Origin of the sequence: Pseudomonas pichavaramensis, assembly GCF_050473265.1 — a bacterium.
Lineage (GTDB): Bacteria > Pseudomonadota > Gammaproteobacteria > Pseudomonadales > Pseudomonadaceae > Aquipseudomonas.
In genome coordinates this window covers 1-112,207 of sequence record NZ_JBJKFJ010000006.1, presented here as the reverse complement: position 1 = coordinate 112,207, position 112,207 = coordinate 1, and the positions used below count along the sequence as shown (strand labels likewise).

At 61.7% G+C, this 112,207-nt stretch carries 107 protein-coding genes, 4 tRNA genes, 2 pseudogenes and 2 riboswitches (1 of these 115 cut by a window edge); of the genes and pseudogenes, 55 read left to right on the top strand and 58 right to left on the bottom strand.

The window, feature by feature from the left end:
- The 3 genes from ACJRW5_RS11745 to ACJRW5_RS11735 form a co-directional block, all read left to right on the top strand.
- A protein-coding gene (locus ACJRW5_RS11745) for a putative urea ABC transporter substrate-binding protein (protein ID WP_484570686.1) crosses the window boundary here: on the top strand, window positions 1-89 show its final stretch. Its footprint begins 973 nt before the window's first position; the window shows 89 of its 1,062 coding nt (coding positions 974-1,062); its start codon lies off the left edge, out of view; its stop codon occupies window positions 87-89.
- Between the two features lie 173 nt (window positions 90-262).
- Window positions 263-363: riboswitch (guanidine-I (ykkC/yxkD leader) on the top strand.
- Between the two features lie 187 nt (window positions 364-550).
- Window positions 551-1,366: an ABC transporter permease gene (locus tag ACJRW5_RS11740; RefSeq protein ID WP_484570685.1), complete on the top strand. Its 816-nt coding sequence runs from the start codon at window positions 551-553 to the stop codon at window positions 1,364-1,366.
- Between the two features lie 41 nt (window positions 1,367-1,407).
- The gene (locus ACJRW5_RS11735; RefSeq protein ID WP_484570879.1) at window positions 1,408-2,220 is read left to right on the top strand and encodes an ABC transporter ATP-binding protein; all 813 of its coding nucleotides are present in this window, start codon (window positions 1,408-1,410) and stop codon (window positions 2,218-2,220) included.
- Between the two features lie 324 nt (window positions 2,221-2,544).
- Here ACJRW5_RS11735 and ACJRW5_RS11730 read toward each other — a convergent pair whose 3' ends face one another.
- Window positions 2,545-3,477, bottom strand: coding sequence for a hypothetical protein (locus ACJRW5_RS11730; protein WP_484570684.1), 933 nt, complete (start codon window positions 3,475-3,477; stop codon window positions 2,545-2,547).
- Window positions 3,474-4,499 (bottom strand): isopenicillin N synthase family dioxygenase, encoded by a 1,026-nt coding sequence (locus tag ACJRW5_RS11725; protein WP_484570683.1) that lies wholly within the window; start codon window positions 4,497-4,499, stop codon window positions 3,474-3,476. The genes ACJRW5_RS11730 and ACJRW5_RS11725 overlap by 4 nt, the downstream gene beginning before the upstream one ends.
- A 329-nt stretch (window positions 4,500-4,828) precedes the next feature.
- Window positions 4,829-4,928: riboswitch (guanidine-I (ykkC/yxkD leader) on the top strand.
- A gap of 67 nt (window positions 4,929-4,995) precedes the next feature.
- Here ACJRW5_RS11725 and ACJRW5_RS11720 point away from each other — a divergent pair.
- The 12 genes from ACJRW5_RS11720 to ACJRW5_RS11665 all read left to right on the top strand — a co-directional run bounded on the left by ACJRW5_RS11720 (window position 4,996) and on the right by ACJRW5_RS11665 (window position 19,960).
- Window positions 4,996-6,063, top strand: coding sequence for a putative urea ABC transporter substrate-binding protein (locus ACJRW5_RS11720; protein ID WP_484570682.1), 1,068 nt, complete (start codon window positions 4,996-4,998; stop codon window positions 6,061-6,063).
- Window positions 6,064-6,159: 96 nt separating this feature from the next.
- Window positions 6,160-6,888, top strand: coding sequence for an urea amidolyase associated protein UAAP1 (locus tag ACJRW5_RS11715; RefSeq protein WP_484570681.1), 729 nt, complete (start codon window positions 6,160-6,162; stop codon window positions 6,886-6,888).
- 86 nt (window positions 6,889-6,974) lie between these two features.
- The gene (locus ACJRW5_RS11710; RefSeq protein ID WP_484570680.1) at window positions 6,975-7,625 is read left to right on the top strand and encodes an urea amidolyase associated protein UAAP2; all 651 of its coding nucleotides are present in this window, start codon (window positions 6,975-6,977) and stop codon (window positions 7,623-7,625) included.
- A 193-nt stretch (window positions 7,626-7,818) separates the two neighbouring features.
- A complete protein-coding gene (locus ACJRW5_RS11705) occupies window positions 7,819-11,550 on the top strand; it encodes an urea carboxylase (protein WP_484570679.1) in 3,732 nt (1,243 codons plus the stop codon).
- A 434-nt stretch (window positions 11,551-11,984) separates the two neighbouring features.
- Complete coding sequence (locus tag ACJRW5_RS11700) at window positions 11,985-13,454, top strand: sensor domain-containing diguanylate cyclase (RefSeq protein WP_484570678.1); 1,470 nt, start codon at window positions 11,985-11,987, stop codon at window positions 13,452-13,454.
- On the top strand, window positions 13,454-13,657 hold the full coding sequence (locus ACJRW5_RS11695; protein ID WP_484570677.1) for a cysteine-rich CWC family protein: 204 nt from the start codon (window positions 13,454-13,456) through the stop codon (window positions 13,655-13,657). Before ACJRW5_RS11700 ends, ACJRW5_RS11695 begins: the two co-directional genes overlap by 1 nt.
- 3 nt (window positions 13,658-13,660) lie before the next feature.
- Window positions 13,661-14,353: a pseudouridine synthase gene (locus tag ACJRW5_RS11690; protein ID WP_484570676.1), complete on the top strand. Its 693-nt coding sequence runs from the start codon at window positions 13,661-13,663 to the stop codon at window positions 14,351-14,353.
- Between the two features lie 404 nt (window positions 14,354-14,757).
- Entirely contained in the window at window positions 14,758-15,645 is an 888-nt protein-coding gene (locus tag ACJRW5_RS11685; protein ID WP_484570675.1) for an alpha/beta fold hydrolase, read from the top strand.
- Window positions 15,646-15,953: 308 nt separating this feature from the next.
- Window positions 15,954-16,027, top strand: a tRNA-Gly gene (locus ACJRW5_RS11680).
- 146 nt (window positions 16,028-16,173) lie between these two features.
- A complete protein-coding gene (locus ACJRW5_RS11675) occupies window positions 16,174-17,307 on the top strand; it encodes a mechanosensitive ion channel family protein (RefSeq protein ID WP_484570674.1) in 1,134 nt (377 codons plus the stop codon).
- Between the two features lie 391 nt (window positions 17,308-17,698).
- Complete coding sequence (locus ACJRW5_RS11670; protein WP_484570673.1) at window positions 17,699-19,150, top strand: high affinity choline transporter 1; 1,452 nt, start codon at window positions 17,699-17,701, stop codon at window positions 19,148-19,150.
- Window positions 19,151-19,261: 111 nt separating this feature from the next.
- Entirely contained in the window at window positions 19,262-19,960 is a 699-nt protein-coding gene (locus tag ACJRW5_RS11665; protein ID WP_484570672.1) for an endonuclease, read from the top strand.
- 95 nt (window positions 19,961-20,055) lie between these two features.
- Here the strand turns inward: ACJRW5_RS11665 and ACJRW5_RS11660 are convergent, their stop codons facing one another.
- A complete protein-coding gene (locus ACJRW5_RS11660) occupies window positions 20,056-20,253 on the bottom strand; it encodes a hypothetical protein (protein ID WP_072422714.1) in 198 nt (65 codons plus the stop codon).
- Window positions 20,254-20,326: 73 nt separating this feature from the next.
- On the opposite strand from ACJRW5_RS11660, the gene ACJRW5_RS11655 reads away from it, so the two are divergent.
- The gene (locus ACJRW5_RS11655) at window positions 20,327-21,847 is read left to right on the top strand and encodes a sigma-54-dependent transcriptional regulator (protein WP_484570671.1); all 1,521 of its coding nucleotides are present in this window, start codon (window positions 20,327-20,329) and stop codon (window positions 21,845-21,847) included.
- A gap of 131 nt (window positions 21,848-21,978) precedes the next feature.
- On the opposite strand, the gene sodC is transcribed toward ACJRW5_RS11655, so the two are convergent.
- On the bottom strand, window positions 21,979-22,530 hold the full coding sequence (gene sodC, locus ACJRW5_RS11650; RefSeq protein ID WP_484570670.1) for a superoxide dismutase [Cu-Zn] SodC: 552 nt from the start codon (window positions 22,528-22,530) through the stop codon (window positions 21,979-21,981).
- A gap of 341 nt (window positions 22,531-22,871) precedes the next feature.
- Here sodC and gcvH point away from each other — a divergent pair, with 341 nt between their 5' ends.
- From gcvH to gcvT, 3 genes are all read left to right on the top strand, one after another.
- Window positions 22,872-23,255, top strand: a complete 384-nt coding sequence (gcvH, locus tag ACJRW5_RS11645) for a glycine cleavage system protein GcvH (RefSeq protein ID WP_484570669.1) — start codon at window positions 22,872-22,874, stop codon at window positions 23,253-23,255.
- Between the two features lie 9 nt (window positions 23,256-23,264).
- Window positions 23,265-26,117 carry an aminomethyl-transferring glycine dehydrogenase gene (gene gcvP, locus ACJRW5_RS11640; protein ID WP_484570668.1) on the top strand — a complete coding sequence of 951 codons (2,853 nt, stop codon included), beginning with the start codon at window positions 23,265-23,267 and terminating at the stop codon, window positions 26,115-26,117.
- A gap of 161 nt (window positions 26,118-26,278) precedes the next feature.
- A complete protein-coding gene (gene gcvT, locus ACJRW5_RS11635; protein ID WP_484570667.1) occupies window positions 26,279-27,403 on the top strand; it encodes a glycine cleavage system aminomethyltransferase GcvT in 1,125 nt (374 codons plus the stop codon).
- A 238-nt stretch (window positions 27,404-27,641) separates the two neighbouring features.
- On the opposite strand, the gene ACJRW5_RS11630 is transcribed toward gcvT, so the two are convergent.
- Window positions 27,642-27,995, bottom strand: a complete 354-nt coding sequence (locus tag ACJRW5_RS11630) for a 5-carboxymethyl-2-hydroxymuconate Delta-isomerase (RefSeq protein ID WP_484570666.1) — start codon at window positions 27,993-27,995, stop codon at window positions 27,642-27,644.
- A gap of 480 nt (window positions 27,996-28,475) precedes the next feature.
- Between ACJRW5_RS11630 and ACJRW5_RS11625 the strand changes: the two genes are divergently transcribed.
- Window positions 28,476-29,735 carry an OprD family porin gene (locus ACJRW5_RS11625; protein ID WP_484570665.1) on the top strand — a complete coding sequence of 420 codons (1,260 nt, stop codon included), beginning with the start codon at window positions 28,476-28,478 and terminating at the stop codon, window positions 29,733-29,735.
- A gap of 138 nt (window positions 29,736-29,873) precedes the next feature.
- Here the strand turns inward: ACJRW5_RS11625 and ACJRW5_RS11620 are convergent, their stop codons facing one another.
- Window positions 29,874-31,001 carry a M14 family metallopeptidase gene (locus ACJRW5_RS11620; protein ID WP_484570878.1) on the bottom strand — a complete coding sequence of 376 codons (1,128 nt, stop codon included), beginning with the start codon at window positions 30,999-31,001 and terminating at the stop codon, window positions 29,874-29,876.
- A 152-nt stretch (window positions 31,002-31,153) separates the two neighbouring features.
- Here ACJRW5_RS11620 and ACJRW5_RS11615 point away from each other — a divergent pair, with 152 nt between their 5' ends.
- Window positions 31,154-31,690, top strand: coding sequence for a tetratricopeptide repeat protein (locus tag ACJRW5_RS11615; protein WP_484570664.1), 537 nt, complete (start codon window positions 31,154-31,156; stop codon window positions 31,688-31,690).
- A 3-nt stretch (window positions 31,691-31,693) separates the two neighbouring features.
- Here ACJRW5_RS11615 and ACJRW5_RS11610 read toward each other — a convergent pair whose 3' ends face one another.
- From ACJRW5_RS11610 to ACJRW5_RS11595, 4 genes are all read right to left on the bottom strand, one after another.
- Window positions 31,694-32,116 carry a YybH family protein gene (locus ACJRW5_RS11610; RefSeq protein ID WP_484570663.1) on the bottom strand — a complete coding sequence of 141 codons (423 nt, stop codon included), beginning with the start codon at window positions 32,114-32,116 and terminating at the stop codon, window positions 31,694-31,696.
- 13 nt (window positions 32,117-32,129) lie between these two features.
- Window positions 32,130-32,912, bottom strand: a complete 783-nt coding sequence (locus tag ACJRW5_RS11605) for a DUF899 domain-containing protein (protein WP_484570662.1) — start codon at window positions 32,910-32,912, stop codon at window positions 32,130-32,132.
- A gap of 38 nt (window positions 32,913-32,950) precedes the next feature.
- On the bottom strand, window positions 32,951-33,307 hold the full coding sequence (locus tag ACJRW5_RS11600; RefSeq protein WP_484570661.1) for a YciI family protein: 357 nt from the start codon (window positions 33,305-33,307) through the stop codon (window positions 32,951-32,953).
- A gap of 189 nt (window positions 33,308-33,496) precedes the next feature.
- On the bottom strand, window positions 33,497-34,213 hold the full coding sequence (locus tag ACJRW5_RS11595; RefSeq protein ID WP_484570660.1) for a UTRA domain-containing protein: 717 nt from the start codon (window positions 34,211-34,213) through the stop codon (window positions 33,497-33,499).
- Window positions 34,214-34,527: 314 nt separating this feature from the next.
- On the opposite strand from ACJRW5_RS11595, the gene ACJRW5_RS11590 reads away from it, so the two are divergent.
- The 6 genes from ACJRW5_RS11590 to ACJRW5_RS11565 all read left to right on the top strand — a co-directional run bounded on the left by ACJRW5_RS11590 (window position 34,528) and on the right by ACJRW5_RS11565 (window position 39,942).
- Window positions 34,528-35,586 (top strand): ABC transporter substrate-binding protein, encoded by a 1,059-nt coding sequence (locus ACJRW5_RS11590; protein WP_484570659.1) that lies wholly within the window; start codon window positions 34,528-34,530, stop codon window positions 35,584-35,586.
- A gap of 143 nt (window positions 35,587-35,729) precedes the next feature.
- Window positions 35,730-36,536: an alkaline phosphatase family protein gene (locus ACJRW5_RS11585; RefSeq protein WP_484570658.1), complete on the top strand. Its 807-nt coding sequence runs from the start codon at window positions 35,730-35,732 to the stop codon at window positions 36,534-36,536.
- Window positions 36,533-37,378 (top strand): ABC transporter permease, encoded by an 846-nt coding sequence (locus tag ACJRW5_RS11580; protein WP_484570657.1) that lies wholly within the window; start codon window positions 36,533-36,535, stop codon window positions 37,376-37,378. The genes ACJRW5_RS11585 and ACJRW5_RS11580 overlap by 4 nt, the downstream gene beginning before the upstream one ends.
- A gap of 139 nt (window positions 37,379-37,517) precedes the next feature.
- Window positions 37,518-38,306 carry an ABC transporter permease gene (locus tag ACJRW5_RS11575; RefSeq protein ID WP_484570656.1) on the top strand — a complete coding sequence of 263 codons (789 nt, stop codon included), beginning with the start codon at window positions 37,518-37,520 and terminating at the stop codon, window positions 38,304-38,306.
- On the top strand, window positions 38,303-39,289 hold the full coding sequence (locus tag ACJRW5_RS11570) for an ABC transporter ATP-binding protein (protein ID WP_484570655.1): 987 nt from the start codon (window positions 38,303-38,305) through the stop codon (window positions 39,287-39,289). Before ACJRW5_RS11575 ends, ACJRW5_RS11570 begins: the two co-directional genes overlap by 4 nt.
- Entirely contained in the window at window positions 39,289-39,942 is a 654-nt protein-coding gene (locus tag ACJRW5_RS11565; RefSeq protein ID WP_484570654.1) for an HAD family hydrolase, read from the top strand. Before ACJRW5_RS11570 ends, ACJRW5_RS11565 begins: the two co-directional genes overlap by 1 nt.
- Window positions 39,943-40,057: 115 nt before the next feature.
- Here the strand turns inward: ACJRW5_RS11565 and ACJRW5_RS11560 are convergent, their stop codons facing one another.
- Window positions 40,058-40,912, bottom strand: coding sequence for a LysR substrate-binding domain-containing protein (locus ACJRW5_RS11560; protein ID WP_484570877.1), 855 nt, complete (start codon window positions 40,910-40,912; stop codon window positions 40,058-40,060).
- A 142-nt stretch (window positions 40,913-41,054) separates the two neighbouring features.
- Between ACJRW5_RS11560 and ACJRW5_RS11555 the strand changes: the two genes are divergently transcribed.
- Entirely contained in the window at window positions 41,055-41,897 is an 843-nt protein-coding gene (locus ACJRW5_RS11555; RefSeq protein ID WP_484570653.1) for a bifunctional allantoicase/(S)-ureidoglycine aminohydrolase, read from the top strand.
- Window positions 41,898-42,037: 140 nt separating this feature from the next.
- Here the strand turns inward: ACJRW5_RS11555 and ahpF are convergent, their stop codons facing one another.
- The 3 genes from ahpF to ACJRW5_RS11540 form a co-directional block, all read right to left on the bottom strand.
- A complete protein-coding gene (ahpF, locus tag ACJRW5_RS11550) occupies window positions 42,038-43,594 on the bottom strand; it encodes an alkyl hydroperoxide reductase subunit F (protein ID WP_484570652.1) in 1,557 nt (518 codons plus the stop codon).
- 140 nt (window positions 43,595-43,734) lie between these two features.
- Window positions 43,735-44,298: an alkyl hydroperoxide reductase subunit C gene (gene ahpC / locus ACJRW5_RS11545; RefSeq protein ID WP_484570651.1), complete on the bottom strand. Its 564-nt coding sequence runs from the start codon at window positions 44,296-44,298 to the stop codon at window positions 43,735-43,737.
- A 156-nt stretch (window positions 44,299-44,454) separates the two neighbouring features.
- A complete protein-coding gene (locus ACJRW5_RS11540; protein WP_484570650.1) occupies window positions 44,455-45,417 on the bottom strand; it encodes a zinc-binding dehydrogenase in 963 nt (320 codons plus the stop codon).
- Window positions 45,418-45,544: 127 nt separating this feature from the next.
- On the opposite strand from ACJRW5_RS11540, the gene ACJRW5_RS11535 reads away from it, so the two are divergent.
- On the top strand, window positions 45,545-47,626 hold the full coding sequence (locus ACJRW5_RS11535; RefSeq protein WP_484570649.1) for a carboxy terminal-processing peptidase: 2,082 nt from the start codon (window positions 45,545-45,547) through the stop codon (window positions 47,624-47,626).
- 102 nt (window positions 47,627-47,728) lie between these two features.
- Window positions 47,729-49,486: a bifunctional diguanylate cyclase/phosphodiesterase gene (locus ACJRW5_RS11530; RefSeq protein ID WP_484570648.1), complete on the top strand. Its 1,758-nt coding sequence runs from the start codon at window positions 47,729-47,731 to the stop codon at window positions 49,484-49,486.
- Here ACJRW5_RS11530 and ACJRW5_RS11525 read toward each other — a convergent pair.
- The 7 genes from ACJRW5_RS11525 to ACJRW5_RS11495 all read right to left on the bottom strand — a co-directional run bounded on the left by ACJRW5_RS11525 (window position 49,475) and on the right by ACJRW5_RS11495 (window position 52,635).
- Window positions 49,475-49,960 (bottom strand): SEL1-like repeat protein, encoded by a 486-nt coding sequence (locus ACJRW5_RS11525; protein ID WP_484570647.1) that lies wholly within the window; start codon window positions 49,958-49,960, stop codon window positions 49,475-49,477. The two genes, ACJRW5_RS11530 and ACJRW5_RS11525, sit on opposite strands and share 12 nt — an antisense overlap.
- Window positions 49,953-50,318: a hypothetical protein gene (locus ACJRW5_RS11520; RefSeq protein ID WP_484570646.1), complete on the bottom strand. Its 366-nt coding sequence runs from the start codon at window positions 50,316-50,318 to the stop codon at window positions 49,953-49,955. Before ACJRW5_RS11520 ends, ACJRW5_RS11525 begins: the two co-directional genes overlap by 8 nt.
- A complete protein-coding gene (locus tag ACJRW5_RS11515; RefSeq protein WP_484570645.1) occupies window positions 50,315-50,638 on the bottom strand; it encodes a helix-turn-helix domain-containing protein in 324 nt (107 codons plus the stop codon). Before ACJRW5_RS11515 ends, ACJRW5_RS11520 begins: the two co-directional genes overlap by 4 nt.
- Window positions 50,639-50,778: 140 nt before the next feature.
- On the bottom strand, window positions 50,779-51,222 hold the full coding sequence (locus ACJRW5_RS11510; RefSeq protein WP_484570644.1) for a YkvA family protein: 444 nt from the start codon (window positions 51,220-51,222) through the stop codon (window positions 50,779-50,781).
- 326 nt (window positions 51,223-51,548) lie between these two features.
- The gene (gene bamJ, locus ACJRW5_RS11505) at window positions 51,549-52,280 is read right to left on the bottom strand and encodes a BamJ family beta-barrel-assembly machinery protein (protein ID WP_484570643.1); all 732 of its coding nucleotides are present in this window, start codon (window positions 52,278-52,280) and stop codon (window positions 51,549-51,551) included.
- Between the two features lie 187 nt (window positions 52,281-52,467).
- Window positions 52,468-52,544, bottom strand: a tRNA-Asp gene (locus ACJRW5_RS11500).
- A gap of 15 nt (window positions 52,545-52,559) precedes the next feature.
- A tRNA-Val gene (locus tag ACJRW5_RS11495) sits at window positions 52,560-52,635 on the bottom strand.
- A gap of 293 nt (window positions 52,636-52,928) precedes the next feature.
- Between ACJRW5_RS11495 and rdgC the strand changes: the two genes are divergently transcribed.
- Window positions 52,929-53,849 carry a recombination-associated protein RdgC gene (gene rdgC / locus ACJRW5_RS11490; RefSeq protein WP_484570642.1) on the top strand — a complete coding sequence of 307 codons (921 nt, stop codon included), beginning with the start codon at window positions 52,929-52,931 and terminating at the stop codon, window positions 53,847-53,849.
- A 213-nt stretch (window positions 53,850-54,062) separates the two neighbouring features.
- On the opposite strand, the gene edd is transcribed toward rdgC, so the two are convergent.
- Window positions 54,063-55,886, bottom strand: coding sequence for a phosphogluconate dehydratase (edd, locus tag ACJRW5_RS11485; RefSeq protein ID WP_484570641.1), 1,824 nt, complete (start codon window positions 55,884-55,886; stop codon window positions 54,063-54,065).
- Between the two features lie 130 nt (window positions 55,887-56,016).
- Here edd and gap point away from each other — a divergent pair, with 130 nt between their 5' ends.
- Both gap and ACJRW5_RS11475 read left to right on the top strand, forming a co-directional pair.
- A complete protein-coding gene (gap, locus tag ACJRW5_RS11480) occupies window positions 56,017-57,018 on the top strand; it encodes a type I glyceraldehyde-3-phosphate dehydrogenase (protein WP_484570640.1) in 1,002 nt (333 codons plus the stop codon).
- Window positions 57,019-57,030: 12 nt separating this feature from the next.
- Window positions 57,031-57,495: a methylglyoxal synthase gene (locus tag ACJRW5_RS11475; RefSeq protein ID WP_484570639.1), complete on the top strand. Its 465-nt coding sequence runs from the start codon at window positions 57,031-57,033 to the stop codon at window positions 57,493-57,495.
- 59 nt (window positions 57,496-57,554) lie between these two features.
- Here ACJRW5_RS11475 and arfB read toward each other — a convergent pair whose 3' ends face one another.
- The gene (gene arfB / locus ACJRW5_RS11470; RefSeq protein WP_484570638.1) at window positions 57,555-57,968 is read right to left on the bottom strand and encodes an alternative ribosome rescue aminoacyl-tRNA hydrolase ArfB; all 414 of its coding nucleotides are present in this window, start codon (window positions 57,966-57,968) and stop codon (window positions 57,555-57,557) included.
- 130 nt (window positions 57,969-58,098) lie between these two features.
- Here arfB and ACJRW5_RS11465 point away from each other — a divergent pair, with 130 nt between their 5' ends.
- Both ACJRW5_RS11465 and ACJRW5_RS11460 read left to right on the top strand, forming a co-directional pair.
- The gene (locus tag ACJRW5_RS11465) at window positions 58,099-59,163 is read left to right on the top strand and encodes a metal-dependent hydrolase (protein ID WP_484570637.1); all 1,065 of its coding nucleotides are present in this window, start codon (window positions 58,099-58,101) and stop codon (window positions 59,161-59,163) included.
- A gap of 46 nt (window positions 59,164-59,209) precedes the next feature.
- On the top strand, window positions 59,210-61,045 hold the full coding sequence (locus tag ACJRW5_RS11460; protein ID WP_484570636.1) for an ABC transporter ATP-binding protein: 1,836 nt from the start codon (window positions 59,210-59,212) through the stop codon (window positions 61,043-61,045).
- Window positions 61,046-61,104: 59 nt separating this feature from the next.
- Here ACJRW5_RS11460 and ACJRW5_RS11455 read toward each other — a convergent pair whose 3' ends face one another.
- Complete coding sequence (locus ACJRW5_RS11455; RefSeq protein WP_484570876.1) at window positions 61,105-62,451, bottom strand: DEAD/DEAH box helicase; 1,347 nt, start codon at window positions 62,449-62,451, stop codon at window positions 61,105-61,107.
- Window positions 62,452-62,614: 163 nt separating this feature from the next.
- On the opposite strand from ACJRW5_RS11455, the gene ACJRW5_RS11450 reads away from it, so the two are divergent.
- Window positions 62,615-63,028: an anti-virulence regulator CigR family protein gene (locus tag ACJRW5_RS11450; RefSeq protein WP_484570635.1), complete on the top strand. Its 414-nt coding sequence runs from the start codon at window positions 62,615-62,617 to the stop codon at window positions 63,026-63,028.
- A 98-nt stretch (window positions 63,029-63,126) separates the two neighbouring features.
- Entirely contained in the window at window positions 63,127-63,705 is a 579-nt protein-coding gene (locus ACJRW5_RS11445; RefSeq protein WP_484570634.1) for a dihydrofolate reductase family protein, read from the top strand.
- Here ACJRW5_RS11445 and rarD read toward each other — a convergent pair.
- The 4 genes from rarD to ACJRW5_RS11425 all read right to left on the bottom strand — a co-directional run bounded on the left by rarD (window position 63,692) and on the right by ACJRW5_RS11425 (window position 66,734).
- Window positions 63,692-64,597, bottom strand: coding sequence for an EamA family transporter RarD (rarD, locus tag ACJRW5_RS11440; RefSeq protein WP_484570633.1), 906 nt, complete (start codon window positions 64,595-64,597; stop codon window positions 63,692-63,694). The genes ACJRW5_RS11445 and rarD overlap by 14 nt on opposite strands.
- Entirely contained in the window at window positions 64,597-65,460 is an 864-nt protein-coding gene (locus ACJRW5_RS11435) for a carboxylate/amino acid/amine transporter (RefSeq protein ID WP_484570632.1), read from the bottom strand. Before ACJRW5_RS11435 ends, rarD begins: the two co-directional genes overlap by 1 nt.
- Before the next feature lie 225 nt (window positions 65,461-65,685).
- Window positions 65,686-66,285 carry an FMN-dependent NADH-azoreductase gene (locus ACJRW5_RS11430; protein WP_484570631.1) on the bottom strand — a complete coding sequence of 200 codons (600 nt, stop codon included), beginning with the start codon at window positions 66,283-66,285 and terminating at the stop codon, window positions 65,686-65,688.
- A 134-nt stretch (window positions 66,286-66,419) separates the two neighbouring features.
- Window positions 66,420-66,734 (bottom strand): 3-phosphoglycerate kinase, encoded by a 315-nt coding sequence (locus ACJRW5_RS11425; RefSeq protein WP_484570630.1) that lies wholly within the window; start codon window positions 66,732-66,734, stop codon window positions 66,420-66,422.
- A gap of 74 nt (window positions 66,735-66,808) precedes the next feature.
- Here ACJRW5_RS11425 and ACJRW5_RS11420 point away from each other — a divergent pair, with 74 nt between their 5' ends.
- Genes ACJRW5_RS11420 through ACJRW5_RS11410 form a run of 3 tightly spaced genes read left to right on the top strand, consistent with a single transcriptional unit; the run spans window position 66,809 to window position 69,103 of the window.
- Window positions 66,809-67,735 carry a LysR family transcriptional regulator gene (locus tag ACJRW5_RS11420; RefSeq protein WP_484570629.1) on the top strand — a complete coding sequence of 309 codons (927 nt, stop codon included), beginning with the start codon at window positions 66,809-66,811 and terminating at the stop codon, window positions 67,733-67,735.
- A gap of 10 nt (window positions 67,736-67,745) precedes the next feature.
- Entirely contained in the window at window positions 67,746-68,543 is a 798-nt protein-coding gene (locus ACJRW5_RS11415; protein WP_484570628.1) for an alpha/beta fold hydrolase, read from the top strand.
- Between the two features lie 5 nt (window positions 68,544-68,548).
- A complete protein-coding gene (locus ACJRW5_RS11410) occupies window positions 68,549-69,103 on the top strand; it encodes a peptidylprolyl isomerase (RefSeq protein WP_484570627.1) in 555 nt (184 codons plus the stop codon).
- A 127-nt stretch (window positions 69,104-69,230) separates the two neighbouring features.
- Here the strand turns inward: ACJRW5_RS11410 and fpr are convergent, their stop codons facing one another.
- Window positions 69,231-70,010, bottom strand: a complete 780-nt coding sequence (gene fpr / locus ACJRW5_RS11405) for a ferredoxin-NADP reductase (RefSeq protein ID WP_484570626.1) — start codon at window positions 70,008-70,010, stop codon at window positions 69,231-69,233.
- Between the two features lie 115 nt (window positions 70,011-70,125).
- Here fpr and ACJRW5_RS11400 point away from each other — a divergent pair, with 115 nt between their 5' ends.
- Window positions 70,126-71,052, top strand: coding sequence for a LysR family transcriptional regulator (locus ACJRW5_RS11400; RefSeq protein WP_484570625.1), 927 nt, complete (start codon window positions 70,126-70,128; stop codon window positions 71,050-71,052).
- A 1-nt stretch (window position 71,053) separates the two neighbouring features.
- Here ACJRW5_RS11400 and erdR read toward each other — a convergent pair whose 3' ends face one another.
- Window positions 71,054-71,701, bottom strand: coding sequence for a response regulator transcription factor ErdR (gene erdR / locus ACJRW5_RS11395; protein ID WP_484570624.1), 648 nt, complete (start codon window positions 71,699-71,701; stop codon window positions 71,054-71,056).
- Window positions 71,702-71,904: 203 nt separating this feature from the next.
- Between erdR and ACJRW5_RS11390 the strand changes: the two genes are divergently transcribed.
- Window positions 71,905-72,831 (top strand): DMT family transporter, encoded by a 927-nt coding sequence (locus tag ACJRW5_RS11390; RefSeq protein WP_484570623.1) that lies wholly within the window; start codon window positions 71,905-71,907, stop codon window positions 72,829-72,831.
- Here the strand turns inward: ACJRW5_RS11390 and ACJRW5_RS11385 are convergent.
- Window positions 72,791-73,513, bottom strand: a complete 723-nt coding sequence (locus ACJRW5_RS11385; RefSeq protein ID WP_484570622.1) for a tRNA-uridine aminocarboxypropyltransferase — start codon at window positions 73,511-73,513, stop codon at window positions 72,791-72,793. The two genes, ACJRW5_RS11390 and ACJRW5_RS11385, sit on opposite strands and share 41 nt — an antisense overlap.
- A 60-nt stretch (window positions 73,514-73,573) precedes the next feature.
- Window positions 73,574-75,262: an OmpP1/FadL family transporter gene (locus ACJRW5_RS11380; protein ID WP_484570621.1), complete on the bottom strand. Its 1,689-nt coding sequence runs from the start codon at window positions 75,260-75,262 to the stop codon at window positions 73,574-73,576.
- A gap of 289 nt (window positions 75,263-75,551) precedes the next feature.
- Here ACJRW5_RS11380 and ACJRW5_RS11375 point away from each other — a divergent pair, with 289 nt between their 5' ends.
- On the top strand, window positions 75,552-75,953 hold the full coding sequence (locus tag ACJRW5_RS11375; protein ID WP_484570620.1) for a quorum-sensing-regulated virulence factor family protein: 402 nt from the start codon (window positions 75,552-75,554) through the stop codon (window positions 75,951-75,953).
- A gap of 13 nt (window positions 75,954-75,966) precedes the next feature.
- Here ACJRW5_RS11375 and ACJRW5_RS11370 read toward each other — a convergent pair whose 3' ends face one another.
- Window positions 75,967-76,161, bottom strand: a complete 195-nt coding sequence (locus ACJRW5_RS11370; protein WP_484570619.1) for a hypothetical protein — start codon at window positions 76,159-76,161, stop codon at window positions 75,967-75,969.
- A 385-nt stretch (window positions 76,162-76,546) separates the two neighbouring features.
- On the opposite strand from ACJRW5_RS11370, the gene ACJRW5_RS11365 reads away from it, so the two are divergent.
- Window positions 76,547-77,950, top strand: coding sequence for an MBL fold metallo-hydrolase RNA specificity domain-containing protein (locus tag ACJRW5_RS11365; protein ID WP_484570618.1), 1,404 nt, complete (start codon window positions 76,547-76,549; stop codon window positions 77,948-77,950).
- A gap of 100 nt (window positions 77,951-78,050) precedes the next feature.
- A complete protein-coding gene (locus ACJRW5_RS11360; RefSeq protein ID WP_484570617.1) occupies window positions 78,051-79,121 on the top strand; it encodes an LOG family protein in 1,071 nt (356 codons plus the stop codon).
- Window positions 79,122-79,259: 138 nt separating this feature from the next.
- Here the strand turns inward: ACJRW5_RS11360 and nadA are convergent, their stop codons facing one another.
- The 16 genes from nadA to aspS form a co-directional block, all read right to left on the bottom strand.
- Entirely contained in the window at window positions 79,260-80,318 is a 1,059-nt protein-coding gene (nadA, locus tag ACJRW5_RS11355; protein ID WP_484570616.1) for a quinolinate synthase NadA, read from the bottom strand.
- 141 nt (window positions 80,319-80,459) lie between these two features.
- Window positions 80,460-80,535 (bottom strand) — tRNA-Lys (locus tag ACJRW5_RS11350).
- Window positions 80,536-80,593: 58 nt separating this feature from the next.
- Entirely contained in the window at window positions 80,594-81,268 is a 675-nt protein-coding gene (gene queC, locus ACJRW5_RS11345; protein ID WP_484570615.1) for a 7-cyano-7-deazaguanine synthase QueC, read from the bottom strand.
- 2 nt (window positions 81,269-81,270) lie between these two features.
- On the bottom strand, window positions 81,271-81,918 hold the full coding sequence (queE, locus tag ACJRW5_RS11340; RefSeq protein WP_484570614.1) for a 7-carboxy-7-deazaguanine synthase QueE: 648 nt from the start codon (window positions 81,916-81,918) through the stop codon (window positions 81,271-81,273).
- A gap of 220 nt (window positions 81,919-82,138) precedes the next feature.
- Window positions 82,139-82,948 carry a tol-pal system protein YbgF gene (gene ybgF, locus ACJRW5_RS11335; RefSeq protein ID WP_484570613.1) on the bottom strand — a complete coding sequence of 270 codons (810 nt, stop codon included), beginning with the start codon at window positions 82,946-82,948 and terminating at the stop codon, window positions 82,139-82,141.
- Window positions 82,949-82,954: 6 nt separating this feature from the next.
- The gene (pal, locus tag ACJRW5_RS11330) at window positions 82,955-83,455 is read right to left on the bottom strand and encodes a peptidoglycan-associated lipoprotein Pal (RefSeq protein ID WP_159970492.1); all 501 of its coding nucleotides are present in this window, start codon (window positions 83,453-83,455) and stop codon (window positions 82,955-82,957) included.
- A 55-nt stretch (window positions 83,456-83,510) separates the two neighbouring features.
- Window positions 83,511-84,809, bottom strand: coding sequence for a Tol-Pal system beta propeller repeat protein TolB (gene tolB, locus ACJRW5_RS11325; protein ID WP_484570612.1), 1,299 nt, complete (start codon window positions 84,807-84,809; stop codon window positions 83,511-83,513).
- 5 nt (window positions 84,810-84,814) lie between these two features.
- Window positions 84,815-85,822, bottom strand: coding sequence for a cell envelope integrity protein TolA (tolA, locus tag ACJRW5_RS11320; RefSeq protein WP_484570875.1), 1,008 nt, complete (start codon window positions 85,820-85,822; stop codon window positions 84,815-84,817).
- Window positions 85,819-86,271, bottom strand: a complete 453-nt coding sequence (gene tolR, locus ACJRW5_RS11315; protein WP_484570611.1) for a protein TolR — start codon at window positions 86,269-86,271, stop codon at window positions 85,819-85,821. Before tolR ends, tolA begins: the two co-directional genes overlap by 4 nt.
- Before the next feature lie 15 nt (window positions 86,272-86,286).
- Window positions 86,287-86,982 carry a protein TolQ gene (tolQ, locus tag ACJRW5_RS11310; protein WP_484570610.1) on the bottom strand — a complete coding sequence of 232 codons (696 nt, stop codon included), beginning with the start codon at window positions 86,980-86,982 and terminating at the stop codon, window positions 86,287-86,289.
- Between the two features lie 20 nt (window positions 86,983-87,002).
- Complete coding sequence (ybgC, locus tag ACJRW5_RS11305) at window positions 87,003-87,437, bottom strand: tol-pal system-associated acyl-CoA thioesterase (RefSeq protein WP_484570609.1); 435 nt, start codon at window positions 87,435-87,437, stop codon at window positions 87,003-87,005.
- A 53-nt stretch (window positions 87,438-87,490) separates the two neighbouring features.
- Entirely contained in the window at window positions 87,491-88,543 is a 1,053-nt protein-coding gene (ruvB, locus tag ACJRW5_RS11300; protein ID WP_484570608.1) for a Holliday junction branch migration DNA helicase RuvB, read from the bottom strand.
- Between the two features lie 72 nt (window positions 88,544-88,615).
- Window positions 88,616-89,221, bottom strand: a complete 606-nt coding sequence (ruvA, locus tag ACJRW5_RS11295) for a Holliday junction branch migration protein RuvA (RefSeq protein WP_484570607.1) — start codon at window positions 89,219-89,221, stop codon at window positions 88,616-88,618.
- An 18-nt stretch (window positions 89,222-89,239) separates the two neighbouring features.
- Window positions 89,240-89,764: a crossover junction endodeoxyribonuclease RuvC gene (gene ruvC / locus ACJRW5_RS11290; protein WP_047592699.1), complete on the bottom strand. Its 525-nt coding sequence runs from the start codon at window positions 89,762-89,764 to the stop codon at window positions 89,240-89,242.
- Window positions 89,765-89,913: 149 nt separating this feature from the next.
- Complete coding sequence (locus tag ACJRW5_RS11285; RefSeq protein WP_484570606.1) at window positions 89,914-90,660, bottom strand: YebC/PmpR family DNA-binding transcriptional regulator; 747 nt, start codon at window positions 90,658-90,660, stop codon at window positions 89,914-89,916.
- Window positions 90,661-90,764: 104 nt separating this feature from the next.
- Window positions 90,765-92,540, bottom strand: a complete 1,776-nt coding sequence (aspS, locus tag ACJRW5_RS11280) for an aspartate--tRNA ligase (protein ID WP_484570605.1) — start codon at window positions 92,538-92,540, stop codon at window positions 90,765-90,767.
- 190 nt (window positions 92,541-92,730) lie between these two features.
- Between aspS and ACJRW5_RS11275 the strand changes: the two genes are divergently transcribed.
- The 5 genes and pseudogenes from ACJRW5_RS11275 to ACJRW5_RS11255 all read left to right on the top strand — a co-directional run.
- Window positions 92,731-93,849 (top strand): HD-GYP domain-containing protein, encoded by a 1,119-nt coding sequence (locus ACJRW5_RS11275; protein ID WP_484570604.1) that lies wholly within the window; start codon window positions 92,731-92,733, stop codon window positions 93,847-93,849.
- Between the two features lie 211 nt (window positions 93,850-94,060).
- A complete protein-coding gene (locus tag ACJRW5_RS11270) occupies window positions 94,061-94,531 on the top strand; it encodes a Dps family protein (RefSeq protein ID WP_072422775.1) in 471 nt (156 codons plus the stop codon).
- Between the two features lie 96 nt (window positions 94,532-94,627).
- The gene (locus ACJRW5_RS11265; RefSeq protein WP_484570603.1) at window positions 94,628-95,695 is read left to right on the top strand and encodes a GGDEF domain-containing protein; all 1,068 of its coding nucleotides are present in this window, start codon (window positions 94,628-94,630) and stop codon (window positions 95,693-95,695) included.
- A 171-nt stretch (window positions 95,696-95,866) separates the two neighbouring features.
- Window positions 95,867-96,172: pseudogene (locus tag ACJRW5_RS11260) on the top strand (cold shock domain-containing protein membrane protein); the annotation flags it as partial.
- Window positions 96,173-96,259: 87 nt separating this feature from the next.
- Window positions 96,260-96,478 (top strand): annotated as a pseudogene (locus tag ACJRW5_RS11255) (cold-shock protein); the annotation flags it as partial.
- A 43-nt stretch (window positions 96,479-96,521) separates the two neighbouring features.
- Here ACJRW5_RS11255 and ACJRW5_RS11250 read toward each other — a convergent pair.
- Window positions 96,522-96,728, bottom strand: a complete 207-nt coding sequence (locus ACJRW5_RS11250) for a SlyX family protein (RefSeq protein ID WP_484570602.1) — start codon at window positions 96,726-96,728, stop codon at window positions 96,522-96,524.
- Window positions 96,725-97,156, bottom strand: a complete 432-nt coding sequence (locus tag ACJRW5_RS11245; protein ID WP_484570601.1) for an HIT family protein — start codon at window positions 97,154-97,156, stop codon at window positions 96,725-96,727. The genes ACJRW5_RS11250 and ACJRW5_RS11245 overlap by 4 nt, the downstream gene beginning before the upstream one ends.
- 655 nt (window positions 97,157-97,811) lie before the next feature.
- Between ACJRW5_RS11245 and ACJRW5_RS11240 the strand changes: the two genes are divergently transcribed.
- Window positions 97,812-99,104: an OprD family porin gene (locus ACJRW5_RS11240; protein ID WP_484570600.1), complete on the top strand. Its 1,293-nt coding sequence runs from the start codon at window positions 97,812-97,814 to the stop codon at window positions 99,102-99,104.
- A gap of 76 nt (window positions 99,105-99,180) precedes the next feature.
- Here ACJRW5_RS11240 and ACJRW5_RS11235 read toward each other — a convergent pair whose 3' ends face one another.
- Window positions 99,181-99,588, bottom strand: a complete 408-nt coding sequence (locus ACJRW5_RS11235; RefSeq protein ID WP_108234859.1) for a PaaI family thioesterase — start codon at window positions 99,586-99,588, stop codon at window positions 99,181-99,183.
- A gap of 142 nt (window positions 99,589-99,730) precedes the next feature.
- On the opposite strand from ACJRW5_RS11235, the gene ACJRW5_RS11230 reads away from it, so the two are divergent.
- Together ACJRW5_RS11230 and ACJRW5_RS11225 are read left to right on the top strand one after the other, a co-directional pair.
- Complete coding sequence (locus tag ACJRW5_RS11230) at window positions 99,731-101,446, top strand: proline--tRNA ligase (protein ID WP_484570599.1); 1,716 nt, start codon at window positions 99,731-99,733, stop codon at window positions 101,444-101,446.
- Window positions 101,447-101,466: 20 nt separating this feature from the next.
- Entirely contained in the window at window positions 101,467-102,423 is a 957-nt protein-coding gene (locus ACJRW5_RS11225; RefSeq protein ID WP_484570598.1) for a hypothetical protein, read from the top strand.
- An 82-nt stretch (window positions 102,424-102,505) separates the two neighbouring features.
- On the opposite strand, the gene ACJRW5_RS11220 is transcribed toward ACJRW5_RS11225, so the two are convergent.
- The 3 genes from ACJRW5_RS11220 to ACJRW5_RS11210 are packed head-to-tail and all read right to left on the bottom strand — an operon-like array spanning window position 102,506 to window position 104,431.
- Window positions 102,506-103,327 (bottom strand): aldo/keto reductase, encoded by an 822-nt coding sequence (locus tag ACJRW5_RS11220; protein WP_484570597.1) that lies wholly within the window; start codon window positions 103,325-103,327, stop codon window positions 102,506-102,508.
- Window positions 103,314-103,748, bottom strand: coding sequence for a VOC family protein (locus ACJRW5_RS11215; protein ID WP_484570596.1), 435 nt, complete (start codon window positions 103,746-103,748; stop codon window positions 103,314-103,316). Before ACJRW5_RS11215 ends, ACJRW5_RS11220 begins: the two co-directional genes overlap by 14 nt.
- Before the next feature lie 2 nt (window positions 103,749-103,750).
- Window positions 103,751-104,431, bottom strand: coding sequence for a class I SAM-dependent methyltransferase (locus ACJRW5_RS11210; protein ID WP_484570595.1), 681 nt, complete (start codon window positions 104,429-104,431; stop codon window positions 103,751-103,753).
- A gap of 186 nt (window positions 104,432-104,617) precedes the next feature.
- Between ACJRW5_RS11210 and ACJRW5_RS11205 the strand changes: the two genes are divergently transcribed.
- Both ACJRW5_RS11205 and ACJRW5_RS11200 read left to right on the top strand, forming a co-directional pair.
- Window positions 104,618-107,716: a transglycosylase domain-containing protein gene (locus ACJRW5_RS11205; RefSeq protein ID WP_484570594.1), complete on the top strand. Its 3,099-nt coding sequence runs from the start codon at window positions 104,618-104,620 to the stop codon at window positions 107,714-107,716.
- A gap of 95 nt (window positions 107,717-107,811) precedes the next feature.
- Window positions 107,812-108,696, top strand: coding sequence for an alpha/beta hydrolase (locus ACJRW5_RS11200; protein WP_484570593.1), 885 nt, complete (start codon window positions 107,812-107,814; stop codon window positions 108,694-108,696).
- A gap of 5 nt (window positions 108,697-108,701) precedes the next feature.
- Here the strand turns inward: ACJRW5_RS11200 and ACJRW5_RS11195 are convergent, their stop codons facing one another.
- The 3 genes from ACJRW5_RS11195 to ACJRW5_RS11185 all read right to left on the bottom strand — a co-directional run bounded on the left by ACJRW5_RS11195 (window position 108,702) and on the right by ACJRW5_RS11185 (window position 112,047).
- Window positions 108,702-108,914: a VF530 family protein gene (locus ACJRW5_RS11195; protein ID WP_484570592.1), complete on the bottom strand. Its 213-nt coding sequence runs from the start codon at window positions 108,912-108,914 to the stop codon at window positions 108,702-108,704.
- Between the two features lie 103 nt (window positions 108,915-109,017).
- Window positions 109,018-110,502 (bottom strand): sodium/proline symporter PutP, encoded by a 1,485-nt coding sequence (gene putP / locus ACJRW5_RS11190; RefSeq protein ID WP_484570591.1) that lies wholly within the window; start codon window positions 110,500-110,502, stop codon window positions 109,018-109,020.
- 411 nt (window positions 110,503-110,913) lie between these two features.
- Window positions 110,914-112,047 carry a GNAT family N-acetyltransferase gene (locus ACJRW5_RS11185; protein ID WP_484570590.1) on the bottom strand — a complete coding sequence of 378 codons (1,134 nt, stop codon included), beginning with the start codon at window positions 112,045-112,047 and terminating at the stop codon, window positions 110,914-110,916.
- Between the last annotated feature and the right edge of the window lie 160 nt (window positions 112,048-112,207).

Sequence of the window (112,207 nt, the reverse complement as noted above, 5' to 3'; positions counted from 1 at the left end):
GCGGAGAAAAAACGATTGGCAACCCGCAGCGCATTCTGCTGCGCTTCAACCACAGCTACATGCAACTGGCGGCCGACAACGCCCTGTAGCGCCCCAGCACGCACCACAGTACGGCAATCGCGCACCAGAACGGCGCACCGAAAGCAGCGACAGAGGCATCGGAGCGCCAAGCGCTGCACCTTGCCGTGCATGGCACGATGTTCGCTAAGCACACTGCGTGCAGGAACAACCCGGTCAGCCGGGATCGCGGCACCACAATTTGCCAATAGCCGGCTAGGGTTCCGGCTCGCCACAGGCGAGCGACTGGTCCGAGAGCTAGCGACCTCCAGCGAGGTTACACGGCGGGACAAAAGCCCGGGAGAACGCGCCCCATCCGTGGGGAACCGCCGCGAACTCCTGCCCGCCATTGTCAAACTGGAGGTTCATCATGGGCACGTCCCACTCGCATCAGCGGCAGCCTGCCGCCCACCCGCAAGGCCCAACAACAGTCAGCGGCTTGGTCGCGCTGTAGTCGCGAACGCCTCCGTTCCAGGCCCGCCGAGGATCTTCCATGCGCCTGATCAATCGCCACCCGGATCGCAGCGGCCGTCTGCTGCTGATTCTGCTGCCCTTCGCCTTGCTGCTGTTCGTCTACTTCAGTGCCTCGACCGCACGCCTGGCCGACAACCCCAACGACAAGCTGCTGCCCAGCGCCAGCCAGATGGTCGATGCACTGGACCGCCTCGCCTTCACCGAAGACAAACGCAGCGGCAACTATCTGTTCTGGCAGGACACCGCCTCCAGCCTGAAACGCCTGGCCATCGGTCTCGGCGTGGCAGCGCTGGCCGGCCTGGTGCTGGGCATTGCTGCCGGCAGCGTGCCGCTGTTCGGCACGCCGTTATCGCCAATGCTCACGGTGCTGTCGATGATTCCACCGCTGGCCATTCTGCCGATCCTGTTCATCGTCTTCGGCCTGGGCGAGCTGTCCAAGGTGATGTTGATCGCCATCGGCATCACCCCGTGCATCGCCCGCGATATCGAACAGCGCGCGAGGGAAATACCGGCAGAACTGCTGATCAAGGCGCAGACCCTCGGCGCCAACTCCTGGACGCTGATCCTGCGTCTGGTGCTGCCGCAACTGATGCCACGCCTGCTCATCTCGCTACGTCTGATGCTCGGCTCGGCCTGGCTGTTCCTGATCGCCGCCGAGGCCATCGCCAGTACCGACGGCCTGGGCTACCGCATCTTCCTGGTACGCCGCTACATGGCCATGGACGTGATTCTGCCCTACGTGGTCTGGATCACCCTGCTGGCCTGGCTGATGGATCTGGGCCTGCGCCAGGTACTGCGCCTGTGCTTCCCCTGGCACGAAGGAGGCAAGGCATGACCCTGTTCAGCCAACATATCGTCCCGCTGAGGGAACCCGCCATGAGCACGTCCAGCACAGCCAGTCTGCCTGAAGCCGCTTTCATCGAGGCACGTAACCTGTGGCAGGAGTATGGCGACCAGGTGGTGCTCGAACGCCTCAACCTGAAGATCGAAGAAGGTGAGTTCTGCACGCTGGTGGGCGCATCGGGATGCGGCAAGTCGACCTTCCTGCGCATGCTGCTCGGTCAGGAGCGGCCCAGCCGCGGCGAGCTGCTGCTCAATGGCAACCCCCTGCCCAACGAGCCGGACCCGAGCCGGGGCGTGGTCTTTCAGCGCTATTCGGTATTCCCCCATCTGAGCGTGCTGGACAACGTGGCCCTGGGCCTGGAGCTGCCGAAGTCGCCGGTACTCGGCCGCTTGTTCGGCACCGCCAAGCGCGAAGCACGTGAGCGTGCTGCCAACATCCTCGAGCGGGTCGGCCTCGGTCATGCTCTGAACAAATACCCCAGCGCGCTTTCCGGTGGCATGCAGCAACGCCTGGCCATCGCCCAGGCGCTGGTGATGCAACCGCGCATGCTGCTGCTCGACGAGCCTTTTGGCGCACTCGACCCAGGCATTCGCAAGGACATGCACGCCCTGCTGCTGGAGCTGTGGCAGGAAACCCGCCTGACCGTGTTCATGGTCACCCATGACCTGTCGGAAGGTTTCAGTCTGGGCACCCGCCTGCTGGTGTTCGACAAGGTGCGCCACGACCCGCAGGCGCCCAACGCCTATGGCGCGCGCATTACCTATGACATCCCGCTCAATGCTTCGCGCCGGGCACAGATGCAGTTGCCCAGCGAAGTGACCGAGCGCATTGCTGCCCGCAACTAACTGTAGGCCGGATGAAATCCGGGGATCACTGGCATATTCGCCCCGGATTGCATCCGGGCTACGGACCTGAGAGGTAGCGTATCTCAGCGCATTCGGTGCGCGGCGCACCCTACGACGCGCAAACCCTGTGATAACCCGTAGGGTGCGCCATGCGCACCACCTCTGCTGCCAGGGCGTCGCGGCTACAACTGCCTGGATGCAGGACGTAGAACGAAGCAGGATGCCCGAGCCGAAAGCGCCTCCCACAAATCGAGCGAACCCGCCTCTGCGGGAGGCACTTCAGCGGCGAGCTTTTTAGCGCTGCATCAGACAGTCCGCGCCTGACTAACTCAACACCTCAAGATACCGCGACAGCGTTTCACCCTCTGCGGCGAACCAGCGCTGCGCCTCATCGGTACTCGGCGTAGCGAGCTGCGCACGCCAGTCCGGCTCCAGCGTATCGATAACGAAGCTGCGCACCACCGCGCGGCCATCCGCACGCCGCAGATGCTGCCGCACGCGCCCCTCGGCTATCAGCTCGAAGCCCTCCAGCTCGACCGTCGCGCCGACTCGCGCAGGCACTGTGGACAACGCCACCCGGTAACCTCCCCGTGCATCGAGGTAAGCCAACGAAGCCTCGAAGTCGAGCAGCCCTGCCAGCAGCTCACTGTCACCGCATGCCTGCTGGACACGCTCACGCAAATGCAGTGGCAACTCTCCAAGGTCCCGCCGGCGACCGTGCACCCAGCCAAGTTGCTCACCACAGAGAATCAGGCCGCCGCCACGCTGCAGAACCTCGAAGGTTTGCGCATCGCACTCCTCCTGCAGACGCAAACCTATCAGAGGCCCGCTGCTGGCTTGCAGGCGCCAGTCCTCGACATAGGCGCCCGTGGTGCCGAACTCGATCATGCAGTTACCGATGCGCTGCAGGCGCGCCGGCTCCGGCCAGCGGTTGTGCAACTGCAGGGACACGCCGCCGCGCCAGCTGAGCATGCCGCCGGCCCAGATGCTGTCGGCCACCCAACCTTCGTGATTGGCCAGCACGCGCAGCTCGTCAGCGGAGTATTCCTGCCAGGCACGTGCCGGCAATGCCGGCCCGTCGGGCAGACGCAGATCGATGGTGAAGTTGCGGCTTTGTAGCCAATGCACCTGGGTGCGCTCATCACTGCGGCCATCGGCAAAACTGATGGTGCGACGACGAAAATGCCCGAGCATCCAGTCCGGCACGCCACTCTCGGCACGCGCGGGATATCGTGCAGCCAATTCCAGCAGGTTCATGCCGTCACCTCCCGGCGCCCCTGGCCGAAGCTGGACAACCCCAACGTGCCATCCGGGAGCTGTAGCGAACCGTCTTCCAGACGCTCGCGCAGGTAGCGAAAGGTCTGCGCCGTCTGTGCGAACAGATGGTCGCCACAACTGACCGGCTGGTATACCCGCTCACCACGGGCAGGCAAACCGGCAATAGGCGCGATACGGGTCGGGTAGTCGCAGGCGCAGAACAGTGGAAAGGCGAAGCGCTCCTCGCTGACCTTGCGTACGCGGTGCGAGGTGGCGACGAAGTGGCCGTTGCTGAGCACCTCGAGCATGTCACCGATGTTGATCACGAAGGCGTCCTCCACTAGCGGCACATCGATCCACTGGCCGTCGCCATTGAGCACCTGCAACCCTTCGGCAGTCGGCAGCAGAATGGTGAAGCACTCATAGTCGGTGTGCGCGCCGATGCCGGGACGATCCGCGACCGGATCGGGGTCGAGCGGGTAATGGATCATGCGCAGCTGACTGGTGGGGTGACGGGTGATGCCGGCAAAGGTGTCCTCGGCCAACCCCAACGCCAGGGCAAAGCCGCGAAACAAGGTATCGCCCAGCGCCAGCGCGGCATGGTAATAGGCACTGACGTCGCGTTTGAAACCCGCCGAGTCGGGCCACTGCGTCGGCCCCAGCAACGGATAGACCTGCGCCGCTTCGGTGTAGTCGTAATTGACGTCGTAGGCTTCCTTGAGGTCCTTGCTGCCTCCGGCGAACTGCTCCTCGCCTTCGGGTACGTAGCCACTGTGGTTGCTCGACTGACCAATATAGAAGCGCATCTTTTCCGCCAGCGGCCGGGCGAAGAAACGGCGTGCCTGCTGGATCAGCCCCTCGCGCAGTTCGCGCGTGATGGCGTGCCCGGTAATCTGCAAAAAGCCGACATCGCGCGCAGCACGGCCGAGTTCGTCGGCAACACGCTGCCGCTGCGCCGGGTCGCTTGAGTAAAGCCCGGAGACATCGACAAGCGGAATGGAGGTGAAATGAGTGTGCGCCATGGCAAGCTCCCTTGAACAAGTGAGTTACCTGGTCGTCCAGACAAGCAGCGGGTCGGGTCGTCCCGAGGGCACCAGCAAGGCCTCTGCAGCAGGATCGATAGCGATTTCCATGCCACCGCTACAACCCGCAGACCTTGCCATCCCAACGCCCAGCCCGCCCCGGAACAGTGCACGAATACGTTGCCAGCCCCATCAGGCGGCACGCACACCTCCAGAACTGCTCCCTAACTGCCAATTCATAGGCCCCGGCAAGCTGGCACGCAATTCGCTAAGTACCAGGCGTGCAGGTTTCAACCGGGTTTTCCCGGAATCGCGGCACCACAATTTGCGAAATGGATGACTAGGGTTCCGATCCGCGCAAGCGGATGACTGGTCCGAGAGTCATCGACCTCCGATGAGGTTACACGGCGGGATAAAAGCCCGGGAGAACGCGCCTTTCGAATGACTCGAAACGTGCCGCGACTCCTGCCCGTACTCATCAACACTGGAGGTTCCAATGCGCAAGAATCGTCTGCTCTCCTTCGCTGCTGCCGGCCTGGCCGCGGTGCTCAGCTTCAGCGCTCACGCCGAGAAGAAAGACAGCTTCAGCGTCTGCTGGACGCTCTACGCCGGCTGGATGCCCTGGGGCTATGCCAGTACCTCCGGCATCATCGACAAATGGGCGAAGAAATACGGCATCGACATCGACGTCGTGCAGCTCAATGACTACGTCGAGTCCATCAACCAGTACAGCGTCGGCCAGTTCGATGGCTGCACCATGACCAACATGGATGCCCTGACCATCCCGGCGGCTGGTGGCGTCGACTCCACCGCACTGCTGGTCGGCGACTACTCCAATGGCAACGACGGCCTGCTGATCAAGGGCGAAGGCAAGACCCTGGCTGACCTCAAGGGCATGCCGGTGAACCTGGTCGAGCTCTCTGTCTCCCACTACTTCCTCGCTCGCGCACTGGAAACCGCCGGCATGAGCGAGCGCGACGTGACCGTGGTGAACACCTCCGACGCCGACATCGCCGCGGCCTACACCACACCCAGCGTACAGGCCGCCGCCACCTGGAACCCGATGCTGGCGGAAATTCTCGCTCAGCCTGGCAGCACCCAGGTCTTCGACTCGTCGAAGATTCCCGGCGAAATCCTCGACATGATGGTGGTCAACACCCAGACCCTGAAGGACAACCCGGACTTCGGCAAAGCCCTGACCGGTGCCTGGTTCGAGATTCTCGAACTGATGCAGGCCGGCACGCCCGAGAGCACCGAAGCACTGACCGAAATGGCCAAGGCCTCGGGCACCGATCTGGCCGGCTACCAGTCGCAGCTGGCGACCACCAAACTGTTCTATACACCGAAGGACACCCTGGACTTCATCACCAGCCCGGCACTGCCCGAGACCATGACCAAGGTCGCCAGCTTCAGCTTCGACCACGGCATCCTCGGTGAAGGCGCACGCAGTGCCGACGCCATCGGCATGACCTTCGCTGGCGACGTGACCACGGGTGACAGCGCCAACATCAAGCTGCGCTTCGACCCCAGCTACGTACAGATGGCCGTCGACGGCAAGCTCTGACGGGCAGCGCTGCACAAGCACGCCCCCACACCATCGCAACGATGATCAGGCGCCGCACCTGGCGCCTGACGATCCGGCTTTGATCCCGAGGTACCCATGAACACTGCCCCTACCCTGCGCCCGACCCTGTTTGATGAAACAGTTCCCGGCGGCGGTCATACATCATTCATCCTCAAGCGTGGGCAACTGCTGCGCATCACCGATATCGAAGGCGGCGCCAACGTCAGCCTGCTGCTGTTCAACGCCTGCGAGAAGAGCGAGCGCCTGAACCTGCCGGACACGCTCAAGGGCCAGCACACCGCCAAGCTCACAGCCGGTCACTGCCTGTACTCGGACATGGGCAAGGTACTGGCTGCCATCACGGCCGACACCTGCGGCTGGCACGACAGCTTCGCCGGCGTGCTCAACGCCGACGAGACGCAGGAAAAATATGGTCAGGGCCGCTACCAGGAACTGCGTAACGGATTCTTCCGCAACGGCATGGACAACCTGCTGGTGGAAATGGGCAAGTGGGACCTGAACCTGCAAGACCTGCTGATGAACCTCAACCTGTTCAGCCGCGTGGATGTCGACGCCGACGGCGCCTTCCACTTCCAGCCCGGCAATAGTCAGGCCGGCGACTACATCGAGCTGTACGCACCGATGGACACCCTGGTGGTGCTCACCGCCCTGCAACACCCAATGGACCCGAACCCGCAGTACGCGCCCAAACCTGTGCACCTTCGCTGGAGCAAGGTCGACAGCGACGGTATCACCGTGCTCTGCCGCACCTCGCGCCCGGAGAACGGTCGCGCCTTCCACAACACCGAACGCCAGTACATTTGAATGGGTCCCCGCCTGCGCGGGGATGACGCCAATCTCGTCACTCCCGCGAAGGCGGGAGCCCAGTAAACGCTATCGAGGACAGTCCGATGAGCCTTACTGCCAGCGACCTGACATCCAGCAACCTGCATCCCGAAACCGCCGTCTACCGCCACACCATCCCGGCGGGTGAGCCCTATCTGTTCGAGGTCAAGGCCGGGCAGACCCTGCGCCTGCACGACCTCGAAGGCAACCAGGCGATCGACACCCTGTTCTTCGCCGCCGCCAACCCGCGCGAGCGCTTCGACCCGCAACGCACCCTGCGCAAGCAGAACCGCGTCTACCTCAGCACCGGTACCGTGCTCTATTCCAACCTCGGCAATCCGCTGCTGACCATCACCGCCGACACCTGTGGCCGCCACGACACCCTGGGCGGTGCCTGCGCCCAGGAAAGCAACACCGTGCGTTACGCCCTGGACAAACGCTACATGCACAGCTGCCGCGACAACTTCCTGCGCGCCAGCCTGCACGACGGCCGCCTGAGCAAGCGCGACATCGGCGCCAACATCAACTTCTTCATGAACGTGCCGGTCACGCCCGAAGGCGGCCTGACCTTCGAGGACGGCATCTCCGCACCCGGCAAGTACGTCGAGATGAAAGCCGAGACCGACGTCATCGTGCTGATCTCCAACTGCCCGCAGTTGAACAACCCCTGCAACGGCTGGAACCCGACACCGGCCGAAGTGCTGGTGTGGGATTGATTGATGCACTCCCCTCTCCCGCTTGCGGGAGAGGGGCCGGGGGAGAGGGTCATGTCATCAACCGCCCCTCTCCCCAGCCCTCTCCCATGAATGGGAGAGGGAGACAAGCCCCCCGGATTTTCAACCACGGACGACCGTGGCGCACGACCAATGACGGCGGGACGGCCCGCCATGACCTTCGAGGGTCATCCCCATGTTCGAAAAACTGCTGATCGCCAACCGTGGCGCCATCGCCTGCCGCATTCTGCGCACCCTGCGCGAGCTGAACGTTGGCGGCGTTGCCGTGTACTCCGAAGCCGACGCCGCCAGCCTGCATATTCAGCAGGCGGACGAAGCCCATTCCCTTGGCGAAGGTCCGGCTGCGCAGACCTATCTTGTTGTGGAGAAAATCCTCGACCTCGCCAAACGCAGCGGCGCCCGCGCTATCCACCCCGGCTACGGCTTCCTTTCCGAGAACGCCGCCTTTGCCGAAGCCTGCGAAGCGTCCGGCATCGCCTTCGTCGGCCCTACGCCTGAGCAACTGCGCGTATTCGGCCTCAAGCACACCGCCCGCGCGCTGGCCAAACAACATGGCGTACCGATGCTCGAAGGCACCGAACTGCTGGAAAGCGTCGCTGCAGCATTGAGTGCCGGGGAGCAGGTCGGCTATCCGGTGATGCTGAAAAGCACCGCCGGCGGCGGTGGTATCGGCATGCGCGTGTGCCGTTCGGCCGAAGAGCTGAGCGACGCCTTCGACGCGGTCAAGCGCCTGGGGCAGAACAACTTCAGCGACAGCGGCGTATTCATCGAGAAATACATCCAGCGCGCCCGTCACCTGGAAGTGCAGGTATTCGGCGACGGCCAGGGTGAAGTGATCGCCCTTGGCGTGCGCGACTGCTCGGTGCAGCGGCGCAACCAGAAGGTGCTGGAAGAAACACCGGCGCCGAACCTGCCGGCCGGCATGGCCGATGAACTGTGCGCCGCGGCGATCAAACTGGCCAAAGCGGTCAGTTACCGCAGCGCCGGCACTGTCGAATTCGTTTACGACAGTGAGGCCGAGCGCTTCTACTTCCTCGAAGTGAACACCCGCCTGCAGGTCGAGCACGGCGTCACCGAACAGGTCTGGGGCGTCGATCTGGTGCGCTGGATGATCGAGCTGGCAGCCGGCGACCTGCCGCCCCTGAACGAACTGGCTGCCAAGCTGCAACCCAGCGGTCATGCCATCCAGGCACGCCTCTATGCCGAGGACCCGGGCCGCGACTTCCAGCCGAGCCCGGGCCTGCTTACCGCCGTCAACTTCCCGCAAGCCGACGGCAAGGTGCTGCGCATCGACACCTGGGTCGAAGCCGGTTGCGAGATTCCGCCCTACTTCGACCCGATGATCGCCAAGCTGATCACCTGGGCTCCGAGCCGCGAGCAGGCCAGCGCTGCGCTGGACCAGGCGCTGGCCGGCTCCGTGCTGTATGGCATGGAATGCAACCGCGACTACCTGCGCCAGATTCTGGCCGATGCACCCTTCGCCAGCGGCTCGCCCTGGACCCGCTGCCTGGAAAACCTGGTCTACCAGGCCAGCACTTTCGAAGTGCTCAGCGCCGGCACCCAGACCAGCGTGCAGGACTACCCCGGCCGCCTCGGCTACTGGGCCGTCGGCGTGCCACCCTCCGGGCCGATGGACGACCGCGCCCTGCGCCTGGGCAACCGCCTGCTGGGCAACGAAGAAGGTGCCGCCGGCCTGGAAATCACCATGAGCGGCCCGACCCTGCGCTTCAACACCGACGCGGTGGTAGCGGTGACTGGCGCCGCTATCCCGTTGAGCATCGACGGGGCCGCGCAGCCGATGAACACCGCGCTGCTGATCCAGGCCGGCAGCGTCCTGAGCCTCGGCACCATCGCCGGCAGCGGCGCACGCAGCTACCTGAACATCCGCGGCGGTATTCAGGTGCCGGATTACCTGGGCAGCAAGAGCACCTTCACCCTCGGCCAGTTCGGCGGCCACGGCGGTCGTGCCCTGCGCGCTGGCGACGTGCTGCACATCGAGGCGCTGAATGAGCGCAGCGCCGGCGCACAACTGCCTGCAGAGCTCTGCCCGGTCCTGCCGGCGGTGCGCGAACTGCGCGTGATCTACGGCCCGCACGGCGCGCCGGAATACTTCACACCTGGCTATGTCGACAGCTTCCTCGCCACCGACTGGGAAGTGCACTTCAACTCCAGCCGCACCGGCGTGCGCCTGATCGGGCCGAAGCCGGAATGGGTACGCGACAGCGGCGGCGAAGCCGGCCTGCACCCGTCGAACATTCACGACAACCCCTACGCCATCGGTGCAGTGGACTTCACTGGCGACATGCCGGTGATCCTCGGTCCGGATGGTCCCAGCCTGGGTGGCTTCGTCTGCCTGGTGACCATCATCGAAGCAGACCTCTGGCAACTCGGCCAACTCAAGGCCGGCGACAAGGTGCGCTTTGTGCCGGTTGAGATCGCCACGGCACGGGAGTTGGCCAAACTGCGCGCTCTCGAAGTCAGCGAGCTTGCGCTTGTCTCCCCTCTCCCATTTATGGGAGACGACTGCATGGATGCAGGAGGTAGGGCGACGCAGGACGCTCAAGCCGAGGGGTCGGGGGAGAGGGTTCTTGAAAACAGCCAAAGCCCCTCTCCCCAGCCCTCTCCCGCAAGCGGGAGAGGGAGCCGCTCAGTGTTGGCTTCTCCCATCGTCCTCGACCTCGGCGAAGCGGACACCCGCCTGGTCGCGCGTCTGTCCGGCGACACCCACCTGCTGCTGGAAATCGGCCAGCCCGAGCTCGACCTGGTGCTGCGCTTCCGTGGCCATGCACTGATGCAGGCGCTGGAAGCCCTGCAACTCGATGGCGTGATCGACCTGACGCCGGGCATTCGCTCGTTGCAGGTGCACTACCAGCCGGAAACCCTGCCCCTGCAGACGCTGCTCGACATCGTCGCGGGCGAGTGGGACGCCGTCTGCGCCGCACGCGACCTGAAAGTACCCTCGCGCATCGTCCACCTGCCGCTGTCCTGGGACGACCCGGCCTGCCAGCTGGCGATAGAAAAATACATGACCACCGTGCGCAAGGACGCCCCCTGGTGTCCGAGCAACCTGGAGTTCATCCGTCGCATCAACGACCTGCCGAACCTCGACGAGGTGTACCGCACGGTGTTCGAGGCCAGCTATCTGGTCATGGGCCTGGGCGACGTATATCTGGGCGCGCCAGTAGCCACGCCGCTCGATCCGCGTCACCGTCTGGTCACCACCAAGTACAACCCGGCACGCACCTGGACAGCGGAGAATTCGGTGGGCATCGGCGGGGCTTACATGTGCGTGTACGGCATGGAAGGCCCCGGCGGTTACCAGTTCGTCGGCCGCACCCTACAGATGTGGAATCGCTACCGGGATGTCGCCGCCTTCGACGGCAAACCCTGGCTGCTGCGCTTCTTCGACCAGATCCGCTTCTACCCGGTATCGGCCTCCGAGCTGCTGCGCATCCGCCGCGACTTCCCGCTGGGCCGCTTCGACCTGCGCATCGAGGAAAGCGAACTGGCGCTCGCCGACTATCAGCAGTTTCTGACCGATGAAGCCGAGGGCATCGCCGCCTTCCGCCAGCAACAGCGCGCAGCATTCGATGCCGAACGCCAACGCTGGATAGAAAGCGGTCAGGCCCATTTCGAGGTCGAAGAAGTCGCCCCCGAGCAGGGCGAAGATGCTCCGCTCGGCGCCGGTCAGCACGCCATCGAAAGCCACGTGGCCGGCAACCTCTGGCAGGTGCAGGTCAGCGAAGGCGCACAGGTTCAGGCTGGTGATGTGCTGGTGATTCTCGAGTCGATGAAGATGGAAATCCCGCTGACCGCGCCCATCGCCGGCACCGTGCGCGAAGTACGCGTGCAACCGGGTTCACCAGTACGCGCCGGCCAGCGTGTCGTGGTGCTGGAGGAAGCCTGAAAAACTCCTGACCAAAACCCACAACCCCGCATCAACCCCCGTAGTGCGTTAGCCGCTACGGGGGCGACACCAACATCGCCGCAGGCAAAGGCATCAGCATCGAGAACGCGCTACACGCCTTGGTGGACAAAACCCTAGGCGTATCCGAGGGAATACTCCGGCTTTGTAGGAGGGGCTTTAGCCGCGACGAGGGCAGCGCCGATATGGCTGCGAGCATCGGCATAAACATCGAGACCACGCTGCACGCTCTGATGGACAAAAAAGACGTTGCCCACCCTATGTGTATCTGCGCAGTGCTCCAGCCTTTGTCAGGTTTGCCCGCGACAACCCGCCATCTGCAAAAATCGTCCTCAACCCCGATAAACAGCGATACAGGCAATGACGCCATCCCCGCAGCGCGCTAGCATTGGGCCACGTTTCCAAGGCCCGGCCCCATGCCATTGACCAACTCCCGCAAGGCCCAGCTCACTGTTCTGCTGCTGATCGGTTGCCTGCTGCTCGGCGGCTTTCTCGCCACCAGCCTGGCCAGCTACTTCACCTCGCGCGATGGCATTCGCAAGAACATCGTCAACACCGAATTGCCGCTGACCTCCGACAACATCTACTCGGAAATCCAGAAAGACCTGATCCGCCCCACCCAGATCGCCTCGATGATGTCGCGCGACACCTTCCTTCGTGACTGGGCGCTCGCCGGTGAGCAGAACCCGGAACCCGTCACCCGCTACCTGCGCGAGATTCAGGACCACTACGGCACCTACACCAGCTTCTTCATCTCCGAACGCACCCGCACCTACTACCAAGCCAAAGGCGTACTCAAACAAGTAAACGAAGGCGAGCCACGCGACGTCTGGTATTTCCGCGTACGCGACATGAGCGAACCGTACGAAATCAGCGTCGACCCGGACATGGCCAACGACGACCGCCTGACTTTCTTCATCAACTACAAGGTGTTCGACTACCAGAACCGCTTCATCGGCGTGGCTGGCGTCGGCCTGACGGTCGACTCGGTGGTCAAGCTGGTCGAGCAATACCAGCAGCGCTATGGCCGCAGTATCTACTTCACCGACCGCAGCGGCCTGCTGGTACTGACCGGCAAGAACGGCGGCCCCATGGGCGCAAAGCGCGGCCAGTCGCTGGGCGAAATCCCCGGCCTGGAAAACCTCATGGCCGTATTGCCACACCCCACCAGCGGCAACTTCCGCTACGACGAACACAAACGTAATCACTTCCTCAACGTGCGCTATATCCCCGAGCTGGAGTGGTACCTGTTCGTCGACAAACACGAGGAAGGTGCACTGGCCGACGCCCGCCACAGCCTCTACCTCAACCTGCTGATCTGCCTGCTGGTGACCGTCGTAGTGCTGGCCCTGGTGCACCGGGTGATACACCGCTATCAACAGCGCATCGCCGCCCTGGCCACCACCGACAGCCTCACCGCGCTACCCAACCGCCGCGGCTTCGACATTCTTGCCGAGCAGGCCCTGCAGGAAGCGCAACGCGAGAGCAGCCCGCTGTGCGCTGTGCTGCTCGACCTGGACAATTTCAAGCAGATCAACGACAGCCACGGCCACCTCGCCGGCGATGATGTCTTGCACAGCTTCGCCCAGCAGTTGCGCGGCAAATTGCGTCAGTCGGACATTCTCTGCCGCTGGGGCGGTGAGGAATTCATTCTGCTGCTGAAAAACACCGACAGCCATGCGGCCCATGAACTGGCGGAAAAACTGCGCCGGCAATGCGCCGAGCAGCGCTACCAGATCGACGGTCAGACGCTGCAGGTCACTGCCAGCCTGGGCCTCAGCCAGTGGCATGCCGGCGAAAGCCTGCACACGCTGCTGGGTCGCACCGACCGCGCGCTGTATCGGGCCAAGCAGGCCGGGCGCGACCGCGTTTGCGTCGAGCATTGATGGACAAGCAACACTGCCCGTTATGCGGCAAGGCCAATCAATGTAGCGTCGCGGCCGCTGGCGATGTCCCCTGCTGGTGCTTCGACGCCCAGATAGACCCGGCCGCGCTGGAGCGCCTGACACCCGAGCAACGTGACCAGGCCTGCCTGTGCCCCGCCTGCGCCGGCGCACTGGATGCCGCCGACCGCCGCGAGCACGATTGAGTCATGCGCCTGGACCGCTTTCTCAGCAACTTCCCGCGCTTCAATCGCCAGGACAGCCGCCTGCTGATCAGTGCCGGACGCCTGCGTGTGGACGGCGAGATCGTGCGCGATCCACGTCACGAGATACGCGACTTTCAACGCGTGGAGCTGGACGGCGAACTGCTGCAGGCCGGACGCACTGCCCGTTACTGGATGCTGCACAAACCCGTCGGCGTCGTCAGCGCAACCGAGCACGACGAGCATCGTACCGTGCTCGACCTGCTCGACGAGCCGGACACGCACGACCTGCATCTGGCCGGTCGGCTCGATCTCAACACCAGTGGCCTGCTGCTGATCACCAATGACGGACGCTGGTCACGACGCATCACCCAGCCCCGGGAGCGCAAGCCCAAGGTCTATCTCGTCACCACCGAGCAGCCCATCGGTCACGACTATGCCGAAGTGTTCGCGCGCGGCCTCTACTTCGCCTTCGAAGATCTGACGACCCTGCCCGCTCAGCTCGACGTGCTGGACAGCCACAACGCCCGCCTGACCTTGTTCGAAGGTCGCTATCATCAGGTCAAGCGCATGTTCGGCCACTTTCGCAACCGTGTCGTCGCCCTGCACCGCGAAAGCATGGGCGAGATTCTTCTCGATCCGCAGCTCGCTCCCGGCCAGTACCGCGCCCTGACCGAGGCAGAGATCGCCAGCGTCTGATCATGGAAGAGCACTCGCGCGAATGCGAAACCTGACTACCCGACCAACGGCACGCACAACCGGCCATAAACATGTGACTCGGCCTTGCGCAGCTGCAAGCGAGCTGCTTGAATCGAGTCATAAGTCTTTAGATGACCAACCGGTCACGACAAGACAAGCAAGTGTTCTGTCAGTTACTGGCGCTCTGCGCCGACTGGATTCCTGCCTGGTAACACCGCTCTCTCCCGACCTCGAAAAGGCCTGGAGCGCTCGCCTGTTTCGATCCTAACTGCTTGAAATTCCTATACTTATAAAAATCTCTTGCCTGACATCAAGCTGTCACGCTCAGGCGCTTTTCTGACTGCTCAATCAAATGCGAACGATCACCCGCTCGCCTTGACCCATTTGCGCCAGGAGGAAACGACATGAGGCCAGAAACCGCAGTCGTCGAGATCAACAGGAAGCACAAGGTTCACACGGAGTTCTACGGCAACCCGGCAGCAAGCAAGACCATCATCCTGGTCAATGGCTCTCTGGCGACCACCGCCTCGTTCGCGCAAACGGTCAAATACCTACAGCACCAATTCAATGTGGTGGCCTTCGACCTACCCTATGCGGGCCAGTCGAAGCCGCACAACAGCGATTTCACGCCCATCAGCAAGGAAGACGAAGCAGCAATCCTGCTCAAGCTCGTCGAGCATTACGGCGCGCACTACCTGATGTCCTTCTCCTGGGGCGGAGTCGCCTCCATGCTCGCCCTGGCGCAGCGCCCAGCGACGCTGGAAAAGGCGGCTATCTGCTCGTTCTCACCGATCCTCAACGTGCCGATGCTCGACTACCTGCACAAGGGCTTGCGCTACCTCAATGCAGTGGACCGCGACAACATCGCCCTGCTGGTCAACAGCACCATCGGCAAGCACCTGCCGTCGCTGTTCAAGCGCTTCAACCACAAGCACGTCAGCACCCTGGACGAGCACGAATATCGGCAGATGTACGCGCACATCAAGCAGGTGCTGAACATGGAGGCTCACTGCAGCATGGAATGCCTGCAGGCCATCGACATCCCTCTGCTGTTCGTCAACGGCGACCGCGACGAATACACCTCGGTGGAAGATGCCTGCCTCTTCGCCCAGCACATCGACAACGCCCAGTTCGCGGTGATCGACGATGCAGGGCACTTCCTCGACATGGAGCACAAGGCTGCCTGGCTGCAGACCCAGCGCGTGCTGCTGGACTTCTTCAACGCTCCCAGCAAGCGCCTGCAACTGCCGGTCAAAGGCGACCTGCGCGACCTCCAGGCCATCGCGGTATGACGATGCCCAGGCGCGAAGCGTATACGTCAATCGGGCGCCTCTAGAAACGTAGGCGAGGCCGTCAGCGCAATCCGATGGCGGCCCCGCAAAAACAGGCGAAAAACGACCGGGGTCGCGACCGACTTTACGAGCTGTAAATGAGCACTTGATTCGCTTCGCTCACCCCTTCGGGGCCGCGCTAAAGCGCGTTCAGCCTTCGGCTGTGAGCCTGTTTTTAACGCAGCGATGGCAACGCAGGTAGCTTCTAGAGGTGCCCGAACGCTCCGCGCTTCATTTCTGAGTCATGTTCCGGTATAAAGGCACCCGCTGCGGGTGTCGTATAATGGTAATACCCTAGCTTCCCAAGCTAGAGCCGTGGGTTCGATTCCCATCACCCGCTCCAGCTCTCTACAAAAAGCCCTGCTACCTTGCAGGGCTTTTTCGTTTCCATCGCGCAACGCCTGCACTGACCGTCTGCCCATTTATGGGAACTTCTGCTGATCAGGAGTCACAGAAAACCATGTGACTTTCTTCCGGAGGCCCCTGGCAATGGAACAGTGGAATATCTGGCTCGACCGCGATCTTTGGCTCAACGTGGCGATTGTTCTGGTCGCCACTGCGCTGATCTACAGCGTATTGCGTACCCTGGTCAGCACGCTTCACAAGCGGCTCAAGGCCTGGTCGAAGGATCAGGACGGCAGTTGGCCTCACTTCGTTGCGGTAGTAATCGGTCGCACCAGCCGTCTGCTGTTGCTGGCCTTTTCCCTGTTGCTGGCGTTGCGTCTGCCGGAACTGCCTGGCAGCTGGCAAAGCACATTGAGCCACACCTGGTTCATCGCCCTGGCCTTGCAGGTGGCATTGTGGGTCGACACCGGGGTACGCCTGTGGTCACGAAGCCTGGTGATGGGCAAGAGCGGCGGCAGTTACAACCCGGTGATGACCACCATCATCAGCATCATGATCCTGATCGTGGTCTGGTCGGTGATGCTGCTGTCGATCCTGGCCAACCTCGGAGTAGATATCACTGCGCTGGTAGCCAGCCTGGGGGTCGGCGGTATCGCCGTGGCGCTGGCGGTGCAGACGGTGCTCAGCGACGTGTTCGCCTCGCTGTCGATCGGCGTCGACAAGCCCTTCGAAATCGGCGATTTCGTGGTCTTTGGCGAGGTGGCAGGCACCATCGAGCATATCGGCCTGAAGACCACGCGTATCCGTAGCCTCAGCGGCGAACAGGTGGTGTGTGCCAACGCCGATCTCCTGCGGCAGATCGTGCACAACTACAAGCGCATGGATACCCGGCGCATCGTTTTCAAGTTCGGCGTCAGCTACGACACGCCGAGCGACAAGGTACGTCAGGTGTCGGAGAAGGTCGGCGACATCATCCGCGCCACGCCCAAGACCCGCTTCGACCGCGCGCATTTCCTCGGCTTCGACGAAAGCCAGCTGACCTTCGAGGTGGTCTATATCGTCCTCAGCTCCGACTACAACCAGTACATGGACGTGCAGCAGGAGATCAATCTGCAACTGCTCGATGCTCTGCGCGAGCTGGATGTACGCTTCGCCATGCCACGTCGTGACCTACGCCTGGCGGGCGACAGAACGCCGGTGCTCAAGGTCGCCGGCCTGCCACAACAAGCCGACGCCGACAGCAACGCCAACGATCAGCGCCTGCCGAGGTTCAACTAGGCAGCTGTCAGACGGGGGTTCACCGCAACAGAGCCTGAAATTGATGCCAGCCCAAGCAGTACCTGGGCTGCTGAAGAAGCGCCCCCGTAAAATATCAACAACGCCAATAGAAAAACTTCCGGACTGACAGGCTTTTCCCGTATCAGCCCACCTTTAGTGGCTCATCGTCCATCGCTCGGCCACTCGCCAGGCCTTTATCTGTTTGACATATTTTACGGCTTTGGCAGACTGCTCGCCCGTTGCGGCTGATGGCCGTGAACCCGGCATGGCAAACCTGTGCCGGGTCACTCGCCAGCCGTGACACGCCATGAAAACAACAATTCTGTCTGTCCAGGCGGCCTGACGGGCCCTGCCCGCGCCGGACGACGGGCGAGCCACTGGTGTCCATTCCATGCTGATCTGGTTTGTTGCGATCTATCTGCTGTTCACCGTCGGTGTCGGCTTCTATGCATCCACCCGCGTCAAAAACTCCAAGGATTTCGCCGCTGGCGGCAGGAGCATGTCCTTTCCTCTGGTCGCGGCCATGGTGTTCGCCACCTGGTTCGGCTCGGAAGCCGTGCTGGGCATCCCCGCGACCTTCATCGAGGAAGGCTTCGCCGGTATCGTCGAAGATCCGTTCGGCTCCTTTGGCTGTCTGATGCTGGTCGGGCTGATCTTCGCCCGCCCGCTGTATCGCATGAACCTGCTGACCATCGGCGACTTCTTCCGCAAGCGCTACGGCCCACATGTGGAGATTTTCACCAGCCTGGTGATCATCGGCTCCTACCTGGGCTGGGTGGCGGCGCAATTGACTGCGCTGGGGGTGGTGTTCAACGTGCTCTCCGACGGTTCGATCAGCACCACCCAGGGTATGCTGATCGGCACCGGTATCGTGCTGCTCTATACGCTGTTCGGGGGCATGTGGTCGGTGGCACTGACCGATTTCATGCAGATGATCATCATCGTCGCCGGCCTGTGCTACCTGACCTGGCTGATCGGCGACATGGCCGGCGGCGCCGACGTGGTGATCAGCCATGCCGCAGCAGAAGGCAAGTTCACCTTCATGCACGCCTTCGAGCCGCGGGATATCGTCGCCTTCATCGCAGCGGCGCTGACGCTGATGCTCGGCTCCATCCCGCAACAGGACGTTTACGCCCGCGTCATGTCGGCCAAGACCGAGAACATCGCCGCACGTGCCTCGATGGCCGGCGCGGTGTTCTACCTGTCGTTCTGCATGCTGCCGATCTTCCTCACCTACGCCGCCTCGTTGATCGACCCGGCGATGGTGCAGCAGTGGCTGGCCGAGGATGCGCAGATGATCCTGCCGCACCTGATCCTGGAGCGCACACCGCTGTTCGCCCAGGTGATGTTCTTTGGCGCACTGCTGTCGGCGATCATGTCCACTGCTTCAGGCACCCTGCTGGCCCCGTCGGTGACCTTCACCGAGAACATCCTCAAGAACTTCGTACCGGCGATGAACGATCGCCAGTTCCTCCTGGCCATGCGCGTGAGCGTGGTGGCGATGACCATCGCTACGTCGATCTTCGCCCTGAACTCCACGGCGAGCATCTACGAGATGGTCGGCAACGCCTACAAGGTGACCCTGGTGGCGGCCGTGGTGCCGCTGTTCGCCGGCCTGTTCTGGAAGCGTGCGACTACCCAGGGCGCGCTGTTCGCCATCGCCTTCGGGCTGGCAAGCTGGGTCGCCCTGGAGCTGACTTACCAGGAAAGCGATTTCTGGCCGCCACAACTGGCCGGCTTGCTGATCAGCCTGGCGGGCATGCTGGTCGGCTCGTTGATGCCACAGCTCAGTCGCCACCGTGGCGAAAGCGTACAAGCCATCACCGCCTCGGCCAACGTTTGACGGGCGGCGCCCTCCTCTTCTGAGGAGGGCGCTTTGCCACCATATAAACCATTGAAAATATTGGATTTTCCGTCTTCACATTGGCAACGGTGACGGCTACTCTGCCGCACCATGATTCGACGCCTACTTCCCCTGCTCTGCTGTTTCACAGCCTTTTCCCTGCATGCCGCCCCCGCCAGTTTTTCCGAGGCCAAGCGCCTGGCCTGGCCGCTGTATGCCCAGCAATCCACCGAGTTCTACTGCGGCTGCAAGTACAGCGGCAAGCAGGTCGACCTGCGCTCCTGCGGTTACACGCCGCGCAAGAACGCCAATCGCGCCCAGCGCATCGAGTGGGAACATATCGTCCCGGCCTGGGTGATCGGCCATCAACGTCAGTGCTGGCAGAAAGGCGGACGCAAGAATTGCTCGGCCCACGATGCTCAGTTCCGCAAGGCCGAGGCCGACCTGCACAACCTGGTGCCCAGCATCGGAGAGGTGAATGGCGACCGCAGCAACTACAGCTTCGCCTGGCTGCCGCAAAAGCCGCATCAGTACGGCCAGTGTCAGACGGTCGTCGACTTCAAGGCACGCAAGGTGATGCCCCGCACGGCCATCCGCGGAATGATCGCGCGTACCTATTTCTATATGGCTGATCGCTACAAACTGCGCCTGTCGAAGCAGGACCGACAGCTGTTCAACGCCTGGAGCAAGACTTACCCGGTCGAAGTCTGGGAGCAGCAACGTAACCAGCGCGTAGCCTGTGTGATGGGCTGGGGTAACCCCTATGTAGGTAAGGTGGACATGAGCCGCTGTGGGCGCAAGCGCGCATAGGGCGGTAGGGTGCGCCGTGCGCACCAAGGTGTGGCTGGTACGCATGGTGCACTACAGATCGCGGCTAGAGCCCCTCCCATATCCTGAGCATCGGGCTACGAAAGACGCTGCAACTCGCGCCGTACCATATTGGCGAACTCCGGGGGACTGAGCTGGTACAGCTCCTGCGCCACCCAGGGCAGCCAGCGCCCCTGCAGCTCGGCCTTGCGCGCCAGCAGGCGCTGGGCCTCAGCCTCGGCGCGGGCCTGATGCTCGCGATGGTAGTCGGCTCGGCTTGGTTTTTCTGTACTCACGCTGTCGCCCTTTTCCTCATGCTCGGCGGAACAGGCATAATCACGCCCTGTTCGCCAATCTCGACCCTCATCAATGCGCATTCACGTCAGCTTCATCGACCGCGTCGGCATCACCCAGGAAGTCCTGGCATTGCTCGGCGGACGCAATCTGAACCTCGATGCGGTGGAGATGGTACCGCCAAACGTCTATATCGATGCGCCAACCCTGAGCACCGAGATGCTTGGCAAACTGCGCGGCGCACTTCTACAGATCAGTGGCGTGCAAAGTGTGGAGGTGGTGGACATTCTCCCCGGACAGCGTCGCCGCCTGCAGCTCGACGCGTTGCTCGCAGCGATGCCCGACCCGGTGCTGGCAGCGGACGATCGCGCCACCGTGCTGCTGGCCAACCCTGCCCTGGTCGAGCTGTGCGGTCGCGCGCCCGAGGGGCAGAGCATCGCCGCATTGTTTAGCGACGAGGCGCTGCAACAATCACTGCTCAGCGCAGGTTTCCACCAGCCCCTGCGCGAAGTGCATTTCGCCGGCCAGCCTCTGCTGCTCGATGCCCAGCCGATCACCGAGGACGGCCGTCTCACCGGCGGCCTGCTCACCCTTTATGCACCGAGCCGGATGGGCGAACGCCTGGCAGCGTTGCATCACGACCACGCGGAAGGGTTCGATTCGCTGCTTGGCGAGTCGGCGCCGATCCGCGCGCTCAAGGCCCGTGCCCTGCGCGTCGCCTCGCTCGATGCGCCGCTGCTGATCCACGGGGAAACCGGCACCGGCAAGGAGCTGGTGGCGCGTGCCTGCCATACCGTCAGCGCACGCCGCAGCGCGCCCTTTCTGGCCCTGAACTGCGCTGCCCTGCCAGAAAGCCTGGCTGAAAGCGAGCTGTTCGGTTATGCCCCTGGCGCCTTCACCGGCGCCCAGCGTGGTGGCAAACCCGGCCTGCTGGAGCTGGCCAACCAGGGCACGGTATTTCTCGACGAAATCGGCGAAATGTCGCCGTACCTGCAGGCCAAGTTGCTGCGTTTTCTCAGTGATGGCTGCTTCCGCCGGGTTGGCGGCGACCGCGAAGTGAAGGTGGATGTACGCATCCTCAGTGCCACTCACCGCGACCTGGAGAAGATGGTCGCCGAGGGCAGTTTCCGTGAGGACCTGTTCTACCGCCTCAACGTGCTCAACCTGGAAGTGCCGCCGCTACGCGAGCGCGGTCAGGACATTCTCCTGCTGGCACAGCACTTCATGGCCCAGGCCTGCGCACAGATCCAGCGCCTGCCTTGCCGCCTGGCCACCACTACCTATCCCGCACTGCTGGCCGGCCGTTGGCCTGGCAACGTGCGTCAATTGCAGAACGTGATCTTTCGCGCCGCAGCCATCTGCGACAGCAACTGGGTGGAGATGGGCGATCTGGATATCGCCGGTACCGAAATGGCGCCAAAGGTCGAAGGCGAGATCGGCAGCCTGGAACAGGCCATGGACGACTACGAAAAAGCGCTGCTGGAGAAGCTCTACGACAGCCATCCCTCCAGCCGGCAACTGGCCGCACGCCTCGGCACCTCGCACACAGCCATTGCCAAGCGGCTGCGCAAGTACGGCATCGGGGCCGGTCGCTGAGGAGCGTCTCTGCAATCAGGCTACGTCGTCACCACTGTGCAACCTCGAAAGTGACCGACTCTTTTCACCTGTTTGCGCGAGCCCCGGCGCTTGATGGCCACGCTCATCGCTGCAGAGACGCCCTGAATGGATCAGATGGTTGCGGAGCTGGTCGGCACCTTGATCAACCCGCAGGCGACACGAGCCCCACCACCGCCCAAGGGTTTCGGATGATCGGCATGGTTATCGGCACCGGCATGAATCATCAGCGCCCGATTGTGCAGCTCCTCCAGAGCTTTCAGCCGCGGCGCCAGTACCGGCTGGCTGGCACTGCCGTCCTGCGTCACGTAAAGCGCGGGGAGATCGCCAAGGTGGGCGTTATCCTCCCAGGGAAAACCGTGGCGGCCCGCCTCTTTGGGGTCCCAGTGGCCTCCCGCTGCGCCCGCCGGCGTCATCTTGCCATCCACTTCCAAGGCATTGCAGTTGGCCTTGGCGTGCACATGAAAACCATGGACACCCGGCTCCAGCCCCTTCAGGTCCGGAGTGAAGACCAGACCATAAGCGGATTCGCTGATGGTCACGGTCCCTACCGCAGCGCCAGGCCCCTTCTCGGTCGCCTGCTCCATGGTCACAGTAACGGTCTCACTGGCTTGCACACTGGCGACGCTGAACAGCGCCAATGCCAGAGGAATCAGAGGTTTCATGATGGGTCCAGCTCCTTGTCGATGAAGTGTCTAACTACCGACCCAAGATGAGCAGCAACGGTTCCAACCATCGAATGTATCGATATCATTACAGCGTAATTATTTCGAAACACCACTGCAGAGCCCCAGCGCGCCTGGCACGACGCTAACTTTTCTATTTCCGACACGGCATTTTGTATCGATAACGTTCCACAGCACTGATAGCGATCAGTTAGAGCAGACCTTAAAACAATCTAAGTATTTGATTTTATTGTATTTTTTTACATTGGCAGTGAAATTGCTTACTACCCGCTATCCGCCCGCCATCTAGAAGCGGGCACCATCACCCTTGAGGAGCTGACATGAGCGAGTTGCGTTTCACCGCCGAACACGAATGGTTGCGTCTGGATAACGATGGTCTGGTGACCGTCGGCATCACCCATTACGCCCAAGACGCGCTCGGGGATGTGGTGTACGTGCAACTGCCGGAAGTTAAGACTTACGCCGAGGGCGAGGAAGTGGCGGTGCTGGAGTCGGTCAAGGCCGCCAGCAATATCGCCATGCCGCTGGATGGCGAGATCGTCGAAGTCAACGCCGACCTGGAAGGCAGCCCGGAGCTGGTCAACGAATCGCCGCTGGACAAGGCCTGGTTCTTCCGCATGCGCCTGGCCGACAACGCCGTGCTCGCCGACCTGCTGGACAAGGCCGGCTATGATCGTCTGTTGAATGCCAACGCCGACGCCTGAGTGACCGCCATGACCAAGCTCGATACCCAGAACGAATTCATCGCCCGCCATATTGGCCCACGCGACGCCGATACTGCCGCCATGCTGCAGCTGCTCGGCTATGACTCGGTCGACGCGCTGACCAGTGCCGTCATCCCCGAGAGCATCAAGGGCACCAGCATCCTCGGCGAGCAGCCGGGCCTGTCGGAAGCCGACGCCCTGGCGCGCATCAAGACCATCGCCGCGCAGAACCAGCAGTTCAAGACCTACATCGGTCAGGGCTACTACGGCACCCACACGCCGAGCCCGATTCTGCGCAACCTACTGGAAAACCCGGCCTGGTACACCGCCTACACCCCGTACCAACCGGAAATTTCCCAGGGCCGCCTGGAAGCGCTGCTGAACTTCCAGACCCTGATCAGCGACCTCACCGGCATGCAGATCGCCAACGCATCCTTGCTGGATGAAGCCACTGCCGCCGCCGAAGCGATGACCTTCTGCAAGCGCCTGTCGAAGAACAAGGCCAGCAACACCTTCTTCGCCTCGCAGCACTGCCACCCACAGACCCTCGCCGTGCTGCGCACCCGCGCCGAGCCGCTGGGCATCGAAGTGGAAGTGGGCGACGAAGCCGCCATCAGCGACGCCAGCGCCTACTTCGGCGCGCTGCTGCAGTACCCGGCGAGCAACGGTGACATCTTCGACTACCGCGCCCTGGTCGAGCGTTTCCACGCCGCCAATGCGCTGGTCGCCGTGGCCGCCGACCTGCTGGCCCTGACCCTGCTCACCCCGCCGGGCGAGTTCGGCGCCGACGTCGCCCTGGGCAGCGCCCAGCGCTTCGGTGTGCCGCTGGGCTTCGGTGGCCCGCATGCCGCCTACTTCGCCACCCGCGACGCGTTCAAACGCGACATGCCGGGCCGCCTGGTCGGCATGTCGGTCGACCGGTTCGGCAAGCCGGCCCTGCGCCTGGCCATGCAGACCCGCGAGCAGCACATCCGCCGCGAGAAGGCCACCAGCAACATCTGCACCGCGCAGGTCCTGCTGGCCAACATCGCCAGCATGTACGCCGTCTACCACGGCCCGCAGGGTCTGCTGGAAATCGCCCAACGCGTGCACAGCTTCACCGCCATCCTCGCCCTTGGCCTGACCAAACTGGGCCACAGCGTCGAGCAGCAGCACTTCTTCGACACCCTGAGCATCAAGACCGGCACCAAGACTGCCGAGCTGCACGCCAAGGCGCGCGCTGCCGGGATCAACCTGCGCGAGATCGACGCCGAGCGTCTGGGTCTGTCGCTGGACGAAACCACCGACGCTGCCGCCGTGGAAGCGCTGCTGGCGCTGTTCGCCGGTGAGCAGGCCGCCCCGGCCGTCAGCGACCTGGCCGCGCAGATCGCCAGCCGCCTGCCTGAAGGCCTGCTGCGTCAGTCGGCGATCCTCGCCCACGAAGTGTTCAACCGCTACCACAGCGAAACCGAGCTGATGCGCTACCTGCGCAAGCTGGCCGACAAGGATCTGGCGCTGGATCGCAGCATGATCCCGCTGGGCTCGTGCACCATGAAGCTCAACGCCGCCAGCGAAATGATCCCGGTGACCTGGCCGGAATTCGGCAACCTGCACCCCTTCGCTCCGGCCGAACAGGCTGCCGGTTACGCCCAGCTGACCAGCGAACTGGAAGCCATGCTCTGTGCCGCCACCGGCTACGACGCCGTGTCGCTGCAGCCCAACGCCGGCTCCCAGGGTGAGTACGCAGGCCTGCTGGCCATTCGCGCCTACCACCACAGCCGTGGCGACGATCAGCGCGACATCTGCCTGATCCCGCAATCGGCCCACGGCACCAACCCGGCGACCGCCTCCATGGCCGGCATGCGCGTGGTGGTGACCGCCTGTGATGCGCGCGGCAACGTCGACATCGCCGACCTGAAAGCCAAGGCCGAAGAGCACAAGGATCGCCTCGCCGCGATCATGATCACCTACCCGTCCACCCACGGTGTGTTCGAGGAAGGCATCCGCGAAATCTGCGAGATCATCCACGCCAACGGCGGCCAGGTGTACATCGACGGCGCCAACATGAACGCCATGGTCGGCCTGTGCGCCCCGGGCCAGTTCGGCGGTGACGTCTCGCACCTGAACCTGCACAAGACCTTCTGCATCCCGCACGGCGGCGGCGGCCCGGGCGTCGGCCCGATCGGCGTCAAGTCGCACCTGGCGCCGTTCCTGCCGGGCCACGCGCACATGGCGCGCAAGGAGGGCGCCGTCAGCGCCGCGCCGTTCGGCAGCGCCAGCATCCTGCCGATCACCTGGATGTACATCACCATGATGGGCGGCAACGGCCTCAAGCGCGCCTCGCAGATGGCCATTCTCAACGCCAACTACATCGCCCGTCGCCTGGAAGAGCACTACCCGGTGCTGTACTCCGGCGAAGGCGGCCTGGTGGCGCACGAGTGCATCCTCGACATCCGTCCGCTGAAAGACAGCAGCGGCATCAGCGTCGATGACGTGGCCAAGCGCCTGATCGACTTCGGCTTCCACGCCCCGACCATGTCGTTCCCGGTGGCCGGCACGCTGATGATCGAGCCGACCGAGAGCGAGTCGAAAGAAGAGCTGGATCGCTTCTGCGACGCCATGATCGCCATCCGCGAGGAAATCCGTGCGGTCGAGCAAGGCCGTCTGGATAAGGACGACAATCCGCTGAAGAACGCCCCACACACTGCCCTGGAACTTGTCGGTGAGTGGAACCACGCCTACAGCCGCGAGCAGGCCGTGTACCCAGTCGCCAGCCTGATCGAGGCCAAGTACTGGCCGCCGGTCGGCCGTGTGGACAACGTCTACGGCGACCGCAATCTGGTCTGCGCCTGCCCGTCCATCGAGGCGTATCAGGACGCGTAAGGCGCTTGTCTCCCCTCTCCCATCTACGGGAGAGGGGAGAACCGTTCTGCGTCCAGCCGTAGCCCGGATGCAATCCGGGGCTGCCCGGATTGCATCCGGGCTACCTCAATTCGCGAAACGCCTGCTGCCAACGGCGGCGGGCCTTCTGAAGGATTTTCCCGATGATCACTGAAACCCTCGCCAAAACTCCGCTGCACGCCCTGCACCTCGAACTCGGCGCACGCATGGTGCCGTTCGCCGGCTACGACATGCCCGTGCAGTACCCGCTGGGCGTGATGAAGGAACACCTGCACACCCGCGACGCCGCCGGCCTGTTTGACGTGTCGCACATGGGCCAGATTCTCCTGCGTGGCGAAAACGCCGCGCGCGCCCTGGAAACCCTGGTGCCGGTGGACATCATCGACCTGCCGGTCGGTCTGCAGCGCTACGCCATGTTCACCGATGCCCAGGGCGGTATCCTCGACGACCTGATGGTCGCCAATCTCGGCGATGACACCCTGTACCTGGTGGTCAACGCTGCCTGCAAGGATCAGGACCTGGCGCACCTGAAGAAACACATCGGCGATCAGTGCCAGATCGAGTGCCTGTTCGAAGAGCGCGCCCTGCTCGCCCTGCAAGGCCCGAAAGCCGTTGATGTCCTGGCCCGCCTGGCCCCCGAAGTCAGCAAGATGACCTTCATGCAGGTAGCCCGCGTGCGCCTGCTGGGCGGAGACTGCATCGTCAGCCGCAGTGGCTACACCGGTGAAGACGGTTTCGAGATTTCCGTTGCCGTCGATCAGGCCGAAGCCCTGGCGCGCAGCCTGCTGGCCGAAGCCGAGGTGGAAGCCATCGGCCTTGGCGCACGCGACTCACTGCGCCTGGAAGCCGGTCTGTGCCTGTACGGCCACGACATGAGCAGCGCCACCTCGCCCATCGAAGCCAGCCTGCTCTGGGCCATCTCCAAGGTACGCCGTGCAGACGGCGAGCGCGCCGGCAACTTCCCGGGCGCTGAGCGCGTGTTCGAACAACAGCAGCAAGGTGTTGCACGCAAGCGTGTCGGCCTGCTGCCGCAGGAACGCGTACCGGTGCGTGAAGGCGCGGAAATCGTTGATGCCAACGGCAAGGTGATTGGCCAGGTATGCAGCGGTGGCTTCGGCCCGAGCCTCGGCGCGCCCGTGGCCATGGGCTATGTCGACGCCAGTCACGTCGCCATCGACAGCGACGTCTGGGCCGTGGTGCGCGGCAAACGCGTCGCCATGAAAGTCGCCAAGACCCCGTTCGTACCGCAACGCTACTACCGCGGCTAAGCGCCCTGGGCGGGAACTGCTTTGCCAGCATCTGGCGGGTTACACTCGCCCTACGGCCGGCAGATCACCCGTCCTGCGCTCCGGGCACGTCGAAAGCATCGCGGCTGAAGCCCGCTCCTACGATGCTCACCTGACCCGTGGGAGCGGCTTTAGCCGCGATAAGGCATCAGCCCCGTAGGGCGGGTGCACCCCGCCACCAGCATCTGGCGGGTTACATCCGCCCTACGCTCTGCCCGGTCTAAGCGTCCTGGCAGTTGCCGCGATTGCTGAATAGCTCACGGCGCATCTCGCGCATGTCCAGGGAGATCGCCGGCACCTGCGGTAGACGCTGCACCAGCGCCTGCACGATGCGCCGCGACAGCGCACGTTGGTCTTCGTCACTGCGCCCGGACAGCATGTAGAAAATCAGGTGCACGAACGGCCCCGGCTCACCGCCGACGCAATAGTGTTCGTACAGACTCAGCCGCACCTTGATATCACCCGGCTGAAAAAGCCCACTATCAGCGGCCTGGTCATGCACCAGTTGCACCAGCTCCTGCGGTGCGATGAACCCGCACACTTCCCGGGCGACTTCGATCAGACAATGTGGCATGGACAAGCTCTTGTTTTTGCTCTCTTACTCATACGTTATCACACAACAAAATCGATAGCAGACGGTTTGCCACGCCAAGCCGCATAGCGCCTCCCGGCACGTTAACGCCGATATACCAATGCATCCAGCGATCAGGATACTCAGACTTTCGTCTAGCTCTACGTTGACAATCGGTAAAAATGCTGTCGATAATCCATCTAGTTGTATGACGACATATGACAAAGATAAAAACAAGAAATCAGGATCAAGACATGACCACCCTCGCCTCTCATTCTGCGCAGCAGTTCCTCGCCTGCACGGCTTTCATCGCCGCCATACGTCTCAGAACCGGATTCGCCAGCGGCTGATATAGCAGCCACTGGCAATGACCGGCCGCGTCCGGCCGGTGCCCTGCGGGGCAAGCAACCACCTTCCCATGTATGCAGGCTGCCAACAGTCCAGCAGGGAATGGTTCGTTCAAAAACTGGGAGCACAACAACAATGACCGCACGCAACACCCTTCCCCTGGCCCTGCTCGGCAGCACCGCGCTGGCTCTCATTCTGCCTACCACTGCACATGCCGCTGGCTTTATCGAAGACGCCAAGGTCTCGCTGAACCTGCGCAACTACTACTTCAACCGTAATTACCTCAACGGCACCGACCCGTTGATCCAGGGCGAGCGTCAGGGCCAGGCAGAAGGCTGGACCCAGAACTTCATCCTCGACGCCCGCTCCGGCTTCACCGAGGGCACCGTCGGTTTCGGCCTGGACGTACTGGGCCTGTATAGCATCAAGCTTGATGGCAACCGCGGCGCGGCCAATACCAACCTGATGCCGATCCACGACGATGGCGAAGCCGCCGACCAGTTCGGCCGCACGGCTGTCGCTGCCAAGGCGAAGATCTCCAAGACCGAACTGAAAGTTGGTGAGTGGTTCGCCGTGCTGCCGATCCTGCGTGCCGACGACGGTCGCTCGCTGCCGCAGACTTTCCAGGGCGCCCAGCTGACCTCGAATGAAATCGACGGTCTGACGCTGTACGGCGGTCAATTCTGGAAGAACAGCCAGCGCCATGACGCCAGCCGTGAAGAGATGTCCTTCGGCGGCGTCGAAGGGGATGACTTCAACTTCGGTGGTGGCGAGTTCCGCTTCAACGACAACCGCACCATGGTCGGTGCCTGGCATGCACGTCTGGAAGACGTCTACCAACAGAGCTTCCTGCAGTTGACCCACAGCCAGCCGGTAGGCGACTGGGTACTGGGCGCCAACCTCGGCTACTTCAACGGCAAGGACGAAGGCGCCTCGAAGGCCGGCGACCTGGACAACAAGGTCTATCAGGGTGCGTTGTCGGCGAAGAAAGGCAACAACACCTTCCAGGTCACCTACCAGCGCCTGAGCGGCGACACCAAGTTCCTGCGTATCGACGGCGCCAGCGGCGGCTCGCTGGTCAACGACGGTTACCTGTCGGCCTTCGACAATCCGGAAGAGCGCTCCTGGCAGTTGCGTCATGACTACAACTTCGCCGGCCTCGGCATCCCGGGTCTGACCCTGATGAACCGCTATACCAGTGGTTCGAATATCCACACCGGCGGTCGCACCGATGCCGAAGAGTGGAGCCGTGAAACCGAGCTGGCCTACACCATCCAGGAAGGCACGCTGAAGAACCTGAACGTACGCTGGCGTAACTCCAACGTCCGCCGCGACGTTGGCCAGGATCTGCACGAGAACCGCCTGATCATCAACTATCCGCTGTCGATTCTGTAATACCGGACGCATCACCGCGTCCTATTGACTCCTGTGTGTTTACGGCACTTTGCGCCCGTCCTTGTGACGGGCTTTTTTTGCCAGCCAGCTGACGCCCTCTCCAGCCAGCGCGTACAAGGTTGAATCACGCCCAACTCATCAGCGCAGGGTTTTCACCATCTGCGCCAACACAGTCAACACATCTCGCCCTAACTGCTGCGAGCGTGCGCCGTTCCATCCGGTGCCCGGCTGCGGGCTGTCGTCGTGGTCCTTGAATGGCATCTCGATGGTGAAGGCCAGGCAGTCGAACGCCTGCCCAACGGCATTGCAGGCCAGAGTCAGGTTGGCCTGCCCTGGCGCGCTGCGCGGGTAGCCGAAACGGGTCTGGAATTCGGCGCCGATAGCAATAAGGCGACTGCGAAAGTCATCCTCCAGCCCTGCAAGACGCGGCGTATAACCAGGGTTGCCCTCACAACCAGCGGTGAACACGTGAGGGATTTCCTCATCGCCGTGGATATCAAGGAACAGATCGACGCCAATACGCTGCATATGCTGCAACACGAACAGCACTTCCGGACTGGTCTCGGAGTTGGCCGACTGCCAGGCGCGGTTGAGGTCCTGCCCGGCGTAATTGGTGCGCAGATGGCCGCGATAGGCGCCATCGGGATTCATGTTCGGCACCAGGTACAGCTCGGCCTCGGCCAGCAGTGCGGCGATCTCGCCATCCTCAGGGTCCTGCAGGCGCTCGATCAGCCCCTCCATGAACCATTCAGCCATGTGCTCACCCGGGTGTTGCTGGGCGATGATCCACAGTTTGCGCGGAGCAGCTACCTGGCTGCCGATACGCAGCAACTGGATGTCACGCCCTTCCAGACTACGGCCACAGGCCACCAGCTCGGCACCACGCTCCAGCGCCCCAGCAATCAGGCGCTCATGCCGGGCACGCGGATAGGGCTCGAAGTAGGCGAACCAGACCCGCTCATGCTCGGCCTGCAACTCGAAATGCAACTGCCCGTCGGTAAAGTGCGTCGGTACGCGAAACCAGTTCTGCTGGTCATAGCTCGCCACGGCCTGATAACCGTCCCAGGCCTGGTTGTAGGCCGACTGCCCGGCATTGGTCAGGCAGAATCCGTGGCGCTGGCCAACCTGCAGACCATCGACCTGAAAATGAAACCACTGAAAGTGATGACTGTTGAGGTCCGGCCGCATGGCCAGCAACACCCGTTGCGGGTCACTGGAGTCGAGAACCTGGATATTGCCACTGTCGAAATCCGCACTGATCTTCATGACTGCCTCGCATACGAAATCAGCCATCAGGATTGCAGCTAGTCGCTCAGGTGTGAAGTCGTCAGTGCATGAGCGGTGCAAGACGAACTATGGTGAGCAACGCTGGACTAACAGCAACTTGCCATCGAACATCAGCCAAGGAGTTCGCCGCCATGTCCATCTCGCTCACCCTTCGTTACGCCACCGGCGTCACGCTCGCGCTGGCACTGCTGGCAGGCTGCGCGGGACGCAGCCCGGAACCCGACACCCGCCCACAGGATGCGCAGAGCGAACAGCCCGCCGGCCAGGATCAACAGGAACAACTGCACCAGAAAGCTCAGGGTGGCGATCTGGAAAGCCAGTTCCAGCTTGGTAGCAGCTATTTCGTCGGTCAGCCGGAGAAGAACCTCAAGCAGGCCGAGTACTGGTGGAAACAGGCTGCCGACAAGGGCCATGCCATGGCCGCCGTGAGCCTCGCCTATCTCTATACCGGCCGCGATGCACCGGAGTTCGCCAACCAGCGCGACATGCTCAAGTACCTCAACCAGTCAGCGGCCGCCGGCAACCCCATGGCCCAGCACGTGCTCGGCAACCTCTATCGCCGCGGCGAAGGCGGCGTGCCGCGCGACCCCGACCAGGCCACCCGCCTTTACCGCAGCGCCTGCGAGCAGAACTATCAGGCCTCTTGCGCGGCGCTGGGGCGTCAGTAAGCGCTAGGGCTGTAGATCGAACAATGCCTTGCCGCTCTGCATGTCGCAGGGCGCCGAGAAGTGTTCGTGGAAGATCAGCCAGCGACCGCCCTCGCGGCGCAGGCATTGAGTCACCCGCATCCAGCAGGTTTCCAGTTCGCCCTTGTCATTGCTACCGCCGCAATGCAGCAGGTAATGCGTCACGCCAAGATCCCCCGAAAGGTTGAACGACGGCTCGTGCGGCTCGAACACACCAGGGCCGCTGCACATCTCCATGCAGGCCTGCCAGTGCGCCTGATACGCCGGGCGCCCCTGAAAACGCAGTGGAGCTACCGCGTCGTAGGAAACCAGATCTTCCACGTAGTGACTCATGATGCGCGTCACGTCCTTGCTACGGCAGGCGTCGACCCAGTGTTCGAGGGCGTCTTGCAGTTCGTGCTGACTCATGTCGATTCTCCTTTCAGGCCTTGTGGGCGCAGCAGTCGTGGCTTGCTGCGCTCTGTTCGTATTCGTCGTGCAGGCGCGTCCAGTTGAGCCCCTTGCCGTCCAGATCAGGCATGCCGTCCCACCCCTCACTGCGGCCAAAAGGCGTGAAGTCGAGTAAATGGAATGTGCTCATCAGCATCTCCACGCCTCGGCCGTAGCAGGAATAGGTGTGGTAGATGCGCCCGCCGTCGCGCAGGAACACGCTGACACCAGGCTGCTCGCCCTGGACGTGGTAGCTCTGCCCCAGGCGCAACAATTCGTCCTTGTCACGGTAGTTGTACTGCACCGGCGCGACCTGCTCGTCGCTGGTGACGTGGTAGTCGTAGTTGAACCGGCTACCGTACGAGCTGTACCAGGGCAGGTTCCAACCCATGCGCTTCTTGAAGGCATCGAGATCGGCCAGTGGCGCCCTCGACACCAGCACCAGATTGGTGTCGCGAGCATGCAGATGGGACTGATGGCCAATGTTATCCACCAAGCAGGAACAGCCGTCGCAGCCCTCGCCACGGTCCATGTGATACATGAAGTGGTAAACGATCAACTGGCTGCGCCCATGGAACAGCGCCTCCAGCCCGACCTCGCCCTGCGGGCCGATGAAACGGTAGTCCTCTTCCACCAGCACCATGGGCAGGGCGCGGCGGGCACGGTTCAGAGCATCACGCTGGCGGGTCAGCGCCTTCTCCTGCTCCAGCAACGATTTGCGGGCGGCGAGCCATTGCTCTCGCGTGGCGACTTCAGGCATGTAGCGACGGTCCATGACGATTCTCCTCGAACGGAAACGATGACAGCTCAGAGCTAAGCGCTTGGGTCGACATCCAGTTGACGAACCGGACGCACCTCCACGCAGCCGACACGAGCGGCAGGAATGTGACCGGCAAGCTGAATGGCCTCATTGAGATCGCGCGCCTCGACCAGATAAAAGCCCGCCAACTGCTCCTTGGTTTCGGCGAAAGGTCCATCGGTGATCGCCAGCTTGCCGCCACGCATACGCACCGTGGTCGCGGTCTGAACCGGCTGCAGGGCCTCGGCTGCGAGCATGCGTCCGCTGCCCTGCACCTGCTGGGCATAGGCATAGCACTCGCTGTCATGCGGACTATCGGGGGAGCTGTGCAGCTCCTGCTCGTTGGCATAGACAAGGCAGAGGTATTTCATGGCGCGCTCCAGTTCCTGTGGGATGGGTACTGGATAGTCGAACACGCCGCAGCCATTTCGACATTGGTCGGAAAAACATCGTCGAAGCTGACGAACGGTAGAATGCGCCGTGCCCGCCAGCCCCCGAACTACACCCGTCCTGCGCTGTTGATTCGAAGCCTGCCAGCAGCCTCGCTACGCGCAGCGCGCCTACTCAGGCACCTCGACACTGACGTGAATGGCGTCGTGACGCCAGAATTCCAGGTCGCAGTCGATGATGCGCCCATGTTGGTCGCGATTGACCCGGGTGATCCGCAATGCCGGGCTGCCAGCTGCCACGCGCAGGCTGGTCGCGGCCTCGGTATGCAGCGCAGTGGGCACCATGTCGAAGCGCACGCGGCCGTAGTGAATGCCGTATTCGCTGGCATACAGGTCGGTCAGTGAGCGGGTCAGGTCGAACTCGAGAATGCCGGGGAAGTACGCCGGATTCAGGTAGTGCTCGACGTACAGCACCAAACGCCCATCGATACGCCGTGCCCGGCACACCTGATAGACGCTGGACAATGCCGGCAGCGCCAGCAACTGACAGATCTGCGCACTGGCCGGAATCAAGCGCGCGCTCAGCACTTCGGTGGCCGGCACCCGGCCCTGCTCAGCGACCATGGCATGAAAATGAGTGCGCACCAGCGGGTTATAGGCCACCCGTTGCGGGGAGACGAACCAGCCTCGGCGCTCCTCGCGATAGACCAGCCCTTGCGCCTCCAGTTGGCTCAGTGCTTCGCGCAGGGTGATACGCGTGGTATCGAACAACTCACTGAGCTTGCGCTCGGCCGGCAACTTGCTGCCGGAGGGCAACAGGCCCCGGTCGATCTGCTCCTGCAATGCGCGGCAGATAACGGTGACCGCTCGTGGCGCTTCATCGCGCATCATTTTCCCCTTTGGACTAGTCCAGCCCCAATACGGGGCATAAGTCATTTGCTCAGACGGGTTACAAGACTAGGCAGTCTAGATGACTGATAGATGACAGCTTTGCTGCAAGCACGCCGCATGCCACAGCGATGACCGCTCACATCGAGCGAAATCAGCTACTTATCCATGGTCTACGCTTGATGAGCGCACCGGCCGGATACGCCTAGACATCTGCCACGGGCAACCGGACATAAAACTGTCATCGAAGGCGCCTAGATTGGCTCGGGTATTGCTGATCTAGACCAACACTCAAAACCGCAAAGGAGTTTCCGATGAAACAACTGCTGCTGGCTTCTCTGATGGGTTCGGCCATTGCTCTGGCCACTTCCGCCATGGCTGCAGGTACCGACCTGCAAGCGCTGGAACAAGCCGCTCGTGCCGAAGGCGCGGTCAATAGCGTGGGTATGCCCGACAGCTGGGCCAACTGGAAGGACACCTGGAACGACCTCAATAGCAAGTACGGCCTCAAGCACTCCGACACCGACATGAGTTCGGCACAGGAAATCGCCAAGTTCGCCGCCGAGAAGGACAACGCCACCGCCGATATCGGTGACGTCGGCGCGGCCTTTGGCCCCATCGCGGTGCAGCAGGGTGTGACCCAACCCTACAAGCCGAGCACCTGGGAGCAGATCCCGAGCTGGGCCAAGGATGCCGACGGCCACTGGATGCTGGCCTACACCGGCTCCATCGCGTTCATCGTCAACAAGCAACTGGTCAAGGACGTTCCAAAATCCTGGGCCGACCTGAAGAACGGCAAGTACCGCGTTGCCATCGGTGACGTCAGCGCCGCCGCGCAGGCGGTCAACGGCGTGCTGGCCGCTGCCATCGCCAATGGCGGCGACGAGAAGAACATCCAGCCGGGCCTGGACTTCTTCGGCGCCATCGCCGAGCAGGGCCGCCTGTCGCTGTCCAACCCGACCATCCAGACCCTGGAGAAAGGCGAAGTGGAAGTCGGCGTGGTGTGGGACTTCAACGGTCTGTCCTACCGCGACCAGATCGACCCGAGCCGCTTCGAGGTGCTGATCCCGTCTGATGGCTCGGTGATCTCCGGCTACACCACCATCATCAACAAGTACGCCAAGAACCCCAACGCGGCCAAGCTGGCGCGTGAGTACATCCTCTCCGACGCCGGCCAGATCAACCTGGCCAAGGGCAACGCCCGGCCAATCCGCGCCGAGCACCTGACCCTGCCGGCCGAGGTACAGGCCAAGCTGTTGCCCAACGAGCAGTACGCCAAGGTCCAGCCGATCAAGGATGCCGCTGCCTGGGAAGCCACCTCCAAGGCGCTGCCGCAGCTGTGGCAGGAGCACGTGATCATCAACATGGAATAACGCGTACGTTCGGTGGGAGGTGCTTGGGCGGCGACAATCGCGGCTGAAGCACCTCCCACAAGCCGTTCCTGATACGTGCAGGAGCGGCTGGGCAGCACTGCGCTTGTGCCGCGAAACGCTTCCATCGTTTTTCAGGATTTCCCATGCCTTCCAAGGTCATCCTCGTCGTGCTCGACGGCCTCAGCCATTCGGTCGCGCAACACGCCATGGGCCACCTGCACGCCTGGTGCGACGCAGGACGGGCGGCTTTCTACCGCCTGGACTGCGAACTGCCGGCGCTATCACGGCCGCTCTACGAAACCATCCTCACCGGCGTGCGGCCAATCGACAGCGGCATCGTGCACAACGATGTGTCGCGCCTGTCGCGCGAACACAGCCTGTTTCATTACGCCCGCGATGCCGGTCTGACGACCGCCGCCGCGGCCTATCACTGGGTCAGCGAGCTGTACAACCGCTCGCCCTTCGTCGCCGTCCGCGACCGCCACACCAGCGACCCGAGTCTGCCGATTCAACACGGCCACTTCTACTACGCCGACCATTACCCGGACTCGCACCTGTTCGTCGACGCCGAGAGCCTGCGCCTCAAACACGCCCCGAACCTGCTGCTGGTGCACCCGATGAACATCGACGACGCCGGCCACAAACACGGCCTGGACAGCGCGCAATACCGCAACAGTGCACGCATGGCCGATGTGTTGCTGGCCGACTATCTGCAGAACTGGGTCGATGCCGGTTATCAGGTACTGGTCACCGCCGATCACGGCATGAACGTCGACCGCTCGCACAACGGCCTGCTGCCGGAAGAACGCCAGGTGCCGCTGTTCGTCATTGGCGATGCATTCAGCCTCGATGCTGCGGCGCGCCCACAGCAGATCGAACTGTGCGGCAGCATCTGTCAGTTGCTCGGCGTGCCCCACGACAAACCCTACTGCGCGGAGTTGTTGAAATGAGCGCACCCTCTTCCCTGCGCCGTTGGCTGCCGCTGCTGTGCCTGCTGCCTTTCGCCGTGTTCTTTCTCGTGTTCCAGGTGGCGCCACTGCTGTGGGTGGCGGTCAATAGCCTGAACAGCCCCAACGGCTGGGGCCTGGGCAATTTCGAGAAGGTCTTCGCCTCCAGGTTCTATATGCAGGCGATCAAGCACAGCTTGCAGATCGCCTTCTGGTCGAGCCTGTTCGGCATGGCCATCGCCATCCTCGGCAGCTACTCGCTACGCCAGGTGGACTCCAAACTGCGCGACTTCGTCATCGCCTTTTCCAACATGACCAGCAACTTCGCTGGGGTGCCGCTGGCCTTCGCCTTCATCATCCTGCTCGGCTTCAACGGCGCGCTGACCCTGCTGCTGATCCAGGCTGGGTTGATCGAGAGCTTCAACCTGTATTCGAAGAACGGTCTGATCGTGCTCTACACCTACTTCCAGATCCCGCTCGGCGTGCTGCTGCTCTACCCCGCCTTCGACGCCCTGCGTCAGGACTGGCGCGAGTCGGCCGCACTGCTCGGCGCCGGCACCTGGGATTTCTGGCGGCACATCGGCCTGCCAGTGCTGACCCCGGCGCTGCTCGGCACCTTCGTCATCCTCCTGGCCAACGCCCTGGGCGCTTACGCCACGGTGTACTACCTGACCACCGGCAACTTCAACGTGCTGCCGATCCGCATCGCGGCGATGGTCTCCGGTGACATCTCGCTGGACCCGAACCTGGCCAGTGCCCTGTCGATGATCCTGGTCGGGCTGATGGTGCTGATCACCGTCGTCCATCAGTTGCTGTTAAGAAGGAGCAAGCATGTCACGCGCTAACAGGCCGTTTAAAAACGTAGGCGAGGCCGCCGATGCGAGGCAAAAACAGGCGAAAAAGCGGAGTTTACAAACTGTAAATGAGCATTTTGAGCCTGTTTTTAACGAAGCAGCGGCAACGCAGGTAGTTTTTAAACCGCCTGTGAAAGTCCCCACCGCCAGCCTTTATCACCGCATCGTGGTCTGGCTGCTGTTCTTCATCCTGCTGCTGCCACTGGCCGGCACCCTGCTCTACTCGCTGTCCACCAGTTGGTCGGCGACCATCCTGCCGGATGGTCTGACCCTGAAATGGTACGCAGAGCTGTGGAGCGACGAGCGTTTTCTGCGCGCCTTCGGCCAGTCGCTGCTGGTGTGCATCGGCGCCCTTGCGCTGTCGGTGGTGCTGATCCTGCCGCTGATGTTCGTGGTGCACTACCACTTTCCCAAGCTCGACACGCTGATGAACGTGCTGATCCTACTGCCGTTCGCCGTACCGCCGGTGGTGTCTTCGGTGGGCCTGCTGCAGCTCTATGGTTCCGGCCCGCTGGCGATGACCGGCACACCGTGGATTCTGCTCGGCTGCTACTTCACCATCGCCCTGCCGTTCATGTACCGCGCCATCAGCAACAACCTGCAGGCGATCAACCTGCGCGACCTGATGGACGCCGCCCACCTGCTCGGCGCCAGCACCTGGAAGGCTGCCTTTCTGGTGGTGCTGCCGAACCTGCGCAAGGGCCTGATGGTGTCATTGTTCCTGTCCTTCAGCTTCCTGTTCGGCGAGTTCGTCTTCGCCAACATGCTGGTCGGCACCCGCTATGAAACCCTGCAGGTGTACCTGAACAACATGCGCAACAGCAGCGGCCACTTCAACAGCGCGCTGGTGATCTCCTATTTCTTCTTCGTCCTGGTGTTCACCTGGGCGGCCAACCGTTTGAACAGGGACAAGGCATGAGCTTTCTGAGCATCCAGAACCTGCATAAAAGCTACGGCGACACCCGTATCTTCAGCGACATCAACTGCGAGATCGGCCAGGGCGAGTTCGTCACCCTGCTCGGCCCGTCCGGCTGCGGCAAGTCAACCCTGCTGCGCTGCATCGCCGGGCTGACTGGCGTCGATGGCGGGCAGATCCTCCTCGATGGCCAGGACCTGGTGCCGCTGACGCCACAGAAACGCGGCATCGGCATGGTGTTCCAGAGCTATGCGCTGTTCCCCAACATGACAGTGGCGCAGAACGTCGCCTTTGGCCTGCGCATGCAGAAGGTGGCCAAGGCCGAAAGCGCCAAGCGCGTGCAGGAAGCGCTGGACATGGTCGAGCTCGGCGAGTTCGCCACGCGCTACCCGCACCAGCTCTCCGGCGGCCAGTGCCAGCGCGTGGCCCTGGCCCGCTCGCTGGTCACTCGTCCGCGCCTGCTGCTGCTCGACGAGCCACTGTCAGCGCTCGATGCGCGCATTCGCAAACACCTGCGCGAGCAGATCCGCGCCATCCAGCAGGAACTGAACCTGACCACCATCTTCGTCACCCATGATCAGGAAGAGGCGCTGACCATGAGCGACCGCATCTTCCTCATGAACGCCGGCAAGATCGTCCAGAGCGGCGATGCCGAAACCCTCTATACCGCACCGGTCGACGCCTTCGCCGCCGGCTTCATCGGCAACTACAACCTGCTCGAAGCTGACGTAGCCAGCCGTTTGCTCGAACAACCGGTGAACTCACGCGTAGCCATTCGCCCGGAAGCCATCGCCTTTGCAGGCAGCGGCATCGCGGCCCAGGTCGTCAGCCACAGTCTGCTCGGCAACGTGGTTCGCTACCGCGTGGATGCGCGCGGCGTGGAGCTGTTCGTCGACGTGCTCAACCGCTCAGCGGACGAACTCTATGGCGCAGGCCAGCAGGTCAACTTGCAGATCGACGTCAGCGCAATTCGGGAGGTGGCGTGATGGCTCTGGTGATTTTCGATCTCGACGAAACCCTTATCCACGGTGACTGCTCCAGCCTGTGGACCCAGGAAATGGTGAAAATCGGCTGGGCTGACGGCGACTCCTTTATCGCCCATGAGCAGGAGCTGATGCGTCAATACGCAGCCGGCACTTTGGCCATGGAGGATTACATGGCCTTCACCCTGTCGCCGCTGGTCGGCCGCACGCCCGAGGAGGTCGCCCATGTGGTCGAGCCCTTCGTCGAGGACGTGATCGAACCGATCTTCTACAGCGACGCCAGCCGCTGCCTGGCCAAACATCGCGAGGCCGGCGACCGCCTGCTGGTGATCTCCGCCTCGGCGCATTTTCTGGTCAGCGCCATTGCCGCACGCTTCGGCATCGACGAGGTACTGGCCATTGATCTGGAGCTGCAGCATGGCTTCTACAGCGGGCGTACCGAAGGCGTGCTGACCTACCGCGAAGGCAAGGTGATCCGCCTGGAAAGCTGGTTGACCGAACAGGGCGAGAGCCTGGCCGGCGCCAGCTTCTACTCCGACTCACGTAACGACCTGCCGCTGCTCAAACTGGTGGACAAACCTTTCACCGTCAACCCAGACCCGACCCTGCGCGCCCATGCCGAACAGGCCGGCTGGCCGATACTCAGTTGGCGCTGATCCTATCGTAGGGTGTCGCGGGGCCGACCAGGCCGCGCGCACCGGCGTCCTCTGATACGTGCAGTCAACCATCGTGGCCCGCTGTTTCAAGGTGCGCACAGCGCACCCTACCCTGCTACGGGCTCATGATGCCTTCGCAGGCCTCGATCAACGCCGCCGCCAACTCACGCGCGTAGCCTGGCAACTGGTTGCGCGCGTGCAGGGCTACCTCCACCGGCGCGACCGGCGCGAAGCCTTCGGCCTCGCCCAGCTCGCGATGCTCAGCAGTAATCAAACGACGCGGCAGCAACGTCAGCCCCAACCCGCCTTCGGCTGCAGCGCTGACACCCGGCAGGCTGCTGCTGACATAGGCAATACGCCAGGGCCTGCCCATGGCATCCAGGGCGTGAGTCATCTCCAGGCGGTACAGGCCATTGGGCGGAAATACCGCCAGTGGCACCGGGTTACGCGCCAGCACCGGTCTTGCACGGCTGTCCAGCCAGGCCAAAGGTTCAGCCCAGCTGGCCAAGCCCTTGGCGCTGCCAGCACGCTGCTTTATCAGTGCCAGATCCAGCTCTGCGGCATTGAACGCACGCCATACGTCATGGCTGAGGCCACTGGTGATTTCCAAACGGATGCCAGGGTGCGCATCGGCAAAATCGGCCAGGTAAGGCGTCAGGCTGTTGGCGGCGAAGTCATCTGGAACCCCCAGACGCACCTCCCCCTCGACAGCGCTTTGCCCCAACGCCAGCATGGCTTCGTCCATCAACGCGACGATGCGATTGGCGTAACCGAGCAGACGCTCTCCCTCAGTGGTGGTCACCACGTAGCGGCCGCTGCGGTCTAGCAGCTCGGCGCCGATCTGCTCCTCCAGGCGACGCACCTGCTGGCTGACCGTGGATTGCGTCAGGTGCAGGCTGGCCGCAGCACGGGTGAAGCCACCGGTCTGCACCACGGCGAGAAAACTGCGCAACAGCACGGGATCGAGCATACCGGCACCCATCATGAAACCCACTGGCAGGGATTCTACTATTTAATTTCCGAATCCAGCCGCAAATTCCTATAGTGCATGGGAGACCGTTTTCCGCGCCGGGTCGATCCCGGCGCCTTTCACCCGCCGAGGCAATCTCTCGATGAGCAAATCGCCCTACTACTACGCCCCGCATGGTGGCCATCCCGGTCAGGAACAACTACTGACCGATCGCGCCATGTTCACCGAAGCCTATGCCGTGATCCCCAAAGGCGTGATGCGTGACATCGTCACCAGTCACCTGCCGTTCTGGGACAACATGCGCATGTGGGTCATCGCCCGCCCGCTGACCGGCTTCGCCGAGACCTTTTCGCAGTACATCGTCGAAGTCGCCCCCAACGGCGGCAGCGACAAACCCGAGCTGGACCCAAGCGCCGAAGGCGTGATCTTCGTCGTCGAAGGCACCTGCGACCTGACCCTGAACGGCACCCAGCACGCCCTGCGTCCGGGCAACTACGCCTTCATCCCGCCGCAGAGCGACTGGTCGCTGCGCAACAACAGCAGCGAAGCGGTGCGTTTCCACTGGCTGCGCAAGGCCTACCAGGCCGTTGAAGGTGTGCCTTACCCGGAAGCTTTCGTGACCCACGAGCAGGACATCGAACCGATCGTCATGCCCGGCACCGAAGGCCGCTGGAGCACCACGCGCTTCGTCGACATGAGCGACATGCGCCATGACATGCACGTCAACATCGTCAACTTCGAGCCGGGCGGCGTGATTCCCTTCGCCGAAACCCACGTCATGGAACACGGCCTGTACGTGCTGGAAGGCAAGGCGGTGTATCGCCTGAATCAGGACTGGGTCGAGGTAGAAGCCGGTGACTTCATGTGGCTGCGCGCCTTCTGCCCGCAGGCCTGCTACGCCGGTGGCCCGAGCCGCTTCCGCTACCTGCTGTACAAGGATGTGAACCGCCAGATGCCGCTGACTCTGGGCGGCCTCAAACGCTGAGGAAGATGACGCTGGTGTAGGGTGCGCCGTGCGCACCCGCAAAACCGAGGTATCGGTGCGCCCAGCGCACCCTACAAAGCGGCAGCCCTGAAAAGAAAGGCCACCCCGAGGGGTGGCCTTTGCGTTTCTGCAACAACTGATCAGCTGTGGCGGATCAGGTGGTCGAAGGCGCTCAGCGAAGCCTTCGAGCCCTCGCCCATGGCGATGACGATCTGCTTGTACGGCACAGTGGTCACGTCACCGGCAGCGAACACACCAGGGATGTTGGTCGCGCCCTTGGCATCGACGACGATCTCGCCGAAGCGGCTCAGCTCGACCGTGCCCTTGAGCCAGTCACTGTTGGGCAGCAAGCCGATCTGCACGAAGATGCCTTCCAGCTCGACGGTGTGCAGCTCTTCAGTGGTGCGGTCCTTGTAGACCAGACCGTTGACCTTCTGCCCGTCGCCTTTGACCTCGGTAGTCTGCGCGCTCTTGATCACGGTGACGTTCGGCAGGCTGTAAAGCTTCTTCTGCAGCACGGCGTCGGCACGCAGGGTGTCGGCGAATTCCAGCAGGGTCACGTGCGCCACCAGGCCAGCCAGGTCGATGGCCGCTTCGACGCCGGAGTTGCCACCGCCGATCACCGCCACGCGTTTGCCCTTGAACAGCGGGCCGTCACAGTGTGGGCAGAAGCATACGCCCTTGGCCTTGTATTCCTGCTCGCCGGGCACGCCCATCTCGCGCCAGCGAGCGCCGGTAGACAGGATCACGGTCTTGGCCTTGAGCGAAGCGCCGTTCTCGAACTTGACCTCATGCAGGCCGCCTTCGCTGCTGGCCGGTACCAGCGCGGAGGCGCGCTGCAGGTTCATCACGTCGACTTCGTATTCCTTGACGTGTTCTTCGAGGGCACGCACGAGTTTCGGCCCTTCGGTTTCCTTGACCGAGATGAAGTTCTCGATGGCCATGGTGTCGAGCACCTGACCGCCGAAACGCTCGGCGGCAATGGCGGTGCGGATGCCTTTACGCGCGGCGTAGATGGCCGCCGCAGCGCCAGCCGGGCCACCGCCGACCACCAGCACGTCGAAGGCTTCCTTGGCGCTCATCTTCTCGGCATCGCGGCTGCCGGCCTGGGTGTCGATCTTGGCGAGGATTTCCTTCACTTCCATGCGACCGGAAGCGAACACCTCACCATTCAGGTAGACGCTCGGCACGGCCATGATCTGGCGGCGTTCGACTTCTTCCTGGAACAGCGCACCATCGATGGAGACGTTGCGGATATTGGGGTTGAGTACTGCCATCAGGTTCAGCGCCTGGACCACGTCCGGGCAGTTCTGGCAGCTCAGCGAGAAGTAGGTTTCGAACTCGAATTTGCCTTCGATGTTCTTGATCTGCTCGATAGTTTCGGCGTCGAGCTTGGACGGGTGACCGCCCACCTGCAGCAGCGCCAGCACCAGCGAGGTGAACTCGTGGCCCATGGGGATACCGGCGAAAGTCAGGCCGATATTTTCACCCGGGCGATTGAGCGAGAACGACGGACGACGCGCGTCAGCACCATCGGTCTTGAGGGTGATCTTGTCGGTCAGGCCGACGATGTCATTGAGCAGTCCGAGCAGTTCCTGGGATTTCTCGCCATCATCCAGCGACGCGATGATCTCGAAGGGCACGGTGACCCGCTCCAGGTAGGCCTTCAGCTGGGTTTGCAGATTGGCGTCCAACATGATGGAAATCCTCAGGTAAATAGCAAATTGCGGACAAACAAACGCCCGGACGGATTGCGCCCGGGCGTTCGGGCACTTGCGGCTGGGTTACAGCCGGCGAAGCGCAGACGATGGGGGCCTTGCGACCCCGCAGGCAGATCTTAGATCTTGCCGACCAGGTCCAGGGATGGAGCCAGGGTCTTCTCGCCTTCTTTCCACTTGGCCGGGCAGACTTCGCCCGGGTGAGCGGCGGTGTACTGAGCAGCTTTCAGCTTGCGCAGGGTCTCGCCGACGTCACGAGCGATTTCGTTGGAGTGGATTTCCAGGGTCTTGATCACGCCTTCCGGGTTGATCACGAAGGTGCCACGCAGGGCCAGACCTTCTTCAGCGATGTGCACGCCGAAAGCGTTGGTCAGCTGGTGGGTCGGATCGCCGACCAGCGGGAACTGAGCCTTGCCAACGGCCGGCGAGGTTTCGTGCCAGACCTTGTGCGAGAAGTGGGTATCGGTGGTCACGATGTAGACCTCGGCACCAGCCTTCTGGAACTCGGCGTAGTTGTTGGCAGCGTCTTCGATTTCGGTCGGGCAGTTGAAGGTGAAGGCAGCCGGCATGAAGATCAGCACGGACCACTTGCCTTTCAGGCTCTCTTCGGTCAGCTCGACAAACTCACCAGCGTGGAAAGCGTTGACCTTGAACGGTTGAACTTGAGTATTGATGAGAGACATCTCTGACTCCTTCTGAGGTTTCTGTGAGGGGTGAAAAATCTACGGTTGCTATCTTAGCTACCTAATTGAAAAAAGCTTATTGATTACAGCCATGATATCGATTGAGTTCACCAATCGATGATTGAGCCCGCGCCAGACGCGGGCTACAGGCCTGGCTCAAACCAGGTTAGGATCAATCAGCAGCGCCAGTTTACCCGCGACTTGGTTACCAGCGAGTGTCTCGAACGCCACCTCACTGTCTTTGAGCGCAAAACTGCGCTCCAGTTGCGGCTTCAATCGACCTTCGGCAAATAGCGGCCACACCTGCTGCTGCAAGTCACGCAACAGATCAGCCTTGAATTGATCATCACGATTGCGCAGCGTCGAGCCGATCAGTTGGATACGCTTGCCAAGCACCTGTGCCAGATCCAGTTTGGCCTCGCGTCCGCCCATCAAACCGATGTTGACCCAGCGCCCATCGCGCGCCAGCACGTCGAGATTGAGGTCCGCGTACTGCCCACCGACAGGATCGAGAATCACATCGAACGGGCCGAAGTCCCGCAGGCTTTGCAGGTCCTCGGTTCTTAGAGCACCGCCCTGAGCTCCCAGCGCTTCGCAATATGCCAGACGCTCCGCAGACCCCACACTCACCCAGCAGGGACTGCCGAATGCCTTGCACAGCTGAATTGCCGCCGAGCCCACACCACTGGCCCCAGCATGCAGCAGCACCTTTTCCCCGGGACGCAAGGCCCCCAACTGAAACAGGTTGAGCCAGGCCGTCGCATAAACCTCCGGCACCACCGCAGCCTCGACCAGACTCAGCCCTTGCGGCACCGGCATGGCATGACGGGCATCGACCACCACCTCTTCGGCCATGGCACCGCTGGCGAGCAGACAGCAGACCCGATCACCGACCTGCCAGGCACTGCCGGCGCCCACTTCGATCACCAACCCGGAGCATTCCAGACCCAGCGCCGGGCTGGCCCCTGGCGGCGGCGGATAGAGCCCGGCACGCTGCAACAAGTCGGCTCTGTTAAGGCCTGCAGCAGCGACCTTCACCCGAATCTGCCCCGCGTCACAGGCCTGAGAAGGTTGTTCCAACCACTCCGCGCGCCCCTCGACGCCTTGCAATGCCTTCATGCTGCCTCCATAGTGCAAGTGAAACGAGCCGGCGCAGCGCGCCTGGCTTTCGTCTAGCGCCAACGGAACCTGGCGCCCTCAGATACGGCCTAATATGCGTTATCACCTGCCACTACGTCGAATCCGCATGAAACGCTCACTTGCAAGTACCGCCCTCGCCCTCTTCCTCGGCTTCAGTGCCTTGCCGCTGGCGGCCAAGACCACCACAGCGACCAGCTGGGACTACCTGCAGCCGGACCGCGATCAGGTGATCGCCAGCCTCAACGTAGTGGAGTTGCTCAAGCGCCATCACTACAACAAGCCGCCGCTCAATGACGAGCGTTCGGTTCAGGTCTACGACAACTACCTGAAGTTGCTCGACCCGTCCCGCAGTTACTTCACTGCCGGCGATATCGCCGAATTCAACCAGTGGCGCACCCAGTTCGACGACTTGCTGAAAAGCGGCAACCTCGAACCGGGTTTCACCATCTATCGCCGTCACCTGACCCGTCTGGAAGAGCGCCTGAATTTCGCCCTGGCGCAACTGGACAAGGGTGTCGACAAGATCGACTTCAGCGTGAACGAAGAGTTGCAGGTCGACCGAGAGAAAGCCCCTTGGGCGAAGGACCGCGCCGCACTCGATGATCTCTGGCGCAAACGCGTCAAGGATGAAGTGCTGCGTCTGAAGATCGCCGGCAAGGAAACCAAGGACATCCAGGAGCTGCTGACCAAGCGCTACAAGAACCAGCTCAAGCGCCTCAAGCAGACCCGTGGCGAGGACGTGTTCCAGGCCTACATCAATGCCTTCGCCACGACCTACGACCCTCACACCACCTACCTGTCGCCGGACAACGCAGAGAACTTCGATATCAACATGAGCCTCTCGCTCGAAGGTATCGGTGCCGTGCTGCAGAGCGATAACGAACACGTCAAGGTGGTGCGTCTTGTGCCTGCTGGCCCTGCTGAAAAGAGCAAGCAGATCGCTCCAGCGGACAAGATCGTTGGCGTGGCTCAAGGCAGCGACGAGATGGTCGACGTAATCGGCTGGCGCCTGGACGAAGTGGTCAAATTGATTCGCGGCCCGAAAGGCTCCACCGTGCGCCTGGAAGTCATCCCGGCCAGCAACCCGCCAACCGACCAGACCAGCAAGGTGGTTACCATCACTCGCGAGGCGGTCAAACTCGAAGAACAGGCCGCGAAGAAGAAGGTGCTGCATCTGACCCAGGACGGCCGCGACTACAAGCTCGGGGTGATCGAGCTGCCGGCCTTCTATCTCGACTTCAAGGCCTTCCGCGCTGGTGACCCCAACTACAAGAGCACTACTCGCGACGTCAAACGTCTGATCGACGAACTGCGCGAAGAAAAAGTCGATGGCCTGGTCATCGACCTGCGCAACAACGGCGGCGGCTCGCTGCAGGAGGCCACCGAACTGACCAGCCTGTTCATCGAACAGGGCCCGACCGTACTGGTGCGCAATGCCGACGGCCGTGTCGATGTGCTGGCCGACGAAAACAAGGGGATCTACTACAACGGCCCGCTGGCCGTACTGGTCAATCGCCTGTCGGCTTCCGCTTCGGAAATCTTCGCCGGTGCCATGCAGGACTATCACCGCGCGCTGATTCTCGGTGGCCAGACCTTCGGCAAAGGCACGGTGCAGACCATCCAGCCACTCAATCATGGCGAGCTCAAGCTGACCCTGGCCAAGTTCTATCGCGTATCGGGCCAGAGCACTCAGCACCAGGGCGTGCTGCCGGATATCGCCTACCCCGACGTGATGAATACCAAGGATATCGGCGAAAGCGCCCTGCCCGCCGCCATGCCCTGGGACAGCATCCGCCCGGCGATCAAGCCGGAACTGGACCCGATCAAGCCCTTCCTCAAGCAGTTGCAGAGCAAGCACGATCAGCGCACCGCGCATAATCCGGACTTCCTCTTCACCCGCGCCAGCATCGACCTGTCGAAGCAGCTAATGGCCGAAACCACGGTCAGCCTGAATGAAGCGAAGCGCCGGGCACAGCAAGCCGACATTGAGGCCAAGCAACTCAAGCTGGAGAACGATCGCCGCGTTGCCAAAGGCGAGAAACCGCTCGCGGAGCTCGCCAAGGAAGATGAGGACGCACTGCCGGTCGAAGAAGACAAGGGCAAGCCGGAAGATGATGCCTACCTCTCGGAGTCAGGGCATATTCTTATCGACTATCTGGGCCTGAATCCTTCTCTCGCGCTGCACTGACGACGAATTAACTAACGTCATCAAATTGTCATCGAACTGTCGTGAAATGCAGAGGCCGGCCTTAGAAGCCGGCCTCTTCGTTTCCGGCAGATCGAGAACACCATGACCGTCACCGAGCAGTTGAGCACCTTGGGGAACATCCTCGCTCACGGCGACCTCAGTAGCCTGTTCCAGCCCATCGTCTCGCTTTCCGAGCAGCGCATCCTCGGTTATGAGGCGCTGACCCGCGGCCCGTCCAACAGCCCGCTGCACTCCCCCCTGACACTCTTTGCCGTGGCTCGCCATGCTGGCCGCCTGAGCGAACTGGAGATGGCTTGCCGCAAAAGCGCCTGCGGCGGTTTCAGCGCTCTGGGCCTGGAAGGCAAACTGTTTCTCAACGTGTCTCCCGAGTCCTTGCTCGACCCCAGTCACCAGCCAGGGCGCACCCTGAAGCTGTTGCAGACATTCGGCATTCCACCCAGCCAGGTGGTGATCGAGCTCACCGAGCAATCGCCCACCGAAGACTTCGCACTGCTCGACAATGCCCTGCACCACTACCGCGCCATGGGCTTCTCCATCGCTCTGGATGACCTTGGCGCTGGCTACTCGAGCCTGCGCCTGTGGTCCGAGCTGCGCCCCGACTACGTGAAGATCGATCGCCACTTCATCGACGGCATTCACCAGGACGCCGTGAAGCGCGAATTCGTCGGCTCGATTCTGAAGATGGCCGAAGCCTCTCGCGCACAGGTCATCGCCGAAGGCATCGAGCTGAACGAGGAGCTGACGGTACTGGCCGAGATGGGCGTGGACCTGGTGCAAGGCTACCTGCTGAGCAGGCCACAGGAAAAACCGCCAAGGGATGCCCGGCAGCTGCTGCCACAGTTGCAGAGCGCCCAACAGGCCAGTCTCAACGAAGACAACCACGACCTGAGCGCCTTGCTCAACGAGCAGCCTGCAGTGGACCAACGCACCGCCATTGCCGAAGTGCTGGATCTGTTTCGCGCTCAAGCCAACCTGAACTCGTTGGCGGTACTGGACGACCAGCGCCAGCCCGTCGGCATCGTCCACCGCCACTCGCTCTCCGAAGCATTGCTGAAGCCCTTCGCGACCGACCTGTTCGCGCGCAAACCGATCAGCCGGCTGATGAGCCAGGATTTTCTCGCAGTAGAACTGACGCAATCACTGCAGAAGGTCAGCCGTCTACTTACCAGTCGCGCACGACAGCGGATCGAAGAAGACTTCATCATCATCCAGGGCGGCCGCTATCTTGGCCTGGGTAGGGTGATCGATGTGCTCAAGCTGATCACCGAGCAGAAGTTGCAACAGGCGCGTCACGCCAACCCGCTGACCCTGCTGCCGGGCAACGTACCCATTCAGCAGTGCCTGAGCCGACTTTTGCAGCAACAACGCGAAGCCGCTGTTTGCTACGTCGACATCGACAGCTTCAAACCCTTCAACGACCTCTATGGCTATGCCAAGGGCGACGAGGTGCTGCTGTGCCTGGCGCAGTGCCTGAACGAACGGGTAGACCCGGCGCGCGACTTCGTCGGTCATATCGGTGGCGATGACTTCATGCTGGTACTCGGCTCGGCCGACTGGCGGGAAAAACTTGGCCGCCTGATCGAGGACTTCCAGAATCAGTGCCGACGCTTCTATCGTGAAGAGCACCTGCAGGCCGGCTGTTTCATCGCTCACAACCGCCACGGTCAGCGCCAGGAATATGCGCTGCTGTCACTGTCAATCGGCGTGGTGCACGTGAAGTCGGAGGATTGCCTGCAACTCGATGCTTCGCGCCTGGCCGAACTGGCCTCGGATGCCAAGCGCCAGGCCAAAGCCGTGCCTGGCTACAGCCTGCATATCCTGGCGGGATCAACCGCCTGAGGAAAGTGGCGCCTGCGCCTGCGCGGCGTAGCGCTCGGCCAGTGCCTGATCAGGCGCAACGCCAGGCGCACCCTCAAGATACAGTTGACTCAGGCGGCGAGCAGCCAGGGGATGGCCAGCAGCCAGTGCCATCTCCCACCAGCGCAGCGCCTGCGCGCCATCCGGTGCCTGTCGCGTGTCGCCCTGCAGCGACTGCACACCCAGTTGATAGGCGGCCTTGCCGTCCCCGGCGCTGGCGGCCAGACGCAACAGCCTCAGCCCTTCCTCACGCGCCCCAAGGCCCTGACCGCGAAACAGCAGGATATGGCCGTAGAAGCTCTGCGCCGCGGTGTCACCCAGATTGGCCATGCGTCCGTACTGGCCCTGCATCCATTGCCAGAGACGCGGCTGACGCAGGGTCCATGGCCAATGGAACAGGCGTCGGGCCAGCCAGTAGCCGAGACGTGCACGCGCCTGCCAAAGCAGCCTAGACATCGGCTGGATAATCGAATTCGAACACCCTGACCACCTCTGCGGCATGCCAGGATGCGGCAGCCACACCATCGGACGCGCCACTGAAGCGCCCCAGGCGCATCACGCAGTCGAAGAAACCGGTACGCGGCAGACGGCTGGCCCCCTGGCTGATGACCAGCGCGCTACGCAGTGGCCGCTCGGCGCGGGCATCCAGGGCCGCCAGGTGCTCCAGCGCCGCGGTTAGCGTCTGCATGGCCGGTGTCGGCAGGTCGAGACGCTCGATCAGCGCACGGTAGGTCAACAGATGACGCTGGCGACGCGCATCATCGAGTTCGGTAAGCAACGCCTGCCAGTGCTGGCGACTGATACGTACGCTCAAGACCAGCCCTCCAGCCCCAACTCCCAGGCCAGCGAGCGCAGGATGGCTGCATCGGGTTGACGCTCGCCGCTCTCGATCATCGCCAGATAGTGCGGGCTGATGCCAACACTACGCGCCAGAGCCTCTGCGCTCAGCCCTTTGCCCTCACGCAGCATCCGCAGCTGATCGAGACCAGGCTTCACGCTCTCCGGAGCAGGCCAGTCGCCAGCGGGTTCGATGACAGGCAAGCGCCCTGCGGCCCGCAGCAGAGCCTGATAATCGGCCCAAGGCAATACCGCATACTCCGGCTCACCATCGCGGGCAATGATTTGCACACTCATGAATCTCTCCGTTGGAAAGCAGGACCCTGTCGATCCTTTCCTTGCGAGGTGCCATCTTAACAGGGGTACGGCGCCTGAAGCGTGATCCATGCAAACAGGCGGCAAAGTCCTCCGGGCCTCGCCGGTCAGGTGCGTAACGATCAGGAATGCAAGAGATCGCCACCCTGCTCGTCTGGCAGGTGTTCGATAAGCGCCAGCTCCTCTGGAGTCTGCTTATCACGCCAGGCCTTGAATGCATCGAGCTCACCCTTCCAGGTACGCATCACCCAGGCCAGTACCGCCAGATCATCGACGAAGCCGACACCCACCAGCCAGTCCGGGATGGCATCCAAAGGTGTGATGAAGTACAGAAGTGCAGCTACTACCATCAGTAATGCCTGGCTGCTGATCTGACGATAGTCGCCCTTGAACCAGGCCAGGCTGAGCGCACGTAATAGTTGCAGATCATCCTTGAGCGCGGCAAAGCGCTGGCACTGCGGCGTGCGCTTGTCACCCAACGCACGCAGCAACTCGGGCAGGCGTCCCTCTCGAAGAAAGCGAGCTGCCAAAGGCAGGTAACGCGTCAGTTTCCACGGTGTTTTCATTGTGCCTCCTCGGCAAGCCAGGCATTACCTGGGCTTGCTTCGCTTATCCACCGAAGCTGTGGATAAATCTGTGCAAATACTTTCGACAAGCTTATCAAAGCCCCGTGGCATGGGGCCTCCACTCAGATCGGGCATTTTTTATACAGCATATAAAATCCATGAAAATCAACGAGTTGCGGATTGACATGGAAGCCCACCAACGGTAGTGCAACCTTGTTAGGAATGTTTCCCATGATGTGCATAAGCGTAACACCGCATCTACCACCCCTAGCCCAGAAACGACAACGCCCCGTCAAGACGGGGCGTTGTCGTGAAGCCGTGAAGTGTTACTGCGCAGCCGGCTCGGCTGGCTCTGCATCAGAAGCCTGGTCCTTGATACCGATCAGTTCCAGGTCGAACACCAGCACCGAGTTGGCCGGAATGGCCGGGGACGGGCTCTGTTCGCCGTAGGCCAGCTCGCTGGGGATGTACAGTTTGTACTTCTCACCCACATGCATCAGCTGCAGGCCTTCCACCCAACCCGGAATCACGCCGCCGACCGGCAGATCAATGGGGCTACCGCGAGCGACGGAGCTGTCGAAGACGCTGCCATCGGTAAGCTTGCCTTCGTAGTGAACAGTCACCACGTCGCTTTCCTTCGGTTGCGCACCTTCGGTCTTCTTGATCACTTCATACTGCAGGCCGGACGGCGTGGTCACGACGCCTTCACGCTTGCCATTCTCTTCAAGGAATTTCTTGCCGGCTTCAGCGGCTTCCTTGTTCAGCGCGGTCATGCGCTCTTCAGCACGGTTCTGCAGGAAGGAGAAGGCTTCGATCATGTCTTCATCCTTGATGCGCGGCTCTTTCTTCGCCAGCGCGTCTTCGATGCCCTGGGCGACGGCCTTGGAGTCCAGATCGTCCATCCCTTCCTCGGACAGACTGCGACCCATGTTCAGGCCGATGCCGTAGGAGGCTTTCTGTGCGGGGCTCTTGAGTTCGACTTCGCTGGTTTGCGAATCGCAACCGGCAAGCACCAGGCCTACCAGAGCAACCGCTGCCGCCAAACGATGCTGTTTCATGCTTGTTCCTTGTAGATGCGCCCGAAGGCCGTCGTGTGAAAGCGCGAGCTTAGCAGTACGCCGCAATCACTGGCTACGGCATAGGAGCCGAGCAATGCGCATAAGTTCAAGCAAACAAAGGATTTTTTCGAAGATCTCGGGCGAATACCGAAGCGTTGTCACAGGAGGGGATGAAGCGAGGAGAGAATGGCGCAGCGGACGGGACTCGAACCCGCGACCCCCGGCGTGACAGGCCGGTATTCTAACCGACTGAACTACCGCTGCGCGTAACTGCGAGATTGGTGGGTGGTGACGGGATCGAACCGCCGACCCTCTGCTTGTAAGGCAGATGCTCTCCCGGCTGAGCTAACCACCCCATTCACTCTCGAAGTGGGGCGCATTTTAGAGAGCGTTCCGAACCTTGGCAAGCCCTCTTTGCAAAAAAATTTACCGCCCCAGCAAGAACTTAGGTGATACCTGCGAATTTTCTCAGCGCACCGTGGTCAGGGTTGGCCTGAGCTCGCCAGCAGAGAATAATGCGCGCTCTATCGAGTGGACGAATCATTGTCCGTTACCTTTATCCGTCGCTACGCGCCTCCTTTCTGAAACGGGAAAGGTCAATGGATGGCGCCGCCTTGTGACCCAACACCAATGGAGAGTCCCCCGCTCATGTGGTTTCGTAACCTGCTGGTCTACCGCCTTACCCAGGACATCCCTTTCGACGCCGAAGCACTGGAAGCTGCGCTGGCCAGCAAACCGGCGCGCCCCTGTGCCAGCCAGGAGCTGACCACCTACGGCTTCAGCGCGCCCTTCGGCAAAGGCGCCGATGCGCCGCTGGTGCATGTCAGCGGTGACTTCCTGCTGATCGGCGCACGCAAGGAAGAGCGCATCCTGCCGGGCTCGGTGGTGCGTGACGCCCTGAAGGAAAAGGTCGACGAAATCGAAAACACCCAGATGCGCAAGGTGTACAAGAAAGAGCGCGACCAGATCAAAGACGAGATCGTGCAGACTTTCCTGCCGCGCGCCTTCATCCGCAAATCCGGCACGTTCGCCGCCATCGCACCGAAGCAAGGCCTGATTCTGGTCGACAGCGCCAGCGCCAAGAAAGCCGAGGATCTGCTCTCTACCCTGCGCGAAGCCATCGGATCGCTGCCGGTGCGCCCGCTCTCGGTGAAGATCGCGCCGACTGCCACCCTGACCGACTGGCTGAAGAACCAGAGCGCTGCCGAAGGCTTCTTCGTGCTCGACGAGTGCGAGCTGCGCGACACCCACGAGGACGGCGGTGTGGTGCGCTGCAAGCGCCAGGACCTGACCAGCGAGGAAATCCAGCTGCACCTGTCCACCGGCAAGCAGGTCACCCAACTGTCGCTGGCCTGGCAGGACAAGCTGTCGTTCGTACTGGACGACAAGCTGACCATCAAGCGCCTGCGCTTTGAAGACGTGCTGCAGGAGCAAGCCGAGCAGGACGGTGGCGATGACGCGCTGGCTCAGCAGGACGCGAGCTTCGTTCTGATGATGATGACCTTGGTGGAGTTCCTCCCGGAACTGTTCACCGCGCTGGGCGGCGAAGAAATTCCGCAAGGCATCTAAAGCAAGACACAGGCCTGAACAGGTAGGAGCGGCGCCCCGCTGCGAATCAGGGCGAAGGCCCCATTGATGAAGCTTCGCTCCGAGGCGGGGCGCCTACCCAAAGCAGCTTGAAAGACCTTGCCGGACGGCATCAGGATAGGCGGGGCAACCCGCCGACTCCAAAACGGCGCCTGAACAATAGCCCGGATTTCAGCCGGGCTATTTTGTGTCGGCTCAGACCAGCGATTCCAGGCTCTCGGTAAAGGCACTGGCGCCCTGCTCCGCCGTGCTGAAGCTCTGGCGCATGAAGGCAAACAACTCACGCCCACAACCAATTGCCGGAACAGGCCGCAGTGCCGGCTCACGCGCTGCGAACTCAGCCTCATCGACCTGCAACAACAACTGTCCGCTGCGACCATCGACGCGAATCAGGTCGCCGTCACGCACTCGCGCCAACGGCCCACCATCAAAAGCCTCCGGGCACACATGGATTGCCGCCGGGATCTTGCCCGAGGCGCCGGACATGCGCCCATCGGTCACCAGCGCCACCTTGAAGCCGCGATCCTGCAGCACGCCCAGGTAAGGCGTCATCTTGTGCAGCTCCGGCATGCCGTTGCAGCGCGGCCCCTGGAAACGCACCACGGCAACGAAATCGCGCTCCAATCTGCCTGCCTTGAACGCTTCCACAAGTTCCAGCTGATCTTCGAAGACCAGTGCCGGCGCTTCAACCACCTGATGTTCCGGCGCCACCGCGGACACCTTCATCACACCGCGCCCGAGATTACCCTGCATCAGGCGCAGACCGCCCTCGGCCGAGAACGGTCGCGCCACCGGGCGCAGGACATTTTCCTCGAGGCTTTTGTCGGGGCCGTCACGCCAGACCAGTTTGCCATCCTCGAGAAAAGGCTCCCGGGTGTAACGCGACAAGCCGCGCCCGGCTACGGTATTGACCTCTTCATGCAACAGCCCGGCTTCGAGCAGTTCGCGAATCAGGAAGGCCATACCGCCGGCGGCCTGGAAATGATTGATGTCAGCCTTGCCATTGGGATAGACGTGCGCCAGGGTCGGCACCACCTCGGACAGATCAGCCATGTCCTGCCAGGTCAGCAGAATACCGGCAGCACGCGCAATGGCCGGCATGTGCAAGGTGTGGTTGGTCGAACCGCCGGTGGCATGCAGGGCGACGATGGAGTTGACCAGGCAGCGCTCGTCGACGATTTCCCCGATGGGCATGAACTGCCCACTCTGCCGGGTCATGCGCGTGACCTGCTGCGCCGCTTCACGGGTCAACGCGTCGCGTAGCGGCGTGCCCGGATTGATGAAGGAGGCGCCCGGCAGATGCAGGCCCATCACCTCCATCAGCAACTGGTTGGTGTTGGCAGTGCCATAGAAGGTGCAGGTGCCTGGCCCGTGGTAAGCGGCCATTTCCGCCGCCAGTAGCTCATCGCGGGTCGCCTTGCCTTCGGCGTAGCGCTGGCGCACATCGGCCTTTTCCTTGTTGGAAAGGCCCGAAGTCATCGGTCCCGCCGGCACGAACAACGAAGGTAGATGACCGAAACGCAGCGCGCCCATCACCAGCCCCGGCACGATCTTGTCGCACACACCCAAGTACAACGCGGCATCGAACATGTTGTGCGACAGCGCCACGGCGGTGGACATGGCGATCACCTCACGGCTGGCGATGCCCAGCTCCATGCCCGGCTCGCCCTGGGTGACACCATCGCACATGGCCGGCACGCCGCCGGCGAACTGCCCGACCGAACCGAGTTCGCGCAGGGCCTGCTTGATCTGTTCGGGAAAGGTCTCGTAAGGCTGGTGCGCCGACAGCATGTCGTTGTAAGCAGAAACAATGGCCACGTTGGCTGCATCCATCAGACGCAGTGTTTGCTTGTCCTGACTGCCACAACCGGCAACACCGTGAGCGAAGTTGGCACATTGCAGCTTGCCCCGCTGCGGGCCTTCACTGGCGGCCGCACGGATCATCTCAAGGTAGCGCTGGCGCGTGGCGCGGCTGCGCTCGACAAGACGTTGGGTCACTTCAACAACGCGGGGGTGCATGGGGAGTCTCCAGGCTAGCTGCTAGCGTCTGTTTGTATTTACAACAAAATATTGCCATCCAGTGCGCTTGATTTCCATAGCAATGGGAATAATCTTGTAATTACAACAACAAATTTACGAGACCCTCACCATGACACTACGAATCGCCATCAATGGCTTCGGCCGTATCGGCCGCAACGTGCTACGTGCACTCTATACCCAGAATTATCGCCAGCACCTGCAGGTCGTGGCGATCAACGACCTGGGTGACAGCGCGATCAACGCCCATCTTCTGCAGTACGACAGCGTCCACGGTCATTTTCCCGAAGAGGTTCAGGTTGAGGGCGACAGTCTGTGGATCAAGGGTGACCGTATCGCCGTCAGCGCCATCCGCAACCCTGCCGACCTGCCTTGGCGGGCCCATCAGGTCGACGTGGTACTCGAGTGTACCGGGCTGTTCACCGAACGCGACAAGGCCGCCGCGCACCTTACCGCCGGGGCACGCAAAGTGCTGATCTCCGCCCCCGCCAAGGGCGCCGATGCCACGCTGGTCTACGGGGTCAACGAACAGGTGCTGACGCCTGACATGCAGATCATCTCCAACGCCTCCTGTACCACCAACTGCCTGGCACCGGTGGCACAGGTGCTGCAGCGTGAACTGGGCATCGAGCAGGGCCTGATGACCACCATCCACGCCTACACCAATGACCAGAATCTCTCTGACGTCTATCACAGCGATCCCTATCGCGCGCGCTCGGCCACTCAGTCGATGATCCCGACCAAGACCGGCGCGGCGGAAGCCGTTGGCCTGGTACTGCCGGAACTGGCCGGCAAGCTTACCGGCATGGCCGTGCGCGTACCGGTGATCAACGTGTCGCTGGTCGACCTGACCGTGCAGACCGAACGCGAAACCAGTGCCGCAGAAGTGAACGCCCTGTTCAAGACGGCCAGCGAACGATCGCCGGTGCTGGGCTACAACGCGCTACCGCTGGTTTCCTGTGACTTCAACCACAACCCGTTGTCATCGATCTTCGATGCCAATCACACCAAGGTCAGCGGCAAGCTGGTCAAAGTCATGGCCTGGTATGACAACGAATGGGGCTTTTCCAACCGTATGCTGGACAACTGCCTGCTCCTGGCACGCATGCACTGACAAGGAAATCCGATGAGCCGCATCAGCTTCACCCAGGCCACCTTGCCGGCCCGCAAGCGCATCGCCCTGGTAGCGCACGACCATTGCAAGGGTTTCCTGCTCGATTGGTGCGAGCGCCAGCGCGACAGGCTCAGCCGGCACCAATTGTTGGCGACCGGCACCACCGGTCTGCTGCTGAGCAAACGTCTGGCGCTGCCGGTGGAAAGCATGATCAGCGGCCCGCTCGGCGGTGACCAGCAGATCGGCGCACGCATAGCCGAACAGCGCGTGGACATGCTGGTGTTTTTCTGGGATCCGTTCGAGCCTCAACCGCACGACCCGGACATCAAGGCCTTGTTGCGTGTAGCCGCCGTGTGGAACATCCCGGTGGCATGCAATGAGAGCAGCGCCGACTACCTGCTCAGCAGCGACCTGATGGAACAGCAACACCAATACCGCATTCCCGACTATCAGACCTATCTGGCCGGACGCGGGTAGGGTGTCACGGGGCTGCACACCACAGCCGGTGCGCGTGGAGCTCGACTGTTGCCACGCCACTAGAAATCAATCTTGCCTCGCCCGGCCTTGATCGCCCCGCGCTTGCTCTTGCCATCAAGACGACGCTTTTTCGAGCCCAGCGTCGGCTTGGTGGGGCGACGCTTCTTCTCCACCTTGCCGACGCTGCGGATCAACTCCGCCAGACGCTCCAGCGCATCGGCGCGGTTCTGTTCCTGAGTGCGGTACTGCTGCGCCTTGATGATGACCACACCGCCCGCCGTGACGCGGCTATCAGCCACGGCCAGCAGGCGCTCCTTGTAGAACGGCGGCAGTGACGAGGCCTGACTGTCGAAGCGCAGATGCACCGCGCTGGATACCTTGTTGACGTTCTGCCCGCCAGCGCCCTGGGCGCGGATGGCGGTCAGCTCGATTTCATCATCCGGGAGATGGACGCTGTTGGAGACGATCAGCATGTGCATGGTTTCTTGTGGGGCATGAGCACAGGATACCCGTGGTGACTGTAACCTTTGCTTGAAATTTCCCCACGGCATTCAGACATCGGCTCAGCTAACGTAGCGGCCAGTATTTTTTCGGAAGCACTCGATGGACTCCATAACCCAGGCGGTACTCGGCGCCAGCATCCAGGGCGCGCTTCTCGGTCGTTGGCAGGGTCGCAAGGCGCTTCTCTACGGCGCCATGCTCGCGACCGTTCCCGATCTGGACGTGATCATGGACTACGGCGACGCCGTGGCCAACATGACCTATCACCGGGGTTTCAGCCATTCGCTATTCGTACTCAGCGGCCTCGCCCTGCTTCTTACCTGGCTGGCCAGGCGCTTGCGCCCTCACCCGGGTTACTCGGCCAACCGCCTGCTACTGACACTGTGGCTGGTGCTGATCACGCACCCCCTGCTGGATGCTTTCACCAGCTACGGCACGCAACTGTTCTGGCCTTTGATGCCCACCCCAACGGCCTGGTCCAGCCTGTTCATCATCGATCCGCTGTATACCGTGCCGCTGATCGCAGCCGTGGTGATCAGCCTGTTCAACGGCCTGCGCGAGCAGAGCTGGCGTGTGCCAGCAGTGGCACTGGCGGTGTCGACGCTGTATATCGGCTTCAGCCTGGCCGGCAAGTTCATGGCCGAGCAGCGCGTGGAGCAGGAACTGGCGCGCCAGGGCATTCAGGCAGAAAAACTGTTCGTCACTCCGACGCCGTTCAATACCCTGCTGTGGCGGGTAATCGTGCTCGACGGCGAGGACTATCACGAAGCGCTGGTCGGCTGGCTCGATGACGACACCCCGCACCTGCAGCGTCTGCCACGCGGTACGCACCTACGCGAGCAACTCGAGAACGCGCCGATGCATGAGCGTCTGGACTGGTTTACCGGCGGCATACTGCGCTACGACCAGGTCGGCGAGCATCTGATCGTCACCGACCTGCGCCTGGGCATGACCGGATTCCATCCTTTCCGCTTCGACTTCGCACACCTGCAGGGAGGCCAGTGGCAGGCGCATGAGCCGGTCGAGCGGCTGCCTTTCGAACGCGGCGAAGCGGAACATCTGGCCCTGCTGTTCAAACGCATCTGGCAACCGGAGCTGGAGGTGCCGCTGCTGGCCTGGGCCGGCGAGCTGCAGAAACCGCTTTTAACTGAGACTCGCTCGCACTAACAGCGTTACTATCGGCGTCCCCCTCCACTGAGGCAGGACGCCTGCAATGCTGTTTCGCCGTTTCGAGTCGTTGATCGACGTTTTCAAACCCAGCCCCGACGTCGCGCCACCAGCAGGCATGCTGCGTTTCTATGGCCATTACCTGAAACAGGTGTGGCCTTTGATGGTCGCCGTGCTGATCGTTGGTTTCTTCGCTGCCGTGATCGAAGTGGCTCTGTTCAGCTTCCTCGGCCAACTGATCGACATGGCGCAGGCCAGCGACGACGCCAGCCGCTTCTTCGCCGAACATCAGACGGAACTGCTGTGGATGCTGCTAGTGGCGTTGGTGATTCGCCCCCTGGTGTTCGGCCTGCACAACCTGCTTACCCATCAGGCAGTCAACCCGGGACTGACCAATCTGATTCGCTGGCAGAACCACCGCTACGTGCTGAAACAAAGCCTGAGCTTCTTCCAGAACGACTTCGCGGGGCGTATCGCCCAGCGCGTGATGCAGACCGGCCCCTCGCTGCGCGACTCGGCCATGCAGGTGATCGATGCGCTGTGGCATGTGTTGGTCTATGCCGGTAGCGCCCTGTACCTGTTCGCTGCAGCCGATCTGCGCCTGGTGCTGCCACTGGCCTTGTGGATAGTCGGCTACAGCGCCGCGCTGTGGTACTTCGTGCCGCGTATCAAGGCACGCTCGGCAGCAGCCTCATCCGCGCGTTCCAAGGTCATGGGGCGCGTGGTGGATGGCTACAGCAATATCGCCACGCTCAAGCTGTTCGCCCACTCGCAGGAGGAGGAAAGCTACGCGCGCGAAGCCATGCAGGATCTGCTCGACAAGTTTCGCCTGCAGTCGCGCACCATCACTGCGCTGGACTTTCTCATCACCTGCATGAATGGCGTGCTGATCGTCGGTACCGGCGCCCTGGCGCTGTGGCTGTGGAGCCAGTCGCTGATCAGTACCGGCGCCATCGCACTGGCTCTCGGTCTGGTCATCCGCATCAACAACATGGCCGAGTGGATCATGTGGGTGGTCAACGGCATCTTCGAGAACGTCGGTACCGTGCAAGATGGCATGCAGAGCATCGTTCAGCCACGCCAGGTACTCGATCACGACGGCGCCGAGCCGATTCAGGTGCGACAGGGTGGCGTACGCTTCGAAGACATCCACTTTCACTACGGCAAACAGGGCGGCGTGATCAGTGGGCTGGACATCGACATCCGTCCCGGCGAGAAAATCGGCCTGGTCGGCCCCTCAGGCGCCGGCAAGTCGACCTTGGTCAACCTGCTGCTGCGCCTTTACGACCTGGAAAGCGGGCGCATCCTTATCGACGGTCAAGATGTCGCCACGGTGACCCAAGAGAGTCTTCGCGCCCACATTGGCGTGGTCACCCAGGACACCGCCCTGCTGCACCGCTCGATCCGCGACAACCTGCGCTACGGCAAGCCCGATGCCAGCGACGAACAACTCTGGGAAGCGGTGCGCAAGGCGCGCGCCGACGCCTTCATTCCCACTCTCGACGACAGTCAGGGTGGGCACGGCATGGATGCCCAGGTCGGTGAACGCGGGGTCAAGCTCTCCGGTGGGCAACGCCAACGCATCGCCATCGCGCGGGTGCTGCTCAAGGATGCGCCGATTCTGGTTCTGGACGAGGCCACCTCAGCACTGGATTCGGAAGTGGAAGCGGCCATCCAGGAAAGCCTGGATAGCCTGATGGAAGGCAAGACGGTGATCGCCATCGCCCACCGCCTGTCGACTATCGCGCGCATGGATCGCCTGGTGGTGATCGACAAGGGTCAGGTCATCGAAACCGGCAGCCATGCCGAGCTGATCGCCCATGGCGGCCTGTATGCCCGCCTTTGGCAGCACCAGACCGGCGGTTTCGTCGGGGTGGAGTGAAACTGTGGGAGGGTCTTGCGCCGCGACTCGCCGCTAAAGCGCCTCCCACAACAGCCTACTTACTCAGTTGCCGGCTTCTTGCGCTTGAGCGGCGCACTGCCGTCGGCGCTGACCAGCGCCGAGGGTTTGCCCGCAGGACGTGGGCCGCTCTTGCGCTTGGGCGCAGCGGCTTTCTTCGGCTCTTTCTTCTCGGTCTTTTTCTTCTTGCTGCCGGCTGCTTTGCCAGAAGCCTTGAGGTTCTTCGGCCCCTGATAAACGCCCTTGAGCTCCTTGATGCTGCGGCGCTCGAAACGCTGCTTGAGGTAGCGTTCGATGCTCGACATCAGGTTCCAGTCGTTGTGGCAGATCAGCGATACGGCCAGGCCCTCACCACCGGCACGGCCGGTGCGGCCGATGCGGTGCACGTATTCGTCACCGGAGCGCGGCATGTCGAAGTTGATCACCAGGTCCAGGCCCTCGACATCCAGACCACGAGCCGCCACGTCAGTGGCCACCAGCACCTTGACCGCGCCTTGGCGCAGGCGCTCGATGGCCAGCTTGCGATCCTTCTGATCCTTCTCGCCATGCAGCACGAAGGCCTTGACCCCGGCCGCCACCAGCTTGCCGTAGAGGCGATCGGCCTGCACCCGGGTGTTGGTGAAGACGATGGCCTTGTCGTAGGTCTCGTTGGCCAGCAGCCAGTCAACCAGCTGCTCCTTGTGGTGATTGTGGTCGGCAGTGATGATCTGCTGGCGGGTACCCTCGTTAAGCTGGCTGACGCTATTGAGCATCAGGTGCTGCGGCTGGTTGAGCACCTTGGCCACCATCTCGCGCAGGCCATTGCCGCCGGTGGTCGCGGAGAACAGCAGGGTCTGGTGCGGCCCGCAAGACTCGGCCAGACGCTGGGCGTCCTCGGCGAAGCCCATGTCGAGCATGCGGTCGGCCTCGTCGAATACCAGCACTTCGACTTCGTCCAGCGGCAGGTTACCGGCATTGGCGTGCTCGATCAGACGACCGGGCGTACCGATCAGGATGTCGATCTTGCGCATCAGTGCGGCCTGCACCTTGAAGTCCTCGCCACCGGTGATCAGGCCAGCCTTAAGGAAGGTGAACTGGGCGAAGCGCTCGACTTCCTTGAGCGTCTGCTGCGCCAGCTCGCGGGTCGGCAGCAGGATCAGCGCACGGATGCTCATGCGCGGCTGGGAGCTGCCGTCACCGAGCAGTCGGTTGAGCAACGGCAGCACGAAGGCAGCAGTCTTGCCGCTGCCGGTCTGGGCGATCACGCGCAGGTCCTTGCCCTCCAGCGCAGGAGGAATCGCTGCGGCCTGCACCGGAGTCGGCTCGACGAATTTAAGCTCGGCCACGGCTTTCAACAGGCGTTCATGCAGGGCGAATTGGGCAAACACGGGGGCACTACCTCGAGAAATCGACAAAACGGTGCATAGCCTAACGGTTTCCGGCGCGCGGGCCGAATTTCTTTGCACTCGACCAACGATCGTAGCCCTTAGCAGCGCTATTCTTGATGCCAGGCAAACGGGAACTGCGCCCCCCCGAAAGTCAGATTGATATCACTCCAGAGGAGTCTCTCTCATGTTCATCAAGCCTCAATCAGCAGTGTGCCTGGGCCTCTGCGCGCTGCTCGCGGCCTCCCCTGTTCTCGGCAGCCCGCCGGCGGGCAAAGGCAAGCAGGGCCACCAGGATCAGCAGGAAGACGTACGAATCGACGTGCGAGGCCCCAGCATCGATATCGGTAGGGTTCGCATCATCCTTGGAGAGAATCGCCAGTTGATCGGCCCAACCTCGTCTCTGCCCCCAGGCATCGCCAAGAACCTGGCTCGCGGTAAGCCGCTGCCACCGGGTATCGCCAAGAACTTCGACAGCCGGCTGAACGCGCGACTGCCGCACTACGACGGTTATGAGTGGAAGCAGATCGGCCGCGATGTGGTACTGGTGGCTATCGCGAGCGGAATCGTTTACGAAATTCTGCGAAACGTACTCGACTGAACAATTATTCGGCGATCTACCGACAAGCGGTACGGCGCAAGACGAACTTGTCCATGCCGCCCCACTCAAATCGATAGATGGCCAGCCGAGGCGTTACCATGAACCCGTCATTGATCTATCACATCACCTCCAGCCTCGATGGCTACATCGCTCGCCCCGATGGCCGTATCGATTGGTTCGATTCGTTGCGTCAGGCTGACGAGGAGTACAGCTTCCAGTACTTCTACTCCGGCATCGACGCACTGCTCATGGGTCGCGGCACCTACGAAGCCCTGCTTCGTCGCGGCGGCCCCTGGCCCTATCCTGGCAAGCCCTGCGTGGTCCTTACCCGCCTGGCCTTACCCAAGGCCACCGACGAGGTGCAACTGACGCACTGCACGCCTGCGCAAGCGGTCGCTGCCCTGGGGAAAGCCGGTTTTCAACGTGTATGGCTGGTAGGCGGCAGCTTGCTTGCGGGCAGTTGCTACACCGCCGGCTTGATCGACGAAGTAGTGATCAATCTGGTGCCGCACCTGCTCGGCGCCGGCATTCCACTGCTGGCCACGGGCATGGAACGCAGCCTGACCCTCAGCGATCAGCGCCGCTTCAATAGCGGCACGCTGCAAGTGCATTACAAAGTGCAGAAAGCCGCCTCTCAGCTCACGCAGATTCCCGCGCCACGAATCAATGCGGCCTGACGACCTCGCGCTGCTGCTTGCGTAACAGCCGCGCGCTATCCCAGCCAACCAGCAACACCGCCGTCCATATCGGCAGGTATGTCAGCCATTGCCCGGCGTCGAAAGTCTCCCCCAGCACCAGTAGTGCCACGGCAAACAACAGCACCGGCTCGACATAGCTGAGAATGCCGAACAGCCCCAACGGCAGCAGCCTGCTTGAAGCCATCATCGATGCGAAGGCCAGGGTGCCGATCAGGGCCATGCCAGGCACCAGCAGCCAGAGCTCCGGCCTGGCGCCAAAGGCATCCGGCGGCGCATGCGCGACGATCAGCCAGATGGCCAAGGGCGCCAGCATCAGCATCTCAAGCACGAAACCGGACAATGCATCGAGGCGCATCCAGCGGCGCAACATCATATAGGGCGGGTAACCCAGCGCGGTTACCAGCGTCAGCCAGGAAAACGCCTGGGTACGCCAGAGTTCGTGCAACACGCCGAGCACCGCACACATCACTGCCAAGCGCTGCAATGGGCGCAGTCTCTCGCCGTAGAACATGCGCCCAGTCAGCACCAGCGCCAGCGGCAACAGGAAATAACCCATGGAGACTTCCAGCATATGACCTGCCAGCGGCGCCCAGAGAAACAGCCCCCATTGCACGCCGATCAGCGCTGCCGCCAGCGGACAGGCGGCGAGCAGCAGCGGCTCCCGACGCAGGCGCGCAAAAGTATCCCTGAGCAGCGCGGTCTGCCGCGTCAGCAGCACCAGCAGTAACACCAGAGGAATGGACCAGAGCACGCGCTGGGCGAAGATCTGCACACCATCCAGCGGTGCCAGCCACTGCACATAGCCGGGCAGCACGGCGAACAGCACCGAAGCGCCTACAGACAGCGCAACACCACGTCCGGACAGATGCATCAGCGTGCCTCCATCCGTTTGCGCCCCAACCCGGCGATCGGCAACGAGAGCGCGATCACCACGCCGCCGACAATCAGGCGCAGCACATCCGCATCGTGATTCCAGATCAGCAGATTGACCAGCAAGCCCGCAGGCACCAGCGCGTTGTTCATCACCGCCAGAATGCCAGCGTCGACCAGGCTGGCGCCCTTGTTCCACCAGTACAGGCCCAGACCCGAGGCCACTACGCCGAGCCAGCCGAGCACGCCCCATTGCAGCGCGCCGCTTGGCAGGCGCTCGCTATCACCCAGCAGCAGAAAGGCCGGCAACGCGATCAGCAAGGCGCCCAGATAGAAGAAGCCGAAACGCCGATACTGCGGCTCGGGCGACGGGAATCTCAGCAGTAGGTGTTTGTACAGAACCTGGCCGGCGGCGAAGGTGAAGTTGGCGACCTGCAACAACAGGAAACCCAGCAGGAAGCTGCTGCTGATGCCGTCGTAACGAATTATCCCGGCCCCCAGTACGGCCACCAGAGCGGCGAGCAGCGCCCAGACGTTGAACCGACGATTGAGCGCGTCCTCGATCAGGGTCACGTGCAACGGTGTGAGGATGGTGAACAGCAGCACCTCCGGCACCGTGAGTACCGAGAAACTCAGATAAAGACAGACGTAGGTGATACCGAACTGCAGCGCGCCGATGAGCAACATGCCGCGCACGAACGCGGGAGCATGACCGCGCCAGCGGGTCAACGGCACGAACAGCAGGCCGGCAATGACGATGCGCGTCAAAACCGCAAAGTAGCTGTCGACCCGACCAGCCAGGTATTCACCGATCAGGCTGAAGGAAAAAGCCCACAGCAGGGTCACTATCAGCAGATATCGCACAGCCACCTCCGAAGGAAGGCGGCGACCTTAGCGCGTTCGCCAGCGCCGGACAATCCAGATGCCGTGCATCCACTGACAGCGCTCACTGAGCCCAGCTGCGCAAGAAACGCTTACCGTCGCTGAAGGCGGGCCGAGGCGTGAACGGCAAAAGATAAAAAAGCCGGCCACTCCTCGCGAAGCGACCGGCATAACACGCCCATTGGCGGGCGCTCAGGAGAGACGATATCAGGCCACTTCAGCCAGCTTGGCTCGAGCCTGCGCCAGGCCTTTCTCGCTGAATTCACCGCCCAGATTCAGGCCTTCAGCGTGGATGAACTGCACATCATGGATGCCGATGAAAGCCAGCGCCTGACGCAGGTAAGGCTCCTGGTGATCCAGGGCGCTGCCGGCATAGATGCCGCCACGGGCCGTCAGCACGAACGCACGCTTGCCAGTCAGCAGGCCCTGCGGGCCGGTCTCGGTGTACTTGAAGGTGACACCTGCGCGCAGCACATGATCCAACCAGGCCTTGAGGGTGCTGGGAATCGCGAAGTTGTACATGGGCGCCGCCAGCACCAGCACGTCGGCAGCCAGCAGTTCTTCGGTCAAATGGTTAGAGCGTGCCAGTGCCGCTTTCTCCGCCTCGCTCTGCTGCTCGCTCGGCGTCATCCAGCCGCCCAGCAGCGTGGCGTCGAGATGCGGCACCGGCTCGACGGCCAGGTCACGAACCTGGATCTGATCAGCCGGGTGAGCGGCCTGCCAGCTGGCGATGAATTGCTGGGTCAGCTCACGGGAGACCGAGCCTTGTTGGCGGGCGCTGCTTTCGATAACGAGAATACGGGACATACCTGAGGCTCCATCGAGGTGGGTGGAATCGATGGAGCTCAGACTAAATTCGCCAGGATCGATTAAAAAGCGTAAATATCCGCTTACATATATCGATAAAGTTGATTTAACTCTTGGCCAAGTCTAGGCTCTGACTACTTGAGGCCGCAGGTCAGAGCAACACGCAGTCGAATCACGCTGCGGGAGAACTTGACCGTCATGTTGTTGCTGGCACCCGGAGCCAATACGGCACGCCGCGTGCGAGGCGCCTCTGGGCCATTGCGGAAAACCGCTCTGCACTCTGCTTCACTCTCGCCATAGTTGTAGAGCATCAGCGCCGCCATGTTGTGATCGATTTCCCGGGTAGTGGCCGATACTTCAGCGCCGTTAAGCTGCTTCTCCAGATCGATTGGATAGGCCTGAGCCATCAGCGGCAGAAAAGCGAACAGCAGGCAGAGGTTTTTATTCATCGGTGCTCTCCATCGTTGGAGCGCCAGTGTAGGTCGAGATCACCGGTGATGACAGCCGGTAACAGGATAGTGTGATGAAAGCTCCCCGAGTAACCCTGGACCAGTGGCGCACCTTGCAGGCGGTAGTCGACCAGGGCGGTTTTGCCCAGGCCGCCGAGGTTCTGCACCGCTCGCAGTCCTCGGTCAGCTATACCGTGGCACGCATGCAGGAGCAGCTCGGCGTGCCGCTGCTGCGCATCGACGGGCGCAAGGCGGTACTGACCGAAGCAGGCGATGTACTGCTGCGCCGCTCGCGGCAGTTGGTCAAGCAGGCCAGCCAGCTGGAGGATCTGGCGCACCATATGGAGCAAGGCTGGGAAGCCGAAGTACGCCTGGTCGTGGACGCTGCGTATCCCACAGCGAATATCGTCCGCGCACTGACGGCCTTCATGCCGCAAAGCCGCGGTTGCCGCGTGCGCCTGCGCGAGGAAGTGCTGTCCGGGGTCGAGGAGGTGCTGCTGGAAGGCACCGCCGACCTGGCCATCAGCGCATTGAATATCACCGGCCACCTGGGTATCGAACTCAGCGAAGTGGAATTCATCGCTGTCGCCAACCCCGAGCATCCACTGCACCGCCTGCAGCGCGAGCTGAGCTTTCAGGACCTGGAAGGACAGATGCAGGTGGTAACCCGCGACACAGGCCGACTGCAGCCTCGCGATGCAGGCTGGCTCGGCGCGGAACAGCGCTGGACAGTGGGCAGCCTGCCGACCGCACGCACCTTCGTCAGCAGCGGCCTGGGCTTCGCCTGGTTACCACGCCACCTGATCGAGCGAGAACTCAAGGAAGGCGTACTCAAAGCGCTGCCATTGACTCAGGGCGGGCTGCGTAAACCGCGTTTCTTCCTCTACAGCAACAAGGACCGGGTCCTCGGCCCAGCTACCCAGATTCTCATCGAGCTGATCAAGAACTTCGATGCCGCGCCGCTGGATGCGCCCTTCGCAGCCCCCCAGTCGAACAACTGAGAGCTCTGCCATGCCCTATTTCGACAATGACGGCTGCCAACTGCATTACGAGAACTACGGACACGGCGCCCCGCTGCTGCTGGTACATGGCCTGGGCTCGAGCACACGCGACTGGGAATATCAGATCCCCGAGCTCAGCCAGCACTATCGGGTCGTCGCCCTCGACGTGCGTGGCCATGGCCGCTCGGACAAACCACGCGATGCCTACCAAATCGCCGACTTCGCCGATGACGTGGCGGCATTGATCGAGCACCTGCAATTGCCGCCGGTGCATCTGGTGGGTATTTCCATGGGTGGGATGATCGGTTTCCAGCTAGCGGTCGACCGCCCCGAAATGCTGCGCAGCCTGACCATCGTCAACAGCGCGCCCGAAGTGAAAGCCAGAAATGCGCGTGACTGGCTGGAAATCGGTAAACGCTGGACGCTATCGCGCCTGCTCAGCCTGGAGACCATTGCCAAGGCGCTGGCCAAGCTGCTGTTCCCGAAGCCCGAGCAAGCAGAGCTGAGACGCAAGGTCGAGGAGCGCTGGCCGCAGAATGACAAGCGCGCCTATCTTGCCAGCCTCGACGCCATCATCGGCTGGGGCGTGCGGGAACGCCTGGCGCGCATCACCTGTCCTACGCTGGTCATCAGCGCAGACCAGGATTACACACCGGTTGAACGCAAGCGCGAGTACGTGACAGAACTGCCCAACGCACGCCTGCTGGTGATCGAAAATTCGCGCCACGCCACACCACTGGATCAACCTGAACGCTTTAATAGCGCCCTGCTCGCCTTTCTCGGCGAATCTGCCAACAAGGAAAACTGACCATCATGTTCAAACAACTCGTTATCACTGCCGGTGCCGTGCTGTTGTCGACCAGCCTGCTGGCGGCGGAAAATCCCAAGGTGCTGCTGACCACCAGCATGGGCGAAGTCGAAGTGGAACTCGCGGCCGACAAGGCGCCGATCAGCACGCAGAATTTTCTCAAGTACGTCGACAGCGGCTACTACAACGGCACCCAGTTTCATCGTGTGATTCCGGGTTTCATGATCCAGGGCGGCGGCTTCGATGCCGATATGCGTCAGAAGGACACCGAGGCGCCGATCAAGAACGAAGCCGACAATGGCCTGCACAACGTGCGCGGTACCCTGGCCATGGCCCGTACCCAGGCGCGCGATTCGGCCACCAGCCAGTTCTTCATCAACCACAAGGACAACGCCTTCCTCGACCACGGCTCGCGTGACTTCGGCTACGCTGTTTTCGGCAAGGTGACCCGCGGCATGGATGTGGTCGACAAGATCGCCCAGGTGCCTACCGGCAACCGCGGCATGCACCAGAACGTACCGCGCGAGCCGGTGCTGATCATCGACGCAAAGCGTCTGTAAACGCCGTTGTAGCCCGGATGCAATCCTGGAACACGTATCCCCCGGACTGCCTCCGGCTACGAGACGCATCAATCGCCTGAAACAACAAAGCCGCCCATTGGGCGGCTTTGTTGTTTACCGAAGGCGCTTACTTCTCGACGAAAGCGCGCTCGATCAGGTAGTCACCCGGCTCACGCATGCGCGGGGAGATCTTCAGGCCGAAGCTGTCGAGCACTTCGCTGGTCTCGTCGAGCATGCTCGGGCTGCCGCAGATCATCGCGCGGTCGTCCTGCGGGTTGATCGGTGGCAGACCGATGTCGGCGAACAGCTTGCCGCTGCGCATCAAGTCGGTGAGGCGGCCCTGGTTCTCGAACGGCTCACGGGTGACCGTGGGGTAGTAGATCAGCTTGTCGCGCAGGGCATCACCGAAGAACTCGTTCTGCGGCAGGTGCTCGGTGATGAACTCGCGGTAGGCCACTTCGTTCACGTAACGCACGCCGTGTACCAGAATCACCTTCTCGAAACGCTCGTAGGTTTCCGGGTCCTGGATCACGCTCATGAACGGCGCCAGGCCGGTGCCGGTGCTGAGCAGGTACAGGTGCTTGCCGGGGTTCAGGTCATCGAGCACCAGCGTGCCGGTAGGCTTCTTGCTGATGATGATCTCGTCACCTTCCTTGAGGTGCTGCAACTGCGAGGTCAGCGGGCCATCCGGTACCTTGATGCTGAAGAACTCGAGGTGCTCTTCCCAGTTCGGCGACGCGATGGAGTATGCGCGCATCAGCGGCCGGCCATTGTCCTGCTGCAGGCCGATCATCACGAACTGACCGTTTTCGAAGCGCAGACCTGGGTCGCGGGTGCACTTGAAACTGAACAGCGTATCGTTCCAGTGGTGGACGCTGAGCACGCGCTCGACGTTCATATTGCTCATGATGATCTTTCCTCGGGAATCCTGGCGCGACATGGCGCGATTGCGCGGCATTCTATTCGCGGCAACAATATCTGTTAAGTGGATTATCAAGATATAGGTTATCGGTTATATCGATATGCGATTTACCCTCAGACAACTTCAGGTTTTCGTCGCGGTCGCCCAGCAGGAAAGTGTCTCCCGGGCAGCAGAGTCGCTCGCGCTCTCGCAATCGGCCACCAGTACATCATTGACCGAACTGGAGCGGCAGTCCGATTGCCAGCTGTTCGACCGTGCCGGCAAGCGCCTGGCGCTCAATGCGCTGGGGCGACAGCTGCTGCCACAAGCAGTGGCGCTGCTCGATCAGGCTCGCGAGATCGAACGCCTGCTGGGCGGCAAGAGTGGCTATGGCTCGCTCAATGTCGGCGCGACTCTGACTGTAGGCAACTACCTGGCCACGCTGCTGATTGGCAATTTCATGCAGCAGCATCCGGAGTGCCGGGTGAAACTGCAGGTACACAACACCGCTCACGTGGTGCAACAGATCGCCCACTATGAACTGGATCTGGGACTGATCGAGGGTGACTGCCAGCACCCGGATATCGAAATTCAGCCCTGGGTGGAAGACGAACTCGTGGTGTTCTGCGCGCCGCAGCATCCGCTGGCGCAACGTGGCAGCGCCAGCCTCGAGGAACTCACCTGCGAAGCCTGGATTCTCCGCGAGCAAGGCTCCGGTACGCGCCTGACCTTCGACCAGGCCATGCGTCATCATCCGCGTAATCTGAACATACGCCTGGAGCTGGAACACACCGAAGCGATCAAGCGGGCCGTGGAGTCCGGCCTGGGCATCGGCTGCATCTCGCGCCTGGCACTGCGTGACGCCTTTCGCCGCGGTAGCCTGATGCCGGTGGAAACGCCGGAGCTGGACTTGCGCCGGCAGTTCTACTTCATCTGGCACAAGCAGAAGTACCAGACAGCAGCCATGCGCGAATTTCTCGAGCAGTGCCGCGCGCTGACCGCTGGAGTGACGCGCAGCGACCAGATCGTGCTGCCGGCTATCGTCTGAATCAGCTCGGAATCGATTCCATCTGCTGCAGCAGCAAGGCTGCCTGAGTGCGGGTGCGTACGCCAAGCTTGCGGAAGATCGCCGTGACGTGCGCCTTCACCGTTGCCTCGGACACGCTCAGCTCGTAGGCAATCTGCTTGTTCAGCAAGCCTTCGCAGACCATGGTCAGCACGCGAAACTGCTGCGGCGTGAGACTGGCCAGACCGGCGCTTGCAGCCTTGGCCTCTTCGGAAACCGGTGCCCCCTCCTCGACCATCGGCGGCCACCAGGTATCACCATCGAGCACCTGGCGCACGGCCTGCTGCAGAGTTTCCAGCGGGCTGGACTTGGGAATGAAGCCACTGGCGCCAAACTCGCGGGAGCGGTTGACCACCGACGCTTCTTCTTGGGCAGAAATCATCACCACCGGAATCTGCGGATACTGCCCACGCAGCAGCACCAGACCGGAAAAACCGTAAGCGCCGGGCATGTTGAGGTCGAGCAGAACCAGATCCCAATCGCTCTTGTCGGCCAGAAAACCTTCCAGCTCGGCGATACTGGCAGCCTCCACCAGGCGCACATCAGGCCCCAGCCCCAGAGTCAGTGCTTGTTGCAGCGCGCTGCGAAACAGCGGGTGGTCATCGGCAATCAGGATTTCATAGGCGGCCATTGGCAGATCCTGCTCTTGTTATGAGTGGCACTGAGATGAGTATGGCAGTGCTGCTTGGCTGACGGCCCGCTCAAGACTGTTCATCCATCACGACAGACTCCCCACTCGGACCGACGGCGGCGCTCAGCATGCCGAGCTGTGACGGGGTGGTCAAGTTCAATGCTTTGCGGCAGGATGCGCAGCTTTGCTGCCGAGACGCTGAAATGCGAAGCCAAGCCTTGCGCGCCGACCTGTTGATGCTGATTACCGCGATGATCTGGGGCAGCGCCTTCGTCGCCCAGCGCCTGGGCATGGATAACATCGGCCCCTTCCTCTATACCGGCCTGCGCTTCGTCCTTGCCTGCCTGGCCCTGCTTCCCGTGTTGATATTGCTGCAACGCCGCCAGCAGCGCCCCGCCGCACCAGTGAATCGCAACCTGCTGCTGGGCGGCATCGTCATGGGCCTGGCGCTGGCGCTCGGGATCAACCTGCAGCAGGTCGGTCTGCTGTTCACCACGGTGACCAACTCCGGCTTCATCACCGGGCTCTACGTGATCGTGGTACCGATTCTCGGCCTGCTGATCGGCCAGCGCAGCAGCATCGGTATCTGGCTGGGCGCCAGCCTGGCGGTGGTCGGCATGTTCCTGCTCAGCGTCGGCGAGGGTTTCACCGTGGCCTCCGGTGACTGGCTGCAGCTGGCAGGTGCCTTTGTCTGGGGTGTTCACGTGTTGCTGGTGGGCTTTTTCGCCAGCCGCCATGACCCGTTGCGCCTGGCACTGATCCAGTTCATCACCTGCGCCGTGATCAGCCTGCTGCTGGCCCTGTTGTTCGAGACGGCAACGCTGGACGGCATTCTGCAGGCCGGCCCGGCCATCATTTATGGCGGCCTGTTCGGCGTAGCGGTCGGCTTCACCTTGCAGGTGGTGGCGCAGCAGCATGCCATCGCCTCGCATGCGGCGATCATCCTTTCTCTGGAAGCCGTATTCGCCGCCATCGCCGGCGCCCTGCTGCTCGGAGAGCTGCTGGCGCCACGCGGCTACCTGGGTTGCGCACTGATGTTCGGCGGCATGTTGCTCGCTCAGCTGTGGCCGAAGCCCTTGCCGGCCGCGCTCAGCGATACGCCTGCAGACGCTGGTGCAGCGCGTCGTTGAGATCCAGCGGCAAACGTCGTTTGGCTGCCAGGTAATGCTGGCTGAATGCATCCAGGTAATCATCCAGCGCCTCGCCGGCACGCAGGTCGCCGGCCAGTTCCAGGCACATGGCTGCCACCTCGGCGGTGCACAGGTGCTCACCGCGTGTGGAACGCCGCAGGCGATAGCGCGATAGCTGGGCTGGCGTCAGGCTGAGTACCGGCAGGGCGTCCAGATAAGGACTCTTGCGGAACATCTTGCGCGCCTCGGTCCAGGTGGCATCGAGCAGTACGAACAACGGCCGCTTGCCAGAATCCAGCTGCACCTCTTCGACCACGCGCTGCGGCGCCACGTATTCCCCGGGGAAGACCAGGTAAGGCTGCCATTGCGGGTCGGCCAGCAACTCCAGCAGCGCGGGTTCGACCGCCGTGCGGGTCCAGCCGAAGGCATGGGTTTCGGGCACCACATCAGCGATCAGCCAGCCGGTGTTGCTTGGTTTGAGCGCCTCGATGTCATGCATGACCAGACACATGGCTGCGTTCGCCTCCACCTGTGGGCGCCAGGCGCACAGGCAATAATTCGGCTGCACCCGGCACTGCGGGCAACGCTCGGCACGGGAGCCGCGCGCGACGAAGGGTTTCAGGCTACGCGCCAGGCGTTCTGTACGCAGACGGGCGACGGCATGTGGGGCAGGATGAGTCATGGAAGCAGCAACGGCGAAAGGGGGCGCGATTCTAGCACCCCCATCCGCCGCTCAGGCGCTTCAGAAGCTGTGGTTGAGCGCCAGGCCGATGAAGTGGATGCGCGTCTCGTACTCACCGCGGAAGTTGCCACCGTTACCGGTGCAGCGTACGCCACTGTCCTGATACAGACCGCCGCCACCCGGCACCCAGCCGGCAGGGGAGCAGCCATCCTGGTAATCCATCTTGCCGCTGGAGAACTGCACGTAGCTGTAGGCGAGATCCACCGAGGTATCGGGCGTCATCTTGTAGTTGGCGCCGAACGACAGCCAATACCGGTCCGCATCGGGGAACGCCGGGTGGCGCAACTGCGGTGAGTTGACGGGCGAACGGTCGTAGGAAACCCCGGTGCGCAGCAGCAGGTCGTCACTGTACTGGTAGTTCATGCCCAGGGAGATCTTGTAGGTATCTTTCCAGTCCTGCTTGACGCTCAGATCCCCCTCGTTGACCCCGTTGAAGTAGGGGTAGCCAGCCACCTGATCGATACCGATACGCACCTCGTCGAGCCGTGAATGACGGGTGAAGGTCAGGTCTGCCATCAACGCCACCTTGTCGTTGAGCTGATGGAAGACATTGAAGGAGAGCATTTCCGGGGTGTCGATGGCGGTCTTGCCGTCGGAGTTCGGATGGAGACTCGACGCTGCGAAATCGCCAGGATTGATCCAGTTGTCCGGATCCAGGACCTGCCCTAGTGCGTCGGCTGGCGGCAAGGTAATGACCCCGAGGTCGATCCCCCCGCTCAGGTCGGTCTGCGGGGAGGGGACGCTGCCAGACACGCCAGAAAAGCTCCACTTGGTTTCACCCTCGAGGGTGTGCTTGATATTCGAGCGATAGGACACGCCAAAACGAGTCGATTCGGTCGGCTCCCACATGTAGCCGATATTCCAGCCAAAGCCCCAGTCATCACCCTTGACCCGGAAATACCCATCACCTTGGACGTTGTCGGCAAAGTTGCTGGCTACGCAGTCAACGAAAGCATCGTCCACCTGTCCATCACAACTGCTTATCTCATCCGGTACGGACAACCCGTAAACCAGTGGAATGGTGACCTGGCCGAATGGCGACGCTGCCAGCTCGGTAAGATCTTGATTGGCACTGACAAACTGCCCGGCCAATTGCCGCGAAGCGCCTTTGACATCCGCAGCCCCCCGTTGGACCGACTTGATGTACTGCGCCGATACACCGAAGCCGATGCTGTGGTGCTCGTTGAAACGAAAGGCGATGCTCGGGTTGAAGGTCACGGTTTCCAAACTCGCAGACTGGATACCGTAGCGCCCGGCCCAATCCTCCTTGTAATCCAGCTTGGCGCCGAATGGGGTGAAGATACCCAGACCAATCGTGACCCGGTCGTTGACCTCGTGAGAGAAGTAGAAGTTGGGCGCGGCGGCGGCATCCGGCAGAAACTCGCCCGCATCGCCCGAAACTGGATTACCGAAGACGTCAGTACTGCCTTTGTCTTCGTAATCACCATCCGGCAGCAGGATACTCAGGCCGGATGTCACCTGTGTGCCCTTGAGCCGGGTCAGGCCGGCGGGGTTGTAGAAAATGGTCGAGGGATCGGCCGCCTCGGCGCCATTGGCGTGGGCGGAACCCTGCGCCGCCACCGACTGCGAACCGAAGTGATAACCGGATGCCTGCACCTGCGCGGCGGGCAAAACCAGTAAACTGCCGACCATCACATGCGATGGCCAGCGCCGAAAGAGCATTGTCATTGTTATTCTCCTGCACGCTGCTTGAACACCGTGCAGCCGGGGCTTCCATATTCGCGACAGACTTCAGGCAGTCTGCGCAGGCGGCGTCCGGCTGCAAGGCGGCTCAAGGTTGTGACGCGCAGGTTCGAGCGATGATCCCCGGCCTTTGGTCGTGGTGACGGACGGCGGCCAGAGGCCAGCATGTCCCCATCGGTAACACTTTATTTCAGGAGGGCAATTGGCCATGAGCGCGAACATTCGCGCTGAAGCCCTGTCCAACCCTCGTCCATGCTTTCAGGAGTCACTCTACATGTTGCGTTACGTCCTCCCTGCTCTCGCGCTCAGCCTGCTGCTTCCAACCGCCCAGGCAGCTTCGCTGAAGGAGATGGAACTGACTCGTACGCTGGAACAGGTCGCCCGGCAGAGCAGTGAAGGCACGCCGCGCGCGATCAATGAGGACATTCTCGACCAAGGCTATACCGTGGTTGGGCACACGCTGATCAACCACCTCAGCGTACGCCCGGCGCATGCGGCGCAAATGCGTGGCAACCCCGACACCGTCCGCTCGCAACTGGCAGCCAGCGTCTGCCGCAACCCGGGCTATCGCAAGCTGTTGGCCGAGGGCGCGCAGTTGCGTTACCAGTTCAGCGAGTACCGCAGCAATCGTCCGGTGACAGTCGAAACGTTCGACAAGAGCGATTGCGGTATCTGAACCCGCGCTGGGTTCAATTGCGCTCCGCTCGTCGCTGCGCGTCATCGGCGCGCAGCTCAGCGAGCAATGCCTCCATGTAACGCGAACGACGAACGCCTCCCTCAAGGCGGCGTAGGCATTCGTCCTGAAGACTCAGCTGGTTGGTCCGCGCCGCCTGTTGCAGCATGTCGTAGAGTTCCGCCTCGACGTCCAAAATCAGCTTGGGCATACCTGCCTCTCCTTTCCTGTTCACTCAGTAGCAGACTCGACGCAGGAAACGCAGTTCCCCTTCCACGCCTGTATCGCCCGGTCCTGACCCGCCTGTCACAGGCACAGGAAATCGTGTGCACGGTCTCGCGGACATCACGATAAAGCGCCCTGCCACACTTAGCCGCCATGCTCTACAAGTAAATCAGACACCGGGGCGAAGCCCGCCTACCCAGACGAACGGCAACCCGCCTGGGCCGGCTATGCTGATTGAAAGCGCGCTCAGGCAGCAAAGGCGACCCTGTGGATTGTGAGCTGGTCACAGCCAAAAGAGGGCTGATCTGTGTCAAACCCTGTCCTGCGTTGAGCCGGCAGACTCGAGCCATCACCACGACAAGGATAGGACCATGGCCCTGCTCACCTTCATCGGCGCGATTCAACAAGTCACCGGTTCCTGCTACCTCGTGGAAAGCCGCGATGGTGCCAAGGTTCTGCTCGAATGCGGCATGCGCCAGGGCCGCCGCCAGGAAGAGGAGCAGAATCGCAGCCGCTTCCCGTTTGACCCCAGCAGCCTGGACGCCGTGGTCATTTCCCATGCTCATCTCGATCACAGTGGCCTGCTGCCGCGCCTGGTGGCAGAAGGTTACCGTGGCCCGATTCACGCGACTGAGGCCAGCTGCGAACTGCTCGAATTGATGCTGCTGGACTCTGCCTTCCTGCAGGAGAAGGATGCCGAATGGGAAAATCGCTGGCGTGCACGCCAGGGCAAACCGGCGGTTCAACCGCTGTACACCCTGGCGAATGCCGAACAGGCTCTCAGCCAGCGACGGCCGCATGCCTACGGCGAGCAGATCGAGGTGGCCAAAGGCATAACGGTGACCTTTCACAATGCTGGCCACATTCTTGGCTCGGCCATCGTCGAGATGCAGGTGGAAGATCACCACCTGCGGCGCCACCTGGTGTTCTCCGGCGACCTGGGCAACACCTGCTCGCCGCTGATGCAGGCGCCTGTGCAGTTGAAGCAGGCGGACGTGCTGCTGATGGAGTCGACCTACGGCGACCGCGACCACCGCTGTAGCCAAGACACTCTGGAAGAGCTGGCCGCGATCCTGCAGCAGGCGCACAGCGAAGGGGGTAACGTGCTGATCCCCTCGTTCGCCGTCGGCCGCACCCAGGATCTGATCTACTACCTCGGGCGCTTCTACCAGGAAGGCCGCCTGCCCCAGCAGGCCGTATTTCTCGACAGCCCCATGGCCATTCGCGCCAACGCCATTTACAGCCGCTTCCATGACCAGTTCGCCGCCCAGGATCGGGCCGCACTGGCGGCCAAGGGCGTCAAGCGCATCGAGGATTGGCTACCCGTGCTGCGCTGCACACAAAGCGCCGAAGAGTCGATGGCGATCAACCGCATCAAGAGCGGTGCCATCATCATTGCCGGTGCCGGCATGTGCAATGGCGGGCGCATCGTTCATCACTTCAAACACAACCTCTGGCGCGAGAACTGTCATCTGGTGTTTCCCGGCTTCCAGGCCAAGGGCACGCTCGGCCGCCTGATCGTCGATGGCGCAGAAACAGTCAAGGTGCTGCACCAGCGCATCGCAGTAAAAGCTAAGGTGCATACCCTCGGTGGCTTCTCCGCGCACGCCGGCCAATCGCAGTTGCTCGACTGGGCAAGCCAGTTCGAGCACCACCCGGAGCTGTATCTGGTGCATGGTGAACTGGAAAAGATGCAAACCCTGCAACAGGCGCTACGCGAACGCCTCAACTGGCTCGCCAACATTCCCGAGCCCGGCGAGCAGATCGCGCTGTAACCGGCGCTTACCAATGCGCACAGCGATACTGCAATCAGGCTGTGGCAAGCTCTCGAGTACGCCATGACCAAGGAACCGGTCGGAAGAAAGGAGAACGTGCATGCCCTATGAACCGGATGACTACCTGTCCCGCCATGTGCAGACCAGTGAAGTCGACCTGAGCAGCAAGGTCGACGAGTTGGTGGCACTGGCCGCGCCTGGCAACAGCCCCAACCTGCCCCTTTACCGGGAGATGCTGACAACCGTGATCCACATGGCCCAGGCGGATCGCAATCGCTGGGACGCCAAAATCATGCTGCAGACTCTGCGCGAGATGGAACGTGCCTTCGGTGTGCTGGAACAGCTGAAGAGACGGCGCAAGGTCACGGTATTCGGCTCGGCGCGTACGCCTGCCGACCACCCTCTGTACCAACAGGCGCGTGAACTGGGTGCACTGCTGGCACGACGCGACCTGATGGTGATCACCGGTGCCGGGGGCGGCATCATGGCCGCGGCCCATGAGGGCGCCGGCCAGGAAAACAGCCTGGGGTTCAACATCACCCTGCCCTTCGAGCAGAAGGCCAATGCCACCATGCACGGCAGCCATCACCTGCTGTCGTTCCATTTCTTCTTTCTGCGCAAGCTGTTCTTCGTCAAGGAGGCAGATGGCCTGGTGCTCTGCCCTGGCGGCTTCGGCACGCTCGATGAAGCCCTGGAGGTGCTGACCCTGATCCAGACCGGCAAGAGCCCGCTGGTTCCCGTGGTACTGCTCGATCAGCCGGGAGGCAGCTACTGGGAAGATGCCCTGGGCTTCATCCGCCGCCAACTTGGCGACAATGGCTACATCCTGCCAACCGACCTGAATCTGATGCATCTGGTCTACAGCGCCGAAGAAGCGGTGGACGAAATCGCCCGCTTCTACCGTAACTTTCACTCAAGCCGCTGGCTGAACGATCGTTTCGTGATTCGCCTTAACCACCCGCTAAGCGAAAAGGCACTGGCGCAGCTGACGAGCGAGTTCACAGGTTTGTGCAAGGAAGGTGGTTTCAGCCAACAGACTTGTTGCGAACAGGAGCGAGACGAGCCTGAATTAGGCGATCTGACACGCCTCGCGTTCGCCTTCAATGGGCGTGACTACGGGCGCCTGCGCGCGCTGCTCAATGTAGTCAACGAGCCGGAAAACTGGGCATAGCTTGGATGAAATCCGGGCTACGTGTTTGCCTCCCCGCTCCCGCTTGCGAGAGAGGGAGCAGACCGTGCACGGACAAGGCAAGTCGCTTGCCTAAGTTAAGCGCTACAGCTTGTGGCTTGAAGCTTGTCGCTGCTCCTCTCAGGCGTTACCTGCAACCTTCATTCGCGCCGCCTGGGTGAAATCGAGCATGCGCTTGAGCGGCTTGATCGCCTTGGGAATCAGCGCCGGATCGACATGGATCTCGCCACTGCCTTCGCGCAGACCGGTTAGCACGCGCTCGAGTGTGTTCATCGCCATCCACGGGCAATGCGCGCAACTGCGGCAAGCAGCGCCGTTGCCAGCGGTAGGCGCCTCGATGAAGGTCTTGTCCGGGCACAGCTGCTGCATCTTGTAGAAGATGCCGCGGTCGGTGGCAACGATGAAGGTGGAGTTCGGCAGGGTCTGCGCCGCCTTGATCAGTTGGCTGGTGGACCCCACCGCATCGGCCAGCTCGACCACGTTCTGTGGCGACTCCGGGTGTACCAGGATCGCCGCATCCGGGTACAGCGCCTTCATGTCCAGCAACTGCTTGGACTTGAACTCCTCGTGGACGATGCAGGCGCCATCCCACAGCAGCATATCGGCACCGGTTTCGCGCTGGATGTAGTTGCCCAAGTGTTTGTCCGGCGCCCAGATGATGGTCTCACCGTTGTCCATCAGGCTCTCGACGATCTCCAGCGCGCAGCTGGAGGTCACCACCCAGTCGGCACGCGCTTTGACCGCCGCCGAGGTGTTGGCGTACACCACCACAGTGCGCTCCGGATGCTGATCGCAGAACGCACTGAACTCATCCACCGGGCAGCCCAGGTCGAGCGAGCAGGTGGCTTCCAGCGTCGGCATCAGCACGCGCTTTTCCGGGTTGAGAATCTTCGCCGTCTCGCCCATGAACTTGACCCCGGCCACCACCACGGTCTGCGCCGGATGCTGATTACCGAAACGGGCCATTTCCAGGGAGTCGGAGACGCAACCACCGGTTTCCTCGGCCAGCGCCTGGATCACCGGGTCGCAGTAATAGTGCGCCACCAGCACGGCATTCTGCTTCTTCAGCTCGGCGGCGATCTCACTGCGATAGACAGCCTCCTCTTCGGCCGTCAGCGGTTTGGGCTGCTTGGCATCGAGGTGGGCCTGGACCAGAAGGCGTTCGGAAATCTGCGACATATCATCAAACCTGTGGCGCTCGTACGCGAGCGGCGAGTATACACCCTGCTCTGCGCTGCCAATGCCACGGCCAGACACGAACCGGTCAGGAGGTTTTATCAGGGCAAAAAAAAGCCAGTCTCTCGACTGGCTTTTGCGATTTGGTGGGTCGTGTAGGATTCGAACCTACGACCAATTGGTTAAAAGCCAACTGCTCTACCAACTGAGCTAACGACCCAACGCGAGGCGCATGATACTGATTTAATTCAGGAAATCAACACTCCGCGAAAACTTTTTCACGCATAGCGCGTGGCATCGGGTACGCCGGCGGCTACAAAACCGGCGGCGCGCAGGCGGCAACTGTCGCACTTGCCGCAGGCACGGCCGTCGTCATCGGCCTGGTAGCAGGAAACGGTCAGCGCGTAATCCACGCCCAGACGCATCCCAGCCTCGATGATCTCGCCCTTGCTCATCTGCTGCAGCGGCGCACGAATGCTGAAGCCCTGCCCTTCTACGCCCGCCTTGGTGGCCAGGTTGGCCATGCGCTCGAAAGCCTCGACGAATTCCGGGCGACAATCGGGGTAGCCCGAGTAATCCACCGCATTAACGCCGATGAAGATGTCGCGCGCCTGCAGCACCTCCGCCCAACCCAGCGCGAGGGATAAAAAGACCGTATTGCGCGCCGGAACGTAGGTTGCGGGAATGCCCTCGGTTGGCGACTCAGGCACGGCGATACTGCTGTCAGTCAATGCCGAGCCGCCAATACCGTTGAGATTCAGGCCGATGACCTTATGCTCGATCACCCCCAACTGCAGTGCCACGCGCTCGGCAGCCTGCAGCTCGGCGCGGTGACGCTGGCCGTAATCGAAGCTCATGCTGTAGCAGGCATAGCCCTCGGCCTTGGCCATGGCTACCACGGTGGCCGAGTCGAGGCCGCCGGAAAGAAGAATTACCGCTTTCTTGTCACTCATGATCAATGTCCTGGCTCGTCGTTCCAGAGAATCTTGTGCAACTGCAGTTGCAGGCGTACAGGCAGGTTGTCGCCAACAATCCAGTCGGCCAGCGCGCGGGCATCGACCTGCTTGTGACTGGGCGAGAACAGCACCTCGCCGGCACGTGTGGCCAGGTCGTACTGGATCAGTTTGGAGACGGCCCAGTCGTAGTCCTCGCGCGAGCAGATGACGAATTTGACCTGGTCGTTGCGCGTCAGCCACTCGATGTTCTCGTAGCGATTGCGCTGCACCTCGGCCGAGCCGGGCGTCTTCAGGTCGAGCACCTTGCTCACCCGCGTATCGACACCGGCAACGTCCAATGCGCCGCTGGTTTCCAGCGACACTTCGTAGCCGGCATCACAGAGTTGCTGTAGCAGCGGCAGACAGTTGGGCTGTGCCAGCGGTTCACCACCGGTGACGCAGACATAACGCGGTTTGTAGGCCGCGACCTGGGCGAGGATGCTGTCCAGGCTGACGACTTCGCCGCCACTGAAGGCATAGGCGGTGTCGCAGTACTGACAGCGCAAGGGGCAGCCGGTCAGGCGCACGAATACCGTCGGCAGGCCGGCGGTACGCGTCTCGCCCTGCAGCGAGTAGAAAATCTCGGTGATGCGCAGGGTTGCTTGCATAAATAGCCACGGGCGTGATGACGAAACAGGCCATCCGCCTCCGTTGCAGGAAAGACGATGGATACAGGCAGTAAAGCCGGATCCGGCGATGGCGCCAGGCGGGAACATCAGCCGAGCTGAAACCCCGTGTGCGACGCGCCGCGCATTCTAAAGGAAGTCGCTCGCGCAGATAAGCAAAACCCGCGACAAGCGCGGGTTCATGACTGAGCGATGATGCGCCCTACAGACGCTGCAAATCGCGCTGTGCCAGCTGTGCAGCCGAGCTGCCCGGGTACTGGGCAATCACCTGCTGAAGAATGCCGCGCGCCTTGTCGTTGTTGCCCAGGCGACGCTCTACGTCAGCCAGCTTGAACAAGGAGTCCGGCACCTTGGAATGGTTGGGATAACCCTGACTGACCTTGGCAAAAGCCTTGCCAGCCGCCTGCAGGTCGCCCTTGGCGAGGTTCACTTCGCCCAGCCAGTACTGCGCATTACCGGCGTACTGACTGTTGGGGTAGCGATTGAGGAAGGCGCCGAAGGCCTGCGACGCCTTGTCGAAATCCTTGGCCTTGATCAGGTCGAAGGCAGCGTCGTAATAGAGTTTTTCCTTGGCCGGATCAGCCGGCTCGGCGCTGCTCTGCTGCTGAGCGGCAGGCGGCGTCGGGGTGCCATTGGCGTTTAACGCGCCATCGGCAGAATTCTGTGCGGGAGAACCACCGGCGGCAGCACCGGAGGAAAGGCGTTGATCCAGATCCTGGTAACGCTCCAGACCTTCCTGCTTGAGGCGCTGGATTTCATTCTGCTGCTCTTCGAGCATGCCACGCAGTTGAGCAATCTCTTGCTGCATCTGCTGCAACTGATTGAACAGCATGCCCTGCGCCGATACCTGGGCTGCTGCCCCGGTACCGGCGGAGGCGCCAGCCGTACCATAACCTGCCGGAGGATAGCTGCTGCCTTGCATGGAGCTGCTTTCCAGCACGGGAACCTCCGCCATCGCCACAAGTGGCAAGGCGAGCGTAAGAACGGTCAGAGTACGGCGGCACTTAAGCATGGCAAATTACTTGCGCAGCTCTACGCGACGGTTCTGAGCCCAGGATTGCTCGTCGTTGCCAGTGGCAACCGGACGCTCTTCACCGTAGGAAACAAGCTCCAGCTGAGCCGGGGAAACGCCCTGCAGAACCAAGTAGCGTTGAACGGCCTTGGCACGACGCTCGCCCAGAGCCATGTTGTACTCGCGGGTACCGCGCTCGTCAGCGTGGCCTTCCAGGACAACACGGTTGCCGTTGGCTTTCAGGTCCTTGGCGTGTACGTCCAGAGCGCGCATGGCTTCGGCTTTCAGGTCGGAGCTGTCGTACTCGAAGTAGAAGGTGGTGATAGCGCGCAGAGCAGCTTCTTCGCTCAGGCTGCTGTCCATGCCAGCGTTGGCGTTGGCGTCGTAGCCAGCGTTCGGGTCAACAGCACCTTCGCCAGCAGCGTCACCGCCTTTGGAGGAGCAACCTACAGCAACGGCGAGAGCCAGGGACAGTGCAGCGAACTTACCGAATTTCAGCATTTCCATCATGTAACTCCTAATGAACCCCAGTTGTGTTAAGCAAGATTGGTGAAGCACCGCATCAGTTCAGGTAAGGGGACCAAGAAGGCTCTCGAACTTCGCCTTGAGCGGTAGGAAGAGGGAGCCTCACGCGTCCATTGGTGGACGCCAACATCAAGACTCCCCGGCCCTGCTGGCGGGTGGCGTAGATTAGCATGGCGCCATTTGGCGCAACAGTGGGCGACTCATCCAAACTTGTGTCGGAGAGTATACGCAGACGGTTGGTTTCCAGGTCCTGAGCCGCGACCTTGAATACCGTAAAACCGTCCTGACGATGAATCATCACCAGCGTCTTCTCGTCAGCCGAAAGTTTCGGGTTGGCGTTGTAGTTACCGACGAAGGTCACTCGTTCCACCGCACCGGAACTGATGTTGGTTTTATAGATCTGCGGCTTACCCGCACGATCCGAGGTGAAGTACAGGGTCTGACCGTCCTTGCCCCAGAAAGGTTCGGTATCGATGGCATAATGATTCGTCACGCGGCGAATCTGCCGGCTACCCATGTCCATCACGTAAATCTCGGGATTACCGTCCTTGGACAGCACGAACGCCAGGCGAGAGCCATCCGGCGACCAGGCTGGCGCGCCGTTGAGGCCTTCGAAATTGGTGATCTGCTCGCGGCGACCGGTATCGATGTGCTGCACGAAGATGCGCGGACGACGCTGCTCGAACGATACGTAAGCGATACGACGACCATCAGGGGCAAAAGACGGCGACAGGATCGGCTCACGCGATTGCAACAGAGTCACTGCGCGTGCACCGTCATAGTCAGAGCGCTGCAGGGTGTAACGGGTGTTGTTGGTACCCATGCGCTCTGCAGTGACATAAAGCATCCGGGTAGAGAACGCACCCTTGACGCCGGTGAGTTTCTCGAACGACTGGTCGGCAATGTAATGCGCCATGTCACGCAGTTGATCGGTGCCACCGCCCACATTACCCGTCATCACTTGCTGCTCGGTGTTGACGTTGAACAGCGCGTACTGCACCTGCAGGCGGCCGCCGTTGGGAACGATGTTGCCGACCAGCACGTACTGGGCGCCGAGAGCCTTCCAGTCGCGGTAGATGACTTCGCTGGCCTGGGTCGGCAAACTGATCATGTTCTGCTTTGGAATCGGCTCGAAGTAGCCGGAGTTGCGCAAGTCATTGCCGACGATCTCGGCCATGTCCTGAGGCAGCACGTTGCCGCCCTGCCAGCCGAAAGGAACCACGGCGATCGGCGTGGCGCGGTCAGCGCCGTGCGAGATCACCAGCGGGTCGGCCGCCTGGACGCTGCCGACCAGCATGACCAGCCCCAGCAGGGCGATACGAATCAGGGTATTCACAGAGCTCAATCCTCCGGTTTGAAAATGACGCGGCGCTGCCTGTACAGACGATCGAAGGTAGCGCGATCCAATTGTTGCATCTCGGGAATACGCCCGACGTTACGTACTGCGGCCACGGCCGAGCTGTCGAAGGCTGCATCACCGCTGGAGCGCGATACGCTGGCATTGGTGACGGTGCCATCGGGCAGCATCTGGATCAGCAACTCGACGCTCATGCCACGACGCGCCGACATCGGACGCTGCCAGTTTTCGGTAATCAGCTTGATGATCAGATCGTCGAGATTGCCCGCCACCTGATCGCCATGGGTTTCAGCCAACGCCTGCTGATTCTGCACATTGTCAGAGAGCAGTTCGGCCAGCGCTGCCGCCTTCTGATCTTCTGCTGCCTTGCGCCTGGCCGCTTCGGCCTTACGCTTGGCGTCTTCTTCCGCTTTCTTCTTCGCAGCTTCAGCGGCAGCCTTCTTCTTGGCTTCCTCTGCAGCTTTTTTCTTCGCGTCTTCAGCGGCCTTTTTCTTGGCATCCTCGGCGGCTTTCTTCTTCGCCTCGTCCTCGGCACGCTTCTTGGCGATATCCGCCTGACGCTTCTGCTCGGCAGCTTTTTCAGCCTCGGCTTTCTTGGCTGCCTCAGCTTTGGCCTGCTCAGCCTGCTTTTGTTCCTCGGCTTTCTTTGCGGCCGCCACTTTCTGCGCTTCGGCCTGGGCCAGCTTCTGCTGTTCGGCCTGGGCCTGCTTCTGCTCTTCGGCCTTCCTCTGTTCCAGTCGCTCCGTCTCGAACTGCGGCGCCGAGGTTTTCTGCGCCTCACCCGCCACTTTCTGCGTAGTCTGGGTGGTAGCCTGGCTCTGCGATTTCAGCTGATACAGCGTAGCCTGTACCACCGGACGCGCCGGTGGCAGCTCGGGGCTGAAGGCGAAGCTGACGAACAGCATGGCGAACATCAGGACGTGCAGCCCCACAGCCCAGACGATGGGCCAGAAGTAGCTTTCCGATTGCGAACGCTCGGTTTGCTGCATCAGGGGGCCTCGGTAATCAATCCGACGTTACCGACATCGGCCTGCTGCAGGCCGCCCATGGCCGCCATCACGGTGCCGTAATCCACCGATTTATCGCCACGCACGAATACCTGCACCTGCTTACCCTGGCGACGGTTCTCGGCGATGATCGCCGAAACAGCCTGGGTCATCTGCTCGAGGGTGGAGGCGCGCTCCTGCTCGGTGTCCACATCGACTTCGCTACCCATGTTCCAGTAGTAAGTCTTGTCGGCCTTGATGGAAATGGTCAGCACCTGGGCGTCATTGTCCTGCGGCAGCACTTCGCTGCTGACTTTCGGCAGGTCGACCTTGACCCCCTGGTTGAGCATCGGTGCAGTCACCATGAAGATGACCAGCAGCACCAACATCACGTCGATGTAGGGCACCACGTTCATCTCGGCGACCGGTTTGCGTCTGTTGCGAATTCTCGCCATGGCTGAAACCTGCCCTTAGTCTTCCGAGGTGTGCACTTTGCGGTGCAGGATGGCCTGGAACTCGTCGGCAAAGGTGTAGTAACGGCCGATCAGCATCTCGCCACGCGCCGAGAAGCGGTTGTAGGCGATGACCGCCGGGATCGCGGCGAACAGGCCAATGGCAGTAGCGATCAGTGCCTCGGCGATACCGGGAGCGACGGTGGCGAGGGTGGCCTGCTGCACCTGAGCCAGGCCACGGAAGGAGTTCATGATGCCCCACACGGTGCCGAACAGACCGATGTAGGGGCTGGTGGAACCGACGGTGGCGAGAAACGGCAGCGCGGTTTCCAGTTTCTCTTCCTCACGCGAAATGGCCACGCGCATGGCACGCGACACGCCATCCATCACCGCATCCGGGTCGACTCCCTGCTGCTGGCGCAGGCGCGAGAATTCCTTGAAGCCGGCGCGGAAGATCTGTTCCAGGCCCGAATCCGGGTCCGGGTTGCTGCCGGCCTGGCGGTACAGCTTGGACAGATCGATACCGGACCAGAAGCGATCCTCGAAGTTGTCCAGTGCGCGCTTGGCCGCTCGCAGGGCATTGCTGCGCTGGAAGATCATCACCCAGGAAATGACCGAGGCGGCCACCAGGGTGAGCATCACCAGCTGGACCACCAGGCTGGCATTGCTGATCAGACTCCACATCGACATATGGTCAACGGCGTTAGCTTCCACGCTTACTCTCCTGCTGCAATTTAAGTCCGCGCCTGCGTCCCGGCGAACGCATGTCGCATGGGCTCGGGAATGGCCCGGGGTTTCAAGTTGTCGGCGCGCACACAGGCCACCAGAAACTGCCCTTCACAGAGCAGCACATCATCCGCAGCCCGCCTGACCTGTTGACGAAAACGCAGGCTGGCACGGTTCAATTCGATTACATCGGCGCTGATCACCAGTTCGTCATCCAGCCGCGCCGGGGCGTGATAACGCGCCTCGGTCGAGTGCACGACGAACAACAGGCCCTCACCGGCCAGCGTCGACTGGGCATAACCCAGCTCACGCAGGCGCTCGGTGCGAGCCCGCTCCATGAATTTGAGGTAGTTGACGTAGTAGACGATACCGCCGGCGTCAGTGTCTTCGTAATAGACCCGACAGCGGTGGCTGAACGGCTGGACTCCGTTTGGCGCGCGCATACTCTATTCCTCGGCCTCAGACTTGCCAATCCAGCCTGGTAACAATTTTTTCGTCATTCGTCGCCCGCCGAGAACAGGTCGCCAGCGGGCTGTTCGCCCTGCCGCGCCGGCGTGTTGAGGCCGAAATGCAGATAGGCATGACGCGTCACCACGCGGCCGCGCGGCGTGCGCATCATGTAGCCCTGCTGAATCAGATAAGGCTCGAGCACATCCTCGATGGTGTGGCGCTCTTCGCCGATGGCGGCAGCCAGACTATCGAGGCCGACCGGGCCGCCATCGAACCTCTCGATCATCGCCAGCAGCAGGCGGCGGTCGGAGTGGTCGAAGCCGCGCTCGTCGACATCCAGAAGGTTCAGCGCCTGGTCGGCCACACTCTGTGAGATCTCGCCACTGCCGCGCACTTCGGCGAAGTCGCGCACGCGGCGCAGCAGGCGGTTGGCGATGCGTGGCGTGCCGCGGGCACGGCGGGCGATCTCGTAGGCGCCCTTGGCTTCGATGGGCAAACCGAGGATGCCAGCAGAGCGCGAGACGATGGTGGCCAGGTCGTCGACGCCATAGAACTCCAGGCGCTGGACGATACCGAAGCGCTCACGCAAGGGGTTGGTCAACATGCCCGCACGGGTGGTGGCGCCGACCAGGGTGAATGGCGGCAGGTCCAGCTTGATCGAACGTGCGGCCGGGCCTTCGCCGATCATGATGTCGAGCTGGAAATCTTCCATGGCCGGATACAGCACTTCCTCGACCACCGGCGACAGGCGATGAATCTCGTCGATGAACAGCACATCACCGCTTTCCAGGTTGGTCAGCAGCGCCGCCAGATCGCCCGGACGCTCCAACACCGGACCGGAGGTGCTCTTGATCGAGCTGCCCATTTCCTGAGCAATGATGTTGGCCAGGGTAGTCTTGCCCAGCCCCGGCGGGCCGAAGATCAGGGTGTGATCCAGCGCCTCTGCCCTGCCCCGCGCAGCCTGGATGAACAAGGCCATCTGCTCGCGCACGACGGGCTGCCCGGTGTAGTCGGCCAGGCGCAGCGGACGAATGGCGCGGTCTTGCTGTTCTTCGCGCTCACGCGGGCTGGAGGTGATCAGGCGATCGGCTTCGATCATCGAGGTGTTCCACTAAGAGTCCATTGAATTGCCATACAGCGTTTCCAGCACAAAACCGGCGAATGAAAAACCTCACGCCATGCCGCGCAATGCGCGCCGGATCAAATCTGCGCTGCCCAAACCATCCTCCTTGACGGCGGCAACCGCACGACTGGCTTCCTGCGGCTTGTAACCGAGGGAAATCAGCGCGCTGACGGCGTCATTCTCCGCGCTTGAGACTGCCTCAACCAGTTGAGGTTCAACGACCAACGGCGCAATGGCCGGGATCGACTCCCAGGCCTTGAAGCGATCCTTGAGCTCCACCAATAGGCGCTCGGCGGTCTTCTTGCCGACGCCAGGCACCTTGGTCAGAGCGGCGGTGTCCTGATTCTGCACACAACGCACCAACTCATCGACCTCCAGCCCCGACATCAGCGCCAGCGCCAACTTGGGGCCAACACCGTTGAGGCGGATCAGCTCGCGAAACAGCTCGCGGTCGCGCTTTTCATAGAAGCCGTAGAGCAGTTGGGCGTCCTCTCGCACCACCAGGTGCGTGTGCAGGGTGACCATCTCACCCTGCGCTGGCAGACGATAAAGCGTCGTCATCGGCACTTCCAGCTCATAACCGACGCCATTCACATCCAGAAGCAAATGCGGCGGCTGCTTCTCCGCCAGGGTGCCGCGCAAACGTCCGATCACCAGAAATTCCTTAGCAGGTTATAAACGAAGACGGCCGCCGCGCCGCTTGGCGCTGGCCAGCCCATGGGGAATGAGACTTTGCCGGTGGTGGGCGTGGCACAGGGCGATACCCAGCGCATCGGAGGCGTCGATCTGCGGCTTCTGCACCAGCTTGAGCAAGTGCATGACCATCATCTGCACCTGCTGCTTGTCGGCCGCGCCAGTACCGACCACCGCCTGCTTGACCTGGGTGGCGGTGTACTCGCTGATCTCCAGCCCGGCTTCGGCCGCCGCAACGATAGCCGCACCGCGCGCCTGCCCGAGTTTGAGCGCCGAGTCGGCGTTGCGCGCCATGAACACCTGTTCGATGCCCATGGTCATCGGCCCGTAGGTGGCGATCACCTCACTGACGCCGCGAAAGACGATCTGCAGGCGCTCGGCCAACGCCCCGTTGCCGGTGCGGATGCAGCCAGAGGCCACGTACTCGCAACCGCGTCCGGTATCACGTATCACGCCATACCCGGTAATGCGCGAGCCAGGGTCGATGCCTAGGATCAGGGTCATATCAGCAACTGTCTATTTATCCAGTTGGCGAGTATACGGGGCGACCTCGATGGCGTCATCCGCGCACCCGGAAAAACCACGACGCCTAACGCAAAAAGCCGGAAACGCTGTTGGCGCCCCCGGCTTCTGTCACACCACTGACCTGCGTCTCAGCCGAGCTGTTCCATGATCTCGTCAGCGACTTCGGCGTTGTGGTAAACGTTCTGCACGTCGTCCAGGTCTTCGAGCATGTCGATCAGCTTGAACACCTTCTGCGCGGTTTCCAGATCGGCGATTGGCGCGCTGATCGATGGGATCATGGCGATTTCCGCCTCGTCACCCTTGAAGCCGGCAGCAGCAAGCGCCTCGATCACCGCGTGAAATTCGGTGAAGCTGGTGGACACCAGGGCGGCGCCGTCTTCACTCATTTCCACGTCATCGGCGCCTGCTTCGAGCGCCGCTTCCATCAGCGCGTCCTCATCCGCAGAAGCGAAGCTGATCTGACCCTTGCGCTCGAACATGTAGGCTACCGAACCGTCGGTACCGAGGTTGCCGCCACACTTGCTGAAGGCATGCCGCACTTCGGCCGCGGTGCGGTTGCGGTTGTCGGTCATCACTTCGACGATGATTGCCACACCGCTCGGCGCATAACCTTCGTAGCTGAATTCAACGACGTTGTCGGCTTCGTTGTTGCCGGCACCACGGGCGATGGCGCGGTCGATCACGTCACGCGACATGTTATTGGTCAGCGCCTTGTCCACGGCCAGGCGCAAACGCGGGTTATCCGCCGGGATCGGGCCACCGTGCTTGGCGGCGACGGTCAACTCACGAATCAGCTTGGTGAAGATCTTGCCGCGTTTGGCGTCCTGACGCCCTTTGCGGTGCTTGATGTTGGCCCATTTGGAATGACCAGCCATAACTCACTCCATCTTTAAGGTTTCACAATTGCCGGGGCGTAAGCGCTTGGGCCTCTCCACCCCATAACGAAGAAGCCTGGGATCTCCAGGCTTCTTTTGCAGGCTTATTCGGCCTTGGGTTGCTCGCGCAGGCGGATATGCAGCTCACGCAGCGACTTGGCATCCACCAGCCCCGGCGCCTGCGTCATGACGCAGGCCGCGCTCTGGGTTTTCGGGAAGGCGATCACTTCACGGATCGACTGCGCGCCAGTCATCAGCATGACCAGACGATCCAGACCGAAGGCCAGACCACCATGGGGCGGTGCACCGAACTTCAGCGCATCGAGAAGGAAGCCGAATTTCTCTTCCTGCTCCGCTTCGCTGATGCCCAGCACCTCGAACACGGCCTGCTGCATCTTCTTGTCGTGGATACGGATCGAACCGCCGCCCAACTCGGTGCCGTTGAGCACCATGTCGTAAGCGCGCGACAGTGCGCCGGCCGGATTGGCCTTGAGCTCTTCCGGGCTGCACTTGGGCGAGGTGAACGGGTGGTGCATGGCGGTCAGGCTGCCGTCGTCGTTTTCCTCGAACATCGGGAAGTCGACGACCCACAGCGGCGCCCACTCGCAGGTCAGCAGGTTCAGGTCATGGCCGAGTTTGATGCGCAGCGCGCCCAGAGCTTCGGAAACGATCTTGGCCTTGTCGGCGCCGAAGAACACGATGTCGCCGTCGACCGCGCCAACGCGATCGAGGATCACGTTGATGTTGTCCAGCGGGATGTTCTTGACGATCGGCGACTGCAGACCTTCAACGCCGGCGGCACGCTCGTTGACCTTGATGTAGGCCAGCCCCTTGGCGCCGTAGATGCCGACGAACTTGGTGTAGTCGTCGATCTGTTTACGCGGCATGCTCGCCCCGCCCGGTACGCGCAGCGCGGTGACGCGGCACTTCGGATCGTTGGCCGGCCCGGCGAAGACCTTGAATTCGACATCCTTCAGCTGATCTTCAACGTCGACCAGCTCCATCGGGATACGCAGGTCCGGCTTATCCGAACCGAAACGACGCATGGCCTCGGCCAGGGTCATGTGCGGCAGCTCGCCGAACTCGACATCCAGCACTTCCTTGAACAGGTTGCGCACCATGGTCTCGGTGATGTCCATGATGTCTTTTTCATCGAGGAAGCTGGTCTCGATGTCGATCTGGGTGAATTCCGGCTGACGGTCGGCACGCAGATCTTCGTCACGGAAGCACTTGGCGATCTGGTAGTAACGGTCGAAGCCGGCGACCATCAGCAGTTGCTTGAACAGCTGCGGCGACTGCGGCAGGGCGAAGAAGCTGCCAGCGTGGGTGCGGCTAGGCACCAGGTAGTCACGCGCGCCTTCCGGGGTAGCACGGGTCAGGATTGGCGTCTCGACGTCGAGGAAGCCGTTGTCGTCGAGGTAGCGGCGGATGCTCGAGGTGATGCGCGAGCGCAGCTTGAGCTTCTCGGCCATCTCAGGACGGCGCAGGTCGATGAAGCGGTAGCGCAGGCGGGTTTCCTCGCCGACGTCGGTGTATTCGTTGAGCGGGAACGGCGGGGTTTCCGCTTCGTTGAGCACTTCCAGCTCGTAACCCAGCACCTCTATGGCGCCGGACGCCATGTTCGGGTTACGCGCGCCTTCCGGACGCAGACGCACCTTGCCGGTGATCTTCACCACGTACTCGCTGCGCACGCGGTCGGCCTTGGCGAAGGTCTCGGCGCGATCCGGATCGAACACCACCTGAGCCAGGCCTTCACGATCACGGATATCGAGGAAGATCACCCCGCCATGGTCGCGGCGACGGTGAACCCAGCCGCAAAGGGTGATTTCCTGGCCATCCAGGCTCTCGTTCAACTGGCCGCAATAGTGGCTGCGCATCATGATCGTGTTTCGCTTCTCTAAGGTCTTGGACAGGTCAGGCAGCCCCCCAACGCCTTGGGCAGGAGCCACTACGCGGCAAACCACGCCGCGCTTCGATAAAGAGCGGGATTATATAGCGTAAATCGCCGCGACGCAGCCGCCCGGCAAGAGCCTTCTATAATGAGCAGGGCCGCTAACGTGGAGAATCACCATGGCCACGCCCTCTCACACCGATCTTTCCAGCGACCTGCTGGAAGATTTCCGGCTCGATGCTGCGGAGCAGTTCCCACGCTGCGAGCAATTGCTAATCGACCTGGAAAAGACGCCCCAGAATGCAGAGCGGCTACGCGCATTGTTTCGCCTGATACATACGATCAAGGGCAATCTCGGCTATGTCGGCCTTAGTGAACTGATGCCTTTACCGCAGGCGATGGAAGACGTTCTCGACGCCCTGCGCTCGGGACGCCTGAACTTCGACAGCCTGTTGAGCGACATCCTGCTGCTGTGCCTCGATCGACTACGCGCACTTGTAGACCATGCGCTGAAAGGCGCGGATACGCCGCCGAACCCGGCGCAGATCGACCAGATATGCCAAGCGTTACAGGGGCTGGCCATGGCGCCCGCGGAGCTTCAGAGCCAAATCCGCCGCGAGCTGTTACTACAGATGGACCCAAGCACAGGCCTGCAAACACAAGAGCCGATCCAAACCAGCCAGACAGCAGCATTGCTAGCACGCCATGACATCACCCTCACCGCCGACCTGCAGTTCTTTTGCGCCCTGACCGAGGCAGCAGAGCAGCGCTCAATTTACTGGCAGGGCCGTAACCTGCGCCTGCTCGACCTGGCGCTAAGCATGAATGCATCAGGTGGACATGCCGAGAACCCTGCTCAGCTCGCCGCCGCAGTGTGCTTACACGACCTCGGCATGGCCTTTCTGCCTCTGGAGCTTCTGCACAAGCAAAGTCACTTCAGCCGAGAAGAACGTCGCCTTATGCAAGCCCATCCACGCATGGCGAGTGATCTCCTCAGGCGGATGCCCGACTGGTCTGCTGCGATGGAAATCATCCTGCACCATCAGGAACACGTCGATGGCAGTGGCTATCCGAAAGGGCTACGCGAGGCGGAAATCACACCGGGCGCCCTGATTCTGCATATAGCGGACACATTCGACGCGCGTACTCATGAGCGGGCTCACCAGACACTGAGCAAGCGTCCTTTGCTGCGCGCCATTCTCGAAGTCAACAACCTGGCCGGGCAACAGTTCAGCAATCACTGGGTCGAAATTTTCAACCACACACTGCAGCGACAACCGGAACTGGCACATCGCTGACCAGGCAAGCCGGGTATCGATTGGCTAAACCACCCGTGGCGCAGCGGCCTGTAAGCATTCTTTCTTCATAAAAAATGAACCGCAGGCTACCAATAGCTTCTAACCATCGCTTTCATTGATATAAGCCAAGATCCCCCTGAATGCCTGCGTGTTAGGCTTCTTTCAACATCGCAGGACAGACCACCTGGGCTCACCTGAAAGGAGAAAGACCATGGAAATCAATATCGGAATCGCCGAACAGGATCGCGCCGCCATCGCCGAAGGCCTCTCGCGCCTGCTGGCCGACACCTACACCCTGTATCTGAAGACCCACAACTTCCACTGGAACGTCACGGGGCCGATGTTCAATACCCTGCACCTGATGTTCGAAGGCCAATATACCGAACTGGCCCTGGCGGTTGATGCGATCGCCGAACGTATCCGTGCCCTGGGCTTCCCCGCCCCTGGCACTTACGCCGCCTATGCTCGCCTGTCCTCTATCAAGGAAGAGGAAGGGGTGCCCAGCGCTGATGAAATGATCAAACTGCTCGTGCAGGGCCAGGAAGCAGTAGTACGCACCGCTCGCGGCATCTTTCCGCTGCTGGACAAGGTCAGTGACGAGCCCACCGCTGACCTGCTCACTCAGCGCATGCAAGTCCACGAGAAAACGGCGTGGATGCTGCGTAGCCTGCTGGCTGCTTGAGGTATACAAGGGCCCGGTTATCCGGGCCTTTTCATTAGGCACGCAGCCTAGCTCTGATCTATGCTCTGGCCATTCGCCAGTGAGTTTCCAGCATCCATGAGTCAGCCAAGCAAACCGCCCAGCATCATCGAACTGTATCCGGAGGAAACCCGAGAGGCCGCCGCGCTCCTTAAGCAAGCCGTGCCCTTGATGATGCGTCACGACATACCGCCCAATCCGGTTCACTACGCCCTGTGGTACACCTACAGCAGAGGCAGCGAACCGGAACTCAATCGCCGCATGGACAAAGCGGTGGAAGACTTCGATGTGTTTCCCACGGAAACCGCCAGCCGATTGTTTCGCGATTACATCATTCGCGGGGAGCTGGAGGAGGCGCGCGCAGGTCAGCAGCAGGTGATCGAGCTTGTCGACGATATAGAGGGAGACGTATCACGCAGCGTGATCGGCAGCCAACACTATCAGCAGAGCCTGAGTCAGGGGCTTAGCGCTCTGCAGGAACCGATCATCGACGACCTGCCCAGCGTGCTGAGCGAACTGCAGGAAAGCACTCAGCAGATGCAGGACCAGCAGGAGAAGTTTCTCTATCGCCTGCGCGCCGCCCAGCAGGAAATCACTCACCTGCGCAGCCAGCTGGAGCGTGCCCACCAGGCCGCCACACTCGACAGTCTGACGCGAGTCTTCAACCGCCATGCGTTCACTCGCCTTCTGGAACGAGCCCTGAGTGACTCGCAACCAGGCCTGGCCCTGGTGATTCTGGATATCGATCACTTCAAGCAATTCAACGACCAGTACGGCCATCCACTCGGTGATCGGGTGTTGCAGCACGTCGGTCAGCTACTGCGGGACCTGCTGCCATCCGGTGCTTTCGCAGCGCGCTATGGCGGCGAAGAGTTTTGCGTGGTGCTGCGCAACTGCGCAGACCTCAACGAAGTTCTGGGCTTTGCCGAGCAGTTGCGCCACAAGATCCAGTCACTGCGGATCAAGGTAAGAAGGACCGACCAGGTCCTGGACAGCATTACCGCCTCGTTCGGCTGCGCCATGGCCGAAGCGGAGGACACCTTCGAGTCTCTCCTGACAAGAGCCGACGACGCGCTCTATCAAGCCAAGCGCAGCGGCCGCAATCAGGTCCATCCAGGCACCGACGAAGCCATGCTAAGCGCTTGATTTGAGAAGCCTCTTCCTTTGCTGTTAAATAGTCCGGCGCGCCGCTTTACAGTCCTGCGGCGACGCTGGCCTCGCGCACTAGCGGGCGATGACCGTTCAGCTGGCCATCTACCATGTGCGCTCCCTCCGCAGCACCTTGAGTCATCATTCAATTAAGTGAGTTCGTCAAAGATGTTGAAGATTGCCCATCTCGTGGCAGGGTTTGCCGCCCTGCTGCTGTCTGCCATACCTGTTTTTACCGGTTCCTTCCTTGCCACGCCCAATGCCGTTTACCTGGCCCTGATTGGCCTGCTCAATCTGTTTGCCGCATCGCAACAGAGCGCTCTGAATGCTCGCCAGCAGCTACTCAGCCTGTCGTCTGCCTTGGTGATTCTGGCAACCGTCGTGCAAGCCCTGATTCTCCTGGCCCCGCTACCCAGCATCGGCGACAAACCAGCCATCTGGCTGCCTTTGTTGACACTTTGCAGCGCAGCGATCCTGCAACTGGGCGCGCAGTTCAGCAAACAGTCGCATTCGCAACAGCAGTATGCTCCGGCGCCCGTTAACTCCAGCAGCAACCAGGAAGACCGCGAGACAGGCACGGTCAAGTGGTTCAACACCTCCAAAGGTTTCGGCTTCATTTCCCGCGATTCGGGCGAAGACATCTTCGTGCATTTTCGCGCCATTCGCGGCGAAGGTCATCGCGTACTCATCGAAGGCCAGCGCGTAGAGTTTTCGGTCATGCAGCGTGACAAAGGACTGCAGGCTGAGGATGTCATTGCCGCCGCACCTTCAAGGCGCTAAGGAAACGAACAAAGAGAAGCCCGGGAAACCGGGCTTTTTCACATCAATAATGCGGCGGCGGCGCTTCGTCCTCGGAGGCGCCGACCTGACCATTCAACTCCTCCTGCCGACGAGCCAAGACTGTCAACTGCAGTTGCAGGCGTTCGATACGCTTGCTCTGCTCCACCAGCTCATCGCTCAACGACTGAATGGTGTCATCCTGAAAAGCCAGGCGGCTTTCCAGCTCCATGACCCGCGCCTCGATGCTCATACCTGCTCCCCTGCGAACTCGAAGTTCTCGGTCAGCACCATACGCAGTTTGTCGAGAATGTGCCGTACCTGCTCGGCCGTATAAGGCTGTGCCGGCTGTCGACCCCATACTGGAGCCGGCCACGCAGCATCATCTCGCCGACGCACAATCACATGCATATGCAACTGACTGACAACGTTGCCCAGCGTCGCCACATTCATCTTGTCCGCGGCAAAGGTGTCCTTGAGCGTTTCGGCCAAGAGAGAGGTCTCCAGCCAGAGCTGGCGCTGATCCGCCATATCGAGCTGAAAGATTTCACTGACCTCTTCACGCCGCGGCACGAGGATGAACCAGGGGTAAGTGGCGTCATTCATCAGCAGCAAGCGGCTGAGAGGAAAGTCTCCGACCTGCAGGCAATCCTGCTGAAGACGTGAATCGAGGGCAAACATGATGACTATCCTCCTTTACTGGCCCAATCAAGCTTAGCGTCAGCGCGCCAAGCTTAGTGGCGCGCAGCATACGCGCCCTGCCAAGACAATTCACCCGAACCGCAACGCACCAACACAGAGCGCAATAGCCTCAGGCGCCCTGCCAGCGCGCACCATTTTGTTTCTTCCCGTAATGGATGCCCCAAAGCGTTACCGGCAGGCCCCACTACAATGCACGAGTCAGATCGAACAAAGGCGTCCCGCAAGACCTCATTTAAGCCACCAGCACACGCAGGAAGCAGCGCCGACACAGAGAAAATCGGCTTCACACGCCCAAGAATCAAGGTTTTAGCGAGACGAGAGCATTTTGAGCACGACTTTTGCTAACTCTCTGAGCAATGCCCGGTGCGCCGTGCAGTGGACCAATAACAGCGGTACCAGGCAACCAAGAACCGCGCAAACGTCGGCTCTAGCGAAGCGCAAGTAGAACTACAGATTTGCGACATTATTCATAACGCCAAGCGACAACGTTATGAACAAAGCCGTAATGAATAGACTGCAACTATCGCCAATATTGGCTGCGTGCTATAAGTTAGCGCCGACACAAAAAGAAAGAGCCGCCCATATAACAAAAAAGTGGGCAGCGCAACTCTTCTAAACCAAAGGAGCAATCACGATGCAAGTGATGAAGTGGAGCGTAATCGCCCTGGCAGTAGCCGCGGGCACCAGCCAACTGGCATTCGCCAGCGCGCAATCCGAGTCCAACGGCTTTGTTGCAGACAGCAGCCTGAATGTTCTGAGCCGCAACCTGTACTTCTCCCGCGATTTCCGCAACGACCCGAGCCTGAACGATGACCCGCAAGAATGGGGTCAAGGCTTCATCGCCACCTACGAGTCCGGCTTCACTCAAGGCACCGTAGGTTTCGGCGTTGACGCCATTGGCCTGCTGGGCATCAAACTGGACAGCGGCAAAGGGCGCGTCGACACCGGCCTCTTCCCGAAAGGCAGCGATGGTCGTTCCCAGGACGATTACTCCGAAGCTGGCGGCGCCGTAAAACTGCGCCTGTCCAACACTGTGCTGAAGTACGGCGACCAATTTACCGCTCTGCCAGTTCTGAGCACCGACGACAGCCGCCTGCTGCCGGAAACCGCTGAAGGCTTCTTGGTAACCAGCAACGAAATCGAAGGCCTGGAGCTGCACGCTGGCCACTTCACCGGCATCAATGCGCAGGCCCAAACCTATGGCGACAGCATTGGCCTGAAAGGCGCCGACGTAATCGGCGGTTCCTACAGCTTCACCGATGACCTATCGGCTGCCCTGTACTACTCCGACGTCGAAGACGCGTTCAAGAAGTACTACGGTAACGTCAACTACACCTTCGGCATCAGCGAAGATCAGTCGCTCGGTTTTGATTTCAACATCTACAAAACCGACTATGACAAAGAGTACACCGGCACTGGTAAAAGCGAAGACAACACCATCTGGAGTCTGTCGGCCGCTTACAACCTTGGCGCTCACACTCTGACCGCCGCTTATCAGAAGTCCCACGGCGGTTACACCTCCGTTGACGACGAAGGGAACATCTACACCCGCGGCTATGACTACGGTGTTGATGGCGGTGGTACCGTCTGGCTGGCCAACTCCGTACAACGTTCTGACTTCAACGGTAAGGACGAAAAATCCTGGCAGCTGCGCTATGACCTGGACTTCGCCGAGTTCGGCGTACCGGGCCTGGCCTTCATGGCTCGCTACATCAGCGGCTCCGGTGCTGATACCGGTACAACCAACAACGGCAAAGAGTGGGAGCGCGATATCCAGGTGGGTTACACCGTCCAGGACGGCCCGGCCAAAGACCTGAACATGCGCGTTCGTCAAGCCACCTATCGCAGCAGCGACGGTGTCTACTACGGCTCTCCGTCGATCGACGAAGTTCGCGTAATCATCGAGTACCCGCTGAGCATCCTGTAATTTCGGGAATCAGCTGAGACTTGAATAAGAAAGGTCCGGGAAACCGGGCCTTTTCTTTTATGGGGACATTCAATAATTACAGAGGAAGTGCATAGGTACCTGTTACATGCGCAACTAACTCATTCTCATTACCAGCGGAATATAACGAAACTTCGCACACCGCCTGCCGGCGACTCAAACGTAAGATCCGCGCCTCAGCCAACAAATCCACCGGTTTTGGTTTGATCAGAAAGTTGATGTTGAGGTTGGAAGTAACCGCCATCTCCACCCGCCCCAACCGTCCGAGCACCACGGCATACATGGCCGCATCCCCCAGCGCCATGATGGTCGGGCCGGACAAGGTTCCGCCTGGACGCACCAATTTGGCGTGAAAGGGGACCCTCGCCAGAACCCCCTTCTCATCCAGTCGATCGATCCGCAGGTCGATATCTTCAGCCATGGGCAGCCCGGCCCGGATCAGTGTCTGAACCTCAAGAGCAGTCAATCCCACAGATCGTCCTCCTTGTTAACGCAGTAAAGCCTCAAGAACTCGCGGACAGAGCTTGCGCCCGTTCTGTACGCCACTGTATAGGCACCGTACAATGCCGGCCTATTCCAAGCCCTAGCAACCGACAGAACGGCCAAACATGCGTACCAGTCAGTTCCTGCTTTCGACCCTGAAAGAAACCCCCTCCGATGCCGTGGTGATCAGCCACCAGCTGATGCTGCGTGCCGGCATGATCCGCAAGCTGGCCTCTGGCCTGTATACCTGGCTGCCGATGGGCCTGCGCGTGCTGCGCAAGGTCGAGAACGTGGTACGCGAGGAGATGAATGCCGCCGGCGCACTGGAAGTGCTGATGCCGGCGATTCAGCCGTCCGAACTCTGGCAGGAATCCGGCCGCTGGGTGCAATACGGCCCCGAGCTGCTGCGCATCAAGGACCGTCATGATCGCGAATTCTGCGTCGGCCCGACCCACGAAGAAGTGATCACCGATCTGGCGCGCAACGAGCTCAACAGCTACAAGCAACTGCCGATCAACTTCTACCAGATCCAGACCAAGTTCCGTGACGAGATCCGTCCGCGCTTCGGCCTGATGCGCGGTCGCGAGTTCATCATGAAGGACGCTTACTCCTTCCACGCCGATCAGGCCTCGTTGCAGGAAACCTACGACCGCATGCACCAGGCCTACTGCAAGGTGTTCAGCCGCCTGGGTCTGGACTACCGTCCGGTGCAGGCCGATACCGGCTCCATCGGCGGTACCGGCTCGCATGAATTCCATGTACTGGCCGATTCCGGCGAGGATGATATCGCCTTTAGCGACACCTCCGATTACGCCGCCAACATCGAGAAAGCCGAAGCACTGCCGCGCGAGAAGAGCCGTCCAGCGCCGAGCGAAGAACTGCGTCTGGTCGACACCCCGGATGCAAAAACCATCGCCGCGCTGGTCGAAGGCTTCGACCTGCCGATCGAGAAGACCATCAAGACCCTGATCGTTCATGCAGCCGAAGAAGGCAAGCTGATCGCCCTGGTGGTGCGTGGCGACCACGAACTCAACGAGATCAAGGCCGCCAACCTGGAACAGGTTGCCAACCCGCTGACCATGGCTACCGATGCCGAACTGCGTGCAGCCATTGGCGCAGGTGCCGGCTCTCTCGGCCCGCTGAACCTGCCGCTGCCGATCATCATCGACCGCTCGGTTGAGTTGATGAGTGACTTCGCCATCGGCGCCAATATCGACGACAAACACTACTTCGGCGTCAACTGGGAGCGTGATCTGCCGGTCCCGACCGTTGCCGACCTGCGCAACGTCGTCGAGGGCGACCCCAGCCCGGATGGCCAGGGCACACTGGTGATCAAGCGCGGCATCGAAGTCGGGCATATCTTCCAGCTCGGCACCAAGTACAGCGAAGCGATGAACTGCCAGGTACTCGGTGAAAGTGGCAAGCCGGTGACTCTGACCATGGGTTGCTATGGCATTGGCGTCTCCCGTGTCGTGGCTGCAGCCATCGAACAGAACTTCGATGAGCGCGGCATTCGCTGGAACGACGCCCTGGCACCCTTCCACATCGCGCTGGTGCCGCTGCGCTACGAAACCGAGCAGGTGCGTGAAGCCACCGACAAGCTGTATGCCGAGCTCACCGCGGCGGGCTTCGAAGTGCTGCTGGATGATCGTGACAAGAAGACCAGCCCCGGCATCAAGTTCGCCGACATGGAGCTGATCGGCATTCCGCACCGCGTAGTGGTCAGCGATCGTGGCCTGGCAGAGGGCAACCTCGAGTACAAGAGCCGCGCCGAAACTGAAGCACAGACCGTTCCGCAGGCTGAAATCCTGTCCTTCCTGCAAGCCCGTATCAGCCGTTGATCGCGCCGCACCGAGACATCATGCACACGAGCAACAACCTTCACCTGATCGGCGCCGCCCTGTGCGGCGCCCTCTTCCTGAGTGGCTGCGCCAACCATTTGCCGCAGCGCAGCGAGCACGAAGAGCGCGTCGAACGTAAATTGCTGGATCATCAGCTGCAGATCGATACCGGTGAGCCGAAGGTACTGGAGCTGCCGCAGCGCCGTATTCGGGTGCATGACCAGAAAAGCTATGAAGTCACGGCGTTCGAGGTGACCCGCCGTTACGACCGCTATACCCCCTACCAACCCTGGCGCGAGTTGTACGAAGTGCCGATGGGCGCCGTCGCGGTGGTGGCGGGCGTGGGTGCCAACGTGCTCAATGTCGTATTGCTTGGAAGCTTGCCGGAAACCGCAACCCGTGACTGGATCAGCTACGGCATGGCCGGTTTGAATCCGTTCATGAATGTGGAATCCAATGGCCGTGCCGAGCAGAACCTGGCCAGTATCGAAGAACTGCAACGGGACCGGCGCATGGAGTACAGCAACCTGCCCTGGTCCGAACGACCGGTTCAGGTTCAGGCTGGTGATGAGCAGTTCGAGCTGCTCACCGACAGTACGGGAGTTTTGCGCCTCAACCTGCTCGACAGCCCCTTCACCGAGCTGGATATAACGCGCCTGAACATGTTGCGCTTGAGCGTGGAGGACCAGCTGGGCAGCGACGTGGCAAAGGCCGAAGCAACGCTGATGGTCAGCCACACCCTGCGCGGCAAACTGCGCGAAGCACATGACCTGATTTTCGATGATCTGGAAGGCGATGACATCGCGCAGTGGGTGCACCGGGTCAAGCGACTCTCCGACCTGGGCCTGGAAGAAGAGGCCAGCGAGCTGGAGCAGAGCCTGATCGAGCTGACCCGCAACGACCCGGAACTGCAGGACGCCTTCCTCAAAGCACTGCTCAAGGACGCCGGGCGTCTGGCGGCTGATCCGGCCAACTGAGCCTGTTTGCCAATGCGTTGAGTCGCGCTGTTACAGCGCGGTAGCGTAGGGCGGGTGCACCCCACCCTACGCTCAACAACGGCTAAACCATCTGCAGAGCCTGCTTACGCCTAGGTGGCGGAAACGCCGCATCCAATAGCGCCAGATCGTCTCCGCTCAGAGTCAGCGTAGCGGCCGCGGCATTGTCCTGCAGGTGTCGATTGCCCACCGCCTTGGGGATAGCGATCACGCCGTCCTGTCTGATGGTCCAGGCCAGCGCAACCTGAGCCGGCGTAACCCCATGCCGTGCCGCCACGTCGCAGAGCACAGGCTCATGCAGCAGAGCGCCGGCCTGACTGAGCGGACAATAGGCCATCAGCGGCATGCCGGCGCGCTGCTGCCAGGGCAGTAGATCGTACTCGACACCTCGCGCTTCCAGGTTGTACAGCACCTGGTTGGTTTTGCAATTTGTCTGGTCGAGCTCGTGCAGATCATCCAGATCGAAGTTGGAAACGCCCCAAGCGGCTATCTTGCCCTGCTCACGCAAGCGCTCGAAACCTTCGACGGTCTCGGCCAGTGGATAGCGTCCCCGCCAATGCAGCAGATACAGATCGATTCGCTCGCAGCCCAGACGTCTGAGGCTTCTCTCACAGGCCTCCTGAACGCCCTGCAGGCTGGCGTTGTGCGGGTACACCTTGCTGACCAGAAACACTTCGTCACGGCGCCCGGCAATGGCCTCGCCAACAACCCGCTCCGCGCCACCCTCGCCGTACATCTCGGCGGTATCGATCAGCGTCATGCCCAGATCCAGCCCTTCACGCAACGCCGCGACCTCACGCGAATGCCGCTGCCGGTCTTCCCCCATCCGCCAGGTACCCTGACCGATGACGGGCACCGACGTACCTGCCAATTCAATCTTGCGCATCAATTGCTCCTTGATCATGCCTGACATGTTCATACCCCTGGCCCCGCCACTGCAGCAAACACAGCCCATGGCCGAAGGGGTCGCTGAGCATGACCAGACGTCCCCAGTCATGTGTCTGGATATCGCCCTCCTGCCTGGCACCGGCAGCGAGGGCCTGTTTCAGCGCGATATCGAGGTCCTCTACGAGAAAATCCAGGTGCAACGGCATCCAATGACGATGATAGTCGCGCCGCACACGCGCATCAGGACACGGCAGACTGCCTGGCGCCTGCTGCAGAAGATAGAGTGGCACGGGAGCACCCAGCATTTCGGTCACTGTCCCCTCGAACAGCTGGCGCCCGACTCGCAGGCCAAATGCCTGCCGATAGAATTCGACCGCGAGCGGAAGATCGGGCACGTCGAGATTGAGCAGCAGTTGCATGGTCAGAGCGGTTTGAGCAGCAACAACAGAGAAACCGGCTGGACGCTCTCAGGGTGCAGCGGCTCCTGCAGCCATTCAAGGCGCCAATCGGTTTCACCGATCAGTGCCAGCCAGGACTGCAACGTACGGAAGAACCAGGGCATGGGTGCCTGAAAACCTTCGCCAAAGCCGACGAAGTCCTCCACTCGCCAACCGTCCTGATAGGGTTCGCCATGGCTGGCGCGCCAGGGATGCAGGGTCTGTATCAGCAAACTACCACCGGGAGCGAGCAAGGCGTGCAAGCTGCGCAAGATAGGTTGCAGCGGCTCTTCGAGCAGGGCGAAATTGCACACCAGAACGTCAAAATGACCGAGCTGTTCGGCATGCTGCTCGAGTTCAGCGTAGCCACAGACACGATACTGACTGCGCCCGTTACAGGCGGCGCGGGCTGCCTCGATCAGAGGTGCAGACGCATCCACCCCCACCGACTCGATACCATGCTCAGCTAAACCGCGGCACAGCCAACCCTCACCGCAACCGACGTCCAGCACACGCTTGGGCTGCAACGCCAGCACCGCCTGGATGACAGCGGCATCGGTGACCAGGCGCCGGCTTTCGATGCGCTGCTCGCGCACCGCCGCAGCCCAGGCATCGGCGTTGGCCTGCCAGCTCTGCTGAAGCTGCTCTCGATGGTCGCGCTGCATGCCAGATCCCTGCATTTTGCGTTGCTGCGAGTCTAGCAGCCCTGTCGGCCGAGCAATACCGTCGCCCTGATCGACTACGCTTTAGATCATGAGTCGAGACGACCGCAGTCCAGCCGGCGCAGGGTCAGCATCCGGCCTGGAGCACTAACGCGGTTCACAGGGGCTGACAGGCCAGGCCGGTGGTTTATGGGCGCATCATGGCAATCCAACCCGCAACACGACGACCTCACTGGCTCCGCCGGCACGCCAGGCGGGCGCAGGTCGGTTGCTGCAGGACGACACTGGCGGCTGACCTTCTATCTTCTTCTCGTGCTGCTGGTACTGGCCGCTACCGTCCTGCTGGTATTCGAGTCACGCAGTGCGCATTTCCAGTCACGCGAGCTGAGTCGCTATGCCGCGACCCTCGACTACCAGGTGGAACCAGGCCCTAGCGACAGGATCATCTATCCGTCCGACGGCCCTTTCGACAAACGCCAGGGCTACGCCTACCTGCCCATGCTGCTGGAGCGACTGCAGCAATATGACTACCGCATCACCGAACAATCGCGTTTCTCCGCAGCGCTGATGGCCTACAGCAGTCGCGGACTCTTCCCGCCGTTCATCGAGAAGAGTCAGAGCGGCTTGAGCGTCAGTGATTGTCGCGGCACCCCTTTCTACGAATTTCTGTACCCGCGACAAGGCTACGACGATTTCGCCAGTATCGCTCCACTGATAGTGAGCAGCCTGCTGTTCATCGAGAACCGTCAATTGCTCGACGAGAGCCAGCCGCTGGCCAACCCGGCTGTGGACTGGCCGCGCTTCGCCATGGCCGCACTGTCGCAGGTCGGCAAGGTGCTCGACATGCAGGATCAGTCCGCCGGGGGCAGCACGCTGGCCACGCAGTTGGAGAAATATCGCCACTCCCCCGATGGGCTGACACTGTCCGCCGGCGAAAAACTGCGGCAGATGATTTCCGCCAGCGTGCGCGCCTATCAACAAGGACCGCAGACGCTGGAAGCACGCCAGCGCATCGTGCGCGACTATCTCAACAGCGTGCCGCTGTCCGCCGCACCTGGCCACGGAGAGGTGCATGGATTGGCCGACGGGTTGCGCATCTGGTACGGCGCTGACTTCGAACGTAGCAACGCCCTGCTCGACCCGGCCCGCTCGCCCGACGCGACTATTGCCGAACGCGGGCAGGCCCTGCGTCAGGTACTGTCATTGATGATCGCCCAACGGCGCCCTTCCTATTACCTGGCACAGGGGCGACACGATCTGGAGGGGCTGACCGAGAGCCACATCCGCCTGCTTGCCAATGGCGGACTGATCGACCATGAGCTGCGCGACGCGGCCCTCGGCCAGCGCCTGAACTACCGGGACTGGCAGCTCGAACCCAACCTGCTTGCCATAGAAAGCGACAAAGGCACGAGCGTCGCCCGCTCCCGCCTTTCCAGCCTGCTGGGTATGCCGTTCTACGACCTGGATCGCCTTGACCTTGCCGCACGCAGCACGCTGCAACACGACCTGCAGCAACAGACCAGTGACTACCTGCAGCGCCTGGCCGATCCGCAATTCGCCGGACAGATTGGCCTGTTCGGCGAGCGTCTGCTATCACCGGAAAAAACCGCGCAGGTACGCTACAGCTTCACCTTGTTCGAACGTACTGCGAGCGGCAGCCGAGTGCGCGTGCAGACAGACAGCACCGACCAGCCCTTCGACATCAACGAAGGTAGCAAGCTGGAACTGGGGTCGACCGCCAAACTGCGGGTGCTGACCACTTACCTGGAGATCATCGCCGAACTGCACCAACAGCATGGCCACAAATCAGCGGACGAGTTACGTCAGGTGGACGTTGCCGCACAGGATCATCTGAGTCGCTGGGCCGTGAACTACCTGCTGGCCAACCCCCAGGCCGACCTGGCTGGCATGCTGCAGGCCGCGCTGGAACGACGCTACTCGGCCAGCCCGCACGAGCGCTTCTTCACGGGCGGTGGCATGCACACCTTTGGCAACTTCCGTCGGGAGGACAACGGTCGCAATCCGACGCTGCGCGAGGCGCTGCGCGAGTCGATCAACCTGCCCTTCGTACGCCTGATGCGCGACCTGGTGCGCTACAGCACCTACCAGAACAGCGCCGAACTGCTCAAGGACGACAGGGACCCTCGCCGTAAAGCCTATCTGCAGCGCTTTGCCGACCGCGAGGGGCGCACCTTCCTCCTGCGTTTCTGGCGCAAGTACCAGGGCCAGCCGCAGCAGCAGCGCCTGGAAACCTTCATCAGTGGTCTGCGCCAGACGCCCGTACGCCTCGGGGCCGTGCATCGCTATTTGCTGCCAGATGCCGACGAGGCGAGCTTTGCCGCCTTCCTGCGTGAGCAACTGCCGCAGGAAAAGCTCAGCGAGCAGCGCATCGCAAGCCTGTACAAGGACTACGGCCCTGGCGCCTACAGCCTGCCGGATCAGGGCTATATCGCCCGGGTGCACCCCTTGGAGCTGTGGCTGCTGGGTTACCTGATCGAGCATCCGCAGGCCCAGTTCAGCGACGCCGTGGCCGCCAGCGTAGACGAGCGCCAGGAAGTGTATGGCTGGCTGTTCCGCAGCCGGCACAAGAGTGCCCGCGACAGCCGTATCCGCATCATGCTGGAAGTCGAGGCTTTCTCCGATATCCATCGACGCTGGCAAAAGCTTGGCTACCCCTTCCAGCACCTGGTGCCGTCATTGGCCACCGCGCTAGGCAGCTCCGGGGACCGCCCAGCCGCGCTGGCGGAGCTGATGGGCATCATTCTCAATGACGGCATTCGCCAGCCCGTGCTGCGCATCGATGAGCTGCGCTTTGCCGCCAATACGCCCTATGAAACCCGTGTCGAGCGCAACACACAGGGTGCCAAACGCGTAATGGCATCCGAAGTGGCGGCGGCATTACGCGATGCTCTTTCTCAGGTGGTGGAAGGCGGAACCGCACGACGCCTGCAGGGCACATTTCAGTTGCAGGACGGCCATAGCCTCACGCTTGGCGGCAAGACCGGCACCGGTGATAACCGCATCGAAAGCGTGGGGGCCGGCGGCAGAGTGATCAGCTCACGGGCGATGAACCGGACCGCCACCTTCGTTTTCTTCCTAGGCCCACGCCACTACGGCACCCTCACCGCCTTCGTACCAGGCCGCGAGGCCGAACGTTTCACCTTCACCTCGGCGCTACCGGTACAGGTACTCAAGGGCATGGCACCGATACTCGCGCCCTACCTGGAGCCTGGCAGCGCGACACTCTGCCAGGCCGCCTTGAGTGCACCGCAGGCGAGCCGCCAGTAATACCCGGTAACCAGAGCGGCAGGCCCGAAGCGAAACCCGGCATTGGATATGCAGTCCATGTCAGCATCATCTTCTTTCGCTCACGAGTGTTGCCCATGTCCTCATCCTGGCTGGCCCTGCTGCTGCGCCGCCGTCTGAGCCTGATCGTCCTGGTATGCCTGGTGGTATTGCTGCCGATCGGCTGCGCCAAACTGGAGCAGACCGAACGCGAACTGGTGTTTCGTATCGAGCCTGGTACCGCGCGCTGGTTCAGCGGCCTGCCGACTGGGATCGAGGAAGTGCAACTGCAGTCACCCGACCTCTCGGCGCAGGAGAGCCTGCACGCCTGGTGGTGGCCGGCGCCACGCAAAGATGCGCCCGCATTGCTTTACCTGCATGGCTCACGCTGGAACCTGACCGGCCAGCTGTTTCGCATCGAACAATTGCATGCCATGGGCTTCTCGGTGCTGGCGGTAGACTACCGCGGCTTCGGTCAGAGCCGCGGCGCCCTGCCCTCCGAACGCAGCGTTTACCAGGACGCCTCGATCGCCTGGCAACACCTGGTGAGACTGCAGCCCGAACCCGGCAAACGCTTCATCTACGGACATTCACTGGGAGGCGCGGTAGCCGTCAATCTCGCCCATCAGCTGGCCAGTGAAGAGGATGCGGCGCAGGCCGGCGGCCTGATCGTCGAATCCAGCTTCACCAATCTGGGGGATGTCGCGGCCGCCGTCACCAATACATCGCTCCCCGTGCGCTGGCTGCTGTCACAGGACTTCGACTCCGTGGGCAAGATTGGCGAGGTCGGTATACCAGTGCTGATCGCCCACGGCCGTAATGATCGCTACGTCCCCTCGCGTTTCAGCGAGGAACTGTTCGCAGCCGCCAGCGAGCCCAAGCAACTGCTGTTGATCGATGGTGCCAACCACAACAACGGTTTGCGTATGGCTGGCAGCAACTACCGGCAGGCGCTACAGGCCCTCGGTTTTCAGCTCAACTGAGCGTTTCAGGGCTTGAACTGCCTGAGATAGAGCTGTTCCACCTTGGTACGGGCCCAAGGTGTCTTGCGCAAAAAGGCCAGGCTCGATTTGATGCTCGGCTCATGCTTGAAACAACGCACATCGATCTGCCGGGCCAGACCGTCCCAGCCCACGCGCTCCACCAAGGCGGTGAGAATGGCCTGCAGGGTCAGGCCGTGAAGCGGGTCTTTGCTGGTCATGTTGGTATCCGTCGGTTAATGGCAGGCGCCTACCTTAACGCCAGCGCAAAGAAAAAGGCGATGACTGCCTGGCAGTCATCGCCTTCGGGTCCAGCCGGCGCGATCACACCGACTTGTATTCCTTCTCGGCCTCATCGAAGCGGCTGAGCATCGACTGGCTTGGCGCCTGACCAATACGGCTGAAGATCAGAATCGCCAGGGTGGCGAGGATGAAGCCTGGGATGATCTCGTACAGCCCCAGCCCGATCCAGTTCTTCCACACGATCACAGTGGTGGCGCCCACCAGCATGCCGGCCAGAGCACCATTGCGAGTCATGCCTTTCCACAGCAGCGAGAGAATCACCACCGGCCCGAAGGCAGCACCGAAACCGGCCCAGGCGTAGGACACCAGACCCAGCACGCGATTCTCCGGATTGGCAGCCAGGGCGATCGCGACCAGCGCCACCAGCAGCACCATGCCACGACCGACCCAGACCAACTCGGACTGCGAAGCGCCCTTGCGCAGGAAGGCCTTGTAGAAGTCCTCGGTCAGTGCACTGGAGCACACCAGCAGTTGGCAGCTCAGAGTGCTCATGACCGCCGCCAGGATGGCGGACAGCAGAATACCGGCGATCCAGGGGTTGAACAGCAGCTTGGACAGCTCGATGAATACGCGCTCAGGGTTCTCGCTGACCGGACCAGCCAGCTCAGGATGTGCAGAGAAATAAGCGATGCCGAAGAAGCCGACAGCCACAGCGCCGGCCAGGGTCAGGATCATCCAGGCCATGGAGATGCGACGGGCAGCCGGGATCGACTTGACCGAGTCAGCAGCCATGAAGCGTGCCAAGATGTGCGGCTGGCCAAAGTAGCCCAGGCCCCAGGCCATCAGCGAAATCACACCGATGAAGGTAGCGCCCTTGAGCATGTCGAAGTGGCTCGGATCGACCGCCTCGATGGCCGTCATCGCCGGGTCGAAACCGCCGGTGCCGATCAACACGAATACCGGCGTCAGGATCAGGGCGAAGATCATCAGCGTGGCCTGCACGGTGTCAGTCCAGCTCACGGCCAGGAAGCCGCCGATGAAGGTGTAAGCGATGGTCGCTGCAGCACCGGCCCACAGGGCAGTCTCATAGCTCATGCCGAAGGTGCTCTCGAACAGACGGGCACCGGCGACCACACCGGAAGCGCAGTAGATGGTGAAGAACACCAGGATCACCAGCGCGGAGAAGATGCGCAGGATGCGGCTGTTGTCTTCAAAGCGATTGGTGAAGTAGTCCGGCAGAGTCAGGGCATTACCGTTGTGCTCGGTCTGCACGCGCAGGCGACCAGCGACGAACAGCCAGTTGAGGTAGGCGCCCATCACCAGGCCGATGGCAATCCAGCTTTCGGAGATACCGGCGACGAAAATCGCACCCGGCAGGCCCATGAGCAGCCAGCCGCTCATATCGGAGGCGCCAGCGGACAGCGCAGTCACGAAACTGCCGAGGCTGCGCCCACCGAGAATGTAGTCGGAAAGGTTCTTGGTCCGCAGATAGGCGATCAGGCCGATCAGCACCATGGCTGCGATGTACACCACGAAGGTGACGAGCATTGGAGTACTAGCTGTCATTGGGGGGCTCCCCTCTCATTTGTTGTTCTAGGGCACAGTGCCCTGAATGGCGTAGTGCACCCGCGCTCACGGATGCCGGCTCCGGCCTCGGTTCCCGTCACACCGATGCCCGGTGAGCACGATCAGGAAGCATCCCTCCCGACCTCCATAGCAGACGCTTGTGGCCACCGAATCGCGTCACGACCTGCTTCAAGCGCAACAGTCGCTCTGTCTGTCGGACTACTCCAGCGCAGCTGGTCGGGCCAACAGACAAGGGCAAAAACGGTCATGACGAAAGTGAAGGGCGGAATTTAGTGGCAGATGCGAAACAGCTTCTTGCGGAAAGCTCTGAAGTTTTTACAGAAACCTATGCCTGCAGGAACTTTCAGCAAACAGCTGACCCAGGCGCTCAGCCACTACCTGATCGATCAGTCAGCTCTCTCCGGTTTGCCGGAACGGCAGGTAACCACGAGCCTCTTCGGCGTATGCAAGCACTCCGGCGCGCTCCTGTTCGAGGAAGTCAGCAACAGCGGTGCGCAGCCCAGGATGGCAAAGGTAGTGCCATGAGCGGGTAATGACCGGCTCGAAGCCGCGGATCAGTTTGTGCTCGCCCTGCGCGCCGGCATCGAAACGCTTCAAGCCCTCATCGATCGCCAGCTCCATGCCTTGATAGAAGCAGGTTTCGAAATGCAGCCGGTCGAACTCGGCCAGGCAACCCCAGTAACGACCATAGAAGGTATCGCCATCCACCAGGCTGAACGCCATCGCAACCGGACGACCATGCTGCCGGGCAAACACCAGACGAAGCATTTCCGGCATGCGCTCGGCCAGCAAACTGAAGAAATCCCGCGTCAGGTAGGGGGCCTGCCCCCGCACATGATAGGTGTTGGCGTAACAGTGGTAGATGAAGTCCCAATCCTGCTCGCTCAGCTCGTGTCCCAGACGCCGCTCGAACTCGATGCCCTGCGCAGCGACCTGCTCACGCTCCTTGCGCAACTGCTTGCGCTTGCGCGAGCTGAGTGCATCGAGAAAATCCTGAAAGTCGCGGTAGCCACGATTGCGCCAGTGAAACTGACAACCGATGCGCTCCAACCAGCCATCACGTTCATTCAAGACATCATCACAGGCCGGGCTGGTGAAGTTGACATGCAGGCTGGACAAACCTTCGGTTTCCAGCCCGAGCGTCAGCGCATCCAGTAACGCCCCCGCAGCCTGGGGCTCCCCCAGCAAGCGCGTACCGCTGACCGGGGAAAAGGGTATGGCGCCCAGCAGCTTGGGATAGTAAGCGATGCCGGCGCGTCGACAGGCATCGGCCCAGGCGTGATCGAATACGTACTCGCCATAGGAATGCTGCTTCAGATAGGCCGGCAGCGCTGTCCTCACCTGCCCTGTCTCGTCGCACCAAAGCCGGTGCGAAGGCAGCCAGCCAGTACGACCACCGACACTGCCACTGTCTTCGAGAGCACTGAGAAAGGCATGCCGCAAAAACGGCTGAGGTCGCGGCAGGAGCCCGTCCCAGATATCGGCGGACAGAGCGTGCAACGAGTCGATGATGGTGACGGGCATAGCGTGAATTCCAAAAGCCAGGCTGCAATATAGCGAACAACCTTCCAACAAGACGACTGCCGTGTGCCAGCCCCCAGTCAAACGACATCATGCCCAGGCCTTTGGCTCTACGAGAAATGTCCTGTACATCGCTGGTGCTGCGTTAAATCCATACGCAATA

Coding starts and splice junctions, on each gene's coding strand:
- ACJRW5_RS11245 (WP_484570601.1), bottom strand. CDS start 97,156: ATGTTTGCCCTCGATTCACGTCTTCAGCAGGATTGCCTGCAGGTCGGA.
- queE (WP_484570614.1), bottom strand. CDS start 81,918: ATGCAAGCAACCCTGCGCATCACCGAGATTTTCTACTCGCTGCAGGGC.
- ACJRW5_RS11460 (WP_484570636.1), top strand. CDS start 59,210: ATGCTGTTTCGCCGTTTCGAGTCGTTGATCGACGTTTTCAAACCCAGC.
- ACJRW5_RS11530 (WP_484570648.1), top strand. CDS start 47,729: ATGACCGTCACCGAGCAGTTGAGCACCTTGGGGAACATCCTCGCTCAC.
- ACJRW5_RS11625 (WP_484570665.1), top strand. CDS start 28,476: ATGACCGCACGCAACACCCTTCCCCTGGCCCTGCTCGGCAGCACCGCG.
- sodC (WP_484570670.1), bottom strand. CDS start 22,530: ATGAAACCTCTGATTCCTCTGGCATTGGCGCTGTTCAGCGTCGCCAGT.
- ACJRW5_RS11540 (WP_484570650.1), bottom strand. CDS start 45,417: ATGAAGGCATTGCAAGGCGTCGAGGGGCGCGCGGAGTGGTTGGAACAA.
- ACJRW5_RS11595 (WP_484570660.1), bottom strand. CDS start 34,213: ATGCGCGATGAAGCGCCACGAGCGGTCACCGTTATCTGCCGCGCATTG.
- ruvC (WP_047592699.1), bottom strand. CDS start 89,764: ATGACCCTGATCCTAGGCATCGACCCTGGCTCGCGCATTACCGGGTAT.
- ACJRW5_RS11390 (WP_484570623.1), top strand. CDS start 71,905: ATGCGAAGCCAAGCCTTGCGCGCCGACCTGTTGATGCTGATTACCGCG.
- ACJRW5_RS11535 (WP_484570649.1), top strand. CDS start 45,545: ATGAAACGCTCACTTGCAAGTACCGCCCTCGCCCTCTTCCTCGGCTTC.
- ACJRW5_RS11270 (WP_072422775.1), top strand. CDS start 94,061: ATGGAAATCAATATCGGAATCGCCGAACAGGATCGCGCCGCCATCGCC.
- ACJRW5_RS11700 (WP_484570678.1), top strand. CDS start 11,985: ATGCCATTGACCAACTCCCGCAAGGCCCAGCTCACTGTTCTGCTGCTG.
- ACJRW5_RS11600 (WP_484570661.1), bottom strand. CDS start 33,307: ATGAAATACCTCTGCCTTGTCTATGCCAACGAGCAGGAGCTGCACAGC.
- ACJRW5_RS11465 (WP_484570637.1), top strand. CDS start 58,099: ATGGACTCCATAACCCAGGCGGTACTCGGCGCCAGCATCCAGGGCGCG.
- ACJRW5_RS11740 (WP_484570685.1), top strand. CDS start 551: ATGCGCCTGATCAATCGCCACCCGGATCGCAGCGGCCGTCTGCTGCTG.
- erdR (WP_484570624.1), bottom strand. CDS start 71,701: ATGGCCGCCTATGAAATCCTGATTGCCGATGACCACCCGCTGTTTCGC.
- ACJRW5_RS11655 (WP_484570671.1), top strand. CDS start 20,327: ATGCGCATTCACGTCAGCTTCATCGACCGCGTCGGCATCACCCAGGAA.
- queC (WP_484570615.1), bottom strand. CDS start 81,268: ATGAGTGACAAGAAAGCGGTAATTCTTCTTTCCGGCGGCCTCGACTCG.
- ACJRW5_RS11360 (WP_484570617.1), top strand. CDS start 78,051: ATGCCCTATGAACCGGATGACTACCTGTCCCGCCATGTGCAGACCAGT.
- ahpF (WP_484570652.1), bottom strand. CDS start 43,594: ATGTTGGACGCCAATCTGCAAACCCAGCTGAAGGCCTACCTGGAGCGG.
- ACJRW5_RS11220 (WP_484570597.1), bottom strand. CDS start 103,327: ATGCGCAAGATTGAATTGGCAGGTACGTCGGTGCCCGTCATCGGTCAG.
- ybgC (WP_484570609.1), bottom strand. CDS start 87,437: ATGCGCGCGCCAAACGGAGTCCAGCCGTTCAGCCACCGCTGTCGGGTC.
- ACJRW5_RS11385 (WP_484570622.1), bottom strand. CDS start 73,513: ATGACTCATCCTGCCCCACATGCCGTCGCCCGTCTGCGTACAGAACGC.
- ACJRW5_RS11230 (WP_484570599.1), top strand. CDS start 99,731: ATGCGTACCAGTCAGTTCCTGCTTTCGACCCTGAAAGAAACCCCCTCC.
- ACJRW5_RS11590 (WP_484570659.1), top strand. CDS start 34,528: ATGAAACAACTGCTGCTGGCTTCTCTGATGGGTTCGGCCATTGCTCTG.
- ACJRW5_RS11685 (WP_484570675.1), top strand. CDS start 14,758: ATGAGGCCAGAAACCGCAGTCGTCGAGATCAACAGGAAGCACAAGGTT.
- fpr (WP_484570626.1), bottom strand. CDS start 70,010: ATGAGCAATATGAACGTCGAGCGCGTGCTCAGCGTCCACCACTGGAAC.
- ACJRW5_RS11710 (WP_484570680.1), top strand. CDS start 6,975: ATGAGCCTTACTGCCAGCGACCTGACATCCAGCAACCTGCATCCCGAA.
- putP (WP_484570591.1), bottom strand. CDS start 110,502: ATGACAGCTAGTACTCCAATGCTCGTCACCTTCGTGGTGTACATCGCA.
- ACJRW5_RS11565 (WP_484570654.1), top strand. CDS start 39,289: ATGGCTCTGGTGATTTTCGATCTCGACGAAACCCTTATCCACGGTGAC.
- ACJRW5_RS11410 (WP_484570627.1), top strand. CDS start 68,549: ATGTTCAAACAACTCGTTATCACTGCCGGTGCCGTGCTGTTGTCGACC.
- ACJRW5_RS11690 (WP_484570676.1), top strand. CDS start 13,661: ATGCGCCTGGACCGCTTTCTCAGCAACTTCCCGCGCTTCAATCGCCAG.
- ACJRW5_RS11195 (WP_484570592.1), bottom strand. CDS start 108,914: ATGACCAGCAAAGACCCGCTTCACGGCCTGACCCTGCAGGCCATTCTC.
- ACJRW5_RS11215 (WP_484570596.1), bottom strand. CDS start 103,748: ATGCAACTGCTGCTCAATCTCGACGTGCCCGATCTTCCGCTCGCGGTC.
- gcvT (WP_484570667.1), top strand. CDS start 26,279: ATGATCACTGAAACCCTCGCCAAAACTCCGCTGCACGCCCTGCACCTC.
- ACJRW5_RS11265 (WP_484570603.1), top strand. CDS start 94,628: ATGAGTCAGCCAAGCAAACCGCCCAGCATCATCGAACTGTATCCGGAG.
- ACJRW5_RS11370 (WP_484570619.1), bottom strand. CDS start 76,161: ATGCCCAAGCTGATTTTGGACGTCGAGGCGGAACTCTACGACATGCTG.
- ACJRW5_RS11475 (WP_484570639.1), top strand. CDS start 57,031: ATGAGCCGCATCAGCTTCACCCAGGCCACCTTGCCGGCCCGCAAGCGC.
- pal (WP_159970492.1), bottom strand. CDS start 83,455: ATGGAAATGCTGAAATTCGGTAAGTTCGCTGCACTGTCCCTGGCTCTC.
- ybgF (WP_484570613.1), bottom strand. CDS start 82,948: ATGCTTAAGTGCCGCCGTACTCTGACCGTTCTTACGCTCGCCTTGCCA.
- ACJRW5_RS11665 (WP_484570672.1), top strand. CDS start 19,262: ATGATTCGACGCCTACTTCCCCTGCTCTGCTGTTTCACAGCCTTTTCC.
- ACJRW5_RS11585 (WP_484570658.1), top strand. CDS start 35,730: ATGCCTTCCAAGGTCATCCTCGTCGTGCTCGACGGCCTCAGCCATTCG.
- ACJRW5_RS11525 (WP_484570647.1), bottom strand. CDS start 49,960: ATGTCTAGGCTGCTTTGGCAGGCGCGTGCACGTCTCGGCTACTGGCTG.
- ACJRW5_RS11415 (WP_484570628.1), top strand. CDS start 67,746: ATGCCCTATTTCGACAATGACGGCTGCCAACTGCATTACGAGAACTAC.
- ACJRW5_RS11445 (WP_484570634.1), top strand. CDS start 63,127: ATGAACCCGTCATTGATCTATCACATCACCTCCAGCCTCGATGGCTAC.
- ACJRW5_RS11735 (WP_484570879.1), top strand. CDS start 1,408: ATGAGCACGTCCAGCACAGCCAGTCTGCCTGAAGCCGCTTTCATCGAG.
- ACJRW5_RS11375 (WP_484570620.1), top strand. CDS start 75,552: ATGTTGCGTTACGTCCTCCCTGCTCTCGCGCTCAGCCTGCTGCTTCCA.
- ACJRW5_RS11695 (WP_484570677.1), top strand. CDS start 13,454: ATGGACAAGCAACACTGCCCGTTATGCGGCAAGGCCAATCAATGTAGC.
- ACJRW5_RS11705 (WP_484570679.1), top strand. CDS start 7,819: ATGTTCGAAAAACTGCTGATCGCCAACCGTGGCGCCATCGCCTGCCGC.
- ACJRW5_RS11450 (WP_484570635.1), top strand. CDS start 62,615: ATGTTCATCAAGCCTCAATCAGCAGTGTGCCTGGGCCTCTGCGCGCTG.
- nadA (WP_484570616.1), bottom strand. CDS start 80,318: ATGTCGCAGATTTCCGAACGCCTTCTGGTCCAGGCCCACCTCGATGCC.
- bamJ (WP_484570643.1), bottom strand. CDS start 52,280: ATGAAACAGCATCGTTTGGCGGCAGCGGTTGCTCTGGTAGGCCTGGTG.
- ahpC (WP_484570651.1), bottom strand. CDS start 44,298: ATGTCTCTCATCAATACTCAAGTTCAACCGTTCAAGGTCAACGCTTTC.
- ACJRW5_RS11560 (WP_484570877.1), bottom strand. CDS start 40,912: ATGCTCGATCCCGTGCTGTTGCGCAGTTTTCTCGCCGTGGTGCAGACC.
- rdgC (WP_484570642.1), top strand. CDS start 52,929: ATGTGGTTTCGTAACCTGCTGGTCTACCGCCTTACCCAGGACATCCCT.
- ACJRW5_RS11725 (WP_484570683.1), bottom strand. CDS start 4,499: ATGGCGCACACTCATTTCACCTCCATTCCGCTTGTCGATGTCTCCGGG.
- ACJRW5_RS11720 (WP_484570682.1), top strand. CDS start 4,996: ATGCGCAAGAATCGTCTGCTCTCCTTCGCTGCTGCCGGCCTGGCCGCG.
- ACJRW5_RS11620 (WP_484570878.1), bottom strand. CDS start 31,001: ATGAAGATCAGTGCGGATTTCGACAGTGGCAATATCCAGGTTCTCGAC.
- gap (WP_484570640.1), top strand. CDS start 56,017: ATGACACTACGAATCGCCATCAATGGCTTCGGCCGTATCGGCCGCAAC.
- rarD (WP_484570633.1), bottom strand. CDS start 64,597: ATGCATCTGTCCGGACGTGGTGTTGCGCTGTCTGTAGGCGCTTCGGTG.
- ACJRW5_RS11510 (WP_484570644.1), bottom strand. CDS start 51,222: ATGAAAACACCGTGGAAACTGACGCGTTACCTGCCTTTGGCAGCTCGC.
- gcvH (WP_484570669.1), top strand. CDS start 22,872: ATGAGCGAGTTGCGTTTCACCGCCGAACACGAATGGTTGCGTCTGGAT.
- tolR (WP_484570611.1), bottom strand. CDS start 86,271: ATGGCGAGAATTCGCAACAGACGCAAACCGGTCGCCGAGATGAACGTG.
- ACJRW5_RS11425 (WP_484570630.1), bottom strand. CDS start 66,734: ATGAATAAAAACCTCTGCCTGCTGTTCGCTTTTCTGCCGCTGATGGCT.
- ACJRW5_RS11240 (WP_484570600.1), top strand. CDS start 97,812: ATGCAAGTGATGAAGTGGAGCGTAATCGCCCTGGCAGTAGCCGCGGGC.
- ACJRW5_RS11670 (WP_484570673.1), top strand. CDS start 17,699: ATGCTGATCTGGTTTGTTGCGATCTATCTGCTGTTCACCGTCGGTGTC.
- ACJRW5_RS11605 (WP_484570662.1), bottom strand. CDS start 32,912: ATGGACCGTCGCTACATGCCTGAAGTCGCCACGCGAGAGCAATGGCTC.
- ACJRW5_RS11570 (WP_484570655.1), top strand. CDS start 38,303: ATGAGCTTTCTGAGCATCCAGAACCTGCATAAAAGCTACGGCGACACC.
- ACJRW5_RS11630 (WP_484570666.1), bottom strand. CDS start 27,995: ATGCCACATTGTCTGATCGAAGTCGCCCGGGAAGTGTGCGGGTTCATC.
- ACJRW5_RS11615 (WP_484570664.1), top strand. CDS start 31,154: ATGTCCATCTCGCTCACCCTTCGTTACGCCACCGGCGTCACGCTCGCG.
- ACJRW5_RS11400 (WP_484570625.1), top strand. CDS start 70,126: ATGCGATTTACCCTCAGACAACTTCAGGTTTTCGTCGCGGTCGCCCAG.
- arfB (WP_484570638.1), bottom strand. CDS start 57,968: ATGCTGATCGTCTCCAACAGCGTCCATCTCCCGGATGATGAAATCGAG.
- ACJRW5_RS11210 (WP_484570595.1), bottom strand. CDS start 104,431: ATGCAGCGCGACCATCGAGAGCAGCTTCAGCAGAGCTGGCAGGCCAAC.
- ACJRW5_RS11675 (WP_484570674.1), top strand. CDS start 16,174: ATGGAACAGTGGAATATCTGGCTCGACCGCGATCTTTGGCTCAACGTG.
- ACJRW5_RS11285 (WP_484570606.1), bottom strand. CDS start 90,660: ATGGCTGGTCATTCCAAATGGGCCAACATCAAGCACCGCAAAGGGCGT.
- ACJRW5_RS11730 (WP_484570684.1), bottom strand. CDS start 3,477: ATGAACCTGCTGGAATTGGCTGCACGATATCCCGCGCGTGCCGAGAGT.
- ruvB (WP_484570608.1), bottom strand. CDS start 88,543: ATGATCGAAGCCGATCGCCTGATCACCTCCAGCCCGCGTGAGCGCGAA.
- ACJRW5_RS11185 (WP_484570590.1), bottom strand. CDS start 112,047: ATGCCCGTCACCATCATCGACTCGTTGCACGCTCTGTCCGCCGATATC.
- ACJRW5_RS11610 (WP_484570663.1), bottom strand. CDS start 32,116: ATGAGTCAGCACGAACTGCAAGACGCCCTCGAACACTGGGTCGACGCC.
- edd (WP_484570641.1), bottom strand. CDS start 55,886: ATGCACCCCCGCGTTGTTGAAGTGACCCAACGTCTTGTCGAGCGCAGC.
- ACJRW5_RS11420 (WP_484570629.1), top strand. CDS start 66,809: ATGAAAGCTCCCCGAGTAACCCTGGACCAGTGGCGCACCTTGCAGGCG.
- aspS (WP_484570605.1), bottom strand. CDS start 92,540: ATGATGCGCAGCCACTATTGCGGCCAGTTGAACGAGAGCCTGGATGGC.
- ACJRW5_RS11555 (WP_484570653.1), top strand. CDS start 41,055: ATGAGCAAATCGCCCTACTACTACGCCCCGCATGGTGGCCATCCCGGT.
- ACJRW5_RS11225 (WP_484570598.1), top strand. CDS start 101,467: ATGCACACGAGCAACAACCTTCACCTGATCGGCGCCGCCCTGTGCGGC.
- ACJRW5_RS11205 (WP_484570594.1), top strand. CDS start 104,618: ATGGGCGCATCATGGCAATCCAACCCGCAACACGACGACCTCACTGGC.
- ACJRW5_RS11515 (WP_484570645.1), bottom strand. CDS start 50,638: ATGAGTGTGCAAATCATTGCCCGCGATGGTGAGCCGGAGTATGCGGTA.
- ACJRW5_RS11380 (WP_484570621.1), bottom strand. CDS start 75,262: ATGACAATGCTCTTTCGGCGCTGGCCATCGCATGTGATGGTCGGCAGT.
- ACJRW5_RS11430 (WP_484570631.1), bottom strand. CDS start 66,285: ATGTCCCGTATTCTCGTTATCGAAAGCAGCGCCCGCCAACAAGGCTCG.
- gcvP (WP_484570668.1), top strand. CDS start 23,265: ATGACCAAGCTCGATACCCAGAACGAATTCATCGCCCGCCATATTGGC.
- ACJRW5_RS11250 (WP_484570602.1), bottom strand. CDS start 96,728: ATGAGCATCGAGGCGCGGGTCATGGAGCTGGAAAGCCGCCTGGCTTTT.
- ACJRW5_RS11365 (WP_484570618.1), top strand. CDS start 76,547: ATGGCCCTGCTCACCTTCATCGGCGCGATTCAACAAGTCACCGGTTCC.
- ACJRW5_RS11200 (WP_484570593.1), top strand. CDS start 107,812: ATGTCCTCATCCTGGCTGGCCCTGCTGCTGCGCCGCCGTCTGAGCCTG.
- ACJRW5_RS11580 (WP_484570657.1), top strand. CDS start 36,533: ATGAGCGCACCCTCTTCCCTGCGCCGTTGGCTGCCGCTGCTGTGCCTG.
- ACJRW5_RS11715 (WP_484570681.1), top strand. CDS start 6,160: ATGAACACTGCCCCTACCCTGCGCCCGACCCTGTTTGATGAAACAGTT.
- ACJRW5_RS11275 (WP_484570604.1), top strand. CDS start 92,731: ATGGCCACGCCCTCTCACACCGATCTTTCCAGCGACCTGCTGGAAGAT.